This window comes from Corynebacterium sp. LK2590 (assembly GCF_040946105.1).
In the GTDB taxonomy this organism is placed as follows: domain Bacteria; phylum Actinomycetota; class Actinomycetes; order Mycobacteriales; family Mycobacteriaceae; genus Corynebacterium.
Genome location: NZ_JAYWMH010000001.1, coordinates 171,884 through 285,062, shown reverse-complemented (window position 1 = coordinate 285,062; position 113,179 = coordinate 171,884). Strand labels below are relative to the sequence as shown.

Annotated in this window: 106 protein-coding genes; 26 read left to right on the top strand and 80 right to left on the bottom strand. The window is 66.8% G+C overall.

Annotation, left to right across the window (positions count from 1 at the left end):
* Positions 1–95 precede the first annotated feature (95 nt).
* From VVR85_RS01305 to pgsA, 4 genes are all read right to left on the bottom strand, one after another.
* Complete coding sequence (locus VVR85_RS01305; RefSeq protein WP_368519164.1) at positions 96–965, bottom strand: PspA/IM30 family protein; 870 nt, start codon at positions 963–965, stop codon at positions 96–98.
* Positions 966–1,075: 110 nt separating this feature from the next.
* A complete protein-coding gene (locus VVR85_RS01300; protein WP_070768471.1) occupies positions 1,076–1,417 on the bottom strand; it encodes a helix-turn-helix domain-containing protein in 342 nt (113 codons plus the stop codon).
* 36 nt (positions 1,418–1,453) lie between these two features.
* On the bottom strand, positions 1,454–1,969 hold the full coding sequence (locus VVR85_RS01295; protein ID WP_368519163.1) for a CinA family protein: 516 nt from the start codon (positions 1,967–1,969) through the stop codon (positions 1,454–1,456).
* Positions 1,962–2,507 carry a CDP-diacylglycerol--glycerol-3-phosphate 3-phosphatidyltransferase gene (gene pgsA / locus VVR85_RS01290; RefSeq protein WP_368519162.1) on the bottom strand — a complete coding sequence of 182 codons (546 nt, stop codon included), beginning with the start codon at positions 2,505–2,507 and terminating at the stop codon, positions 1,962–1,964. The genes VVR85_RS01295 and pgsA overlap by 8 nt, the downstream gene beginning before the upstream one ends.
* A gap of 254 nt (positions 2,508–2,761) precedes the next feature.
* Here pgsA and VVR85_RS01285 point away from each other — a divergent pair, with 254 nt between their 5' ends.
* A complete protein-coding gene (locus VVR85_RS01285) occupies positions 2,762–3,049 on the top strand; it encodes a YciI family protein (protein WP_368519161.1) in 288 nt (95 codons plus the stop codon).
* 149 nt (positions 3,050–3,198) lie between these two features.
* On the opposite strand, the gene VVR85_RS01280 is transcribed toward VVR85_RS01285, so the two are convergent.
* The 7 genes from VVR85_RS01280 to dapB all read right to left on the bottom strand — a co-directional run bounded on the left by VVR85_RS01280 (position 3,199) and on the right by dapB (position 13,126).
* Positions 3,199–4,314 carry a TerC family protein gene (locus VVR85_RS01280; RefSeq protein ID WP_368519160.1) on the bottom strand — a complete coding sequence of 372 codons (1,116 nt, stop codon included), beginning with the start codon at positions 4,312–4,314 and terminating at the stop codon, positions 3,199–3,201.
* Positions 4,315–4,501: 187 nt separating this feature from the next.
* The gene (locus VVR85_RS01275) at positions 4,502–7,720 is read right to left on the bottom strand and encodes a DNA translocase FtsK (RefSeq protein WP_368519159.1); all 3,219 of its coding nucleotides are present in this window, start codon (positions 7,718–7,720) and stop codon (positions 4,502–4,504) included.
* A 77-nt stretch (positions 7,721–7,797) separates the two neighbouring features.
* Complete coding sequence (locus VVR85_RS01270) at positions 7,798–8,424, bottom strand: TIGR03085 family metal-binding protein (RefSeq protein ID WP_368519158.1); 627 nt, start codon at positions 8,422–8,424, stop codon at positions 7,798–7,800.
* A 63-nt stretch (positions 8,425–8,487) separates the two neighbouring features.
* Positions 8,488–10,650, bottom strand: a complete 2,163-nt coding sequence (locus tag VVR85_RS01265; protein ID WP_368519157.1) for a ribonuclease J — start codon at positions 10,648–10,650, stop codon at positions 8,488–8,490.
* 2 nt (positions 10,651–10,652) lie between these two features.
* Positions 10,653–11,561 (bottom strand): 4-hydroxy-tetrahydrodipicolinate synthase, encoded by a 909-nt coding sequence (gene dapA, locus VVR85_RS01260; RefSeq protein ID WP_368519156.1) that lies wholly within the window; start codon positions 11,559–11,561, stop codon positions 10,653–10,655.
* A 62-nt stretch (positions 11,562–11,623) separates the two neighbouring features.
* Complete coding sequence (gene thyX, locus VVR85_RS01255) at positions 11,624–12,376, bottom strand: FAD-dependent thymidylate synthase (RefSeq protein WP_368519155.1); 753 nt, start codon at positions 12,374–12,376, stop codon at positions 11,624–11,626.
* Positions 12,377–12,379: 3 nt separating this feature from the next.
* Positions 12,380–13,126 (bottom strand): 4-hydroxy-tetrahydrodipicolinate reductase, encoded by a 747-nt coding sequence (dapB, locus tag VVR85_RS01250; RefSeq protein WP_368519154.1) that lies wholly within the window; start codon positions 13,124–13,126, stop codon positions 12,380–12,382.
* A 201-nt stretch (positions 13,127–13,327) separates the two neighbouring features.
* Between dapB and VVR85_RS01245 the strand changes: the two genes are divergently transcribed.
* A complete protein-coding gene (locus VVR85_RS01245; RefSeq protein ID WP_368519153.1) occupies positions 13,328–13,744 on the top strand; it encodes a VOC family protein in 417 nt (138 codons plus the stop codon).
* An 85-nt stretch (positions 13,745–13,829) separates the two neighbouring features.
* The gene (locus tag VVR85_RS01240; protein WP_368519152.1) at positions 13,830–14,492 is read left to right on the top strand and encodes a hypothetical protein; all 663 of its coding nucleotides are present in this window, start codon (positions 13,830–13,832) and stop codon (positions 14,490–14,492) included.
* A gap of 21 nt (positions 14,493–14,513) precedes the next feature.
* Here the strand turns inward: VVR85_RS01240 and VVR85_RS01235 are convergent, their stop codons facing one another.
* From VVR85_RS01235 to VVR85_RS01215, 5 genes are all read right to left on the bottom strand, one after another.
* Complete coding sequence (locus VVR85_RS01235) at positions 14,514–15,146, bottom strand: DUF1707 domain-containing protein (protein ID WP_368519151.1); 633 nt, start codon at positions 15,144–15,146, stop codon at positions 14,514–14,516.
* Positions 15,147–15,228: 82 nt separating this feature from the next.
* Positions 15,229–17,481 carry a polyribonucleotide nucleotidyltransferase gene (locus VVR85_RS01230; RefSeq protein ID WP_368519150.1) on the bottom strand — a complete coding sequence of 751 codons (2,253 nt, stop codon included), beginning with the start codon at positions 17,479–17,481 and terminating at the stop codon, positions 15,229–15,231.
* A gap of 260 nt (positions 17,482–17,741) precedes the next feature.
* Entirely contained in the window at positions 17,742–18,011 is a 270-nt protein-coding gene (gene rpsO, locus VVR85_RS01225) for a 30S ribosomal protein S15 (protein ID WP_070768484.1), read from the bottom strand.
* Positions 18,012–18,142: 131 nt separating this feature from the next.
* A complete protein-coding gene (locus tag VVR85_RS01220; RefSeq protein ID WP_368519149.1) occupies positions 18,143–19,075 on the bottom strand; it encodes a nucleoside hydrolase in 933 nt (310 codons plus the stop codon).
* 33 nt (positions 19,076–19,108) lie between these two features.
* Positions 19,109–20,137, bottom strand: a complete 1,029-nt coding sequence (locus VVR85_RS01215) for a bifunctional riboflavin kinase/FAD synthetase (RefSeq protein WP_368519417.1) — start codon at positions 20,135–20,137, stop codon at positions 19,109–19,111.
* A 38-nt stretch (positions 20,138–20,175) separates the two neighbouring features.
* Here VVR85_RS01215 and truB point away from each other — a divergent pair, with 38 nt between their 5' ends.
* Positions 20,176–21,069 (top strand): tRNA pseudouridine(55) synthase TruB, encoded by an 894-nt coding sequence (gene truB, locus VVR85_RS01210; protein WP_368519148.1) that lies wholly within the window; start codon positions 20,176–20,178, stop codon positions 21,067–21,069.
* 59 nt (positions 21,070–21,128) lie between these two features.
* On the opposite strand, the gene VVR85_RS01205 is transcribed toward truB, so the two are convergent.
* The 9 genes from VVR85_RS01205 to rimP form a co-directional block, all read right to left on the bottom strand.
* Positions 21,129–21,797, bottom strand: coding sequence for a 4'-phosphopantetheinyl transferase (locus VVR85_RS01205; protein WP_368519147.1), 669 nt, complete (start codon positions 21,795–21,797; stop codon positions 21,129–21,131).
* Between the two features lie 2 nt (positions 21,798–21,799).
* On the bottom strand, positions 21,800–22,606 hold the full coding sequence (locus VVR85_RS01200; RefSeq protein ID WP_368519146.1) for a metallophosphoesterase: 807 nt from the start codon (positions 22,604–22,606) through the stop codon (positions 21,800–21,802).
* A 38-nt stretch (positions 22,607–22,644) separates the two neighbouring features.
* The gene (locus VVR85_RS01195; protein ID WP_368519145.1) at positions 22,645–24,054 is read right to left on the bottom strand and encodes an MATE family efflux transporter; all 1,410 of its coding nucleotides are present in this window, start codon (positions 24,052–24,054) and stop codon (positions 22,645–22,647) included.
* A complete protein-coding gene (locus VVR85_RS01190; protein ID WP_368519144.1) occupies positions 24,054–25,022 on the bottom strand; it encodes a bifunctional oligoribonuclease/PAP phosphatase NrnA in 969 nt (322 codons plus the stop codon). The genes VVR85_RS01195 and VVR85_RS01190 overlap by 1 nt, the downstream gene beginning before the upstream one ends.
* A 4-nt stretch (positions 25,023–25,026) precedes the next feature.
* Positions 25,027–25,464 (bottom strand): 30S ribosome-binding factor RbfA, encoded by a 438-nt coding sequence (rbfA, locus tag VVR85_RS01185; protein WP_070768491.1) that lies wholly within the window; start codon positions 25,462–25,464, stop codon positions 25,027–25,029.
* A 166-nt stretch (positions 25,465–25,630) separates the two neighbouring features.
* Positions 25,631–28,432, bottom strand: a complete 2,802-nt coding sequence (gene infB, locus VVR85_RS01180) for a translation initiation factor IF-2 (protein ID WP_368519143.1) — start codon at positions 28,430–28,432, stop codon at positions 25,631–25,633.
* A 107-nt stretch (positions 28,433–28,539) separates the two neighbouring features.
* Entirely contained in the window at positions 28,540–28,899 is a 360-nt protein-coding gene (locus tag VVR85_RS01175) for a YlxR family protein (RefSeq protein ID WP_368519142.1), read from the bottom strand.
* 133 nt (positions 28,900–29,032) lie between these two features.
* Positions 29,033–30,049, bottom strand: a complete 1,017-nt coding sequence (nusA, locus tag VVR85_RS01170) for a transcription termination factor NusA (protein ID WP_368519141.1) — start codon at positions 30,047–30,049, stop codon at positions 29,033–29,035.
* Between the two features lie 15 nt (positions 30,050–30,064).
* Positions 30,065–30,622 (bottom strand): ribosome maturation factor RimP, encoded by a 558-nt coding sequence (gene rimP, locus VVR85_RS01165; RefSeq protein WP_368519140.1) that lies wholly within the window; start codon positions 30,620–30,622, stop codon positions 30,065–30,067.
* Positions 30,623–30,659: 37 nt separating this feature from the next.
* Between rimP and VVR85_RS01160 the strand changes: the two genes are divergently transcribed.
* A complete protein-coding gene (locus tag VVR85_RS01160) occupies positions 30,660–31,580 on the top strand; it encodes a DUF4439 domain-containing protein (RefSeq protein ID WP_368519139.1) in 921 nt (306 codons plus the stop codon).
* 217 nt (positions 31,581–31,797) lie between these two features.
* Positions 31,798–32,127, top strand: a complete 330-nt coding sequence (locus VVR85_RS01155; protein ID WP_368519138.1) for a transglycosylase family protein — start codon at positions 31,798–31,800, stop codon at positions 32,125–32,127.
* Here the strand turns inward: VVR85_RS01155 and VVR85_RS01150 are convergent.
* Together VVR85_RS01150 and VVR85_RS01145 are read right to left on the bottom strand one after the other, a co-directional pair.
* Entirely contained in the window at positions 32,124–32,480 is a 357-nt protein-coding gene (locus tag VVR85_RS01150) for a hypothetical protein (protein ID WP_368519137.1), read from the bottom strand. The genes VVR85_RS01155 and VVR85_RS01150 overlap by 4 nt on opposite strands.
* Positions 32,473–34,233, bottom strand: coding sequence for a proline--tRNA ligase (locus tag VVR85_RS01145; protein ID WP_368519136.1), 1,761 nt, complete (start codon positions 34,231–34,233; stop codon positions 32,473–32,475). Before VVR85_RS01145 ends, VVR85_RS01150 begins: the two co-directional genes overlap by 8 nt.
* 30 nt (positions 34,234–34,263) lie before the next feature.
* Between VVR85_RS01145 and yaaA the strand changes: the two genes are divergently transcribed.
* On the top strand, positions 34,264–35,028 hold the full coding sequence (yaaA, locus tag VVR85_RS01140; RefSeq protein WP_368519135.1) for a peroxide stress protein YaaA: 765 nt from the start codon (positions 34,264–34,266) through the stop codon (positions 35,026–35,028).
* An 18-nt stretch (positions 35,029–35,046) separates the two neighbouring features.
* Here the strand turns inward: yaaA and VVR85_RS01135 are convergent, their stop codons facing one another.
* Positions 35,047–36,339: a DUF4921 family protein gene (locus VVR85_RS01135; RefSeq protein WP_368519134.1), complete on the bottom strand. Its 1,293-nt coding sequence runs from the start codon at positions 36,337–36,339 to the stop codon at positions 35,047–35,049.
* A 51-nt stretch (positions 36,340–36,390) separates the two neighbouring features.
* Here VVR85_RS01135 and VVR85_RS01130 point away from each other — a divergent pair, with 51 nt between their 5' ends.
* Complete coding sequence (locus tag VVR85_RS01130; RefSeq protein WP_368519133.1) at positions 36,391–37,257, top strand: PhzF family phenazine biosynthesis protein; 867 nt, start codon at positions 36,391–36,393, stop codon at positions 37,255–37,257.
* Between the two features lie 19 nt (positions 37,258–37,276).
* A complete protein-coding gene (locus tag VVR85_RS01125; RefSeq protein ID WP_368519132.1) occupies positions 37,277–38,743 on the top strand; it encodes a protein adenylyltransferase SelO family protein in 1,467 nt (488 codons plus the stop codon).
* 130 nt (positions 38,744–38,873) lie between these two features.
* Here VVR85_RS01125 and mqo read toward each other — a convergent pair whose 3' ends face one another.
* Positions 38,874–40,376 (bottom strand): malate dehydrogenase (quinone), encoded by a 1,503-nt coding sequence (gene mqo / locus VVR85_RS01120; RefSeq protein WP_368519131.1) that lies wholly within the window; start codon positions 40,374–40,376, stop codon positions 38,874–38,876.
* 211 nt (positions 40,377–40,587) lie between these two features.
* On the opposite strand from mqo, the gene VVR85_RS01115 reads away from it, so the two are divergent.
* The 4 genes from VVR85_RS01115 (at position 40,588) to VVR85_RS01100 (ending at position 44,317) form a co-directional block, all read left to right on the top strand.
* Positions 40,588–41,637, top strand: a complete 1,050-nt coding sequence (locus tag VVR85_RS01115; protein ID WP_368519130.1) for an alpha/beta hydrolase — start codon at positions 40,588–40,590, stop codon at positions 41,635–41,637.
* A gap of 89 nt (positions 41,638–41,726) precedes the next feature.
* Complete coding sequence (mtr, locus tag VVR85_RS01110; protein WP_368519129.1) at positions 41,727–43,136, top strand: mycothione reductase; 1,410 nt, start codon at positions 41,727–41,729, stop codon at positions 43,134–43,136.
* Between the two features lie 341 nt (positions 43,137–43,477).
* Positions 43,478–43,876 carry a hypothetical protein gene (locus VVR85_RS01105; RefSeq protein WP_368519128.1) on the top strand — a complete coding sequence of 133 codons (399 nt, stop codon included), beginning with the start codon at positions 43,478–43,480 and terminating at the stop codon, positions 43,874–43,876.
* A gap of 42 nt (positions 43,877–43,918) precedes the next feature.
* The gene (locus VVR85_RS01100; RefSeq protein WP_368519127.1) at positions 43,919–44,317 is read left to right on the top strand and encodes a hypothetical protein; all 399 of its coding nucleotides are present in this window, start codon (positions 43,919–43,921) and stop codon (positions 44,315–44,317) included.
* A gap of 104 nt (positions 44,318–44,421) precedes the next feature.
* Here the strand turns inward: VVR85_RS01100 and map are convergent, their stop codons facing one another.
* The 5 genes from map to dxr form a co-directional block, all read right to left on the bottom strand.
* Positions 44,422–45,291, bottom strand: a complete 870-nt coding sequence (gene map / locus VVR85_RS01095; RefSeq protein ID WP_368519126.1) for a type I methionyl aminopeptidase — start codon at positions 45,289–45,291, stop codon at positions 44,422–44,424.
* A 76-nt stretch (positions 45,292–45,367) separates the two neighbouring features.
* Positions 45,368–47,227, bottom strand: coding sequence for a penicillin-binding transpeptidase domain-containing protein (locus VVR85_RS01090; protein WP_368519125.1), 1,860 nt, complete (start codon positions 47,225–47,227; stop codon positions 45,368–45,370).
* A 74-nt stretch (positions 47,228–47,301) separates the two neighbouring features.
* Positions 47,302–48,465 carry a flavodoxin-dependent (E)-4-hydroxy-3-methylbut-2-enyl-diphosphate synthase gene (gene ispG, locus VVR85_RS01085; RefSeq protein WP_368519124.1) on the bottom strand — a complete coding sequence of 388 codons (1,164 nt, stop codon included), beginning with the start codon at positions 48,463–48,465 and terminating at the stop codon, positions 47,302–47,304.
* A 175-nt stretch (positions 48,466–48,640) separates the two neighbouring features.
* A complete protein-coding gene (locus VVR85_RS01080; protein WP_368519123.1) occupies positions 48,641–49,849 on the bottom strand; it encodes an RIP metalloprotease in 1,209 nt (402 codons plus the stop codon).
* Between the two features lie 23 nt (positions 49,850–49,872).
* Positions 49,873–51,039 (bottom strand): 1-deoxy-D-xylulose-5-phosphate reductoisomerase, encoded by a 1,167-nt coding sequence (dxr, locus tag VVR85_RS01075; protein WP_368519122.1) that lies wholly within the window; start codon positions 51,037–51,039, stop codon positions 49,873–49,875.
* A 163-nt stretch (positions 51,040–51,202) separates the two neighbouring features.
* Between dxr and VVR85_RS01070 the strand changes: the two genes are divergently transcribed.
* Positions 51,203–51,667, top strand: a complete 465-nt coding sequence (locus VVR85_RS01070) for a DUF2631 domain-containing protein (protein WP_368519121.1) — start codon at positions 51,203–51,205, stop codon at positions 51,665–51,667.
* 91 nt (positions 51,668–51,758) lie between these two features.
* Here VVR85_RS01070 and VVR85_RS01065 read toward each other — a convergent pair whose 3' ends face one another.
* Genes VVR85_RS01065 through rlmN form a run of 3 tightly spaced genes read right to left on the bottom strand, consistent with a single transcriptional unit; the run spans position 51,759 to position 55,357 of the window.
* Positions 51,759–53,378 (bottom strand): hypothetical protein, encoded by a 1,620-nt coding sequence (locus VVR85_RS01065; protein ID WP_368519120.1) that lies wholly within the window; start codon positions 53,376–53,378, stop codon positions 51,759–51,761.
* On the bottom strand, positions 53,371–54,177 hold the full coding sequence (locus VVR85_RS01060) for an ABC transporter ATP-binding protein (RefSeq protein WP_368519119.1): 807 nt from the start codon (positions 54,175–54,177) through the stop codon (positions 53,371–53,373). The genes VVR85_RS01065 and VVR85_RS01060 overlap by 8 nt, the downstream gene beginning before the upstream one ends.
* Positions 54,178–54,220: 43 nt before the next feature.
* On the bottom strand, positions 54,221–55,357 hold the full coding sequence (gene rlmN / locus VVR85_RS01055; RefSeq protein ID WP_368519118.1) for a 23S rRNA (adenine(2503)-C(2))-methyltransferase RlmN: 1,137 nt from the start codon (positions 55,355–55,357) through the stop codon (positions 54,221–54,223).
* A 104-nt stretch (positions 55,358–55,461) separates the two neighbouring features.
* Between rlmN and VVR85_RS01050 the strand changes: the two genes are divergently transcribed.
* Positions 55,462–55,869 (top strand): lipopolysaccharide assembly LapA domain-containing protein, encoded by a 408-nt coding sequence (locus VVR85_RS01050; RefSeq protein ID WP_368519117.1) that lies wholly within the window; start codon positions 55,462–55,464, stop codon positions 55,867–55,869.
* Here VVR85_RS01050 and VVR85_RS01045 read toward each other — a convergent pair.
* The 5 genes from VVR85_RS01045 to rpsB form a co-directional block, all read right to left on the bottom strand.
* The gene (locus VVR85_RS01045; RefSeq protein WP_409338161.1) at positions 55,866–56,777 is read right to left on the bottom strand and encodes a phosphatidate cytidylyltransferase; all 912 of its coding nucleotides are present in this window, start codon (positions 56,775–56,777) and stop codon (positions 55,866–55,868) included. The two genes, VVR85_RS01050 and VVR85_RS01045, sit on opposite strands and share 4 nt — an antisense overlap.
* Before the next feature lie 104 nt (positions 56,778–56,881).
* Positions 56,882–57,439, bottom strand: a complete 558-nt coding sequence (frr, locus tag VVR85_RS01040) for a ribosome recycling factor (protein WP_368519115.1) — start codon at positions 57,437–57,439, stop codon at positions 56,882–56,884.
* Between the two features lie 74 nt (positions 57,440–57,513).
* Positions 57,514–58,251, bottom strand: a complete 738-nt coding sequence (gene pyrH, locus VVR85_RS01035) for a UMP kinase (RefSeq protein WP_290222259.1) — start codon at positions 58,249–58,251, stop codon at positions 57,514–57,516.
* A 231-nt stretch (positions 58,252–58,482) separates the two neighbouring features.
* On the bottom strand, positions 58,483–59,295 hold the full coding sequence (gene tsf, locus VVR85_RS01030) for a translation elongation factor Ts (protein ID WP_368519114.1): 813 nt from the start codon (positions 59,293–59,295) through the stop codon (positions 58,483–58,485).
* A 287-nt stretch (positions 59,296–59,582) separates the two neighbouring features.
* Positions 59,583–60,461 (bottom strand): 30S ribosomal protein S2, encoded by an 879-nt coding sequence (rpsB, locus tag VVR85_RS01025; RefSeq protein ID WP_368519113.1) that lies wholly within the window; start codon positions 60,459–60,461, stop codon positions 59,583–59,585.
* A 399-nt stretch (positions 60,462–60,860) separates the two neighbouring features.
* Between rpsB and VVR85_RS01020 the strand changes: the two genes are divergently transcribed.
* Positions 60,861–61,373 (top strand): M23 family metallopeptidase, encoded by a 513-nt coding sequence (locus VVR85_RS01020; protein WP_368519112.1) that lies wholly within the window; start codon positions 60,861–60,863, stop codon positions 61,371–61,373.
* A gap of 9 nt (positions 61,374–61,382) precedes the next feature.
* Here the strand turns inward: VVR85_RS01020 and VVR85_RS01015 are convergent, their stop codons facing one another.
* The 9 genes from VVR85_RS01015 to rplS all read right to left on the bottom strand — a co-directional run bounded on the left by VVR85_RS01015 (position 61,383) and on the right by rplS (position 68,788).
* Positions 61,383–62,279 (bottom strand): tyrosine recombinase XerC, encoded by an 897-nt coding sequence (locus VVR85_RS01015; RefSeq protein WP_368519111.1) that lies wholly within the window; start codon positions 62,277–62,279, stop codon positions 61,383–61,385.
* Positions 62,280–62,323: 44 nt separating this feature from the next.
* Positions 62,324–63,520, bottom strand: coding sequence for a DNA-processing protein DprA (dprA, locus tag VVR85_RS01010; RefSeq protein WP_368519110.1), 1,197 nt, complete (start codon positions 63,518–63,520; stop codon positions 62,324–62,326).
* Between the two features lie 38 nt (positions 63,521–63,558).
* Complete coding sequence (locus tag VVR85_RS01005) at positions 63,559–65,112, bottom strand: YifB family Mg chelatase-like AAA ATPase (protein WP_368519416.1); 1,554 nt, start codon at positions 65,110–65,112, stop codon at positions 63,559–63,561.
* A complete protein-coding gene (locus VVR85_RS01000) occupies positions 65,099–65,467 on the bottom strand; it encodes a YraN family protein (RefSeq protein ID WP_368519109.1) in 369 nt (122 codons plus the stop codon). The genes VVR85_RS01005 and VVR85_RS01000 overlap by 14 nt, the downstream gene beginning before the upstream one ends.
* 205 nt (positions 65,468–65,672) lie before the next feature.
* Positions 65,673–65,978, bottom strand: coding sequence for a DUF2469 domain-containing protein (locus tag VVR85_RS00995; protein ID WP_070768865.1), 306 nt, complete (start codon positions 65,976–65,978; stop codon positions 65,673–65,675).
* Between the two features lie 69 nt (positions 65,979–66,047).
* Positions 66,048–66,689 carry a ribonuclease HII gene (locus tag VVR85_RS00990; protein ID WP_368519108.1) on the bottom strand — a complete coding sequence of 214 codons (642 nt, stop codon included), beginning with the start codon at positions 66,687–66,689 and terminating at the stop codon, positions 66,048–66,050.
* A 6-nt stretch (positions 66,690–66,695) separates the two neighbouring features.
* Positions 66,696–67,523, bottom strand: coding sequence for a signal peptidase I (gene lepB, locus VVR85_RS00985; RefSeq protein WP_409338162.1), 828 nt, complete (start codon positions 67,521–67,523; stop codon positions 66,696–66,698).
* Positions 67,501–68,217, bottom strand: coding sequence for a signal peptidase I (gene lepB, locus VVR85_RS00980; RefSeq protein ID WP_368519414.1), 717 nt, complete (start codon positions 68,215–68,217; stop codon positions 67,501–67,503). The genes lepB (VVR85_RS00985) and lepB (VVR85_RS00980) overlap by 23 nt, the downstream gene beginning before the upstream one ends.
* A gap of 226 nt (positions 68,218–68,443) precedes the next feature.
* Positions 68,444–68,788, bottom strand: a complete 345-nt coding sequence (gene rplS / locus VVR85_RS00975; protein WP_290222280.1) for a 50S ribosomal protein L19 — start codon at positions 68,786–68,788, stop codon at positions 68,444–68,446.
* A 137-nt stretch (positions 68,789–68,925) separates the two neighbouring features.
* Between rplS and VVR85_RS00970 the strand changes: the two genes are divergently transcribed.
* Positions 68,926–69,597 carry an LppP/LprE family lipoprotein gene (locus tag VVR85_RS00970; RefSeq protein ID WP_368519107.1) on the top strand — a complete coding sequence of 224 codons (672 nt, stop codon included), beginning with the start codon at positions 68,926–68,928 and terminating at the stop codon, positions 69,595–69,597.
* Here VVR85_RS00970 and VVR85_RS00965 read toward each other — a convergent pair.
* The 4 genes from VVR85_RS00965 to rimM are packed head-to-tail and all read right to left on the bottom strand — an operon-like array spanning position 69,594 to position 73,669.
* Positions 69,594–71,897: a Tex family protein gene (locus VVR85_RS00965; RefSeq protein WP_368519106.1), complete on the bottom strand. Its 2,304-nt coding sequence runs from the start codon at positions 71,895–71,897 to the stop codon at positions 69,594–69,596. The two genes, VVR85_RS00970 and VVR85_RS00965, sit on opposite strands and share 4 nt — an antisense overlap.
* A gap of 28 nt (positions 71,898–71,925) precedes the next feature.
* The gene (locus VVR85_RS00960; RefSeq protein ID WP_368519105.1) at positions 71,926–72,294 is read right to left on the bottom strand and encodes a hypothetical protein; all 369 of its coding nucleotides are present in this window, start codon (positions 72,292–72,294) and stop codon (positions 71,926–71,928) included.
* Positions 72,295–72,296: 2 nt separating this feature from the next.
* Positions 72,297–73,172, bottom strand: a complete 876-nt coding sequence (gene trmD / locus VVR85_RS00955; protein ID WP_368519104.1) for a tRNA (guanosine(37)-N1)-methyltransferase TrmD — start codon at positions 73,170–73,172, stop codon at positions 72,297–72,299.
* Positions 73,169–73,669: a ribosome maturation factor RimM gene (rimM, locus tag VVR85_RS00950; RefSeq protein WP_368519103.1), complete on the bottom strand. Its 501-nt coding sequence runs from the start codon at positions 73,667–73,669 to the stop codon at positions 73,169–73,171. Before rimM ends, trmD begins: the two co-directional genes overlap by 4 nt.
* A 41-nt stretch (positions 73,670–73,710) precedes the next feature.
* On the opposite strand from rimM, the gene VVR85_RS00945 reads away from it, so the two are divergent.
* The 3 genes from VVR85_RS00945 (at position 73,711) to VVR85_RS00935 (ending at position 76,176) form a co-directional block, all read left to right on the top strand.
* Positions 73,711–74,124 carry a cupin domain-containing protein gene (locus VVR85_RS00945; protein ID WP_368519102.1) on the top strand — a complete coding sequence of 138 codons (414 nt, stop codon included), beginning with the start codon at positions 73,711–73,713 and terminating at the stop codon, positions 74,122–74,124.
* Positions 74,125–74,207: 83 nt separating this feature from the next.
* The gene (locus VVR85_RS00940; protein WP_368519101.1) at positions 74,208–74,888 is read left to right on the top strand and encodes a TetR/AcrR family transcriptional regulator; all 681 of its coding nucleotides are present in this window, start codon (positions 74,208–74,210) and stop codon (positions 74,886–74,888) included.
* A gap of 283 nt (positions 74,889–75,171) precedes the next feature.
* Complete coding sequence (locus tag VVR85_RS00935) at positions 75,172–76,176, top strand: HNH endonuclease signature motif containing protein (RefSeq protein WP_368519100.1); 1,005 nt, start codon at positions 75,172–75,174, stop codon at positions 76,174–76,176.
* Between the two features lie 198 nt (positions 76,177–76,374).
* Here VVR85_RS00935 and rpsP read toward each other — a convergent pair whose 3' ends face one another.
* A complete protein-coding gene (rpsP, locus tag VVR85_RS00930) occupies positions 76,375–76,899 on the bottom strand; it encodes a 30S ribosomal protein S16 (RefSeq protein WP_368519099.1) in 525 nt (174 codons plus the stop codon).
* Positions 76,900–77,194: 295 nt separating this feature from the next.
* On the opposite strand from rpsP, the gene VVR85_RS00925 reads away from it, so the two are divergent.
* Positions 77,195–79,366 (top strand): acyltransferase family protein, encoded by a 2,172-nt coding sequence (locus tag VVR85_RS00925; RefSeq protein ID WP_368519098.1) that lies wholly within the window; start codon positions 77,195–77,197, stop codon positions 79,364–79,366.
* On the opposite strand, the gene ffh is transcribed toward VVR85_RS00925, so the two are convergent.
* The 11 genes from ffh to smc all read right to left on the bottom strand — a co-directional run bounded on the left by ffh (position 79,367) and on the right by smc (position 95,219).
* Positions 79,367–80,989, bottom strand: a complete 1,623-nt coding sequence (ffh, locus tag VVR85_RS00920; RefSeq protein ID WP_368519097.1) for a signal recognition particle protein — start codon at positions 80,987–80,989, stop codon at positions 79,367–79,369.
* A gap of 48 nt (positions 80,990–81,037) precedes the next feature.
* On the bottom strand, positions 81,038–83,140 hold the full coding sequence (locus VVR85_RS00915; RefSeq protein WP_409338169.1) for a [protein-PII] uridylyltransferase: 2,103 nt from the start codon (positions 83,138–83,140) through the stop codon (positions 81,038–81,040).
* Complete coding sequence (locus tag VVR85_RS00910) at positions 83,128–83,466, bottom strand: P-II family nitrogen regulator (RefSeq protein WP_368519096.1); 339 nt, start codon at positions 83,464–83,466, stop codon at positions 83,128–83,130. The genes VVR85_RS00915 and VVR85_RS00910 overlap by 13 nt, the downstream gene beginning before the upstream one ends.
* Positions 83,467–83,487: 21 nt before the next feature.
* Positions 83,488–83,835, bottom strand: coding sequence for a Na+/H+ antiporter subunit G (locus VVR85_RS00905; protein ID WP_368519095.1), 348 nt, complete (start codon positions 83,833–83,835; stop codon positions 83,488–83,490).
* Positions 83,836–83,839: 4 nt separating this feature from the next.
* On the bottom strand, positions 83,840–84,130 hold the full coding sequence (locus tag VVR85_RS00900; RefSeq protein ID WP_409338163.1) for a cation:proton antiporter: 291 nt from the start codon (positions 84,128–84,130) through the stop codon (positions 83,840–83,842).
* On the bottom strand, positions 84,131–84,649 hold the full coding sequence (locus tag VVR85_RS00895) for a monovalent cation/H+ antiporter subunit E (protein ID WP_368519094.1): 519 nt from the start codon (positions 84,647–84,649) through the stop codon (positions 84,131–84,133).
* Entirely contained in the window at positions 84,650–86,191 is a 1,542-nt protein-coding gene (locus tag VVR85_RS00890; RefSeq protein WP_368519093.1) for a monovalent cation/H+ antiporter subunit D family protein, read from the bottom strand. It lies immediately after the preceding gene.
* 6 nt (positions 86,192–86,197) lie between these two features.
* A complete protein-coding gene (locus VVR85_RS00885) occupies positions 86,198–86,683 on the bottom strand; it encodes a sodium:proton antiporter (RefSeq protein WP_368519092.1) in 486 nt (161 codons plus the stop codon).
* A complete protein-coding gene (locus VVR85_RS00880) occupies positions 86,684–89,629 on the bottom strand; it encodes a DUF4040 family protein (protein ID WP_368519091.1) in 2,946 nt (981 codons plus the stop codon).
* A 194-nt stretch (positions 89,630–89,823) separates the two neighbouring features.
* A complete protein-coding gene (gene ftsY / locus VVR85_RS00875; RefSeq protein WP_368519090.1) occupies positions 89,824–91,662 on the bottom strand; it encodes a signal recognition particle-docking protein FtsY in 1,839 nt (612 codons plus the stop codon).
* Between the two features lie 50 nt (positions 91,663–91,712).
* Positions 91,713–95,219: a chromosome segregation protein SMC gene (gene smc / locus VVR85_RS00870; RefSeq protein WP_368519089.1), complete on the bottom strand. Its 3,507-nt coding sequence runs from the start codon at positions 95,217–95,219 to the stop codon at positions 91,713–91,715.
* Between the two features lie 234 nt (positions 95,220–95,453).
* On the opposite strand from smc, the gene VVR85_RS00865 reads away from it, so the two are divergent.
* Complete coding sequence (locus VVR85_RS00865) at positions 95,454–96,017, top strand: TetR/AcrR family transcriptional regulator (protein ID WP_368519088.1); 564 nt, start codon at positions 95,454–95,456, stop codon at positions 96,015–96,017.
* Positions 96,018–96,048: 31 nt separating this feature from the next.
* On the opposite strand, the gene VVR85_RS00860 is transcribed toward VVR85_RS00865, so the two are convergent.
* Genes VVR85_RS00860 through VVR85_RS00840 form a run of 5 tightly spaced genes read right to left on the bottom strand, consistent with a single transcriptional unit; the run spans position 96,049 to position 100,080 of the window.
* Positions 96,049–96,330, bottom strand: a complete 282-nt coding sequence (locus VVR85_RS00860; protein ID WP_368519087.1) for an acylphosphatase — start codon at positions 96,328–96,330, stop codon at positions 96,049–96,051.
* Positions 96,331–96,382: 52 nt separating this feature from the next.
* Positions 96,383–97,882 (bottom strand): alanine/glycine:cation symporter family protein, encoded by a 1,500-nt coding sequence (locus tag VVR85_RS00855; RefSeq protein WP_368519086.1) that lies wholly within the window; start codon positions 97,880–97,882, stop codon positions 96,383–96,385.
* 34 nt (positions 97,883–97,916) lie between these two features.
* On the bottom strand, positions 97,917–98,741 hold the full coding sequence (mutM, locus tag VVR85_RS00850; RefSeq protein WP_368519085.1) for a bifunctional DNA-formamidopyrimidine glycosylase/DNA-(apurinic or apyrimidinic site) lyase: 825 nt from the start codon (positions 98,739–98,741) through the stop codon (positions 97,917–97,919).
* Between the two features lie 14 nt (positions 98,742–98,755).
* Entirely contained in the window at positions 98,756–99,535 is a 780-nt protein-coding gene (gene rnc / locus VVR85_RS00845) for a ribonuclease III (protein WP_368519084.1), read from the bottom strand.
* Complete coding sequence (locus VVR85_RS00840) at positions 99,532–100,080, bottom strand: DUF177 domain-containing protein (protein ID WP_368519083.1); 549 nt, start codon at positions 100,078–100,080, stop codon at positions 99,532–99,534. The genes rnc and VVR85_RS00840 overlap by 4 nt, the downstream gene beginning before the upstream one ends.
* A gap of 173 nt (positions 100,081–100,253) precedes the next feature.
* Between VVR85_RS00840 and VVR85_RS00835 the strand changes: the two genes are divergently transcribed.
* Entirely contained in the window at positions 100,254–100,814 is a 561-nt protein-coding gene (locus VVR85_RS00835) for a hypothetical protein (RefSeq protein WP_368519082.1), read from the top strand.
* Positions 100,815–100,877: 63 nt separating this feature from the next.
* Here the strand turns inward: VVR85_RS00835 and VVR85_RS00830 are convergent, their stop codons facing one another.
* Together VVR85_RS00830 and gdhA are read right to left on the bottom strand one after the other, a co-directional pair.
* A complete protein-coding gene (locus VVR85_RS00830) occupies positions 100,878–101,630 on the bottom strand; it encodes a DivIVA domain-containing protein (protein ID WP_368519081.1) in 753 nt (250 codons plus the stop codon).
* A gap of 181 nt (positions 101,631–101,811) precedes the next feature.
* Positions 101,812–103,158, bottom strand: a complete 1,347-nt coding sequence (gene gdhA / locus VVR85_RS00825) for an NADP-specific glutamate dehydrogenase (RefSeq protein WP_368519080.1) — start codon at positions 103,156–103,158, stop codon at positions 101,812–101,814.
* A 254-nt stretch (positions 103,159–103,412) separates the two neighbouring features.
* Between gdhA and VVR85_RS00820 the strand changes: the two genes are divergently transcribed.
* Positions 103,413–104,537 carry a glycerate kinase gene (locus VVR85_RS00820; RefSeq protein WP_368519079.1) on the top strand — a complete coding sequence of 375 codons (1,125 nt, stop codon included), beginning with the start codon at positions 103,413–103,415 and terminating at the stop codon, positions 104,535–104,537.
* On the opposite strand, the gene VVR85_RS00815 is transcribed toward VVR85_RS00820, so the two are convergent.
* Positions 104,534–104,932 carry a hypothetical protein gene (locus VVR85_RS00815; protein WP_368519078.1) on the bottom strand — a complete coding sequence of 133 codons (399 nt, stop codon included), beginning with the start codon at positions 104,930–104,932 and terminating at the stop codon, positions 104,534–104,536. The two genes, VVR85_RS00820 and VVR85_RS00815, sit on opposite strands and share 4 nt — an antisense overlap.
* A gap of 36 nt (positions 104,933–104,968) precedes the next feature.
* Between VVR85_RS00815 and VVR85_RS00810 the strand changes: the two genes are divergently transcribed.
* Positions 104,969–106,180: an amidohydrolase gene (locus VVR85_RS00810; RefSeq protein WP_368519077.1), complete on the top strand. Its 1,212-nt coding sequence runs from the start codon at positions 104,969–104,971 to the stop codon at positions 106,178–106,180.
* Positions 106,181–106,272: 92 nt separating this feature from the next.
* Positions 106,273–108,648, top strand: coding sequence for a glycogen/starch/alpha-glucan phosphorylase (locus VVR85_RS00805; protein WP_368519076.1), 2,376 nt, complete (start codon positions 106,273–106,275; stop codon positions 108,646–108,648).
* A 65-nt stretch (positions 108,649–108,713) separates the two neighbouring features.
* On the opposite strand, the gene pyk is transcribed toward VVR85_RS00805, so the two are convergent.
* The 5 genes from pyk to hisI all read right to left on the bottom strand — a co-directional run bounded on the left by pyk (position 108,714) and on the right by hisI (position 113,177).
* Positions 108,714–110,132, bottom strand: a complete 1,419-nt coding sequence (pyk, locus tag VVR85_RS00800; RefSeq protein WP_368519075.1) for a pyruvate kinase — start codon at positions 110,130–110,132, stop codon at positions 108,714–108,716.
* A gap of 108 nt (positions 110,133–110,240) precedes the next feature.
* The gene (gene lgt / locus VVR85_RS00795; protein ID WP_368519074.1) at positions 110,241–111,134 is read right to left on the bottom strand and encodes a prolipoprotein diacylglyceryl transferase; all 894 of its coding nucleotides are present in this window, start codon (positions 111,132–111,134) and stop codon (positions 110,241–110,243) included.
* A 37-nt stretch (positions 111,135–111,171) separates the two neighbouring features.
* Positions 111,172–112,002 (bottom strand): indole-3-glycerol-phosphate synthase, encoded by an 831-nt coding sequence (locus VVR85_RS00790; protein WP_368519073.1) that lies wholly within the window; start codon positions 112,000–112,002, stop codon positions 111,172–111,174.
* Positions 112,003–112,113: 111 nt separating this feature from the next.
* Positions 112,114–112,761: a TIGR02234 family membrane protein gene (locus VVR85_RS00785; protein WP_368519072.1), complete on the bottom strand. Its 648-nt coding sequence runs from the start codon at positions 112,759–112,761 to the stop codon at positions 112,114–112,116.
* A gap of 32 nt (positions 112,762–112,793) precedes the next feature.
* Positions 112,794–113,177 (bottom strand): phosphoribosyl-AMP cyclohydrolase, encoded by a 384-nt coding sequence (hisI, locus tag VVR85_RS00780; RefSeq protein WP_368519411.1) that lies wholly within the window; start codon positions 113,175–113,177, stop codon positions 112,794–112,796.
* Positions 113,178–113,179 lie beyond the last annotated feature (2 nt).

Genomic DNA, 113,179 nt, shown 5'->3' with positions numbered 1-113,179 from the left:
CGCAACGCACCAAGCCCCCAGCTTCCCTCTTCGGGATGGCTGGGGGCTTGTCTTTGTCAGCGAGCGCTGACGCTAAGCAAAGTAGCTAGTGCGGGTTATTCGCCGCGCAGCTCGCGCAGGCGGGCCTCCACGGCGTCGTTGCTGACCTCCGGCTGGGCTGCCTTGTCGGCCGCCGACTGGGCGTTGCCGCCGGTGCTCTGGCCGGACTCAAGCTGCTGCTTCTTCTGGCCCGACTCGACCGGCTTGGAGTCGTTCATCTCCGCGCGGATCTGCTCCAGGCGGGAGTGTCCGGCCAGCTGCACGCCGGCCTGTTGGACCTCCTGCATGCGGGACTCGACGGAGTTCTCGGCCAGCTCGGCCTGCCCCAGAGCCTTGGAGTAGCGGCGCTCGATCTTGTCACGGACGGCGTCCAGCGACGGGGTCGAGCCGTTGGACAGCTCGTTCATGCTGCTCAGCGACTCGGAGACCTTCTCCTGCATCTTGGCCTGCTCCAGCTGGCTCAGCAGCTTGGAGCGCTCCGCCACCTTCTCGCGCAGCGCCATAGCGTTGCGCTCAACGGCCTTCTTAGCCTGGTCTGCCTGCTGCAGGGCCTGGTCGTGCAGCTTCTTGGTGTCCTCGACGGACTGCTCCGCGGTCACCAGCTGCGCGGCGAAGGCCTCGGCGGCGTTTTCGTACTCGACCGCCTTGGTCTCGTCACCGTCGGCGCGGGCCTTGTCGGCCAGCTGCAGGGCCTGCTTGGTGTTGCCCTGCAGCTTCTCGATCTCGCCTAGGCGGCGGTTCAGCTGCATTTCCAACTGGCGCTGGTTACCGATGACGGCCGCGGCCTGCTGGGACAGTTCCTGGTGCTGGCGCTGAGCGTCCTCGATGGCCTGCTCGATCTGGACCTTCGGATCGGCGTTTTCCTCAATCTTGGAGTCAAACAAAGCCATCAGGTACTTCCAGAGTTTGGAAAATGGGTTAGCCATGAGCCAAGGGCCTCTTTTCTTTAAACATATCGATTGCTCAGTAGTGCTTCGACCCACCATCGTAGCGAAAATAGCGGGCACACGCTGCCAATAGGCGGCGTTAAGGGGAGCTAAAGCTCGGAGGCAGCCGGGGCGGTCTGCGCCAGTTCTTCATCTACCGATGGCAGCGCCATGTAGCCGGCGGCCTCGATGAGTACATCGGCCACCGACACGTCGAGGGCGCCGCAAACCGCCGCGAGCATCTCGGAGGAAACTTCTTTGCGGCCACGCTCGAGCTCGGACAGATAGCCCGGGGAGACGTGGGCGACCGCAGCGAGCTCGCGCAGAGTCACGGACTTGTCCGCGCGGAAAGCACGCAGGCTCAAGCCCAGGGCCTCTCGCAGCAACGGCTCGTTTAACGGCGCGGCATGGGAGCGGGTGGGGGTATCCAGCAGTGCGGTAGTAGTGTTCATCACTAGTTCCAACGGCTCATCAACGTACTTTGTTCCCTATCGGCGGGGAAAATTTCGAATCTTTTCGACCGCTCTGGTCAGCGTCTGGCTCACGGCCGCGGTCCGGATCTCGTCCCGGGTACCCGCAAGGCCAGCAGGACCACCCACCTGCCAGGAATGCTGGGAGCCATCCGGGGCAGCAAGACCCGCCCAGACCTCGCCGACCGAGTGCCCGTCCTGCGGGTCGGGCCCGGCCACTCCGGTCAAGGCCAGACCCCAGTCGGCGCCGCACCGCGCCCGCGCTCCCGCGGCCATCGCCTCCGCCACTGGAGCGGAGATAACCGTGTTTTCTTCGATGAGCGCGGGGTCCACCCCGGCCAGCGTGGTTTTCAGCTCCGTGGCGTAGGTGACCAGTCCCCCGCGCAGCACCGCCGATGCCCCGGGCACCGTGGCGAGCGTGGCCGCGCCCAGGCCCGCGGTCAGGGACTCGCACCAGGCGACGGTCTCGCCGCGTTCCTTCAGCGCGGTCACCGTCTCGCGGGCGGCGGGGTTCGGACCAGCAGGATTAGGCATTGTGCTTCCGGGCATCCGCCAGGTACTGCACGCCCGTAACAACCGTGACGGCCATGGCTAGGAGCATGACGGTCAGCGTCGGGATATTCATCCAGTCGGGCAGCGGGCACAGATACATGGCTACGGCTAGCGACTGCAGAACGGTCTTGAGCTTGCCGCCCTTGGAGGCTGGAACCACCAGACCGCGTCGCAGCATGACCATGCGCCAGATCGTGATGCCAAATTCGCGCACCAGGATGACCACGGTGATCCACCACGGCAGGACCCCGATGATATTCAGGCAGACCAGCGCCGTGGTCATCAGCGCCTTGTCCGCAATCGGATCGGCAATCTTGCCGAAATCCGTGATGAGTCCCTTAGCCCGGGCGATGTCGCCGTCGAGCTTGTCCGTAATCATCAGCAGGACGAAGACGGCAAACGCCCACCACTGGTGTTCAGCCAACACGAGCCAGGCAAAGACCGGAATGAAAAGGATCCGCAGGCTAGTCAGGATGTTGGGCAGGTTCCAATTGGAGGGCTTCTCCCCGCCACGCTTCAAGCCCCCGCCGCCGCTGTGCGCTGGGCCGGGGTTGGATGACCTAGTTCCTGGTTGACTCACGCCTACAATCTTACCTGCTTTAGATCGTTTCCTATTGGCCACGGCCCAAACGGGGTCCCACCGGGCAATCAACGGGGCGGGCTACGCCAAACCGCCGCGAGTTGTGGGAGTAAATCTCGTCCACGATAGACCAGGACAGAATTAGTCCCGCAAGAAAACCGCCGGGGCGGGCGCGGAAAAACTAGGATGAGAGCATGAAGTATTTCGCCACCTTTTACGACTACGCCCCCACCAACCCGCTGGTGTCGGAGCAGCGCCCCGCCCACCGCGAATTCATCAACAGCCTGCACGAGAAGGGCCTCATTGTCGGCTCCGGCCCCCACCCGGATTCAGCCGGCGGAGCGCTCATCATCCTGCAGCTAGACGACGACGCCCAGGTCGCCGACGCCATCAAGATCATGGACGACGACCCGTTCCACACCTCGGGCGTGGTCACCCGCCGCAGCTTCCGCGAGTGGAACCCCGTCACCAAGATTTTCTAGCCTGCGCCTTCTCTTATTCCGGCGCCGCAGCGACAAAAGCCCGACCTAATTCCCCCATCAACTGTGTAAATATTGGCTTTCAAAAGATCGCGCTCGGGACGGTCGGGTGTGAGGCGGTGCGTTAGCGCACCGCCCCATCAAGTTCGGTTTTAAGGCAACTCGGAGCTGGCGACCTCGTCGGCCTTGCCGATGAGGTGGCCGCGCTTGTCGCGGACGATCTTGTTGCCTTCCTCGTCCCAGTCGTAGTGGTTGTGGGAGACCTTGATGCCGCCTTGGGCTTCGTCGCGCTTGTTCTTCCAGATGGACGCCAACACCGTGATGACGAGGACCCCCACGATGATGATCAGCGACCAGATGGTGGAGACCTCCGGCACCGGGACGTCGTCGCCGCCGTTGATGAACGGCAGGTTGTTCTCGTGCAGGGCATGCAGCAGCAGCTTCACGCCGATGAAGCCCAGGATGATGCCCAGGCCGTACGGCAGGTACACCAGGCGGTCCAGCAGGCCGTCGAGCAGGAAGTACATCTGGCGCAGGCCCATCAGGGAGAAGGCATTGGTGGTAAAGACCAAGAACGCTTCCGAGGTGATGCCGTAGATAGCCGGGATGGAGTCGAAGGCGAACATGATGTCAATCAGGCCGATGGCCACCAGCGCCACGAACAGCGGGGTCAGCGCCAGCTTGCCATTCTTGGGGCCGGATTCCTCGCGGTGGATGAGCTTGTCGCCGTGGTAACGCGGGGTGACGTGGATGGCCTTGCGGATCATCTTGATGACCGCCATGTCGTTCGGGTCGGTCTCCGGGGCGTCGCGAACCTCATCCACGATCAGCTTGATGGCCGTGTAGAGCAGGAAGATGGCGAACAGGTAGAACACGTCCGACCAGGCGGCGATGACCGCGGCGCCCAGCAAGATGAAGATCAGGCGGAAGATGAGCGCCAGCACGATGCCGATGAGCAGCACCTTCTGCTGGTATTTGCGCGGGATCTTGAACGCGCCCATAATCAGGGCGAAGACGAAGAGGTTGTCGACCGACAGCGCCTTCTCCGTCACGTAACCGGTGTAGTACTGCACGGCGTGCTCGTGGTCCCACAGGACCCAGATGACCACGCCGAACAACAGTGCCAAACCGACATAGAAGGCGGTCCACAGACCGGATTCTTTCAGGGTGGGCTCGTGCGGAGTACGCACGTGCGAGTAGAAATCAAAGACGAAAAATCCGAGAATGACTGCGCCAGTTAGCAGCCAAATCCATACGGGTACACTCATGGCACTTATCCCTCCGGTCGTTACAGCAAAAAATGGACCGGAGGTCTCCCCCGCCCGGATGACCGGGCCGGCGCGACCGGGAGCGGGCAGTGTGTGCTGCCGCTGCCGTGTTGACGATCAGCGCCGAAGAATGGGGTACTCCCCTCCAAGACTCGATTAATCCTACACGAGTCCGCCCGCGGCGGCCCTAAAACGCCCCCGACGACGGGTTGTAGGTTGCCTGTACGGTGCGGGTATCTTCCCCACCGGCAGGTGCCCCATCCGGGTTGGTGTCCGCCTCACCGGCGGCGCCCGCAGCTTCCTGCTGGGCCATTTCCTCTTGCACCTCCTTGGGTGCCTCGGCCGGGTCGGCGCCCTTGATGTACCACAGCATGGTCTCGAGTTCCTCGGGCTTGGTGAGCACCTCGCGGGCCTTCGAACCCTCCGAGGGCCCCACGACGCCGCGGGATTCCATCAGGTCCATCAGGCGACCGGCCTTGGCGAAGCCGATGCGCAGCTTGCGCTGCAGCATCGACGTGGAGCCCAGCTGGGAAGTGACGACGAGCTCGACGGCCTCCAGGAGGTCGTCCATATCCTTTCCGATATCGTCGTCGATTTCCTTCTTCTTGCTATCCTGCTTCTCCTCGGTAACACCCTCGGTGTAATTCGGCTGGGCCTGCCGCTTGGCGGCATCGACCACGGCCTGGACTTCCTCGTCCGTGACGAACGCGCCTTGCAGGCGCTGCGGCTTGCCGGCGCCCTGCGGGATGAACAGGGCGTCGCCCATGCCGATGAGCTTTTCCGCCCCGCCCTGGTCCAGGATGACGCGGGAGTCGGTCAGCGAGGAGGTGGCGAACGCCAGGCGGGATGGCACGTTGGTCTTGATCAGACCGGTGACGACGTCGACGGACGGGCGCTGGGTAGCCAAGACCAAGTGGATGCCGGCCGCGCGGGCCTTCTGGGTAATACGCACGATGGAGTCCTCGATTTCCTTCGGCGCCGTCATCATCAGGTCAGCCAGCTCGTCGACCACGCAGACGATGTACGGGTACGGGCGCACGTCGCGCTGGGAGCCGGCAGGGGCCTGGTACTCGCCGGAGCGCACCTTGGCGTTGAAGTCCTCGATCTTGCGGACGCGCGCGGATTTCATGTCCAGGTAGCGCTGCTCCATCTCCTCGACCAGCCACTGCAGGGCGGCCGCGGCCTTCTTCGGCTGCGTGATGATCGGGGTGATGAGGTGCGGGATGCCCTCGTACGGGGTCAGCTCGACCATCTTCGGATCGACCAGGATGAGGCGCACCTGTTCCGGCGTAGCGCGGGTAAGCAGGGAAACCAGCATGGAGTTCACGAACGCCGACTTACCGGAACCGGTAGCACCGGCCACCAGCAGGTGGGGCATCTTCTTGACCGAGGCCGAGACGAAGTCGCCCTCGATGTCCTTGCCCAGTCCGATGAGCATCGGGTCGGTCTGCGCACGGGTAGCCGGGGCGTCGAGCACCTCGCGCAGGCGCACCATCTCGCGGTCCGGGTTGGGGACCTCGATGCCCACGGCGGACTTACCCGGGATCGGGGTCAGCAGGCGCAGGTTGTCGGTGGCCACCGCGTAGGCCAGGTTGGACTGCAAGTTGGTCACCTTCGAGACCTTCACGCCCGGGCCCAGCTCGATCTCGTAGCGGGTCACTGTCGGCCCGCGGCTGAATCCGGTCACCTGGGCGTTGACCTTGAACTCCTCGAAGACGTCCGTGATAGCCGCGATGATGTGGTCGTTGACCTCGGTGCGCTCCTTCGCCGGAGTGCCGGCGGTCAGCAGATCCGTCGTCGGCAGGTCGTAGTCGCCGTCCTCGGTCGTCGCCGGGGTCGCCGGAGCAGCCGCTGCGACAGGCTCTTCCGCCGGCTCTTCCTCGTCGGCGGCCTTCCCTCTAGCAGGGTCTTGGCCGGAGCGGGCGATAATCGCCTGGCGCATGGCCTCCCGCGAAGCCGAGACCGCGTCATCGGACTTCGACTGAGCACCAGCCGAGCGCGGCGTGGACTGCGCGCCCGCGTCCAGGGTGCGCGTGGGCTCCGCAGCCCCGGCGTCCTGGGAAGCGCTAAACAGGTCTTCCGGTTCCGGGGTTGCGTCGCGCACGACCGGGATCTCGTTGGTATCCGCCAGCTCGTCGCGCTGGCTGGACTTGCTCCCGGCCGACCGGCCCGGGTTGTTCAGGGCGGTGGTCTCCGCCTCCGAGGAGTTCCAGGCAGAAGCCGGGGACGCGGCGGCACCAGCCGCGCCCGCAGCACCAGCGGCGCCCGCGGCAGCAGAACCAGCGCCCGGGCCCGACTGCGGGGCCGGCTTCGGCTTCTGGGGCAGTAGGCGCCCGGTGGCCCGGCGGGCCGTGGAACGGCGCTCGGTGTTGCGGCCGGCGGCGATATCGTCGATGTGATCGCTGACCTGGCTGTAGGCGTCGTCGTCGGCGTCCTCCTCCGCGGCGTCCTTGCCGCGCAGGCCGGAAATGGTATCAACCAGCAGATCCCACGCCTCGCGCACGGTAATGCCGGTGACCTTCAGCGCGCCGTAGACGATGACTAGGAAGAGCAGCGGCACGGCTACGTAGCCCGAGAAACCCAGGGCCAGCAGCCCGCCGGTCCAAGCGCCCACGGCGCCGCCGGCGCTCATGCGGTCGGCCCACTCAGTGGGGTCGCCGGCGAAGATGTGGATAAGCCCCAGCATGGAGACCACGATGAGGGTCGTGCCGAGGATGACCCGGGGCGGGATGCCGCCCGAGGGCCCGCCGATGCGCAGCATGAGCACCAGCGCCAGGGCAACCAGGGCGACGGGCAGCACGAGGGCGCCCGCGCCGATGACAAGGTGGACCACGGTAGCAATGCCGGCGCCGATGGGGCCGGCGATGTCCAGCCACACGGAGGCACCGATCACCGCGGCCAGGCCCAGCAGGATCAGGCCAACCGCGTCCGGGTTGCCGATGGATATGCCGGCCTCCGCGCCGTCCTCTTCGGTGTCTAGCGCGCCGTGTTCGTCAATCTCTTCTTCCAATTTCGACCTTTTCGACGGGGTGTCCTCAGGCGTAATCTCTGACTTCTTTCTCTTGGCGCGGCGCGGCCGCTTAGTGTTCTGCTCCACCGGCGCCGCAGCGCCGTCGCTATGATCGTTACCGGGGTTGCCCTCGTCCAGCAAGTCTTCGTCGCTCGGCTTCAGGCTTGCCAGGCCCCGGCTCACGCCGCGGGCGGTGGCCGAAAACATCGCCCCCACCCCGTGCCCGACCGCACGGAAAGCGCTGCCGGTGCGAGGATGCTCGCTCTCGGCAGCGCTGGGTACCGCTAAAGTCTCGGGCGCCTTGCCACGGCCCGCCGGACGCGCCCGCTTGGCCGGCGATGGTTTGTTGCGGCCAGGGGAACTACTGCGGCGAGACGAGACATTCTTGACAGACATGCCTGTAACTCTAGCCGCTTATACCCCACTAATCACAGGCGCAACACACAGTTCACGAAGAAAAGTTGCGGTCAAGCCTAAAGACTAGACTTCACGATGGCGGACTTGTCGCCTGCGATCTCCACCTGGGCCGCGTCCCGGCCGTAGACCCACAGCAGCAGCTCGGCCGGCTGCCCGGAGACAGCCACCACGGCGTCGCCGCGCTCGGCCACTCCCCGCTTGTCCGCGGCCACGATCCGGCGCCCGCCGGCCGGGTGCAGGATGACGGGCAGCCGCGACTTCTTCAACATCAGTGGAGCAAAGCGCTGGAGCGTAGCGGAAAATTCGTCGTCGACCACCGCGGAAAATTCCCGCGGCTCGGTCTGGCCGTTGGCCCGGCGCACGTCCTCGTGGTGGATAAAGTTCTCCGCGAAGTTCAGCTTGGAGTCCAGCAAGAAGAACGGGCTCCACTTCGGCGGGCCCGCACGCCAGGCGTTGACCAGTTTCACGTAGTCGCGGCTTTTTACCTGCTTGGTTACCTTGTCCAGGTGGCCGCTCAGCGCCGGGATGAACATTCCGGCGGCCGCGTCGGGGCGGTGCTCGCGCAGCCAGAGATGCGCGGCCATGTCGTGGGTGGTCCAGCCCTCGCACAGGGTATCGGCGTCGGGGCCTAGGTCGATGAAAAGATCGGCTAGTCGGTTTCTTTCAGTACCGGAAAAAGACATGCTCCCCAGCATATCCCTTCAACCATGGGAAGGGAGCTGGGGAGCATGCGCGGCGTTTAAGCGCTACAGGGATTCGCGGGCGCTGTGGACCTCGTCGTCATCAATCAGCGAACCGTCGCCCGAGGTGGGAACGATGGTCGGCAGGATGACCGGCTCACGCTTGTACTTGGAATCCATGAGCTTGGAGACCTTGCGGCGAATCTTCTGCACCATGCGGTAGGTGTCGTTCTCGCCCTCGGCAGCCAGGTCGTTCATGGTGTTCTCGACCAGCTCGGCTACCTCCGGGACCACGGAGCGATCGTCGTCGCTGAAGCCCGTGGTCGCGACCGTCGGGTGCTCCATCAGGCGGGAGGTGCGGTTGTCGATAACACAGGTAATCGACACCACGCCGCCGGAGCCCAGGTTGGTGCGGTCGGCCAGCGTGTCCGCGTCGACCTCACCCATGTTCACGCCGTCGACGTAGAGGTTGCCGACCTGGATCTGGCCCACGACCTGAGCACGGCCGTTGTGCAGGTCGACGACAACGCCGTTCTGCGCCAGCACGACGCGGTCGCGGTCGACACCGGTCGAAATCGCCAGCTCCTTGTTGGCGCGCAGGTGGCGCCACTCGCCGTGGACCGGCATGGCGTTCTTCGGGCGCGCGGCATTGTAGAGGAAGAGCAGCTCGCCGCCGTAACCGTGGCCAGAGGCGTGCACCTTGGCCTCCTTGTTGGTTACAACCTCGGCGCCAATCTGCGACAGCATGTTAATGACGCCGAAGACGGCTTCCTCGTTGCCCGGAATGAGCGAGGAGGAAAAGACGATGAGATCGCCGTCGCGGACGGTGATCTGGCGGTGCTCGCGGCGGGCCATGCGCGACAGCGCGGCCATCGGCTCGCCCTGGGTACCGGTGGTGATCAGGACCGTCTTGTGCGGGGCCATCTTGGCGACCTCGTCAATCGGCACGATAGTGCCGCGCGGGACCTTCAAAAAGCCCATCTTCTCCGCGATCTCCATGTTGCGCATCATGGAGCGGCCATTGAAGGCGACCTTGCGGCCGGCGGCCACGGCGGCATCGATAGCCGCCTGCACGCGGTAGACGTTGGACGCGAAGGAGGCGATGATGACGCGCTGACGGGCGTTGGCCACCAGGCGCTTGAAGGTGGCCGGGATGTCACCCTCCGAGGCGGAAACGCCCGGGACGTTGGCGTTCGTGGAGTCGCACAGCATCAGGTCCACGCCCTCGTCGCCGTAGCGGGACAGGGCCGGCAGGTCGGTCGGGCGACCGTCCAGCGGGGTCTGGTCCATCTTGATGTCGCCGGTGTGGATGATGTTGCCGGCCGGGGTGCCCAGCATGATGCCCAGGGCATCCGGCACGGAGTGGTTGACGGCCCAGAAACGCGCGCGGAACGGGCCGTAGGAAACGTCCGACTTCTCGTTGACCTCGACGAACTTCGGCTTTTGGCGGTGCTCCTTGCACTTGGCCGCGATCAGCGCGATGGTGAAGCGGGAGGCGACGATCGGGATATCCGGGCGCAGCTTCAGCAGCCACGGGATAGCGCCGATGTGGTCCTCGTGCGCGTGGGTGACCACGAGGGCCTCGACCTTGTCCAGGCGGTCTTCGATCGGGCCGAAGTCCGGCAGGATGAGGTCCACGCCCGGCTCGCCCGAGGACGGGAAGAGCACGCCGCAGTCGATGATCAGCAGGCGACCGTCGTATTCGAAGACGGTCATGTTGCGGCCGATCTCGGAGATGCCGCCCAGCGCGTAGATACGCAGGGAGCCCTTGGCCTGCTTCGGCGGCTCCGGCAGGCGCTTGGTCAGATCCGCGCCCTGCATGGACTTGGGCACGTTGCGGCGGCCCCGGTTGTTGTTGCGGTTGTTCTTGCCGCCCTTACCGTTGCCGTTGTTATTGCCGTTGTTGTTATTGCCGTTGCTACCGCCACGGCCGCGACCGCGGCCGCCGCGGGAACCACGGGAGCGGTTGGAACGGCGGTTGCCGCCGTTGTTGTTGCCGTTACCGCCGTGGTTGTCGTTGCCCTGGTTGCCGCCGTTGTTCTGATTGTTCTTGTTATCAGAATTGCCGTTGTTGTTTCCGTTGCCGCCGTCTGCACCGGAAGTGTCGTTTCCGGCGTTCTGCGGGGCCTGGAATACCGGCGATGCCGCCTCGTTGGAGGCTGCTTCTTGGCCCGTCGGCGGGCCCGCCTTGCGGGTCACTTTCCGGGCACGGTTTCGAGATTCAGTCATACTTATAGGACTCCAGCTTGTTGCATATCGCGGCGGAGTTCGGTCAGCTCATCCTCGGTGGCTGCCAGAATAGGCAGCCGCGGTTCGCCGACGTCGATTCCCTGCAGTCGCAGGGCCGCCTTGGCTAAGGTGGCGCCGCCCAGACGCGCTTGGGCGTGAACGAGCGGGGCCAGAGTATTTACGTTTATATCCCTTGCACGGGCAAGGTTTCCTTCTGAGAAAGAAGCATAAAGCTCCACAAGAGCCTGCGGGGCGGCATGGCCGATGACCGAGATGAAACCGCTGGCCCCCATGGCAAGCCACGGGAGGTTGAGCGGATCATCGCCGGAGTACCACGCCAGTCCGGTCTCTTGCATTAATTGAGCGCCGAGTGGCAGGTCGCCCTTCGCGTCCTTCACGGCCGCGACGGTGGGCAGCTCAGCCAGCCGGCGTAACGTATCCGCGTGGATCGGGATACCGGAGCGACCAGGAATGTCGTAGACGCAAATTGGCAGATCGGTGGCGCCAGCAATTTCGGTGAAGTGCGCCAGGACTCCCGCCTGCGAAGGCTTGGAGTAATACGGGGTCACGACCAAGAGGCTGTCCGCCCCCGCATTCGCCATGGTGCGGGCAAGCTCTACGGAAGACACCGTATTATTGGTTCCCGCACCAGCGCAAATTCGTGCCCTGCCGCCCACCTCGTCCTTAACGGCCTTTAGCATTTCAGTCTTCTCCGCCACGGTGGTGGTGGGAGACTCACCCGTAGTGCCCCCAACGATGAGGGAATCGATGCCGTTGTCCACGAGGTGCGCAGCAAGCTCTCGAGCCCGGCCCAAGTCCAGGGCGCCGTCCTGGTCAAACGGTGTGACCATGGCGACCCCGACGCGGCCGAAGGTCTCGATGCCGGTCTGTGCAGTCATACCTGTGCTCATAGGCGTCAAGGATACCCGCTTATCGACGAGCTGCGGGCATCCGCCCCCGGCATGGCGGTGTTCTAGCCCGCGTAGGGGCTGGCAGCCATCTCCGTGCCGTCGGACAACGTGGTGATGTGGAAATCATCAAAGAGCACGGGCGCCTGCTGGGACAAAAGCCGCAGGCAGGCCACGGCCACCGCGCGGAGCTCCGTGTCCGCGTGCTCCGTCGCCCGCGCGGCGATGAACTGGCGCCAGGTGCGGTAGTTGCCCGTGACCACGATCCGAGACTCGGTCGCGTTCGGCAGGATGGCCCGCGCAGCCTGGCGCGCCTGCTTCTTGCGCAACAGCGCGTTGGGCTCGTCCTCCAGCTTCTCCTCCAGCGCGTGGAGCAGCTCCTCGTAGACGAAACGGCTCTCATCCACCGCGGACAGCAGCAGTCGGGTCAGCTGCTCGTCCCGAGCGATGGGGTCCGGCAGTACGACGGAGGCCCGCTCGGGGTGGACGTAGCGCTGCGAGAGCTGGGAGAAGGAGAAGTGCCGGTGCCGCACCAGCTCGTGGGTGGCCGAGCGGGAGATGCCGCGGATGTAGAGCGTCGCCGTGGCGTGCTCGAGCAGGCCGGCGTGGCCGACCTCCAGGATGTGCCGCAGGTAGGCGGCGTTGGTCGCGGTGCGCGGGTTCGGCTTGTCGAAGGACTCGTAGCAGGCCCGGCCCGCGAACTCGACCAGCGCCTCGGCATCCGTGGCCGTGGCATCCGCTTGCCATTCCACCCCGGTGGGGGCGTGAAAGGCCGTCGCCGCAATTAGCTCGACCTGCAGGTTACTGACCTCAGCCATGACCTAGAGTCCCAGGTAGGATTCCAGCCCAACCACCAGGCCCGGGCGGTCGGCGATGTTGCGGACGCCGACCAGCACGCCCGGTACGAAGGAGGTGCGGTCGTAAGAGTCCTGGCGGATGGTCAGGCTCTGGCCCTGGGCGCCGAAGATGACCTCCTCGTGGGCCACCATGCCGCGGGTGCGCACCGCGTGGACCGGCACGCCGTCCACGTTGGCGCCGCGGGCGCCGTCCAGGGTCTTCTCCGTGGCGTCGGGCATCGGGCCCATACCGGCTTCCTGGCGGGCGGCGGCAATCCCCTCGGCGGTGTGCACGGCCGTACCAGACGGCGCGTCCAGCTTCGTCGGGTGGTGGTACTCCACGACCTCGGCGGTCTCGAAGTACTGGGCGACCTGGCGGGAGAGCACCATGGTCAGCACGGCGGAGATAGCGAAGTTCGGCGCGATCAGCACGTGGCCCGCGCCGGAGGCCTGCGTCCACTGCTTGACCTGGGCCAGGCGGTCCTTGTCGAAGCCGGTGGTGCCCACGACGCAGTGGATGCCGTTGGACACGCAGTATTCCAGGTTGCCCATGACGGAATCCGGGGTGGTGAAGTCCACGACGACCTGGACGCCGTTGGTCTTGAGCAGCTCCAGGGAGTCGCCGTGGTCAATGGTCGCCGCCAGGTCGAGGTCTTCGGCAGCCTGCACCGCCTCCACGACGGCCTCGCCCACGCGCCCCTTTGCGCCCAGCACACCGACTTGAATATTCATCGCGCTACCTTCTTCCTGTAGTGGTCTCGTCTCGTTCCGCGTCATCCGCCCGCACCTAACCGCGCGGGAAGGCACGGCCGCTCACAGCGGGAGGCGGTGGCGGAAGACGACGGATACACGGCTGCGGGCCGGGGCCCGCGTTCTGTTACCCCGGCCATTCTACCGCCCGGCCGCCAGGCTTTGGCCACTATACTGACTCCCATGCGCATGTATATCGGTTCCATTCTGGTCGATGATGTGGCCCACGCCCACGATTTCTACGTCGGTACGCTTGGCTTCCAGGTCAAGGACGACGTCACGCACGGCGATTTCCGCTGGCTGACCATCACCAACCCGACGCAGCTGGCCGCGGACGGCTCGGTGCTGCCCGGGGCCGGCATGGAAATCGTGCTCGAGCCCAAGGGGCACCCCGCCGCCGGCCAGTTCACCGACGCCCTGCGCGCGGCCGGGATGCCACTGACCCAGTTCCTCACCGACGATCTGGACCGGGACTACGCGGAGCTACAAGACCGCGGCGTGGAGTTCACCATGGAGCCGACCGACGTGGGACCGTCCCGGATCGCGGTCTTCGACGATACCTGCGGCAACCTGATCCAGATTGTGGAGCTCAAGAACTAGCAACCGCTGGTCACAATTAACAACCGTCACACGCGTTTCGGCTAAACTGGGGATAACCTTTACCTACCCAAGGAGATGACTCCCTATGCGCCAGTGGATCTCTACCCTCGCTCCCCTCGCGGTGGCCGGCCTCGTCCTCACCGGCTGCGCGAATGACGATAATTCCGACAACGCGAACGACACCTCCTCCCCCAGCACCGTGACGTCTACCTCCGCCGCCCCCGACAACGAGGCCGCGGCGGCCGAATCCTCCACCGTCCAGAAGGGCGCGACCGCCCCTGCGGGCGGGGCATCCGACGGGGTGAAGATGCTGGGCACCCCGTCCCTGGACGATGAGCAGCACATGGCCCAAGGCGCCGGTGAGCTGGTCCCGGTGCGCGTGCGCACCGCGGAGCACGCCGGCTTTACCCGCATGGTCATCGAATTTAGCGGTAAAGGCCCCGCCAGCTGGTTCGCCAGCTACACCGACGCGCCCACCCAGCAGGCCTCCGGGTACCCCGTCGAGGTAGCCGGCAACGCCTTCTTGGACCTAGGAATCGAGCCCACCCCGTGGCCGTCCACGCCGGAGCTGGAGGAACAATACTTAGATACCGGTAGCTTCCCGGGCGCCGGCGTCATCGAAGAGGTCCAGTTCACCAGCGCCTTCGAGGCCCAGTCCCAGTTCGTCGTGGGCCTGAAAGAAAAAGTCCCCTACTCCGTGACGTATATGGATGGCCCGCCGCGCGTGGTCATCGACTTTGCCGGCTAAGTAGGCGAGCGCCGGAAAGGATTAGTCCTTCCGGCGGCGCACCTCCGGCACGCGGATGATGTCGCTGCCGCCCATGAGCGCGTAGTTGACCAGCACGATAGTCGGCGCGTCTTCCGGGACCTCCGAGAGCGGGACGGTCACGCCCGGGCCGTTCTTGACGGTCGCGCCGCCCATAATCCCGAAGCCTTCCAGGCGGATGTTGTAGTTTTCCGGCACGCGGATTTCCGAGCCGCCCATGAGGTCCCAGGCGTTGATGACCACGCGGTTGGCGCCGATGGTGGCCTCCGAGAAGTCCAGCTCGCTGCCGCCCATGATGCTCAAGGCAAAGTGGCTGGGCTCGCAGTGCCAGCCGCCGAAGCGCTCTGCCCCGCCCATGATGCCGATCGAAAACTTCGAGCCCTCCCGGTTGGGAACCACCACGGGGTAGCTGGCGTTGCGCGCTGGCGCGGGCGTGTCCCGCTTGTCTAGGTCGTGGCTTAGCCCCAAGTCGTCGACCAGCTCGGTGAGCTGGTCCACGTAGGTGGCCTCCCAGACGCGCTGGGAGCGTTCGTCGAATTCAGCCAAGCTGATCTTGCCCTCGCTGAAAGCCTGGCTGACCAGCTCAGCGGCTGCGTGGCGCTGCTTATCGCCAGCGCGCTGTCGGGGTGTGTCCATACATCTAACGATACAAGAAAAGGGGCCTTCCGGCCCCTTAACTATCGATCGCTAGGTCATTGACCTACCAGCCGCTGGATTATTAGTCCTCGTCGACCGGCACCAGGGAGATCTTGCCGCGGTTGTCGATGTCGGCGATTTCGACCTGGATCTTGTCGCCCACGTTGACCACGTCCTCGACCTTTTCGATGCGCTCGTCGCCACCCAGCTTGGAGATGTGGATGAGCCCGTCGCGGCCCGGGGTCAGGGAGACGAACGCGCCGAAGGCGACGGTCTTGACGACCGTGCCCAGGAAGCGCTCCCCGACCTTCGGCAGCTGCGGGTTGGCAATCGAGTTGATCTTGTCCAGGGCGGCGTCGGCGGCCTCGCCGGACTCGGCGGAGACGTAGACGGTGCCGTCGTCCTCGATGGTGATGTCGGCGCCGGTCTCCTCCGTGATGGAGTTGATGGTCTTGCCCTTCGGGCCGATGAGCTCACCGATCTTGTTGACCGGGACCTGCACGGAGGTAATCTTCGGCGCCAGCGGGGACATCTCGTCTGGGCCTTCGATGACCTCGGCCATGGTGGCCAGGATGGCGGAGCGGGCATCGCGAGCCTGCTCCAGCGCGTCAGCCAGCACGGCGGACGGGATGCCGTCCAGCTTGGTGTCCAGCTGCAGGGCGGTGATGTATTCGGAGGTACCGGCGACCTTGAAGTCCATGTCGCCGAAGGCGTCCTCCGCGCCCAGGATGTCGGTCAGGGCGACGAACTTCTCCTTGCCGTCGACCTCGCCGGAGACCAAGCCCATGGCGATGCCGGCCACCGGGGCCTTCAGCGGGACGCCGGCGTTGTACAGCGACAGCGTCGAGGCGCAGACCGAGCCCATCGAGGTCGAGCCGTTCGAGCCCAGCGCCTCGGAGACCTGGCGGATGGCGTACGGGAAGTCCTCGCGGGACGGGATGACCGGCAGCAGGGCGCGCTCGGCCAGCGCGCCGTGGCCGATCTCGCGGCGCTTCGGGGAGCCGACGCGGCCGGTCTCGCCGGTGGAGTACGGCGGGAAGTTGTAGTGGTGCATGTAGCGCTTCGACTCGACCGGGGTCAGGGAGTCGATGTGCTGCTCCATCTTCAGCATGTCCAGGGTGGTCACGCCCAGGATCTGGGTCTCGCCGCGCTCGAACAGGGAGGAACCGTGGGCGCGCGGGACCAGCTCGACCTCGACACCCAGGTCGCGGATGTCGGTGACGCTGCGGCCGTCGATGCGGAAGCCCTCGGTCAGGATCTTGTGGCGGACGATCTCCTTCATCACCGCGTTATAAGCGCTGCGGATCTGCTTGGAGGCGTCGTCGTCCTCGAAGCGCTCGAGCAGTTCGGCCTCGACCTGCTCCATGTGCTCGTTGGTAGCCTCGTCGCGCTCCTGCTTGCCGGCAATGGTCAGCAGCTTCTCCAGCTTCTTGCTGGCCTTCTTCTCCACGGCCTGGAAGATCTCGTCCGAGTAGGCCGGGAAGAGCGGGAACTCCTGGGTCTCCTTGGCCACGCGCTCGGCCAGGCCGGCCTGGGCCTCGCACAGGGTCTTGATGAACGGCTTGGCGGCCTCCAGGCCCTCGGCCACGGCGGACTCCTGCGGCGCCGGGGCACCCTCGGCCACGCGCTCGGCCACGTTGATGCCGGCGCCGGCCTCGACCATCATGATGGCCACGTCTTCGACGGTCTTGCGGCCCTTCTTGCGCTGGACAATGCGGCCGGCCACGACCATCTCGAACAGCGCGCGGTCGTGCTGCTCGGAGTTCGGGAAGGCCACCCACTGGCCCTCCGGGTGCTTCTGATCGGCGATAAACGCCATGCGGACGCCGCCCACGGCGCCCGAGACCGGCAGGCCGGACAGCTGGGTCGCGGCGGAAGCGCCGTTGATGGCCACGACGTCGTAGTACTCATCCGGGGCCTGGGACATCACGGTGATGACGACCTGGACCTCGTTGCGCAGGCCCTTGACGAAGGTCGGGCGCAGCGGGCGGTCAATCAGGCGGCAGGCCAGGATGGCCTCGGTGGACGGGCGGCCCTCGCGGCGGAAGAACGAGCCCGGGATCTTGCCCGCGGCGTACATGCGCTCTTCCACGTCCACGGTCAGCGGGAAGAAGTCGAAGCCCTCCCGCGGCTGGTTGGAGGCCGTGGTGGTGGCCAGCAGCATGGTGTCGTCGTCCAGGTAGGTGGTCACCGAGCCGTCGGCCTGGCGGGCCAACTGCCCGGTCTCGAAGCGGATGGTGCGGGTACCGAAGTCCCCGTTATCCAGCGTGGCGATAGCTTCGGTGATGCCGAAGTCTTCGTCGTTTACATACTCAACAGCGTTGTTAGCGCTCATTAAAGTTAATTCTCCTCATCATCCGGCAATCGTCGGTGTCGCCGGTAGTCGTACAACGTTGAATTCACACACAACGGTGCTCAATCGTACCAGCTCAAAAGCCGGACCGATACAACGCCGCCCACGAAAATCGTGGTGGAGACCTCCTAGCCCCGCCGCCACGGCCGCCGGCCGGGCGGGAGAAAACGCCTAAGAGATCGCAAAAAAGGCGCTGAGCACGACAGGTGCTCAACGCCTTGTGCGACAATCGACGCTGGAAATTAGCGACGCAGGCCCAGACGGGAAATCAGGTCACGGTAGCGGTCGATGTTGGTGGAAGCCAGGTACTTCAGCAGGCCGCGGCGACGGCCGACCAGCAGCAGCAGGCCACGACGGGAGTGGTGATCCTGCTTGTGGTCCTTCAGGTGCTCGGTCAGGTTGCTGATGCGGTAGGTCAGCAGGGCCACCTGGGCTTCCGGGGAGCCGGTATCGGTCTCGTGGAGGCCGTATTCCTTCAGGATCTCGGCCTTCTTCTCAGTGGTCAGTGCCATGAGATAATCTCCTCAAACATATTTCAGTCCGCATGAAATCAAGCACCCAAAAAGGCGCCGCCGCAACTGCTGCGGACCGCAGTCACAAAGCTATCCGGAAATCTTAGCTGCTAGCGGCGCAAACCACCAAATCACACGAGCACGCGCTCGAGCCGGCGGACGAAGCCGTCGACGAAACGCTCGGCGTCGACATCCAGGGCGACTGCTACCCCGGAGTCCTCCCCGATCCGGGATTCGTCCCCGATGGTGCGCCCGATAGTGGGCCCGTCCACGTCGACCTTGAGCGGCATCCGCCGGCAGCCGACCAGGTCTGGCTCCGCGGCGACCGCCACGGCCAACGGGTCGTGCAGGCCGCACCCGCCCAGGTGGGGCGAGTTTTTCGCGTAGGCGTCGATGTAGAAATCCACCATGTCGGCATAGGCCACGCTCGCCGCCGTGCCGGCGGCCCGCCAGGCCCGGGTGGTCGCCCGCGTCAGCAGCGTCTGCAAAGTCACGTCGAGGCCCACCATGGTCAGATCCTGGCAGCCGCGCACGACGGCATCGGTCGCCGCCGGGTCCTGGGAGACGTTTGCCTCGGACCAGGCGGTGACGTTGCCCGGCACGGTCAGCGCCCCGCCCATCATGACGACCGGCAGGCTGGCCACCACCGGGTCGCGCTCCAGGGCCCGGGCCAGGGTGGTCGAGGGCCCGGTGGGCACGAAGACGATATCGCCGGTGTCGCGGTTCTGGTGGGCCATGCGGACTAAGAAATCCACCGCCGGTTCCGGCTCGGGCTGACGCCTGGGCGCGGGCAGCTCTACCCCGCCCAGGCCGTTTGCGCCGTGGATGCCGGCCGAGGCGGCGCTGACCGCAAAGCCCGGGCGCTGCGGGCCGACGAAGACCGGCACGTCTTCGCAACCGAGCAGTTCTAACAGCGCCAAAGTATTGCGCACGCCCACCTCGACCTCAACGTTGCCGTAGGTGCCCAGTACCCCGATAAGCTCGAGGTCCTCGTGGGCCACGGCGAGCGCCAGCGCCAGGGCGTCGTCGATGCCGGTGTCTAGGTCCAGGATGATCTTGCGCACTTAGGCGTCCTTCCTTGCGCTTAGCCGCGCTAGCTAGCTTTCGCTTTCCAGGAAAAAGGTGCCCGGCTCCCAGCCGCAGGCCTGGGCGTCTTGTGCTAGCAGCTGGCGGGTTTTCGCCACGTCGTTGCGCATGGCCGCGAGCAGCTCGTCGACGGAATCGAACTTGACCATGTCGCGGACGTGGGCGGTAAATTGCACCGTCGCGTCGTGGCCGTAGAGATCGGCGCTGCGGTCCAGCACGAAGGATTCCACGGAGCGCTGCTCGTCCCCGAAGGTCGGGTTCGTGCCCACGGAGATCGCCGCCGCGTAGGCCACTCCGGCCTCCATGTTGCCCTCGATAGGCGCGGCGGGCTCGTCGATGGTGAACCAGCCGGCATAGACGCCGTCGGCGGGGATGGCGATGGAGTCCGGGAAGTACTGGTTGGCCGTGGGATAGCCCAGCTCCTTGCCACCGCGCCCGGCCCCGCGGACCACGGGCCCGGAGACCGAGAAGTGCCGCCCCAGCGCCCAGTTGGCCCGGTCGACCTGGCCGGCGGCGAGGAACTGGCGCACCGTGGTCGAGGAGATGCGCACGCCCTCGTCGTCGAGCAGCTCAATGACGTCGACCGCAAAGCCCATCTCCTGGCCCAGCTCTTTCAGGACCGCCGGGGTGCCGGCGGCGTCGGCGCCGAAGGTGAAGTTCGCGCCCACGACCACGCCCTGGGCGTGCAGCTTGTCGACCAAGAGCGTCTGGGCGTAGTCCCGCGGGCTCAGGCCGCACAGCTCGTGGGTGAAGTCGATGACGACCACCGCGTCGAGGCCGTAGCGCTCTGCCAGCTGGAAGCGCCGCTGCAGCGTGGTCACCGCCAGCGGGGCGCGCTGCGGCAAGAAGACGGTCACCGGGTGCGGGTCGAAAGTCACCATGACCGCCTTGACGCCCTGGGCGTGGGCCCGGCTCACGGTGCGCTCGATCAGCTGCTGGTGGCCGCGGTGTACGCCGTCGAAGACGCCGATGGTGACCACGCTGGCCGCCAGTTGGTCGCTGATGGCTTCCATTCCATACCAAATATCCACGCCCTCTATGCTAGAACATGGCCGCCCATGCCCTAGACTCGAAGGCCATGACGGATCCTCTCGCTAGCTCTGGACTGGTAATTGTGGACAAGTCCGCGGGCATGACCTCACACGATGTCGTGGCCCGGCTGCGCCGCTATTTCGGCACCCGCAAAGTCGGCCACGCCGGCACCCTCGACCCGATGGCCACCGGAGTGCTCATCGCCGGGCTGGAGCGCGGCACGAAATTCCTCGCCCACCTCGTCGCGGCTACCAAGGCCTATGAGGCCACCATCCGCCTGGGCGCGGCGACCACAACCGACGACGCCGAAGGCGAAATCACCTCGCGCGGGGCCACCGAGGAAATCGACGATGCCCGCATCTACGCCGCCATCCAGGACCTGCGCGGCGATATCATGCAGCGGCCGGCCAGCGTCTCCGCCATCAAGATCGCCGGCAAGCGCGCCCACGAGCGGGTGCGCGACGGCGAGGACGTGGACATCCCCGCCCGCCCGGTGACCATCCACTCCTTTGAGGTGCACTCCATTGCCCGGACCGACGGCTGGATCGATATCGAGTGCAGCGTGGAGTGTTCCTCCGGCACCTATATCCGCTCCCTGGCCCGCGACCTGGGGGAAGCGCTGGGCTGCGGCGGGCACCTGACCGCCCTGCGGCGCACGGCCGTGGGCAATTTCCGCCTGTCTGATTCCGCTCCCCTGGCCGAGCTCGAGGATTCTCCCCGCCTGTCACTCTCCCTCGACGAGGCGCTCACCCGCTGCTACCCCGTCCTCGAGGTCACCGCCGACGAGCAGGCCGCGCTCGCGATGGGACAGTGGCTTGAGCCCCGCGGGCTGGAGGGCACGCACGCCGCCGTCGGCCCCGACGGGCGCGCGGTCGCCCTAGTCAAGGAGAAGGGCAAGCGCCTGGCCACCGTCTTCGTGGCGCGCCCGTCCACGCTCTAGCCCGCTGCTTTCCGTCCCGGATTCTCCAGCCTTGCGTTCCGCCGGCCCGGATTCCGGGTTCAGGGAAAGTTGACGTCCACCGTCGTGGCGACCACCACGTAGCCGTCCCGGACCAGCCAGCGCCCGGAGATAAACGGCACGGGGGTGGGCCTGACCAAAAGGTAAGAAATCAGCGTGCCGTCCTCGCGCAGGTCGATCTCGGCCTGTTCGAAACCCAACCAGCGGTCCGTCATGGGGAACCACGCCTTGTAGGTGGCCTCCTTGGCGCAGAACAGCAACCGGTCGGCGAACGGGATACCCGCGGCGCGCAGCCGGTAGAGCTGGGGGATCTCGCCGGAGCGGGCGATCATCGCCAGCACGCCCTCCGGCAGCTCTTCGGCCGGTTCGGCGTCCAGTCCCAGCGAGCGCACCTTGGTGGTGGGCGCCGCCACGGCCGCGCGGAAACCCTCGGTGTGTGTCATGGAGCCGGTAAACCCCTCCGGCCAGAGCGGCTTGCCCCGCTCGCCGCGCAGGATCGGCTCACTGCCGGTGTAGCCGGCCTCCCGCAGGGCCTCGTGGGCGCACCAGCGGGCGTCGCCGAACTCGGATTTGCGGACGTTGACCGACCGGGAGACGATGGATTGCTCCAGCGGGTGCAGCGCCTGGAAATTCATCAGGTCGGAATGCTCCGAGCGGGTCCGCACGTAGCAGAACCGGGCGGAGTCCGGGAACAGGCTTGGCTCGAGCATGATCAGTCCTCCTCCCGCAAGACCGGGTACGGCCAGGTTGGCCGGCGGTCGGCTCCCCACTGGCGCCACTGGCGCGGGTAGCCCAGGGAAACCTCGTGGTGCTCCACGCCATCGACCACGGTCGTGCCCGGCATATGCAGATGCCCGTAAATAACGGCGCTGGCGTCGTAGCGCTTAGCCCAGGAGCGGGTATGGCGCGTGCCGCACCACAGGCTGATCTCCGGGATCCCCAGCCGCAGCGTCGGCTCCTGGACCAACGGCCAGTGGTTGACCAGCACCGTCGGACCGGAAATCCGGGACAGGCGCTTGATGGTATAGGCCAGCCGATCCCAGCACCAGGCGCGGATGTCCACGAAAGGCGCGATGGCGAAGTCGTCCGTCATCACCAGCTGGGCCTCCCGCGCGGCGGCCAAGGCCTCCTCCACGCTGACCCCGGGGCGGCGGAAGCTGTAGTCGTAGAGCGTAAACAAGCCCGCCACTGTGTGCCCGGCGAAGACCGGGTACGGGTCCTCCGGGGTGTAGATGCCTAGGTCCCGGCAGCCGGCGACGAGCTCGTCGTATTTATCGCGGCCGCGGTAGCGGTCCCCCGACCGGCTGAACAGCTCGTGGTTGCCGGGGACCCAGATGACCTCGGCGAAGCGGGACTTTAGCTGCCGCAGCACCCGCAGCACGAGCTCGCTGCGCTCCGCGACGTCGCCGGCGACGATGAGCCAGTCCTGGGGGTTGTTCGGCGCCAAGCCGTCGATGTGCGGCGTGTTCGCCTTGACGGCGGCGTGCAGGTCCGCGACCGCCCACAGGGTGCGTGGCACCTGGTCCTCCTCGTTGTCGCTGTCGGTTCAGTTGGCTGCTATTCCGCGTCCGCCACCGCGCGGGGCTCGACGACGGCCCAGCGCATGGAGTAGAAACGGTATACCACCGCGATTGTACGCAAAGCGATAAACGCCCCGAGGCCCAACCAAATCCCCAGCAGGCCCCCGTCGGCGGCATAGGCCAACCAGATGCCGGGCAAAAAGCCCACCAGGACCGAACCGATGGTGATGTTGCGCAGGTAGGCGGCGTCGCCCGCGCCCAGCAGGACGCCGTCGAAGGCGAAGAGGATGCCACCGGCAACCACCATCGCCACCATGACCCACCAGGGCCCGCGCATGGCCTCAATCACCGCGTCGGAATTGGTAAAGATCCGCGGAATGACCCCGGCGCCCAGCGCGAAAATCGCGGCGAGTACCGCGGCGAAGCCGGCCGAATAGTGCATAATGCGTCCGCCGGTGCGGCGGGCGGCCTGCGCCGAGCCGGCGCCCAGGGCCGCGCCGATAAGCGTCTGCGCCGCGATCGCCAGGGAATCCAACACGAGCGTCAGGAAGTTCCACAGCTGCAGCATGACCTGGTGCGCGGCCAGGGAGGCCGTGCCGAAGCGGCCCGCCACGGCGGCCGCGGACAGGAAGGCGACCTGGAAGCTCAACGAGCGCAGGATGAGGTCCCGGCCCAGCACCAACTGGCGGCCGATGACTCGCGGGCGGACCTTCCAGGACCCGCCGTGCTGCCGGGCCAGTTCGATGAGAAAAAGCGTGGCCACGATCCCCATGCCCAGCACGTTGGCCGCCGCCGAGCCCGGCAGGCCCCAGAGGTGGACAAAGATGGGCACGCAGATAGCCCCGGGGATAACCCCGGCCAGGGTGAAAACCAGCGGCTTGCGGGTATTTTGCACGCCGCGCATCCAGCCGTTGCCGGCCATGACCACCAGGGTGATGGGGATGGCCAGGGCCGCGATGTGCAGCCACTGGGCCGCCCGCGCGGCGGTGTCGGCGTTGCCGGTCATCCACCACGTAATTTGCTCGGCAAAAAGCCACATGAGAACCGCCAGCGCCGTGCCGACGCCGAGGGCCACCCAGGTGGCCTGGATGCCTTCGGCGACGGCCTCCGCGCGCTTGCCCGCCCCGTACAGGCGCGCGCCGCGGGCCGTGGTGCCATAAGACAAAAACGTCAGCTGCGTGGTCACCACCGACTGCACCGCGGCCGCCGCGCCCAGCGCCGCCAGGTCCTCGGCGCCCAAACGGCCGACGACGGCCGTATCAAACAGGAGGTAGAGCGGCATCGCGGCCAGCACGCCAAGCGCGGGAAGTGCGAGCCCCAGGATGCGCCGCAGGGTGACCTCCGGGGCCTTCCCGCCGGTCGTGGTGGCCTCCTTCGCGGCGGCATCGCTCGTGGCGGCAGCGCTCGCGTCGGGGGTGGTATCGGCAGAGTTTTCGTCTTTAGTCATTAATACGTGCGTACAACTTCCACTAACTTCTCAGTGATTTCTTCCGGGGTGCCGTGGGCGGTGTAGCCGGCGGCCGGGACGTGCCCGCCGCCGCCGAAGCGCAGGGCGATGGACGAGCAGTCCACGACCGAGGAACGCAGCGAGGTCGCAAAGACACCCGGCGCCTGCTCCTTGAACACGACGCCGATGTCCGTGCCGTCCAGGGCGCGGACGAACTCCACCAGCGACTCCACGGCGGCATCGGAGTGATCCCCGATATCGGCCAGGCGGCCCACCAGCACGCCGAGCGTGTGGGAGCCGGCCTCGACGACCTGCACGCCGGCGAGGACCCGTCCCAGCATCTGCAGATCGGAAGCGGTGGTGCTATCGAGCAGTTCGACTGCGATCTGTTTGGTGTCGAGCCCGTAGTGCATCAGGCGCGCGGCGTATTCGTGCATGGCCGGCCGGCCCCACCTGAAGCTACCGGTGTCCGTGACCAGCCCGGCGTAGAGCGCGTGCGCGATGTCCTTGTTCATCTGCACGTCGAGCATGTCCAGGATCTGCGTCAGGGCCACGGTGGTGGACTCGCAATCGCAGTCCACCAGGTTGACCGAGCCGAAGCCGGGGTTCGAGGCGTGGTGATCGATGCAGACCACCCGCCCGGCCGCCGCCTGCTCCTCCACCGCTTGGGCCAGCGAACCGGTGCGATCCAGCGAGCCGCAGTCCACGGTGACGTACAGGTCGTAGCCGTCCGGCAGGTCATCGACGAGCTCGACGGCCTCCGCGCCGGGGATGGTGAGCAGGTTGCGGGAGATCTCCCGGCGCTGCCCGATGACGACGCGGGTGGTTTTGTCGAACTGCCGCAGCGCCATATTCAACGCGCAGGCCGATCCCACCGCGTCGGCATCCGGTCGCAGGTGGGTGATGATGCACACGCTGTCCGCTGCGCGCATCGCCGCCACTACCCGCTCATAGTCCTGTTCGAGCACGGGTTTACTCGCTTTCCTTCTCCTTATACGGGTTCGCCTCGCCGGCCGGCTGGGCGTTTTCCTTCAGCTTCGCCAGCTCGGCGTCGCGGGCGCGGGCCTTTTCCAGCAGCTGTTCCATGTGCGCCGAGGACTCCGGCACGGTGTCGACCTCGAAGCTCAGCGTCGGGGTGAAACGCACGCCCAGCTGGTCGCCGACCAGCTTGCGCAGCTGGCCGCGGGCGCGGTGCAGGGCCTCGGCGGCGGCGTCGAAGTCCGGCTCGTCGTCGATGTCGCGGCCGCGGACCGTGTAGTAGACCGTCGCGTCGTGCAGATCCCCGGTCACCCGGGTGTCGGTGACCGTCACCAGCTCCACGCGGCGGTCCTTGATGTTGTGTTCGAGGGCGTTAGCAACAATTGCCTGAATCCTCTTCGCCATGCGTCCCGCGCGTGCGTGGTCTGCCATTGCTCCTCCTAGACCTGAGTTGGAAAAATCGATCTTCAAGCTAATCTATTCTATCTTCCCCGCGCAACGAAAAATCCCCGCCACGCACGATGGCGGGGCGGGGACAATCGCTTCCGGTAGTACACCTACCGGTTAGCGCCAGCTAGTAGCTGGCAACTGGCAGGAACTAGTCGCGCGGGACCTCGACCTCTTCGTAGGCCTGGATCTGGTCGCCGACCTGGATGTCCGGGAAGGACAGGACCATACCGCACTCGTAGCCGGCGTTGATCTCGTTGGCGTCGTCCTTCTCGTGACGCAGCGACTCGATGCGGGCATCGCTGGCGATGACGTTGCCATCGCGGACGATGCGCACCTTGCCGTTGCGCTTGACCTGGCCTTCGGTGACCATACAACCCGCGATGGTGCCCACGGCGGAGGACTTGAACAGTGCGCGGATTTCGGCCGCACCGGTCTCGCGCTCCTCGTAGATGGGCTTGAGCATGCCCTTGAGGGCCTTCTCCACATCCTCGATGGCGCGGTAGATAACCGTGTAGTAGCGGATATCCACGCCCTCTTGGTTGGCCTCGTTGGTCGCCTTGCCCTCAGCGCGAACGTTGAAGGCGATGATGACGGCATCGGAAGCCGCCGCCAGGGTGACGTTGGTCTGGGTGACCGCACCGACGCCGCGGTCGATGACGTTGAGCTGCACCTCGTCGTCGACCTCGATGTCCAGCAGGGCGTCTTCCAGAGCCTCGACCGAACCGGCGTTGTCGCCCTTGAGGATCAGGTTCAGCGTCGAGGTCTCCTTCAGCACCGCATCCAGATCCTCCAGGGACACGCGCTTGCGGGCCTTGGCCTGCATAGCGGAACGCTTGCGGGCGTCACGCTGGGCGGCGATCTGGCGCGCCACGCGGTCGTCCTCGACCACCAGCAGGTTGTCGCCGGCGCCCGGGACACCGTTGAGGCCCTGGACCTGGACCGGGCGGGACGGGCCCGCCTCTTCCACGTCGTTGCCGAACTCGTCGAGCATGCGGCGCACGCGGCCGAAGGAGTCGCCCACGACGATGGAGTCGCCGATGCGCAGCGTACCGCGCTGGACGATGACCGTAGCCACCGGGCCACGGCCGCGGTCCAGGTAGGCCTCGATGGCCACGCCCTGGGCGTCCATGTCCGGGTTGGCGGTCAGCTCGAGGGCCGCGTCCGCGGTCAGGACGACCGCCTCCAGCAGCTCCTCGATGTTCTGGCCCGCCTTGGCGGAGATGTCCACGAACATGGTGTCGCCGCCGTACTCTTCCGGCACCAGGCCGTACTCGGTGAGCTGGCCACGGATCTTGTCCGGCTGAGCCTCCGGCTTATCGATCTTGTTCACCGCCACCACGACCGGGATGTCCGCGGCCTTGGCGTGATTGATGGCCTCAATGGTCTGCGGCATGACGCCGTCATCAGCGGCCACGACCAGGATGGCCAGGTCCGTGGACTTGGCACCGCGGGCACGCATGGCGGTAAACGCCTCGTGGCCCGGGGTATCCAGGAAGGTGATGGCGCGATCGCCGCCGTCGACCTCCACGTCTACCTGGTAAGCACCGATGCCCTGGGTAATGCCGCCGGCCTCACCCTCGCGCTCGTTGGTCTTACGGATGGTGTCCAACAGGCGGGTCTTACCGTGGTCGACGTGACCCATGACGGTGACCACCGGCGGGCGCTTAGCGAGGTCTTCCTCGCTGCCCTCGTCCTCACCGAACTGCAGGTCGAAGGACTCGAGCAGCTCGCGGTCCTCGTCCTCCGGGGAGACGACCTCGACCTTGTAGTTGATCTCGGCACCCAGCAGCTGCAGGGTCTCCTCCGAGACGGAAGCGGTAGCGGTGACCATCTCGCCCAGGTTGAACAGCGCCTGGACCAGGGCGGCCGGATCCGCGCCGATCTTCTCGGCGAAGTCCGCCAGCGAAGCACCGCGGCGCAGACGCACGGTCTTGCCGCCGCCGTCGGGCAGGCGAACGCCGCCGACGACGTGCTTCTGCTGCTCCTCAAACTCGTGCCGCTTCTGACGCTTCGACTTCTTGCCCTTGCGGGGTGCGCCACCCGGCCGGCCGAATGCGCCGGCGGTACCGCCGCGACGACCGCCACGGCCACCGCGGAAACCGCCCGGACCGTGACCCGGGCCGCCACCGCGGCCGCGACCACCCCGGCCGCCACCGCCGCCATTGGCGGACTTGGACGGCATGGAAGCGGGGTTCGGGTGCGACGGCATCATCGCCGGGGTAGGACGGCGACCGCCGCCCTGACCGCCGGAGGACTGGCCGCCGCGCGGCTTGTTGTCGCCGCGGCCCTGGCCCGGCTTGTTGCCGCCGGAACGCGGGCCCTTGGTGCCGCCCGGACGCGGGCCGCCCTTGCCGCCACCGCGCGGCTCGCTGGAGCCGCCAGTGGAAAACGGGTTGTTGGCCACCCGGCGGGTGCCACCCGGCTTCGGCATCGGGCGCGGCATGGCATTGCCCGGGGTCGGGCGCTCGCCGCCGCGCGACTTGTTGTCGCCACGGCCCTGGCCCGGCTTCGGGGCTGCCTTGCCCGCACCCGGCTTGGGGGCGGACTTGCCCGCGCCCGGCTTCGGGGCCTCCTGGCCCGGCTTCGGGGCAGCCGACTTAGCGGCGCCCGGCTTGGGCGCACCCGGCTTCGGGGCAGCCTTGCCCGCACCCGGCTTGGGAGCGGACTTGCTAGCGCCCGGCTTCTGGGCTGCCTTGCCAGCACCCGGCTTCGGGGCGGACTTTGCGGCACCCGGCTTGGGCTTGGATTGGTTGGCGGACTTCTGCTCGGCGGCGTTGTCGCCGCCGCCCTGCGCCTCATAGTGGGCGCGCATCTTCTTGACCACCGGCGGTTCGATGGTGGACGAGGCGGTCTTGACGAACTCGCCTTGTTCCTTCAGGGTTGCGAGCAGTTCCTTGCTGGTTACACCGAGCTGTTTAGCCAGCTCGTGAACACGTAGCTTTCCGGCCACTTGTCTCCTCTTGGGTTAGCTAGAGGCCATAAGCGCCGGAAAGGCGGTCATGACCCCTAGGGTTTACGTAGGACTTTCATCGCTGATGCTTCATCGTTGTGCGCTCATCAGTGTTCGGTCTTCCTTACAATCTCAGGGTCTTCCCCACGGCCGTTGCCGGCCGTGGCATGGGGTTCCTTGGCGGATTCTTCCTCCAAGTACTTTCTAATCTGACCTGTGTCCACAGCTGCAGACACGCGAAGAGCCCGCCCGAAGGCGCGCCTTTTCTCCGCTAGCTCGTAGGCAGCCAGGGTGGGCTGGATCCACGCTCCCCTCCCCGGATGTGAACGCTGCGGATCGGGCACGGCGATGACCGTGCCGTCTGGGGTGGTGGTTGCCACCACGCGCAGCAATTCCGAGTCAGGATGCGTCGTTCGGTGGGCGATACAAGTGCGAAGCCGGATGGGCCGGGCCCGATTAGCTCGCACTCATTACCTCCGAATCTTGGCTGTGCTCCATGAAACCTGGCCGCGTTAGGGCCGTCCAATAGTTTACGGCAAAGTGGACTAAAAATGAACTTAGGCCCCACACTCCGCGTGTGGGGCCTAACTCGTCTCGCGCCTATTCGTGGGCGGCGGCGTCCGCGTCCGAATGGATGTCGATCTTCCAGCCGGTCAGGCGGGCGGCCAGGCGGGCGTTTTGGCCTTCCTTGCCGATGGCCAGGGACAGCTGGTAGTCCGGCACGGTCACGCGGGCGACCTGGGCGTCCGGGTCGAGCACCTCGACGCGCACCACCTTGGACGGGGCCAGGGCGTTGCCGACGTAGACCTCCGGGGAATCGTGGTAGTCGATGATGTCGATCTTCTCTCCGCCGAGCTCGCGCATGATGTTGTTCACGCGCTGGCCGCGGGGGCCGATGCAGGCGCCCTTGGCGTTGAGCCCCTTGACGGTGCCGCGGACGGAGACCTTCGAGCGGTGGCCGGCCTCGCGGGCGATCGCCAGGATCTCCACGGCCTTATCGGCGACCTCTGGGACCTCGAGCTCGAAGAGCCCGCGGACCAGCTCCGGGTGGGTGCGCGAGAGGTTGATCTGGACGTTGTTGCCGTTGCGGCTGACCCCTACGACGTAGGCCTTGACGCGGTCGCCGTGCTCCAGCTTCTCGCCCGGGATCTGCTCGGCCGGCAGCAGGATGCCGTCCTGGGGCTCGGCCTCGGTGCCCAGCTGGACGACGATGATGCCGCGGGCATTCAGCGTGGCCTCGCGCTCGACGATGCCGGAGACCACCGTGCCCTGGATGTGAGAGTAGGAATCGAAAGTGCGATCGGCCTCGGCCATGCGCAGGCGGCCGTAGATGGCCTCGCGGACCGCCCGGGCACCGACGCGGCCGAAGTTTTCCGGCGTGTCATCGTATTCGGTGGCCAGCTCCCCCGTCTCCGGGTCCAGCTCGCTGACGATGACGGCGACCGCGCCGGTCTCCGAGTCGATGTCCACGCGGGCCTTGGCGTTGTCCCGGGCCGAGCCGCCGCGGTAGTCCAGGTAGGAGCTCAGCAGGGCGCCCGCGATGGAGCGCAGCAGCTCAGATACCGGAACCTCGCGTTCCTTTTCGATGGCTCGCAGTGCCGCCAGATCAATATTCACTTGTCGATCCTCTCGTTAGGCCGAGACGCGCTCGGCCGCATGTTCAAAGTCTTCGCGCGCGATTTCCAGCTCGGCGGCTGAAGGTTGCGCGAATTCAATTTCTACCACTGCCCGGGCGATATTAGCCAATCGCAGGATCTCCACCTCGAGGTCCTTCTTGACCGTGCGGACGACGATGACCTCGGTGTTGTCCGCGTTGAGGGCGCCCAGCCGCCAGACGGTGCGCTGGCCCGGGGCATCGGCCAGCTCGACGGCCACCCGGCGGCCCTGGTTGCGGCGGAAGTGCCGCGGGGCAGTAAGTGGCAGGTCCACGCCCGGGGTGGAGACCTCCAGGGTGTAACCGGCGCCGAAGTTGAGCTCGCCGGCGTCCTCGGCGGCATCAAAGCGCTGGGAGATGAGATCGGAGACCTCCTCCAGCACGTCCGAGGTCGGCCGCTTATCCCCGTCCACACGGATGATTACCTGTGATTTCTTGCCCGCCCGCGTGGTCTTGATGTCTTCGACGTCGAGGCCGCGGTCCTGAATGAGCGGTTGCACGAATTCCGTCAATGTTGCCGAGTCTGGGAAAGCCATAACCTCTAGCCTAACCCGACCGGGTACAGTCTCTTGCGTGAACCGCCGAAAGCTAGCCGCCCCTGCCGTCGCCGTTATTGCGCTCGTGCCCGCCACGACCGCCTGCCAACCCGTGGTGGACTATTTCGGTCCCCGGCCGGACGCCACCCTGGTGGAGCTGGCCCAGGCCGCGGAGGCAGACGCCCAGGCTTTGAATACCACCGATCCCGAAAACGCAGACTTGCGCCAGGGCCAGGCCGACGCCCTCTACGCGGAGGTCGCCCGCCTGTGCGGCACCCGGGACGGACAAGTGCCGGAGTCGTGCGAAGTAGAGCACGCCACCGAAGCCACAGCCGACGGACAAACTGCCCCGGGCGAAGGCGCCGAAGACTCCGTGGACTCCGCGGCCGTGCTCACCCGGGCCCGCGACGCGGTGCTTGGCCAGCTCACCGCCGTGACGGCGGAGTCCCGCCCCCTGGTCACCGACCAGGCCATCGATCTCTCGGCCGCTGTCAATAGCCTCGCCGCGGAGGCTGGCGCGGGCGCGGATTCCGAGTCCGATCCCGCGCCCGAGCTGGCCGTCGATACCCTCGATCCGGAGCAGGCAGAGGCCGCGCGCGAGCTGTTGGACTGGGAATACCAGCAGTCCTTCGGCCTGGACTTCGCCCGCGCGTTCGCCGAGCCCTGGCTCGAGCCCATCATCGACGCCCGCTTGGACGCGCACGCGCACCTGACCGCCCAGCTCCAACAGGCGCTGGCGGCCACCGGCGACGTTCCGCAGCCGGCCGCCGGCTACGAGCCGGCCGGGCTGGAGCTGCCCACGGACGCGGCCAGCGCCGAACAGTTCGTGCGGTCCCTGCGCGAATCCAACGCCGAGACCTGGCGGGCTGCCGCCACCGAGGAGGCCGCGCGCTTGAGCGGGCAGTCGGCCTCCACCGAGTGGCGCGACTGGCTCATCGCGGTCGCCGCCCGCTCCTAGCGGGATTGATCGCGGTTGCGGCGGCGTCGCGGGCACCCCGGCGCAGCGGCGAGCTTAACGCCGCCTGAACGGGCGGCCAGAAAACCGTTATCGGTTTTTGCGGAGGTTTTCATTGCATGGCCGCGGGGGACGATCCTAAGTTGGACGGTCGTTGGTTGCCGACGGGCTCGGTAGCTCATGCAACCAGACAGACCTTGCAGCCTATTTTTAGGAGTTTATGTTTTCCCGGAAGTCTTTCCTGTCCGCCGCAGCCGCTACCGCGATCGGTGTCGCCGGCCTCGCCGCCCCGACCGCGGGCGCCGCTAGCGCCGACGCCTGGCAGCAGGTAGCCGCCTGCGAGTCCGGCGGCGACTGGTCGATCAACACCGGCAACGGCTACTACGGCGGCCTGCAGTTCAACGCCCAGACCTGGGCGGCACACGGCGGCCAGCAGTACGCCCCGCAGGCCGACCAGGCCACCCCGGAACAGCAGATCGCCGTGGCGGAAAACGTCCTGGCCACCCAGGGCCCGGGCGCCTGGCCGAACTGCGGCGGCCCGCTGGGCTAGTTCGCCTGATAGATACGGCGCGCCAGCTGCAGCATGGGAATCTGCAGCGGCAAGCGCACCACGTGATAGCAGCGCTTCGGCACCGAGCCGGAGCGCTCTTTCCATGCGTGGTAGAAGTTGGCCGGCCACACCGCCAGCAGCAAGGCGTACGCGCTGGCCGCGCCCGCCCGGCGGGTGTCCTTGCGCCGCAGCAGGCCGGCGGTGGCTAGCTCCCACAGCCCCGAGGCGTAGTTGTACAGCCGCGGGTGGCCGGGCAGCTGCGGCGGGACGATGGACTCGAATGCGTCGCGCGCGGCGAAGTGCAGCACTCCCATGCCGCCCAGGGCCGCGGCGAAAACCTGTGCCCTATTCATTGCCACGCACCCGCTCCACCAGGGTGTCGACAATCTCATCAACCGGGACCTCGAGGGTCTCGCCGCCGCGCACGCGCAGCTCGATGATGCCGTCGGCGAAAGAGCGGCCGAGGATGGCGATAAACGGCATGCCCAGTAGCTCGGCGTCCTTGAACTTCACGCCCGGGGAGACCTTGGGGCGGTCGTCGAAGAGGACCTCGATGCCGCGCTGGTCGAGCTTGCCGACCAGCTCATCGCCGGCGGCCATGGCGGCCTGGTCCTTGTTCGCGACGACCACGTGCACCTGGTAGGGCGCGACCTCCACCGGCCAGTTCAGGCCCTTGTCGTCGTGGCGCTGCTCCGCCAGCACGGCCAGCATGCGGGTAATGCCGATGCCGTAGGAGCCCATGGTGGGCGTGGCGCGCTTGCCGTTTTCGTCGAGGATGGACACGTTGAAGGCCTCGGTGTACTTGCGGCCCAGCTGGAAGATGTGGCCCAGCTCGATGCCGCGCTCCAGGCGCAGGGTGCCCTGGCCTTCCGGCGCCGGATCGCCTTCGCGGATTTCGGCGGCCTCGACGAATTCGTCGACGTTAAAGTCGCGGCCGGCCACCAGGCCGACGGTGTGGCGCTGCGGCGCGTCCGCGCCGGTGATCCAGGAGGTGCCGTTGACCACGCGCGGGTCGGCGAGCACGCGCACGCCGTTGTCGTTGAGCGACTTCGGCCCGACGTAGCCCTTGACCAGGAAGTCGTGGCGGGCGAAGTCGGCCTCCTCGGCCAGCTCGAACTCGGCCGGCTCGAGGCTGGCCTCCAGGCGCTTCTCATCCAGCTGGCGATCGCCCGGGATGAGCACGCCGGCCAGCTCCCAGTCCCCGCCCGGCTGGCGGGTCTTGATGACCATGCACTTGAGGGTGTCGGCGGCCTCGACGGCCCGGCCGTCGACCTCGATGCCCGCCTCGCGGGCCCAGTCCACCAGGGCCTCGATGGTGCCGGCCTCCGGGGTCTCGTGGATTTCAGCGGCCGGAGCGCCGGAGAAATCGCGCTCGGCCGGGGCCTGGGTGACCACGGCCTCGACGTTGGCGGCGTAGTCGCCGTCGGTGGCGCGGACGAAGGTGTCCTCGCCCACCGGGGACACGGCCAGGAATTCTTCCGAGGCCGACCCGCCCATCGCGCCCGAGGTGGCCTGGCAGATGGCGTAATCGATCTCCAGGCGGTTGAAGATGTTCTGGTAGGCGCGGCGGTGGCGCTGGTAGCTGTCCTCCAGGCCCTCGTCGGACATGTCGAAGGAATAGGAATCCTTCATGGTGAACTCACGCCCGCGGAGCACGCCCGCGCGGGGGCGCTCCTCGTCGCGGTACTTGGTCTGGATCTGGTACAAGGTCACCGGGAAATCCTTGTAGGACGAGTACATGTCCTTGACCGCGGTGGTGAACATCTCCTCGTGCGTCGGCCCGAGCAGCATGTCCGCGCCCTTGCGGTCCTTCAGGCGGAAGAGGTTGTCGCCGTACTCGGTCCACCGGCTGGTGTCCTCGTAGGGCTCGCGCGGCAGCAGCGCCGGGAAGAGCACTTCCTGGCCGCCGATGGCGTTCATTTCCTGGCGCACGACGTCTTCGATCTTGCGCAGCGCCCGCAACCCCAGCGGCAACCACGTGTAGATGCCCGGCGCGGTTCGGCGCACGTAGCCCGCGCGGACCAGCAGCTTGTGGCTAGGGACTTCCGCATCCGCAGGATCTTCGCGGAGGGTACGTAAAAACAGCTCAGACAGGCGAGTAATCATGTCACAAATATACCCCGCTACCCTAAAGCTATGTTCATGATCCTCCCTCCCTCAGAGACGAAGTCGACCGGCGGCGAAGGCGCGCCCCTTAATCTGGATTCCCTGTCCTTTCCGGCGCTGAACGAAATCCGGCAGGACATAGCCGCGGATCTGAGCGCGCTCGAGCCCCGCGAGGCCCTCGGCGTGCTGGGCATTTCCGAAAAGCTCCTGGCGTCGGCGGAGGCGAACCAACAGCTTTTCACCACCCCCACTACCCCGGCGCTCTACCGCTACACCGGCGTGCTCTACGACGCCCTGGAGCCGGCCAGCCTGCCGCCTGCCGCGCTCGAGCGCCTGGCGGTCGGCTCGGCCCTGTTCGGGGTCGTGCGCGCCGGGGACTTCATCCCGCACTACCGCCTGTCGGGCTCGACCAAGCTGCCCCGGCGCGCCCAGCCCGGGCAGGCCGCGCCCACGATGAAGAAGCGCTGGGGCAAGGCCATCACCAACGAGTTGCGCGCTCTGCAGGAAGACGGCGAGCTCATCATCGACCTGCGCTCCGGAGCCTACAAGCAGCTGGGCCCGGTGCCCGGTGCGCTGACGCTGCGCGTAGAATCCGTGCAGCCGGACGGCAGCCGCAAGGTGGTCAGCCACTTCAACAAGCACTACAAGGGCCTGGCCGCGCGCGAGCTCGCCGGCGCTGAGCAGCCCGCCAGCGATGCCGAGGGGGTGGCCGAGCTGCTGGGCAGTGCCGGCTTCACGGTGGAGCTGCCCGCGACCACCGGCCGGCCCGCCGGGGAACTCACGCTCGTGGTCTAGCCCGCCGCCTTCTGTTCCTTACAGGCTGTAGCGCAGGCAGTTGTGCTCGGTGCGGCACTCGTCGCCGAGGCGGATATCCGGGGCTACCCGGCCTTCCGCGTGGGCGGTAGTCAGCGCGTCGAGCACCTTGTCTTTCAGGCCCCACGGGCTGATGGTGTTGATGTAGATCTTGGTGCCGCCCTCGAAGCCGGCCAGCGTCGAGATGCGCAGCTTGATGAGGATCCGCCAGGGCTGCGGCACGGCCACGTCGACGGGCTGGTGGTGCCATTCCTCGTTGCAAGCCACGGCCGGGCCCACCGCCGCGTGGGCCGCGTGGACCAGGTCACTGACCGCCCGCACTTCCTCGGCGCTCTGGCGCCAGGGGCGGCCGATGGCGGACTTGGAGAAGACCTCCAGCGTCGGGTAGCGGTGCCCGAAGCCGGCGAAAAGCACCGCGTGCTGGTTCTCCGCGATGACGAGGTTGTGCTTCGCGGCGTATCCCACCGCCCACTCGTTGTACATGTTCGGGTGGGAGCGCAGCAGCTGAACCTCCCGCTGGGAGGCCATGCCGCGGTCGTCGATGGCCACCAGCTGCTTGTGCAGGTGCTCAAACGACGCCCCCGCCGGCGCCAACCAGTTCTGGAACGCGGCCACGTAGGAGACGTACCGGTTGTGCTCGTAGAGATCCCGCATGGAGTCGATGCACAGCTGCATCATCCGCAGGTGCTCGTCCGGGGTCAGCCGCCCGGAGGACAATAGCCCGCCGGCGGAGTCCACGTGCCGGTCGGCGATGATGACGTCGTGCCCGCCGCCGAAAAACGGCGCGGCCGCGGCCTGGAATTCCTCCTCCCCGCGGGGCAGGTCCTGCCTGCTGGCTTTGGCCTTCGCCGCGATGATGGCCTCGACGTGGCGGCGGCCCTCCGGGTTCGCGAGGTAAGCCTCCTGGTGGGCGGCGGTGGCGGGGTCCATGCGGTAGCCGTAGTTGGCGCGCCAGTAGTCGTAGGAGACGATTTCGAACAGGTTGGGCACGCGCCTAAACAACGGTGCCGTCGCGTCGAGTTCCGCGGGCATGGCGTGCCGGACGATGGTCCCGTCGGCCAGGATCCGTGCCTTTTCCGGCGGGGTTTCCAGCTTTCGCCCAGTACAGAAGGCGCAGCGCTTATCGTCGTCCCCTTCGGCGGGGTGAGGCGTGCCGTTGGTGGTGGCCAAGGGGCGGTTGCCCCGGCCGGGCACCGTCCACACCTCCGTCCCGGAGAAGGGGTTGACCTGTTTGATGGTGCCGTCGACCATGGTCTGGATGGGCTCGACGCGGGAAAACAACGGCAAGTTCATGCCCTCTACCTTAGGCGGGATCGCGCGGGCCGACGCGCTAAGATCGCCGCCATGCGCCACGAATATTGCGAAGCCGATGTCTTTGCCACCACCGCCTTTAGCGGCAACCCGCTCGCGGTCATCGCCGACGCGGACGCTCTAAGCGACCAGCAGATGCAGGCCATAGCCAATTGGACGAACCTGTCCGAGACGGCGTTCCTGCTGCGTCCGACCACCCCGGAGGCGGACTACCGGGTGCGGATTTTCACCCCGCACACCGAGCTTCCCTTCGCCGGACACCCCACCCTGGGTAGCGCGCGGGCCTGGCTCGCCTTCGGCGGCACCCCGCGCCAGCCCGGCCGGCTAACGCAGGAATGTGCCGCGGGCCTTATCCCCATCCGCCAGGAAGCCGCCGGCGACGGCCCCCTCTTCTTCGCCACCCCGCCCCTGCAGAAAAAGGGCCCGCTGAGCGAGGAAGAGCTGGCCGACAGCTGTCGTGCAATCGGCGTGGACCCGGCCGCGGTCATCTCCCACGCCTGGGTGGACAACGGCCCGGGCTGGCGCATGGTCCAGCTCGCCGATGCCGCCGCCGTGCGCGCCATCGATACCTTCCGCCCCACCACCCCGCACAAGCTGGGCGTCGTGGGCATGACTGGACAGGACAGCGAAAACGTCGACCACAGCGACGACGACAAGGATGATTCCCCGGCCTATGTCATCCGGGCGTTCACGCCCGACCACGAGGATCCCGTGACCGGCTCGCTCAACGGCGGGGCTGCCCAGTTCCTGCGCTCCCAAGGGGCAGTGGGACCGGAGTACTGGGTCAGCCAGGGCACGTGCCGCGGCCGCGCCGGGCGGGTGGAGATCCGCGACACCGGCGAGGACCTCTGGGTGGGCGGCCGCGCCACGGTGCGGATCGCCGGCCACGTGGATATTTAAATCCCGTTAGGCTGGGCCCATGACCTTTGATCTAGGCAACGGCACCGAACTAACCGCCGACTTCGCCCAGGCGCTGCCTGATTTCGTGCGCGCTAGCTGGGGCGAAGAGCAGCCCGACCCGCGCCTGGTGCTGCTCAACCGGCCGCTGGCAGTTGGTCTCGGCCTCGACCCGGAGTGGTTGGCCAGCCCGGAGGGCATTACCTTCCTGTGCGGCCGCGGCAACCCCGCGGACCAGCCTCCGCAGGCGATGGCTTACGCCGGCTTCCAGTTCGGGCAGTTCAACCCGCACATGGGCGACGGGCGCGCCCTGCTGCTGGGCGAGGTCCGCGACGCGGACGGGGTCCTGCGGGATCTGCACGTCAAGGGCTCGGGCCGGACGCCGTTTTCCCGGCCGGGCGCGGACGGGCGCGCCACCCTGCCGGCCATGCTGCGCGAGTACGTTTTCTCCGAGGCCCTGCACGCCATGGGGATCCCCACCACGCGCTGCCTGGCGGTCATCTCCACCGGCCGGCCCGTGGCCCGGGAGCGCGCCCTGCCCGGCGGCATTTCCGTCCGCGTGGCGGCCAGTCACCTGCGGGTGGGCACGTTCCACTACGCGCAGCTGCGCGGCCCGGAGGCCACCCGCTCGCTGGCGAACTACGCCATCCGGCGGCACTACCCCGCCCTGGCGGATTCCGCCGAGCCCTACCGGGACTTCTACCGCGCGGTCATGGAAGCCCAGATAGCCACCGTCGTCCGCTGGCAGGAGACCGGCTTCATCCACGGCGTGATGAACACGGACAACACGACCATCTCCGGCGAGAGCATCGACTTCGGCCCCTGCGCTTTCGGCGAGCGCTTCGACCCGCACGCGGTCTTTTCCTCCATCGACCGCTTCGGCCGCTATGCCTTCGGGCACCAGCCCAACATCCTGGGCTGGAACCTGACCCGCCTGGCCGAGTCCCTGCTTCCCATCCTGGGCGAGGATGCCAACCGCGCGACCGAGGTAGCCCAGCAGGAGGTCGATAGCTTCGGCGAGCGCTTCGGCGACTACGCCACTGCCTACACGCGGCGGGAGACCCTGGGACTTTCCGATAACGCACCGGACGCGCTGGTGCGGCGCTGGCGCGAGCTGCTCGCCGAAAACCAACCGGATCTGTGCACCTGCCACCGCGAGCTTGCCGCGGCCGCCGGCGGGGACGCTGCGGCCTCCCGGCGCCTGGCCGACGCGCTGGGCGAGACGGAATGGGTAGACGAGTGGCTGGCCGCCGGCCCGGATGCCGCGCGCCTCGACCAGCACCACCCGCGTTTCATCCCGCGCCCGCGCGCGGTGGAAAATGCCCTGGACGCCGCCGCGGACGGTAACTTCGCCCCCACCGAGCGCCTAGTGGCCGCCCTGTCCGACCCGGACGCGGGCGTGGACGCGCTACCGGACAACGAGCGCGAGCTGCTCACCCAGCCCGACCCGGGTGGCTTGGAGAACTACCTGACCTACTGCGGGACCTAGGGCCGCCGCATCCGCGGCCCCACTCCGTGGGCAGCCGAGCTCACCACCCGAAGAAACACCAAGCCCCGCCGAACGGCGTAGCGCCGTGGCGGGGCTTGTTGCTAAAAGAAGCCGTCTTCAGCTAACAGGCTTAGGCCTGGTCCAGCTTCAGGGTCTTCTGGGTGAACTCCCACATCTCGTCGAAGAGCTTCTGGTTCTTGGTCAGCTTCTCGCCGTAGGACGGGATCATCTCGTAGATCTTCTCGGACCACTGGATCATGTGCTCACCGAAGCAGCGCTCCAGCAGCTCCAGCATGACGGCCGGGGCGATGGAAGCGCCCGGGGAAGCGCCGAGCAGGCCGGCGATGTTGCCCTCCGGGTTGTTGATCAGCGTGGTGCCGAACTCCAGGGAGCCGAAGCGCGGGGCCGGGGCCGGCTTGATGACCTGGACGCGCTGGCCGGCCACGATGGTCTCCCAGTCGTTCGGGTCGGCGGACGGCACGTACTCGCGCAGGGACTTCATGCGGTCGTCGAAGTCCTTCATGACCTCCTGCACCAGGTACTTGGTCAGGCCGAACTCCTGGGCGGCCACGCCCAGGTAGGACGGGATGTTGTCCGGGCGGATGGACTTGAACAGGTCCAGGTTGGAGCCCTTCTTCAGGAACTTCGGGGTCCAGCCGCCGTACGGGCCGAACAGCAGGCCCTTCTCCCCGTCGATGACGCGGGTGTCTAGGTGCGGCACGGACATCGGCGGGGCGCCGACGCTAGCCTTGCCGTAGACCTTGGCCTGGTGCTGCTGGATGAGCTCCGGGTTGGTGGCGCGCAGCCACAGGCCGGAGACCGGGAAGCCAGCGTAGCCGGCAACCTCGCGGACGCCGGCCTTGCGCAGCAGGCCGAGGGCGTAGCCGCCCGCGCCGACGAAGACGAACTTCGCCTTGGTCATCTGGGTATCACCGGTGTGGCGGTTCTTGGAGTAGATCTTCCACACGCCACCGTCGCGCTTGAGGTCGTAGACCTCCTGGCCGTAGCGGACCTCGGTGCCGGCGGCCTTGGCGGCGGTGAGGAACTGCTTGGTCAGGGCACCGAAGTTGACGTCGGTTCCCACGTCGGTCCAGGAGATGGCGACCTTCTGGGAGTTGAAGTCGCGGCCCTGGGCCATGAGCGGAAGCTTCTCTGCGAAGACGGAATCATCCGCGGAGAACTGCATCTCGGGGAACATGTGGTTCTTGTTGAGAAGTTCGTAGCGGCGGCGCAGGTAGTCCACCTGGATTTCGCCTTGGGCGAAGGACATGTGGGGAACCTGGTTGATGAATTCCCGCGGGTCCGTCAAGATGCCGTTGTTGAGCTGGTGGGACCAGAACTGGCGGGAGACCTGGAACTTCTCATTGATGTTCATCGCCTTGGAGGCATCAATGCGGCCGTTCTTCTCCGGGGTGTAGTTAAGCTCACACAGCGCGGAGTGACCGGTGCCGGCGTTGTTCCACGGGGAGGAGGACTCCTCGGCCGGAGCGTCGAGACGCTCGAAGACCATCTGGGTCCAGCTGGGCTCAAGCTCGCGGAGCATCGCACCCAGGGGGGCGCTCATAATGCCGGCGCCGACGAGTGCTACGTCTACCTCGTCAACGGCTTGGACGACGTTTTTTGCGGGGGACACCTTGTTACTTACCTCTTCATATTCAACATGATTGTGGTCAAAGTTTCGCAAAAGGGGCTATCCGATCCTTTCGCAGCGCAGTGCCTGGGTCACCGGCTTCGCGGCCCCAGGCAAACGCGTTGTCTACAACCCTACGCTGGTAGCCCGGCGATTTGTACTGACGCCCCGCCAATCGCGCGATTGACGCCCAGTTGTGCCTAAAGTTGGGGGCATGAGTGTGAACCAAACCGACCACTGGCACCCGGACCGCTTGGGCGCGGGATTTTCCGCCCGCACCCTCGAATTAGGCCCCGATCCGCTGGGCGAAGGCGACCTGTGCGCCACCCTCGTCCGGTACTACCCCGGCCCGGATGGGGCAGCTACGGCCGGCGCCGCCGCTACCCCTGCGGGGGCCGAAAAGGACGAAGAGTTCACTACCCGCCCAGCCCTTTTGTGGGTACACGGGATGACAGACTACTTCTTCCAGGCACACGTGGCGCGCTATTTCCACGACCGCGGCTATGCCTTCTACGCCATTGATCTACACAAATGCGGCCGCTCCCGCCGGGAGGGCCAAACCTGGCATTACGCCGCGGCGATGGAGGAATACTACGCCGATCTCGACGCGGCCTTGGAAGAAATCTGCGGCCCGCACCCCGATGTCACTCCTATCGCGCACTCGACGGCGGGGGTCATCGTGCCGCTCTGGTTGGACCGGTTGCGCACGTCCCAGCCCACCGCACACGCGCGAGTATCCTCCGCTATCTTCAATAGCCCGTGGCTGGACATCATGGGCGTGCCGCGACCTGTCCTGCGGGCCGCCAAGCCGGTCATCAACGCCATCGGCAAGGCCTTCCCCAAGGTGGCCTTCCCCGGCGGGGGCTTGAGCGCTTTCGGCGACTCCATCCACGCCTCCCGCTACGGCGAGTGGGACTACGACACCACCTTGAAGCCGCTGTCCGGGCACAAGAAGTACCTGGGATGGCTGCGCGGGGTCATTGCCGGCCAAGACCAGATCCACCAAGGGGCCATCGATATCGGCGTGCCGGGCCTAGTGTTGTGCTCGACCCGCTCGCGGCTGGGTAAGCCCTATTCGCCGGAGACGGACACGGCCGATGCCGTCGTCGATGTCTCCCAGACCGTCCACTGGGCTCCCCTCTTGGGCCAAGACATTACGGTCTGTCCGATCCTGGGCGCCCGACACGAAGTCTTTTTGTCGCTGCCGCCCGCGCGCCGCGAGGCCTTTGAGATTAGCTCCCGCTGGCTAGCACGGGCACACTAGTACTTAAGAGGACTTTCCGTCCCCCGGTTCCCCGAGGCCCCCGCCCTGCAAGGCCCCACTTCCCCACTATTTATATAAGGAGAAAATCCATGACCCAGTCCGCCGCTGCCCCGGCTGTCGATGCCCACTACGACCTCATCATCATCGGCGCCGGTTCGGGCAACTCTATCCCTACCCCGGAATTCGACGACAAGTCCATCGCCATCGTCGAGTCCGGCCGTTTCGGGGGAACCTGCATGAACGTCGGTTGCATCCCGACGAAGATGTACGTCTACGCCGCCGATACCGCCTACGGCACCCGCACGGCCGACAAGCTGGGTATCCAGGCCCACGTGGACAACGTCGACTGGGACTCCATCGTGGACCGCGTCTTCCACCAGCGCATCGATAAGATCGCCGAGGGCGGCGAGGCCTACCGCCGCGGAGACGAGACCCCGAATATTACTGTCTACGACCAGCACGCCAGCTTCGTCGGCCCCAAGACCATTCGCACCGGCCAGGGCGAGGAGGCCAAGACGATTAGTGGCGAGCAGATCATCATCGCTACCGGCTCGCGCCCGCTTATCCCCGAGGTCTACGCGAACTCCGGGGTTCGCTACCGCACCAACGAAGACATCATGCGCCTGGAGCGGCAGCCGAAGTCGCTGATTATCGTCGGCGGCGGGTTCATCGCCATGGAATTTGCCCACGTCTTCGACGGGCTGGGCACGCAGGTCACCATCGTCAACCGCTCGGAGGAGCTTCTGCGCTTCCTCGACAAGGACCTGTCCACCCGCTTTAACGAGCAGGCCAAGGAGCGCTTCGAGGTCATCACCGGCGCCAACGGCACCGCCCTGCGCGAAGGCGGCGAGGGTGTGGAGCTGGAGCTGGACAACGGCCAGACCATCACCGCCGAGGAGATTCTCATCGCCACCGGCCGCGTGCCCAACGGCGACCAGATGAACCTGGACTCTGCCGGGATCGAGATGCGCGAGGACGGGCGCATTGCCGTCGACGACTACGGCCGCACCACCGCAGACGGAGTGTGGGCACTCGGCGACGTCTCCTCGCCGTACATGCTCAAGCACGTCGCCAACGCGGAGACCAAGGCCGTGCGCCACAACATCCTGCACCCGGACGACATGCACCCGATGCCCCACGACCTGGTGCCCTCGGCTATCTTCACCCACCCGCAGATCGCCACCGTGGGCCTTACCGAGGAGGCCGCCCGCGAGCAGGGCTACGACGTGACCGTCAAGGTCCAGGACTACGGCGATGTGGCCTACGGCTGGGCTATGGAGGACCACACCGGTATCTGCAAGCTGATTGCGGACAAGGCCACCGGCCAGCTGCTGGGCGCGCACTACTACGGCCCGCAGGCTTCCACCCTCATCCAGCAGATGATCACCGTGATGGCCTTCGGCTTGGACGTACGTGAGGTCGCCACGAAGCAGTACTGGATCCACCCGGCTCTGCCGGAGCTCACCGAGAACGCACTTTTGGGGCTAGATTTTTCCTAAATTTTCCCAAAATATTCATCCGGGCCGCCGGTGCGACTACTTCACCACTCGTCACAGTAGTCACACCGGCATCGGCATAGCGGGGACTTTAGGGTGAAACAGTTGTCCTTAATTGAATTTAAGTTTATTAAGCTTGGAGAAGACTGATAGTTTTTCCTCCCCCAATTAGTGTGAACAAGCTGCATTTGCGCACCATATCCGTTAGCATTCGTCTTTGACACCAGCTCCAGCCACTGTCCGGGGACCGAGTGTAATCTGGCAGTTTGCTGGAATTGTCACAAAACACAATGGGTTTCCACGAGGGAAGCCTTGCACGTTACGACCTCTCTTAAGGAATTAATATGCGTATTCGCAAAGCAGCCATCGCTGGCGCCACTGCCGTTGCTGTAGCCTTCAGCGGCACCTCCATTGCTACCGCTGAGACCACCGTTAACCAGGGCGACCACGACGTCAACGTCGAGCAGCACGACCCGAAGACCACCGATGGTGCTGAGAAGGACGAAACCAAGCCGGATTACACCCCGAGCCTGTCCTCCAAGATCAACACCGGTCTGAACCTCGAGGGCGAGAAGCCGGCTAACGCTGTTGCTATCTTCGGTTCCTCCAAGGACTTCTCCGAGGTCCCGAACTGGGCAAAGGCTCTGTACGGCCTGCTGATCGCCGGCGGCATCGGCACCGCCCTGGGCATGATCGTTGGCCCGCTGGACAACTTCATCAAGTACGGCCCGTTCTCCCGCTAAGACAGCACTCAGCTCAACTCGTTTCCCTGAAAGGTAACTAAAATGCGTAACTTCCGCACCGCAGCTGTTGCTGCCGCCACCGCTCTGACCGTCGCCTTCTCCGGCACCGCCATCGCCTCCGCCGAGGACAACGTCTCCGAGGAGACCAAGTCCAGCTCCATCGGCTCCCTGTCCTCCAAGTGGGGCAAGGACCTGGGCGCTTGGGATCTGGATGAGAATGGCAATGCCGTCGTTAAGGATGAACACCAGGCTACCGGCGTTGACACCCTCGGCCAGGAAAAGGTCGAGAACGACCAGCTTCCGAAGTGGGACGTCCTGTTCCGCGACGCCACCATCGCCGGCGGCGTTCTGTCCCTGGTTGGCGGCCTGATCGCTGCTTACAACTACGCTGTGTTCAACGGCATCCTGCCGGGCCACATCTTCGACGGCCTGTTCAAGTAAAGCGTTAACTCGAATACGCTAAAGCGCCGGTCCCCTTGTGGGGCCGGCGCCTTTTTTATGTCTTCTCCCCGCTCGGCGTGGGCGCCGGCGGGGATGAAGGGTGCCTAGTTCTCGTCCGGGAGGGTGAGGATCTCGTTGCCGTCCTCGGTAATGACCAGGGTGTGCTCGAACTGGGCGGTGAACTTGCCGTCCTTGTTCTGCACGGTCCAGCCGTTGGACCAGATGTCGTAATCCAGGGAGCCCAGGTTGATCATCGGCTCGATGGTCAGGGTCATGCCCGGCTCCAGGACGTTGCGGTAGGCCATGGAGTCGTAGTGCAGCACGACCAAGCCGTTGTGGAAGGTCGGGCCCACGCCGTGGCCGGTGAAGTCCTCGACGACGTTGTAACCGAAGCGCTTGGCATAAGACTCGATGACGCGGCCGATGACGTTGACCTCGCGGCCCGGCTTGGCGGCCTTGATGCCGCGCATCATCGCTTCCTTGGTGCGCTCGACCAGCAGCTTGTGCTCCTCGGAGACGTTGCCGGCGAGGAAGGTGGCGTTGGTGTCGCCGTGCACGCCGTTCTTGTACGCGGTGACGTCGATGTTGACGATGTCGCCGTCCTCAATCACGGTGCTATCCGGGATGCCGTGGCAGACAATCTCGTTGAGGGAAATGCAGCACGACTTCGGGAAGCCCATATACCCCAGGGTCGACGGGTAAGCGCCGTGGTCGCACATGTACTCGTGCGCCACGCGATCGACCTCGTCGGTGGTGACACCCGGGGCGACCGCCTTGCCGGCCTCCTGCAGGGCGTTGGCCGCGATCTTGGAGGCCTCACGCATGGCCTCGATGGTCTCCGGGGTCTGGACGAACGGCTCCCCGATATTTTCTTGGACCGTGTCCTTCCAGACGTATTCGGGGCGCTCGATGGACTCATCGACCGTGCGCACGGGAGTTTCTTTACCAGGTTGCAGTTTTCCGCGGTTAGTCATGGTCTCCATCGTAGTCCCCATGACGCCTGCGCGACCCGCCGGGTTCCGGCGTCGTGGGCGCTGTCGGCGGCGCGCGCTAGTTCTCGGCCGGGGCCGGCGGGGTGTCCGGATCCGGCTCGGCGCGGTACTGGTCCAGTTTCTGGAAGAAGCTGTCCGTCATCGCCACGGAGACCTCCGAGCCGCCGCCCAGGACCACCAGGGTGGCAAAGGCGATATCGTCGTCGGCGCGGTAACCGGTGAACCAGGCGTGCGAGCCCTCGTTGATCTCGGCCTCGCCGGTCTTGCCGTGGATTTCCCCTCCGGCCTGCATGCCGGAGGCCGTACCGTTGGTCACCGTCGCCCGCATCATCTGCCGCAGTTTCTCGATGACCTCCGGGGTGGGACCGTTGACGTCCTCGCTGGCCTTGGTCTCCCGGCCGGCCAGCAGGGTGGGCACCGGTCGCTTGCCGGCCGCCACCGTCGCCGAGACCAGCGCCATACCGAACGGGCTGGCCAGGTCGTGGCCCTGGCCGTAGCCGGCCTCCGTGCGTTCCAGCGGCTCCTCACCCACCGGGACCGAGCCGGTGATGGTGTTTAGCCCCGGCACCTCGTAGTCGATGCCCAGGCCGAAGGACTTGGACATGTCTTTCAGTTCGCCCGGATCCAGCTTGGTGGAGATATCGGCGAAGGTCGTGTTGCACGACTGGGCGAAAGCCCGCTCGAGCGGGACATCGCCCAGCGCGAAGCCGTTGTAGTTGGTCACCACGCGGCCGTAGATATCCATCGTGCCGGGGCACGGCACGATCGTGCTGGGGTCCAGGCCCTGGTGGACAACGCCCGCCCCGGCGGTGATGATTTTGAATACCGAGCCCGGCGGGTACTGGCCCTGCAGGGCCAAATCGCCCTTCTTGTCGGCCTCCGTGGTCTGGGCGACGGCGAGAATCTCGCCCGTCGAGGGGCGCATCGCCACCATCATGGCTTCCTGCCCCGAGCGGGCGTTGACGGCTTCCTGGGCGGCGCGCTGGACGTCGTAGTCGATGCCCACCTTCAGCGCTGGAGCCGGCTCCGGGGCGTGCCGCTCGACGTCGCTGAGCGCCGCGCCGTGCTCGTTGACCACGGCGATACTCCAGCCGTTGTTGCCGTCCACGTCGTCCTGGACCAGGGAACGCACGCGCGACATAATGTCGGGCGCAAAGCCGGGGTCTTTGGTCACCAGCGCCGGTTCCTCGTTGAGCCGGACCGCGTCCACCCCGGCCAGCTCTTCCTGCAGGATCTTGCCGGCCGCCTCGCTGTACATCCCCACCGAATAGGTGCCGGTGTTGGCCTCCAGCGTCTTGGCCAGCTCCTTGGCGTCGATATCGCCGACGGTCTCATCCTCGGCCTGGGCCCGGGAGGCCGCGTCGGAAATCCGCGCGGCCAGGCCGCGGGGCGAGGTGGTCTTCTCCCCGTCCACCAGGAGGCGGAACTCCGTGCCCGGCCTGAGCAGCTCCACCCCGTCCGAGCTGATCACCCCGGCCCGCTCGGCCTCGATGGCGCGCAGCTCCAAGTGCTGGTTCGCCCCCAGCTTGGGATGGATCATCGACGGCTGCCAACGCACGGTCCATTCGTCGTTGGACTTGGTCAGCGCCATCTGGGTGTCGTAATGCAGCTGCCGGTCCCGCGGCAGCGTCCACGTCACCGAGTAATCCACCGTCGCGTAGCCGGGATCGTGGCTGTTGACGCCGGCCAGCTCGAAGTCCACGCCCTCGGCCTGCAGACCGTCGTAGCTTTCCTGGAAGACCTGTTGCGTGGCCGCGGCGTTGTCGACCAGCCCATCCAGGGACTGCGGATCGCCTTCCTCGAGGGCCGTGAAGACCTCCTCGGCGACCGGCTCGACTGAGGGAGGCTTCGGCGTGCAGGCCACTACCCCGCTACTACCTAACGCTGTTACGCACAGCAAAGCCACCGCCTTTTTCATATGTGCAAACATTACTCAAGCGGTGGCTGCGGGCCGTGACCAACACATCTTTCGCGCCGGCCTAGGCCAATTTGTTACTTAGTGACGCGGACCTCGGCCTTGGCGTCCTCGACGGCTTCCATGCCCTCTTCCTCAGCGATGCGCTGAGCTTCCTCGATCAGCGTTTCGACGATCTTGTCCTCCGGCACGGTCTTGATGACCTCGCCCTTGACGAAGATCTGGCCCTTGCCGTTGCCGGAGGCAACGCCCAAGTCGGCATCGCGAGCCTCGCCCGGGCCGTTGACCACGCAGCCCATGACGGCCACGCGCAGCGGGAATTCCATCCCGTCGAGGCCGGCGGTGACCTCTTCGGCCAAGGTGTAGACATCCACCTGGGCGCGGCCACACGACGGGCAGGAGACGATCTCCAGCTTGCGCGGGCGCAGGTTCAGCGACTGCAGGATCTGGTCGCCCACCTTGATCTCTTCCACCGGGTCGGCCGACAGGGACACGCGGATGGTGTCGCCGATGCCCTGGGACAGCAGCGAACCGAAGGCCACCGAGGACTTGATGGTGCCCATGAACTTCGGGCCGGCCTCGGTAACGCCCAGGTGCAGCGGGTAGTCGGTCTGCTCGGCCAGCTGGCGGTAGGCCTCCACCATGAGAACTGGGTCGGAGTGCTTAACGGAGATGGCGATGTCGCCGAAGCCGTGCTCCTCGAACAGGCCGGCCTCCCAGATGGCGGACTCAACCAGAGCCTCCGGGGTGGCCTTGCCGTACTTTTCCAGCAGGCGCTTGTCCAGGGAGCCGCCGTTGACGCCGATACGGATCGGGATGCCGGCGTCCCCGGCCGCCTGCGCGACCTCCTTGACGCGGCCGTCGAACTCCTTAATGTTGCCGGGGTTCACGCGCACCGCGGCACAGCCGGCCTCGATGGCCTGGAAGATGTACTTCGGCTGGAAGTGGATGTCCGCGATGACCGGGATCGGCGACTTCTTCGCGATGGCCGGCAGCGCCTCGGCGTCGATGGGCTTCGGGCAGGCCACGCGCACGATGTCGCAGCCGGACGCGGTCAGCTGTGCGATCTGCTGCAGCGTGGCGTTGATGTCGTGCGTTTTGGTGTTGGTCATCGACTGGACCGAGATCGGGTGCTCCGAGCCCACGCCGACGGGGCCGACGGAAAGCTGGCGGGTCTTACGCCGCGGGGCCAGGGTAGGCGGCGGTCCTTCGGGGATGCCGAGACCAATAGAGGTTGACATGCACGCTCCTTGCTTGTCTGATTTGCCGGCCTGTCCTCGCCCCTCCGCGGGTGCCCGCCCGCTGCGGGCCGGCACTTGCGAAGGAAAAGTAGGGACAGGTTGTGCGGTACTACCGATAACGCCCCCACTTTAGCACTGCCGGGCGCGCTCCGACGCCTGCGCTGGGGCGGTCCGGTCAGCCGAAGAGCCGGATGGGGTTGACCACGTCCGCGACGATAATGACCAGACCCACGGCGAGCAGCGCCGCCGCGATCGCATAAGTCACGGGCATGAGCTTGGTGTAGTCCGCCGGGCCAGCGGGTTGCTTGCCGGCCAAACGCCGGAAGAAGTCGCGGATCTTTTCGTAGATGACGACCGCGATGTGGCCGCCGTCAAACGGCGGGAGCGGTATGAGATTGAACAAGGCCAGGAAGAAGTTCAGCGTCGCCAGCATCATGAAAAACGCCGCCCACAGGTCGTTTTCCACCAGCTCACCGCCCACGCGGGAGGCGCCCACGACCGACATCGGGCCCTGCTCGTCGCGCTCGGCGCCGAAGATGGAGGCCACCACTCCCGGGATTTTCGCCGGGAATTGCTTGATGCCCTCGACGGTCGCCTCCAGCATGTTCCAGGAGTAGTGCCAGGTGGCCGGCCACGCCTCCCAGAAGCCGTACTGCCGGACCGTGTCCAGCGGCTGGTTGACCAGCCCGATAGACCCGGCCTCGACCAGCTCGCCCTGCGGGTTCGGGCGCAGGACGGTGTCGAGTGCCACCTCGACGGTGCGGGCCTGGCCGTCGCGCTCGATGCCCAGCTCGACGGTCTCGCCCGGCAGCTGGAGGACCTCGTCGCGCAGGGCCGTGAAATCCGGTACCTCTTCCCCGTTCAGGGTCAGGATGACGTCGCCCGGGCGCACCCCGGCCGCGGCCGCGGGGCCATCCCCCTGGCACGGCTGGATATTCCCGGCGGCATCCGCGGCCGCACTACAGACGGTCTCGCCCACGCGCGGGCGGTAGTCCGCCTTCGGATCCGGCAGGCCCGCGGTCTGGGCGACGATGAAGAGGATCAAAAAGCCCAGGACCAGGTTCACGGCCACGCCGCCGCTGAGCACCGCGATGCGCTGCCACCACGGCTTGGTGTACATTGCATGGGGCTTTTCCTCCTCGGTGAGGAATTCGTCCTGCGGGGTCATGCCCGCAATATCGCAGAAACCGCCGACCGGCAGGACGGCCAGCCCGTATTCGGTATGCCCGCGGGTAAAGCCCACAATCTTGGGCCCGAAGCCGATGAAATAGCGCCGCACCCGCATCCCGAAGGCGCGGGCGGTGAGCATATGCCCCGCCTCGTGCAGGGCGATGGTAATCCCGATGCCCAAGGCGAACAGGACTATCCCCAAGATGTTGGCCATTAACAGTACTGCTTTCTAGCTGGCTAGCGGGCGTAGTAATCCACGCGCTCGTTCGCGCGGGCGCGGGCCTCACGCTCGACCGCGAGGACGTCGTCGACGCTTGAGGGTACACCAGCATAACCCGCGCAGTCACCTACCACTTCGCCCACGATGTCCACGATGCGCGGGAAGTGAATCCGCCCGGCCAAGAAGGCCGCGGCCGCTTCCTCGTTCGCCGCGTTATATACCGCCGGGTGGCTGCCGCCGGTGGTCGCCACTTGGCGGGCCAGCTGCACCGCGGGGAAGGACTCGTCGTCGAGCGGCTCGAATTCCCACGTGTAGGCGTTGCTAAAGTCCAGCGCCGGGGCCGCATCCGGCACGCGGTTCGGCCAGTCGAGGGCGAGGGAGATCGGCAGCTTCATCGACGGCGGGGAGGCCTGCGCCATGGTGCAGCCGTCGACGAAGGTGGCCATCGAGTGCACGATGGACTGCGGGTGCACGGTCACCTCGATGTCGGCGGCGGGCACGTCGAAGAGCAACGTCGCCTCGATAAGCTCCAGCCCCTTGTTGATGAGCGTGGCCGAGTTCAGGGTGTTCATCTGCCCCATCGACCACGTCGGGTGCTGGGCGGCCTGCTGCGGGGTCACCTCCCACATCTGCTCGCGGGTCCAGCCCCGGAACGGCCCGCCCGAGGCGGTCAGCACCAGCGAGCGCAGCTCGCCGCGCCGACCCGCCAGCAGCGCCTGGGCCATGGCGGAGTGCTCCGAATCCACCGGCACGATTTGCCCCTCGCGGGCGGCGTTGGTGACCAGGGCGCCGCCGGCGACCAGGGACTCCTTGTTGGCCAGCGCGAGGTAAGCGCCGGTCTCAATGGCAGCCAGGGTGGCCTTGAGCCCGAGCGAACCGACCAAGGCGTTGAGCACCGTATCCGCGGCGACTGCCCGGGTGAGCTCCTCCGCGGAGTCCGGGCCGGCGATGACCTGCCCGCCCAGCGCCGCCGAGACCTCCGCGGCCGCTTCGGTGTTGGCCACCGCGACGTGGTTAGCCGAAAGGTTGAGTTGCCGGGCCTGTTCGATGATGGCTTGCGGGTCACGGCCTCCGGCGGCGATGCCCACGACCGCGAATTTCTCGGGGTTGGCCCGGATGACTTCCACTGCTTGGGTACCGATAGAGCCGGTAGATCCCAGGATCAGAACGCGCTTAATACTCACCCGTCCTAGAGTAGTAGCTTCCCCGCCCCCGCGCGGCGGGGGTGTTCGATCGCACGGGCCCGCGTCAATGTTCTAAAATAGGGCCCAGATAGTTGGCCTATAGCGCCGTGCCGCGCCCCGGCCTGGGGCGTGGGCTTAAGGCGCACACGCAAAAGGAGTGCACGTGTCTTCCCACAAGTTGGTTCCTGAGGTCCACGGCGGAGTTTCCACCGATGACGTCCCCTCGGCAGAGTTCGGCTGGTCCCGGACCCCGCATACCGGTGTTCAGGTCGCCGGCTGGATCACCGTCCTGATCCTGCTGGGCTACAACTTCGGTAACCACCACGGCCACGTGGAGACCATCTACCTCTTCCTCTTCGCCGCGCTGATCGCCATCGGCCTCATCATCGACCTCTTCCAGCCGAAGATGAAGCAGGTGCGCACCATCACCGCCCGCAACCAGCCGGAGGGCTACCAGGAGCTGGACTGGACCTACGAGCAAAAGACCCTCGGCGGCCCCTACGCCGAGCTGACCGACTCCCAGCTGCGCGCCCTGAACATCGAGCCCTCTCGCGTGTCCCACCTGCGCGTCGGCGAGGCCGTCGAGGCCACCGGCAAGGCCGTTCCGACCGCCCAGGTTGAGCGTTAAAAAGCACTTAACCGCGCAAGACTAAAGCCGCCAGTCCCCTTCCCGGGGCCGGCGGCTTTTTCGTATCCACGGCAGGTGGCCCTTCGCCGCGCTACTTCACGTAGGTGCCAACCTTGGCGTAGATCTCCGGCATCTGCTTATCCACGCGCTTGCCGCAGAGTACCCAGGCCGTCGCGTAAATCGCCGCGGGCAGGGCCACGGTAACCAGCACGCCCAGGCCGGTGAGCAGGGCCGAGGACTGGCTCACCCCGATGGTCATCAGGACGGCGCCGGGGGCGATCGGCAGCCAGCCGGCCAGCAGTACGACGAAGGCGCTAATAAACGCCGCGGCCTGCATGCCGGACTTGTCCGTCCAGGGGTTCGCCCCGGGCGCGGACATGGGATACGGGTTGAAGGTGGTCATCACCATGGACAGCCCGCAGGCCGACAGCAGCAGGCCGAGGGTGGCCACGCCCACGAGCGCGGTCAGCGAAGGATCGGGCTGAATGATAAGCAAGATGACGAAGAGGACGACCGCCGCGATAACGCCCGGGGTGATCATGGCCAGGTGGCGGGCGTAGAGGAAGACCCGCGGGCGCAGCGGCGTCATCATGGTCACCCAGTTGCTGGGCCCGGCGTAGCCGAAATCGTTGGAGGCGCTGATCCCGCCCAAGACCCCCGTAAAGGCCAGGAAGAACAACCCTTCCACCCCGCGGCCGCCGAGGCTCATCACGACGGCGAAGATGATCATTACCGGCAGGAGCAGAAGCGTGGACGACAGCCGCGTATCGCGGATAAAGTACCGGAGCACGCGCTTGTATTCCATCGCCGCCGGGCTGGCATAGGGCAGGCCCGGAAGCCGCAGGGCGCCCACGCCCTGGGCCCGCGTGCCTTCCGAGGCCTGGGGTGCCGACTCGTAGGCCTGGCGGACGCCGCGGGCGGTCTGCCGGCGCCACAGCCACAGCCCCAAGGCCAAAAAGGCCACGGCGGCCAGCAGCTGGCCTAAAGCCTGCGCCCACTGCCCGTTGGCTATCGATGCCGCCCAGCCCATGCCGGCGCCCAACGGCGTCCAGGCGGCGACCTCGCCGAAGCCGACGATGGGCAGGCCGTCGACGCTCAGGTTTTGGACGGCGACGAAGCCGAAAATAACCAGCACGAAGCCGAGTCCGGAAATCATCGACGTCCGCGACTTGCTGGCCCCCATCTCCTTGACCACCAGCTGCGCTGCGCCCGCGATGACCTCGGTCCACACCACCGCCAGCGCGAGCGAGAAGACCTGGCCCAGGACGAAGACCACGATCATCGAGGCGGCGCCGTTTGCCGCCAGGATGAGGGATCCGGCCGCCGCGAAGATGAGCGTGACCGCAGCGGCGATGAAGACGCGGCTGGACCACAGCGCCACCCGCGCGAGCCCGCGCTCGGCCGTGGCGGCGTCGATGGGCAGGCCGCGCAGATCCAGCGGACCGACCTGCCGCTCCCCGGCGGGCATGAAGATGCTGATGACGATCAGCGCCGCCGTGCCCAGGGCGACGGCACCGGTCAGGGCGTGGAAACGCCCCGGCCCTTCGGAGACCTCCAGGCCGACGTTCAGGGTCACGCTGGCCAGGCCAATGAGCGCGTAGAGGGCGAAAAGCGCCACCAGCCAGGTCTGGGACGGGTTGGACTTAAAGCTGCGCGTCCACAGCGTGCGGTGCAGGGAAAACAGCGTGGCGGGCACCGATTTCTTAGTCATCGCGGCCACCCCGCAGCCAGCCCAGGGAGCCCTCGGCCAGGGAGCCGCCGCCGGTCAGCTCGATGAACAGGTCGGTCAGGCTGCGGCCCTGGCGCACGTTATCGACGTGGCCGCAGGTGGCCACCCGCCCGCGGTGGATCACCGCGACGTGATCGCAGAGCCCCTCGACCAGCTCCATCACGTGGGAGGACAAAATCACGGTCTTGCCGCCGGCGACGAACTCCCCCAGGATCGACTGGATAAGCCGGCCGGAGACCGGATCCACCGCCTCCAGGGGCTCGTCTAGCACCAGCACGTCCGGGGCGTGCAGCAGGGCGCCGGCCAGCAGGATCTTCTTGGACATGCCGGCCGAATAGTCCGCGATGTACTTGGAGCCGGCATCGGCAAGCTGCAGCGCCGCTAGCAGCTCCTCGGAGCGGCTGGCCACCACGGATTCGTCCATCCCCCGCAGCGCGCCCAGGTAGTAGAGGTACTCCGGACCGCTCAGGCGATCAAAAACCGGGGCGCCGTCCATGAGCAGCCCGACGCGGGCGACCGCTTGGTTGTGCTCGGTCCACACGTCGTGGCCGGCCAGGTAGGCCTGCCCGGCGTCGGGCCGCACGAGCCCGCAGGCCATGGTCAGCATGGTGGTCTTGCCGGCGCCGTTGGGGCCCACGATGCCGTAAAGCGAACCGCGCGGGATGTCCAGGCTGAGGTTGTCCACGGCCGGGGTGCCGGAAAAAGCTTTACTCAGGCCCCGCACCGCGAAGGCCTGAGTGGTCGGATCAGCGGCGAGCTGGGGAAAGTTGGGCTGCGTCATGCCCGCCAGATTATCAGCTGGCTATCCCGCCCGCCGGCTAAAACTAAACGCCGGCGGGCTCCTTGGCGTCGGCGGAATCCTCGTCCCGCTCCTCGGCGGCCAGCTGGCCGCAGGCCGCGGCGATTTCCTGGCCCTTGGTGTCGCGCACCGTGCACGGCACGCCCTGGGCCTGGACGCGGCGGACGAACTCGTCCTGGCGCGCCTTCGGGGCCGCGTCCCACTCCGAGCCCGGCGTCGGATTCAGCGGGATGACGTTGACGTGGACCTTGGAGCCCAACGCCTGGTGCAGCTTGCGCCCCAGCATGTCGGCGCGGAAGTCCTGGTCGTTCTTGTCGCGGATGAGCGCGTACTCGATGGACACGCGCCGCGAGGTCTTTTCCACGTAGTAGCGCGCGGCGTCCAAGACTTCCTCGACCGACCAGCGGTTGTTGATCGGCACCAGGGTGTCGCGCAGCTCGTCGTCCGGGGTGTGCAGGGAGACGGCCAGGGTGCAGGAGAGGTCCTCGTCCGCCAGCTTGCGGATGGCCGGGGCCACGCCGACGGTGGAGACGGTCACGTTGCGCATGGACATGCCGAAGCCGAAGGGCGCGGGCGCGGTGATCTGGCGCACCGCCTGCACGACGCGCTTGTAGTTGGCCAGCGGCTCCCCCATGCCCATAAAGACGATGTTGGACAGGCGGCCACCCTCCGCGGCCATCTCCTTCGCCGCGTTACGGACCTGCTCGACGATCTCCGCGGTGGACAGGTTGCGGTCCAGCCCGCCCTGGCCGGTCGCGCAGAACGGGCAGGCCATGCCGCAGCCGGCCTGGGAGGAGATGCACAGGGTCGCGCGCCCCGGGTAGCGCATCAGTACCGACTCCAGCAGGGTCCCGTCGTGCAGGCGCCACAGGGACTTGGTGGTCTCCCCGTCGTCCGTGCCCGAGTGCTTGATCGGGGTCATCAGCTCCGGGAAGAGCGCGTCCTGGATGTCCTGGCGGGCGCTAGCCGGGACGTCGGTCATGTCCTCGACGTTGTTGGTGTAGTGGACGTAGTAGTGCTGGGCCAGCTGCTTCGCGCGGAACTTCGGCAGGCCGAGTTCCGCGAGCTTGGCTACGCGTTCTTCGTGGGAAAGGTCGGCGAAGTGCTTCGGCGGCAGACCACGCCGCGGGGCCGAGAAGTTAAGTTTCACAGACTGTGCCATAATGCCTCCCATTTTGGCACGTCTGCGGGCCAAGTGCCCAATCTAACGGCGCCCACGCGGCCCAGAAGTGGCGCAACCAACCCGCGACACGTTTAAATATTTATATGACACATTCCCGAAACGCAGAACCGGATTACACCGACGCCTACGAAGGCGCCGGCTCGACGCACCCCCAGTCCCCCGCCACCACCGGAGCAGGTGCCGACTCCGGCGCCCTGGAGACCACCCCGGCCACCGACGAGAAGCCGCAGGGCAAGGGCAAGGTCTCCGGTTCCTTCGCCGCCTCCACCTGGGTGGCTCTCATCATCGGCTTCCTGTTGCTTATCCTGCTCATCGTCTTCATCATGCAGAACCAGCAGTCCGTGCCGGTCAACTTCCTGGGCTGGAGCGGTGACTTCCCCGCCGGCATCGCCTTCTTGTTGTTTGCTATCGCCGGCGCGCTGATTATGGCGTGCGTCGGCGGCTGGCGCATGTTCGAGCTGCGCCGCCAGGTCAAGCGCGCCGGCCGCTAGGTCGCCAGGTAGGACATCGCGACCCAGGTGACCATGGCGGACGGCAGCATGCCGTCGAGCCGGTCCATCAGGCCGCCGTGGCCGGGCAGGATGGCGGACATGTCCTTGATGCCCAGCTCGCGCTTGAACTGGGACTCCACCAGGTCGCCCAGGGTCGCGCAGAAGACCAGCCCCACGCCCATGATCGCGCCGATCCAGGCGTCGGTGTGGAGCAAGAATTTCACGCTCAGGGCACCGGCGACGGTGCCGAACAGGATGGAACCGGCGAATCCTTCCCAGGACTTTTTGGGGCTTACGGCCGGGGCCATCGGGTGCGAACCGAACATCACGCCCGCGATATAGCCGCCGGTATCCGAGGCCACCACGCACAACATGAAGGTCAAAATGGAGGCCGAGCCGCTGGCCAGCGGGGTTTCCACCCGCGAGAGCATGGCGGCAAAGGTGCCGAAGAGGGGGATCCAGGTCAGCACGAAGATGCCGACCGACATGTCCCGCATGTAGTGGATCGGCGGTCGGTGCCGACCGTTGTGAAACAGACGGCCGAACATCAGCGCCAGCACCGCGGTCACGTAGACCGCCACCAAACCGCCGGCCTCCGCGAGCCAGGAAATCCAGACCATGGCCTGCCCGCCGATGATCATCAGCGTGCGCGGCAGGTGGTAGGAATGCTCCCGCAGGCGGGTAAGCACCTCCCACATGGCCACGCCGACGGCGACGGAGACCACCGGGTACCACGCGAGCGGGCCAACCCACACCGCGAAGATAACCAACGCCCCGAGGGCGACCCCCACGCCGATGGCGGCCGAGAGGTTGCGTCCCGCGCCGTTCTTCGGCTTCGGCAGGTGGCGCCGAGCAGGCGCCGCCTGGGCGGGCGCGGGATCGGACGAAGCAGGATTGGTCACTGGCATTCCTTCAATCGGCAAAGAAGTATCGAAAGGGCAATAAAACTTGGCCCCCGCGGCAGGCTATTGCGTGACGCGGCGGCACCCTACTCATCTCGTTCGAGCGGAGGCTAGACCTCCATCAACTCGTTTTCCTTGTTGTCGACGAGCTGATCGACCTGCTCGATGTAGCCGGAGGTGATCTTTTCCATCTCCTTCTCGGCGGCCACGACCTCGTCCTCGCCGGCGTCGCCGTCCTTCTGCAGCTTCTTCAGCGACTCCATGGCCTTGCGGCGGATGTTACGGATGGCGATCTTGCCGTCCTCACCCTTGGACTTGGCCAGCTTGACCATTTCCTTACGACGCTCCTCGGTCAGCTGCGGCACGGTAACGCGCAGCACGTGGCCGTCGTTAGTGGGGTTAACGCCCAGGTCGGAGTTGCGGATGGCGTTTTCGATCTCGCCAATCATGGACTGCTCGTAGGGCTTGATGAGCAGCATGCGCGGCTCCGGGACCGACACGGTAGCCATCTGGGTGATGGGCGTCGGGGCGCCGTAGTACTCCGCGACCAGACCGTTAAACATGGCCGGGTTAGCGCGGCCGGTTCGGATGGTCACCAGCTGCTCGCGGGTGTGCTCCACCGAGGCGGCCATGTGCTCTTCCGCACTGAGTTGAATATCGTCGATCATGAGTTAACGTTTCTCCCTTGAAATATCGAAACTAGCTGGGGAAAACCCTAGCAGGTTTAGCGCTTCTTTTGCTATTAGGACTGGACCAGAGTGCCGATCTGTTCGCCCGCCACGGCGCGGGCGATGTTGCCCTCCTCTAGCAGGTTGAAGACCAGGATCGGCATGTTGTTGTCCATGCACAGGCTGAAGGCGGTCGCGTCCGCGACCTTGAGGCCCTTTTCGATGACTTCCTTCGGGGTGATCTCGCTGTAGAGCTCCGCGTCGGGGTTGGTGCGCGGGTCGTCGGAGTAGACGCCGTCGACAGCCTTAGCGAGGAAGAGGACCTCCGCGCCAATCTCCAGCGCGCGCTGCGCCGCCGTGGTGTCCGTGGAGAAGTATGGCATGCCCATGCCGGCGCCGAAGATGACCACGCGGCCCTTTTCCAGGTGGCGCTCGGCGCGCAGCGGCAGGTAGGGCTCCGCGATCTGCGCCATGTTGATGGAGGTCTGCACGCGGCAGTCGACACCCAGCTGCTTCAGGAAGTCCTGCAGCGCCAGCGAGTTCATCACGGTGCCCAGCATGCCCATGTAGTCGGAGCGGGCGCGGTCCATACCGCGCTGGGACAGCTCGGCGCCGCGGAAGAAGTTGCCGCCGCCGATGACGACGGCGATCTCCGTGCCGTTGTTCGCCACCTCAGCGATCTGCCGGGCCACGTTTTCGACCACGTCCGGGTCGATGCCCACTTTGCCGCCGCCGAACATCTCGCCGCCGAGCTTGAGCATTACGCGCTTGTAGCCGGTCCTGTTTGTGCCTTCTGGGGTGGTTTCAGGCATGTCGTCTCCTTTGCCATGGAACGTAAAACAAGGTTTCTTTCGTTTCGACTTATCGTCTAAACGCGAGTCGAATTCATTCTACCCACTCCAGTGGCCTGCTTCCCCATGCCCCGCCCCGCCGCGCACGGGCCTGCCCGAAGATACGACAAACCCCAGGCAAGCTCTCCCGGGTGGGAGGAGCTTGCCTGGGGCAAAAGCGCGCGCACCTAGTGCGCTAGGGCTGGGGCCTTATTAGGCGCCGACCTCGTAGCGGACGAAGCCGGTGATGGTGGTGCCGGCTTCCTCAGCGACCTGCTTGACGGTCTTCTTGTTGTCAGAGACCGAAGCCTGCTCCAGCAGGACAACGGACTTGAAGAAGCCGTTCAGGCGGCCTTCCACGATCTTCGGCAGGGCAGCCTCCGGCTTGCCCTCCTCACGGGTGGTGGCCTCCGCGATGGAGCGCTCCTTCTCCACGATCTCGGAAGGAACTTCCTCGCGGGTCAGGTACTCAGCGTTCATAGCGGCGATCTGCAGAGCGACGGCGTGTGCGCCCTCGGCGTTGCCCTCGTAGGCAACCAGCACGCCCACTGCCGGCGGCAGGTCGGCGGAGCGCTGGTGCAGGTAGGTAGTGACGTTGTCGCCCTCGATGGTCACGGCGCGACGAGCCTGCAGCTTCTCACCGATCTTGGCGGACTCTTCGTCGATCAGGGTGGAGACAGCCTTGCCGTCGATCTCGACAGCGTTGAGCTCCTCGGTGGAGTTAGCCTTTGCGGCAGCGGCAGCCTCGGCGATCTTGGCGGCGAAAGCCTTGAAGTCCTCGTTCTTCGCCACGAAGTCGGTCTCGCAGTTAATCTCGACCATGGTGTTGCCGGACACGGCCACGAGGCCCTCAGTAGCTTCGCGGTCTGCGCGCTTGGAGACGGACTTAGCGCCCTTGATGCGCAGCAGCTCGACGGCCTTGTCGTAGTCGCCGCCAGCTTCCTCGAGTGCCTTCTTGCAGTCGAGCATGCCGGAACCGGTTGCCTCGCGCAGTGCCTTAACGTCTGCAGCAGTGTAGTTCGCCATAATTCGGGCGATCCTCCTTGTGTAAAAAACGATGTTCGATGCACAAGCGTAGCCGATTAGCTCAGGTGCCGCCGGCGTAGGGTGGCCTTTTTACACTCCCCAAGCCGGGCTCGGGCCCGCTTGTCCTAAAGCTTCAGTGCTCATGCCGCTTGCCTCGACACTCACCGCGCGCACAGCGGGTGGTGTTTAGCCAAGGTAAGCGTCCACCAGCATACGCTACAGCAAACCCCCCGAGCCCACCGTTTCCGGGGGCGCGGGGGTAACTGTTGGATTAGCCTTTTAGGGGCTTAGTTGCCGGCCGGCTGCTGGCCTTCCGGCTTCTGGACCTCGCCCTCAACCTTGAGTGCGTCGTCCGGGGACTGCTCAGCCTCGGTAGCCGAAGCCGGGTCGGAAGCGGCGGCGGCCTCAGCGGCGTCGCGCTGCTCCTTGGAGGCGGAGTCACCGGCGGCTTCCTTAGCGGCGGCCAGCTGGCGCTCTTCGCGAGCCTTGCGGCCCTCCTCGACTGCGGTGGCGACGATGCCGGTCAGCAGCTTGGTGGAGCGGATGGCGTCGTCGTTACCCGGGATCGGGTAGTCGACGTCGTCCGGGTCGCAGTTGGTATCCAGGATGGCAACCACCGGGATGTTGAGCTTGTGAGCTTCCTTGACTGCGATGTGCTCCTTGTTGGTGTCCACGATCCACAGTGCGGACGGAGCCTTGGTCATGTCGGAGATGCCGCCCAGGACGCGCTCCAGCTTGGTGCGCTCGCGGTTGAGCATCAGGACTTCCTTCTTGGTGCGGCCCTTGTAGCCGTCCTCAGCCGCGTCCATGGCCTGAAGCTCCTTCATGCGCTTCAGACGCTTGGCAACGGTCTGGAAGTTGGTGAGCATGCCGCCCAGCCAGCGGTGGTTGACGTACGGCATACCAACGCGCTCGGCCTCTTCGGCGACAGCTTCCTGAGCCTGCTTCTTGGTGCCCACGAAAAGAATGGTGCCGCCGTGTGCGACGGTCTCCTTGACGAACTCGAAGGCCTCATCGATGTAGGTCAGGGTCTGCTGCAGGTCAATGATGTAGATGCCGTTACGGTCGGTGAAGATGTGACGGCGCATTTTCGGATTCCAGCGACGGGTCTGGTGGCCGAAGTGCACACCAGCGTCGAGGAGCTCGCGCATGGTTACGACTGCCATGTTTCGCTCGCTTTCCTAGTTCGGTTTTGGTTTTGGACAAAATATTCGTGCGGGTTTTTATCCCGCACCCTGGCTACGAAGGCCGTGGCCAACACCCCGCTTTAACCGCGGGGACCGCGTTGGCCGCGACTGCTGCGCACCTTCTAGCAGGAGGCAGCGGCTTCGCCGCGCGTAGTCAGCACGCCGCGCGCGTGGAAAAGATGAAAAAGCTCAGGCACGCACACAAGACATACTGCTGTGCTCAATAATAGCCGCAAAACCTGGTCGCGCCAAAACATAAGCGTGCCTGTGGATAACCCCGTGTTGACGAGTCAACCACTTCGGCCGATTTCGGCGAGTTATCCACAGGCGGCGCTGCGGCCCCTTTCCCCACGGCGACCACCCGGTCACAGTGAAGGCATGACTTTAAAACGAATTGTTCCCCGTATCCTGTCCGCCTGCTGTTCGACCACCCTGTTCCTGTTCTTGCTCGCTCCCCCGGCCGCCGTGGCCTACGTCGATCCCGTCTCCGGTTCCCCCACCCCGGGCCAAGTTCTGCGCGGCTTCGATCCGCCGGCGCAGCGCTGGCTCGCCGGCCACCGCGGCGTGGACTTGGCGCTCACGGTTGGCTCCCCGGTCCGCGCGGCCGACGACGGCCACGTCGCCTTCGCCGGGGTGGTTGCCGGAAAACCGGTGGTCTCCATCGATCACGCGGATGGCATCCGCACCACCTACGAGCCCGTCCACGCCCGGGTCAGCCGCGGCGAGGCCGTCGCCGCCGGCCAGGTCATCGGCACGCTGGGCCACCCGCACGACGACAAGCCCGGCCTGCACTGGGGTGCCCGGCGCGGCGCGGAAGACTACCTCGACCCACTCAGCCTGTTGGGCAGCCCGGTCATCCGCCTCAAGCCGCTGGCATCCGCGACCTCCTAGGCCGGTTTTCTACGCCCGCGGATGCGCCTGGCGGTAGACCTCCTGCAGGCGCTGCGCGGAGACGTGCGTGTAGACCTGCGTGGTCTGCAGCGAGGAGTGCCCTAAAAGTTCCTGGACCACGCGCAGATCCGCCCCGCCCTCGAGCAAGTGCGTCGCCGCCGAGTGCCGCAGCCCGTGCGGGGAGAGATCCGGCGTGCCGGTCACGGCCCCGGCGCGCTCGACGATGCGCCGGACCTGCCGCACATCAATCCGCTTGCCCCGCACACCGACGAACAGGGCGTCTTCGACGGCGGCCATGCGGGGGCGGGCATCGTCGAGCCAGTGCGCCAGGGCATCGGCGGCCGCGTGCCCGAAGGGCACCACCCGCTGCTTGTTGCCCTTACCCGTGACCCGGGCGGTGCCCCGGGCGAGATCGACGTCGTCGCAGTCGAGCCCGGCCAGCTCCGCCACGCGCATGCCGGTGGCGTACAAAAGCTCCAAGATCGCGCTGTCGCGGGCAAATTCCTCCTCGTTGTGGGAGACCGCGTTGCCGACCAGCTCGCCGGCCTGGTCAGTTCCCAACACGGTCGGCAGGTGCTTGTCCACCTTGGGGCTGACCAGCCGCGCGGCCACGTCGGCGTCCAGGTGGCCCTGGCGCTGCGCCCACGTGGAAAAGGCGCGCACCGCCGCGGTACGGCGCGCCAGGGTGGAGCGGGCTTTACCCTGGCTGACCGCCTCCGCCAGCCACGCGCGCAACGCGTTGAGGCGAAACTCCGCGAACGTGCCCACCGTCCGGGACAAGTCAAGCAAGTCGGAGCGGTAGCCGCGCACGGTCGCCGCCGACTTGCCTTCCACCAGCCGCTGGTGCTCGGCGAAGTCCTCGATCGCCTCGGCCAGCTGGCCGGCGGGGCGGGGCGTGGTAGTCATGCCCCACAGTCTAGTCCGCGGGCGGTCAGGCCTGCGGGAAGCTCCTAGTACCCGTCTGCCAACCCGTCGCGGACCCACAGGTTGCCCTGGCGGCGCACCAGTTGCTGCTTTTCCAGCGCGACCAGCAGGTGGATGGCCAGCGGCAGGCGCATCCCGGCCTCGCGGGCGATGTCCTGGGCGCGGGCTCCCTCGGCGCGGTCGCTGGGCGGGACGGCATCGTAAACGCGCAGCTCGTTGCGCGACAGGCGCTGGGTGGGGCTGGCCGCGAAATCCAGCTCGAACTGCTCGCCCGCGTCCACCTGCCCCACCGGGCTGATGAGCTCCCGGATCTGCTCCGCGTTCGCCACCAGCTGGGCGCGCTGTTCCTGGATGCGCAGGTGGCAGCCCACCGATCCGCGCCCGGTAATCGGCCCCGGCACGGCCATGACCACCTTGCCGAGGGCCTCCGCCCAGTTCGCGGTGTTCAGCGCCCCGGAGCGAAACGATGCCTCCACCACCACGGTCCCCGCAGTCAGCGCGGCCACCAGGCGGTTGCGCGTGAGGAAGCGGTGGCGCTGCGGCGTGGTGCCCGGCGGGTACTCGCTGACCATGACGCCGCGCGCGGCGATGGCGTTAAACAGCGGCTCGTTGCGCGCCGGGTACGGGTAATCGATGCCGCACGCGGCCACCGCCACCGTTAACCCGCCGCTGTCGAGCGCTTGCTGGTGGGCGGTGGTGTCGATGCCGAGCGCCCCGCCGGAGACCACCGTGACGTGGTGCTGGCACAGGTCCCGGGTGAGCAGCTGGGTCGCCTCGTAGCCGTAGCGGCTCATCGCCCGGGTACCAACTAAGGCCACGGATTCTTGCACGGCCTGCCGCAGGCTGCCGCCGCGCACCCACAGCGAGTGCGGGGCCACAGCCTCCGCGTCGAAGCTGGCCGGGGCCTCCCCCGCCGCCTGGCCGAAAAAGCCGAAGGCGCTCCCGAACTCCTCGCAGGGCCATTCCGGGTCCTCGGGCGTGATCAGCCGGGCGCCCACGCTACGGGCGGCCGCTAGGTCCTCGTCCTGGCGCAGCCAATCGCGCCGGCTGGCGGTCTGGCGCAGCAGCGGGCCTATCCAGTCCCGGGCGTGGTAGACGCCGTGGGCGACCTCGTCGACCGGGTACTCGGCCAGCAGCGCGGCCAGGTGCCGCGACGGACCCTCCACGACCCGGTTCAGGTAGACCCAGGCGTCGAGCTCGGTGCGCAAGTGAAAATCGGACATAAAAGTTTTCCTCCCCCTGTAGTTGTTCCGTTTCTGGATTAGAGCGTCGAGTCCTGCCGCAGTTCCAGCGCCTGCGAGACCAAGTCCAGGTCCGGCTGCTTGAGGCCTGCCAGGTCCGCGAGCGTCCAGGCCACCTTCAGCGCCCTATCGATGCCGCGCTGCGTGATATCCCCCATCAGCAGCAGGGCCTTGAGCGTTTCCATCGCGTCTTCGGTCGCCGGGTATTCCCGCCGCATCCAAAACGTCGGCACCGCGGCGTTGGTGCGGGCATCCAGGCCGGCGCTTCGCCACCGGGCCGCGGAACGCTCCCGGGCCGCGGCCACCCGCTCAGCAATGACGGCCGAGGGCTCCTCGTCCGCGCTGCCGATGACCGCCCCCTGGGTGCTCAGGCTCAGGATGATATCCAGTCGGTCGCGCAGCGGGCCGGAGATGTTGCGCAGGTAGTTCTGCCGGTCGGCGGAGCGGCACCGGCAGCGGGAGGCCTGGTCGGCCCCGCAGCGGCACGGGTTGGCGGCCATGACCAGCTGGAAGCGCGCGGGGAAGCTGACCTCCCGGCGCGCCCGGGCCACGCGCACGATGCCCTCCTCCAGCGGCGCGCGCAGCCCGTCCAGGAAGGCGGCGGGGATTTCGGAGACCTCGTCGAGGAAGAGCACCCCGTTGTGGGCCAGGCTGACCGCGCCCGGCCGCACGCGTGCTCCCCCGCCGCCGAGCAGGCCCGCCCGCGTAATCGACGAGTGCGGGGCGATAAACGGCGCGTGCCCGATGACCGTGCCCGCCGAGCCCGCCAGCGAGTGGACGGCGGTGGTCTCGACGGATTCGTCAGTGCTGAGCGCCGGCAGGATGCTGGGCAGGCGCGCCGCAATCATGGACTTTCCGGAGCCGGGCGGGCCGACCATCATCAGGTGGTGGCCGCCGGCCGCCGCGATCTCCGCGGCCTTCTTCGCCGGCGCCTGGCCGGCCACGTCCCGGAAATCCAGCGGCGTGCGCGGCGCCTGTGCGTGCGCGCCCGGCCCGGCCGCCGCGGCGGCCGACTGCAGCGGCGTCGCCCCGCAGACCCACGCCAGCGCCCGCTCGAGCGTCGGCGCTACCAGCACGTTCATGTCGGAAATCAGCGCGGCCTCCGCGGCGTTGTCCGGCGGGATGAGCACCGTGCGGTAGCCGTGCTTGCGCGCCGACAGCAGCGCCGGGATGACCCCGGGCACCCCGCGCACGGTCCCGTCCAGGCCCAGCTCGCCCAGCACCAGGCAGCTGGCCAGGCGCCCCGCGGGGCTGGCGCCGTCGATGCCCGTTTCCAGGTCCGCCTCCGGGCCCATCGCCGCGACCAGGATGGCCAGCGCCATGGGCAGGTCGAAGTGGGAGCCGGACTTCGGCATGGACGCCGGCGACATGGAGATGATGATCTTCGTTTTGGGCCAGCGCAGCTGCGAGTTGGTCACCGCGGTGCGCATGCGCTCGCGCGATTCCGTGATGGCGGCATCCGCCAGGCCCACCACGTGGGTGCCCGGCAGCCCGGCCCCGATATTGGCCTCGACGGTGACCACGTTGGCCAAGACCCCGTCCAGGGCGGTGGTATAGCATTTACCGAGCGCCATCATCGACCCCCGGGTAGTGCTCGAGCTCGAAGCCTGCGCCGCAGGTCACCAGCGCCACGACGTCGAAGCGCACCTGCGTGAAAGGCTTGTCCTTCAGCCAGAGCCGCGCCGCCTTGCGCAGGCGCGCCAGCTTGCGCGGGCTCACGGCCTCGGCGACGCCGAAGTCGCGCCGGCTGCGGGTTTTGACCTCAACGAAGATGACGGTATCGCCCGCCAGCACGACAAGGTCGATCTCCCCGACCGCGTAGTGGACGTTGTGGGCCAGGACTTGGCCGCCGCGGCGGCGGTAAAACTGCGCCGCGTAAGCTTCCCCGCGGCGGGCTAAGGCATGGTTGCGTGTATAGGCGGTGTGCATGTAGAAATTCCCCCAAAAATCTGTGGCTTAAAACGCGTGCCGACCGGCACACCCACATCACACCGCCACAGTCAACCCCCGCACAAGGGCAGTTGGGCCCGCGCGGGCCGAAATTGTGGATAACTGCTTTCCACCCCGAGTTATCCACAGGCGCCGCGCGCTCCAAGTTGCGCGCCGCCCCGCCAGTGCCTATAGTGCCGCAGCCCTAGTCGGGCAGGACGAAATCGGGCTTATCGAGCTCCTCGATGTTGACGTCCTTGTAGGTGATCACCCGGACGTAGCGCACGAAGCGGGCCGCGCGGTACATGTCCCAGACCCAGGCGTCCGACATGCGCACCTCGTAGTAGACGTCCGCACCGGAGGTGTGCGGGATGAGCTCTACCGCGTTCGCCAGGTAGAAGCGTCGCTCCGTCTCGACCACGTAGGAAAACTGGCTGACCACGTCGCGGTACTCGCGGTAGAGCGACAGCTCGACTTCAGCCTCGTAGTTGTCCAGGTCCTCGGCACTCACGTTGGTCTTCCTCCTTAGCGCGTGGGCAGGTAATAACGCCCAGCATATTCTGCCCACGGCCCGCACACGTCAAGGCGCGCCCAGGTATTTTCGCTGCGCGGCGGCGACGTTCGCATAGCTCAGGCGGTGCTGCGGGTTCACCCCCAGCTCTTCGACGGCGCGCGTGTGCGCCGCCGTCCCGTAGCCCTTGTGCCCGGCCAGGCCGTAGCCCGGGTAGCGCTCGTCGAGTTCGGCCATCAGCCGGTCCCTAGAGACCTTGGCCAGCACGCTCGCCGCCGCGATGCACCGAGCCGCCGCGTCGCCGCCGGTCATCGGCAGCTGCGGGCAGGGCATGCCGGGCACCTTCAGGGCATCGGTAAGCACATAGCCCGGCCGCAGGTCCAGGCGCGCGACCGCCCGCCGCATCCCGGAGACATTGGCGTGCTGGATGCCGCGGCGGTCGATGTCGGCGGGCCCGATGTGCACGACGGCGAAGGCCCGGGCGCAGTCTTGGATGATGGGATAGAGCCGCTCACGCGCCCGCGGCGTGAGCTTCTTGGAATCAGTCAGGGTGGCAAGCTCCGGGATGATTTTGTCGGGCAGCACGCAGGCGGCGATGGTAATCGGCCCGCAGCACGCCCCGCGGCCGGCCTCGTCCACGCCCGCGACCGGCCCCAGGCCCGCCTTGGAAAGCGCGACCTCGTAGGTCCGCAACTGTTTCAGTGCCCGCACGTCCGGCTACCCCAGGATGTCCGAGTGCTCGACGATGCCGCCGCGCCCCAGCGGCAGGACCACCGCGCGCACCTTGCCGCGGACGTTGTCGACCGGGATGGTCCCCTGCCGGTTATCGCCCAGGTGGGCGCGGGAGTCGAGCGAATTCGTCCGCGAATCCCCCATCACCCACAGGCTGTCCTCCGGCACGGTCACCGGCCCGAAGTGGTCCCCGCCGCAGGCCTCCGAGCCGGTCAGCGGGTTGATCTCGTTGACCGGCGGGCTCAGCACGAAGGACTGATCCGTCGGCCGACCGTCGACCATCACGGCCGGGTCACCGGCCTGGCAGGACACGGTCTGCCCGCCGGTGGCGATGACGCGCTTGGTCAGGATGTTGTCCGCGTTGGGCACCAGCCCGACCAGGGAGAACAGGTTCTGGAGGCCGCGCGCCAGCACGTTGTTCGAGCGCTCCACGGTGAACTCGCCGTCCCAGGAGGGCGTGGAGGCGAAGACGATGACGTCGCCGGGCTGCGGGTCCTGGAAATAATACGAGACCCGCTCCACCGCGATGCGGTCGTTCTCGCAGCCGGCGCAGCCGTGGAAGGTCGGCTCCATCGAACCGGACGGGACCACGTAGAGCCGGCCGATGAAGGTCTGGATGAGGCTCAGCAGCACGACGGTCGCCACGACGGCCAGGGCCATGCCGCGCCACCAGCTGGCGCCGTCGTCCTCGTAGCGGGGCGCCTGGGCCGGCCGCTGCCCCGCCCGGCGGGTATCCGGGCGGGGATCCCCCGCGCGCCGGAAATCACGCCGGGGTGAACGCGCAGGCTGGCTACTGCTGGATGTCCGGGTCATCGACACCGCCGAGCCGGTCGAACGGGAAGAAGACGAAGGCTACCTTGCCGCGCACGTTTTCGTCCGGAATGGTGCCGTGGTAGGGGTCGTCGAGGTGGTAGCGCGAATCCGCCGAGTTGGTGCGGTTATCGCCCATCATGAAGTAGTTGCCCTCCGGCACGGTCACCGGGCCGAAGTACGGACCGCCGCAGGCCTCGGAGCCGGAGTTCTCGTCAACTGGGTAGGTCGGCGGATCCATCACGTAATCCTGGTTGACGGGCTTGCCGTCCACCATGACGGACGGGTCGCCAGCCTGGCAGGACACGGTCTGCCCACCGGTCGCGATGACGCGCTTGACCAGCGTGTTCTCGTCCGGCGGGGCGAGGGAGACGAAGCTCAGCGCCTCCTGGATGGCCGCGATGACCGAGTTATCCGAGCGCGGCGACTGGTAGTTGGTATTCCAAGAGTCGGTTCCCTCGAAGACGATGACGTCGCCCGGCTCGGGGTGGTTGTCGCCGTAGTAGCTGATCTTCTCGGTGAAAATCCGGTCGTTGGTGCAGCCCTCGCAGCCGTGCAGGGTCGGTTCCATGGACGCCGACGGGATGACGTACTGGCGGCCGATGAAGGTCTGCACGACGCCGACAACCAGCAGCACGCCCACGACGATCAGAGCCGTTTCCACCAGCCACGGCAGCTGCTTCTTTTCCTGCTCCACCGGTTGCGCCGGGGACTGCTCGGGCTCATCCGGGGTCGGGGTTGATGCTGTGTTGTCGTAATTCACGCAGTAGATCCTATCAACAATGCCGACCGCGGCGGCGAGCACCTCGCGGGCAGCCGCCGAAACGGCCCCGACATGACAAAACGCCGCCGGCCCGGACTTAGTGGTCCGAGGAACCGGCGGCGTGGAGCGCACCCACGAGCTTTGGGTGCGCGGGGAGCGACTAGCGGCGCTCCTTGATGCGGGCCTTCTTACCGCGCAGGTCGCGCAGGTAGTACAGCTTGGCGCGGCGGACGCGGCCACGGCGGGAGACCTTGATGGAGGCCAGGTTCGGGGAGTGCACCGGGAAGGTACGCTCGACACCAATACCGAAGGAGACCTTGCGGACGGTGAAGGTCTCGCGGATGCCGGAGCCCTGGCGGCGGATGCAGACGCCCTTGAACAGCTGGGTACGCTCGGTGCTGCCCTCGATGACCTTCACGTCAACCTCGAGGGTGTCGCCCGGGCGGAAGGCCGGGATGTCGTCGCGCATCTGCGCGGCATCGATCTTGTCGATGATGTTGCTCATTGTTTGAATCCTTTTCAGTTTAAGACAGAGGACCCTAGCGCCAAGGCGCCGGTTCGTGCCTGTTACATACAGCAGTTGTCTATTTTGACACAACCATAAAGGCCACGCCAAATCCCGGCGTGCGGTACTTTGGCCCTATGAAGAACCGTGTCACCGCCACCGTAACCGCTGCGATTGCCACCGCGTGCGTGGGCCTGCTGGCCGCGTGCAGCAATCCCGACTCCGTCGACACTGCCAGCGAGCCTGCTAGCGATACTGCCAGCGCTCCGGCCAGCTCTACCAGTTCCGCGACCGCCCCGACCTCGACCGCGGAGGAGACAGCTCAAGAGACTTCGACGACGTCGGCTCCGGCGTCAACGGCAGCACCGGATTCCTCGGCCGTGGAGGCTGCGCCTCACGACGCCGATTGCGCCGTCGATACTCAGGCCGCCGAGATTTACGACAACCTCGACAAGCTTCCCGCCAACAGCTACGGGTGGGAATACCTGGGCGAGACCAACTACAACCCCTGCCATACGCTGACCTGGGCTACGGTCCTCCAGGCCGAGCGCGGCAACGCGCAGTACGGGACCCAGCTCATGCTCTTCCACAACGGCGAGTTCTTGGGTGTCGGCAGCGACCCGCCCCAGCAGCACACCGTCATCGACAGCACCGAGGACTCCGTGACGGTCCGCTTCAAGGACTACGAGGCCCTCGATGCCGCCGGCGGCGGCTTCGCCGACTCCCCGAACTACACCGAGGACGTCACCTTCCAGTGGGATGGCACCCGGGTCGTTCCCATCGGGCGCATCCCGGGCAGCGCTTCTTAGCGCCCGAAGCCGGCCTTGCGCAGCGCGTCGGCCATGGAGCCGCCCTGCGGGGCTGCCACCTGGCCGCGTTTGCCGCCGCGCGGCTTGTTCGGCTTCTTGCCGCCGCCCTTCGGGCCCCGACCGCCCTTGGCTTCCTTAGCAGGCTTGCCGTCCTGGCCGGGCTCGTCGTCCAGGCGCAGGCTCAAGCTGATGCGCTGGCGCTGCACGTCGACGTCCATGACCTTGACCTTGACGACCTCGCCGGAGCGGACCACCTCGTGCGGGTCGGAGACGAATTTGTGGCTCATCGCGGACACGTGAACCAGCCCGTCCTGGTGGACCCCCACGTCCACGAAGGCGCCGAAGGCGGCAACGTTGGTGACCGTGCCCTCCAGGATCATGCCAGGGGTCAAGTCGGAGACCTTGTTTACTCCCTCGCGGAAGGTGGCGGTCTTGAACTCCGGGCGGGGGTCGCGGCCCGGCTTGTCCAGCTCCGCGATGATGTCGGTCACCGTCGGCACACCGAAGGTCTCGTCGGCGAAGTCCTGCGGGTTCAGCGCGCTCAACACCCGGCAGTTGCCAATCAGCTCGCCGATGCCCAGCCCCGTCGACTTCGCAATCGCCGCCACGATTGGGTAGGCCTCCGGGTGCACCGCGGAAGCATCCAGCGGGTCGGTGCCGCCGGTGATGCGCAGGAAGCCGGCGGACTGCTCGAAGGCCTTAGGCCCTAGCCGCGGAACCTTCTTGAGCTCCTTGCGGCTGGCGAAGCTGCCGTGCTCGTTGCGGTAGGCCACGATGTTACCGGCGATGGTGGAGTTCACCCCGGCGACGCGCTCCAGCAGCGGGACCGAGGCGGTATTCAGGTCCACCCCTACCCCGTTGACGGCGTCCTCGACGACCGCGTCCAGGGTGCGCGCCAGCTGGGTCTGGTTGACGTCGTGCTGGTACTGGCCCACGCCGATGGCCTTCGGGTCGATCTTGACCAGCTCGGCCAGCGGATCCTGGAGGCGGCGGGCAATCGAGACCGCCCCGCGCAGGGAGACGTCCATGTCCGGGAATTCCTCCGCCGCCAGCGGGGAGGCCGAGTAGACCGAGGCCCCCGACTCGGAGACCACCACGGGTGTGGGCCGCGCCCCGCCGGCCTGGGCGACCAGGTCAGCGACCTCGCCGGCCAGCTTCTCGGTCTCGCGGGAGGCGGTACCGTTGCCGATGGCCATCAGGTCCACCGAGTGCTGCGCGCACCAGGTGGCCAGCGCCTTAACCGCCTGCGACCACTGATTCTGCGGCTGGTGCGGGTAGATGATGGTGGTATCTAACACCTTGCCGGTCGCGTCCACGACCGCGCATTTCACACCATTGCGGTAGCCCGGGTCCAGGCCCAGGGTGGCGCGCTGGCCGGCCGGGGCGGCCAGCAGCACGTCGCGCAGGTTCGTGGCGAATACCTGCAACGCGCCCTCCTCGGCCCGCTCCTTCAGCCGCATGCGCACGTCCAGGCTGGAGGAGACGTAAAGCTTGGTCCGCCAGCCCCAGTGCACCGCGTTGGCCAGCCAGGCCGAGGAGGTATCCAGGTCGAAGCGATCCGCGATGATCCCCTCGTAAGCCGCGTCCTCGCCGGCGTCCAGGTTCAGGTGCAGCACGCCCTCGGACTCGCCGCGCAGCAGCGCCAGGATGCGGTGCGACGGCAGCGAGTCGAACGGCTCCGAGAAGTCGAAGTAGTCCGTAAACTTCGCTCCCTCGGCCTCCTTACCCTCGACGACCTGGGCGCCCAGCGCGCCGTCGTCGAAGAACTTCTCGCGCACCTGGCCGACCAGGTCGGCATCGAGGGCGAAGCGGTCCACCAGGATGGCCCGAGCGCCCTCCAGCGCCTTCTTCGGCTCGGCAAAGCCCTCGGTCACGAACTGCTCAGCCAGCTTGTCCGGGTCCGCCGCCGGGTTCTCGATGAGCTTATCGGTCAGCGACTCCAGGCCGGCCTCGCGGGCGATGTCCGCCTTCGTCTTGCGCCGCTTCTTGTAGGGCAGGTACAGGTCCTCCAGGCGGGCCTTCGACTCGCAGGCCACAATCTGGGCGCGCAGATTGTCGGTCAGCTTGCCCTGCTCCTCGATGGCCGCCAGCACCGTTTCCTTGCGCTCTTCCAGCTCGCGCAGGTAGGTGGCGCGCTCCTCGATGGTGCGCAGCTGGGCATCGTCGAGCCCGCCGGTCGCCTCCTTGCGGTAGCGGGCGATGAAGGGCACGGTGTTGCCCTCCGCCATGAGCTTGAGCGCGACCTCGACTTGGTCGACGCGCACGTTCAATTCCGCAGCAATCGTGGCTGCAATATTCACAAAACACCTCTTCTACTAAGAATCTAAATTACCGGGACGACGAGTACGCCAGGGTCGTGCCCAGGCCAAACTCGGTGTGTCCGATTTCGCTCGTGCCGTAGCTTAGCGCCGCGGCGGGCAGCGTCTCCGCGACCGCCTGGGTCACCTTCGGCAGCGCCAGCGTGGTCTCCGCGTTGACGATGACCCGCCACACCACCAGCCCGACCGGCTCCTGGCCGTGCTTCCAGACGTACTCGCGGACCAGGACGTTGTCCGCCGCGCACTCGGCGTCGACGACCTCGACCGCGATGTCGCTGACGGTGACGCGGCGCTCGGCCAGGGCGGCGGGCATCGCGGGCACGCATGCGCGCAGCTCCTCCTCGCCCACCAGGACGGACAGATCGGTAGATACCTCCATGCCTACTGGGCCTCCCCATCCGCGTCGAGGCCTGCCAGGAAGGCGCGGTCGGCTTCGCTGAGTTCGGCACCTTCCAAAAGCTCCGGGCGGCGGGCCCGGGTGCGGCGCAGCGACTCCTCCCGGCGCCAGCGGTCCACCTTCGCGTGATCGCCCGAGGCCAGCACCTCCGGCACCGGAAGCTCCCGCCACACGCGCGGCTTGGTGTAGCTGGGGCCTTCCAGCAACCCGTCGGAGAAGGAATCTTCCTCGTGCGAGCGCTGGTTGCCCAGCACGCCCGGCACCAGCCGGACCACGGCCTCCGCGATCACCAGCACCGCGACCTCGCCGCCGATAAGCACGTAGTCGCCGATGGAGACCTCGCGTACCCGGTAGCGGCGCTGGGCGTCGTCGATGACGCGCTGGTCGATGCCCTCGTAGCGCCCGCAGGCAAAAACAATGTGGTCCTCGCGGGAAAACTCCCGCGCGTGCGCCTGCGTGAACGGCTCGCCCGCCGGCGTCGGCACGATAAGCAGCGGGCGGTCGTCCTCCTCGCCGGGGGCGCCGTCGCCCGCATACGGGCGCGCCTCGATGCTCTCCAGCTCGTCGTGGCGGGCCCGGTTCAGGTGCGGCAGCGAGGACTCCAAGCGCGCGGCGGTAGCGGCCGGACCGGTGCCGGCGGCAACATCGTCCAGCGCCGGGCCCCAGACCGTAGGCTTCATGACCATGCCCGGACCGCCGCCGAACGGGGAATCATCCACCGACTTGTGCCGGTCCGTGGCCCACTGGCGCAGGTCGTGGACGCCGACCTGCAGCAGGTCCTGCTCGATGGCCTTACCCAGCAGCGCGTGGCGCAGCGGCTCCAGATACTCCGGGAAGATCGTGACTACGTCGAGCCTCATAGATCCAGCAGCCCCTCCGGCGGGGTGACCGTCACGGTCCCCGCCTCCAGGTCAACCTCCGGGACCATTTCCTCCACGAACGGGATAAGTCCCGTGCTCCCCTCGGCGCCGCTAAACTCCAGCAGCGAGTGCGCGACCCCGGGCTGCAGGGCGGTGACCTCGCCGATGTCCGCGCCGTCGTGGATGACGCGCAGGCCCAACAGTTCGTGTTCGTAGAAGCCGTCGTCGTCGGCATCGTCAAGCGGGGGCGCGAAGAACTTGGTGCCCCGCAGGGAATCTGCGGCGGTGCGGTCCGGGATCTCCTCGAAGCGCACCAACAGGCGCGCCTGGTGCGGGCGCACCGACGCGATAGTCAGCGTGTGCTCCTTGTTTCCCTGCTTGCCCTGCAGCACCTCACCCACCGCAAAGCGGGCGTCTGGGTCGTCCGTGGTCACGTCCACCGCGACCTCACCTTTCACCCCGTGCGACTTCACGACGCGGCCAATCATCAAATCCATACGCACCATACTAATTGGCGCGCTCGCTAGACTGGACACCGATGGACCACCTACCGATTAACCGCCCCGAGACCTTCGGCGAAGCCACCCCGGCCGAGGGCACACTGACCCACCTCAACCTGCTCGAGCTCGCCCCGCCCAGCGATGCCTCCCGGCCCCGCCCCGGAGTCCGCCGCGTACTGACCGCCGACGGCGTCAACCTCATCCTATTCAGCTTCCTGCCCGGCCAGTCCCTGCCCGATCACAAGGCCGCCCACCCCATTACGGTGCAGTGCTTGGCCGGAGAAGTCACTTTTGGATTCGAGGGTCAGTCCGCTGCCGTCACCCCCGGCACTGTGATCCACCTCCCTGCCTACGCGCCGCACCGGGTCGATTGCCCCGCGGAGAAAAACAAAGGTGACGCCCCTGCCGTCATGCTGCTCATGATGCACACGGGAGAAAATCCGCGCCAATAAATAAAGACTTTTCACCCCCATGCGCCGCCTTCTCACTACGCGAGACAGTTCTTGGATAAAAATTCAGTGATACCGTGGCGAGGGTGGAACAGCGATCGAAGCCTTACCATCACGGTGACCTGTACAACGAGTTGCTACGCATTGCAACCAAGTACGGCAAGCGCGGAGGCCCCTCTGCCGTGACCATCCGGGCGGTCACCCGCGAGGCCGACGTTTCCCCGACGTCCGCCTACCGCCACTTCAAGAACCAGGGCGAGCTCCAGCACGCCGTCGCCAAGGCCGCCATCAGCGAGCTAGTCCGCCGCACCCAAGGCGCGCTCGACAGCTTTGGCGCCGGCACCACCACCGCCAGCCAAGCGCTTCACGATGCCGCCTGGGCCTACTTCAATTTCTCCTGCGAGGAGCCCAATTTCTTCCGCTGCATGCTCAACATCGCGGACACGACCTTCGCCACCGCCTTCAGCGCCACGCTCAGCAACGCCGAGGCGCTGTCCCCCGCGGAGCTAGCCAACCGCCACCAGCTGCCGCACTCGCACGTCGAGGCCATCCTCGCCTACCGCAGCGCCATGACCGCCTACGCCTCCGAGGCCGGCACCGCGCTGTCCGAGGAGCGGCTCCTCCACAACACCATCAGCGCCTGGTCCACTCTGCACGGCTTCACGCATCTGTGCCTCGAAAGCCACCTGTCCACGCTCGAGGAGTCGACACAACTGCAGCTAGCCGATCACGTCTTCGCAACAGTACACAAAGCCTTGCTGGACTAGTAGATACTACTAGCGGTTTCCTCCTGTTCGCGTGCCCGCGCCTCGGTGGGCATTATCCACAGCCCCCGCCCGGTGCGGGGGCCATTTTTGTGCCTAACGATGCCTCCCTGCCGCTACCTGGTCACGTTGCTCCATTTTTCGGCCCTTAGGCAGGTGGCGCCGTAAAAACGGGCGTTTTCTGCTGTTTCGGGCCGCGTGCAGGATGGTTACTGTGCTCCGAGTTATCCACAGATCGGGTTTCCGGGCCTTGTAGGGGTTGACGTGTGCTTCTAGCGTGTGGGGCATGACGACGACAGCCATGGACACTTTGAAAGCAGCGCACTCAATCTTCGCGGACGGGATCCAGTATTTGGGCCTGTGCCGCGAGTTGAGCCTGCCTGCCCTGAAGGCTGTCATGTCGGACGTTGCCGCAGCCGCGCACCATCGCGCCTGCCAAACCTTCTTCGGGCACACGACCTACACGCGCAAGCAAGCCGCCGCCCGCCGGGGTGCCGCAGAATCCGGACACCACCTGGACACGTTGCTGGTGCTGGACAACGCCTTCCGCCGGGTGCGCAACCAGGGCGAGGCCTGGGCAATGCTCATAGAACTGTGCAACACCCCCGGCACCACCAAGCAGCTGCGCCGGTTGGCCAACCAGAAAGTCCTGGAGCTTAACCGCCCGGCACCGCCGACCGAAGGCGTGCGCGTGACCCGCCGCAAAGACGGACCGAGTACTTTTTCTATCACCGGCGACCCTGAGCTGGTGGAAAACCTCTGGGCGTCAATTAAGACCATCCCGGATGTCGAGGCCCTGTTTAGCGGCGGACTGGAGAAGCAGCCGAAGGCCACGCACGTGGTCATCTCCCTGCCCGACTGGGTGCGCATCTTGTCCGGCGACGGGGACGAGATCACCCTGCAGCTAACCAACGGGACCACCATGACTGGGGCCGAGTACGTCCGCCAATGCCTGCTGGATGCCGGCCTGGCCACGCTGGTGGATCCGCGGCGGGGTCCGGTCAACCAGTACCGCTTCCAGCGCCACGCCTCACCGAAGCAGAAGGACATGGCCAAGGCCGAGACCACCACCTGCGCGTGGCCAAACTGCCGCAAGCCGACCGATGAGTGCCAGGTCCACCACATCCACCCGTGGGCCGACGGCGGTGAGACCAACCAGGAGAACCTGACGCTACTGTGTGAGTTCCATAATTCCTGGAATGATGACGACCCGGCCTACCCCAGACACGGGAGGGTCAACCGAAGACACGGCAAGGTGACATGGGACCCGCCCTGGGGCGGCGGCCCCTAGACCCGCCGCGAGACCAGGCTGCGAGGGGACACCACCAGGAACAAGGCCAGCGACCCCACGACCTCCGGGCCACAAGGAACAAACCCAGCAGAAACACGCAAAAGGCGCCACGGACCACGTCCGTAGCGCCTACTCGGCGTGCCAAAACGAAAAATCCCGCCAACCTCGCGGGGTTGGCGGGATGAAAGCTACTGAGGATTACTCAGCGGACTCCTCGGAGGAAGCCTCGCCCTCGGCCTCAGACTCGGAGGCAGCCTCGGCGGCTTCGGCAGCCTCAGCGGCGGCCTTCTCTTCTGCTTCCTTCTCGGCAGCAGCCTTAGCCTCGGCCTCTTCCTTGGCCTTCTTCTTCTTTTCGGTGATGGCCTCGATGGTCGGGCCGTTGTTGGCCTCAGCCAGAGCAGCGTTGAACAGGTCCAGCTTGGACGGCTTCTCCTCGGCCACCTTCAGGGTGCCCTCGGCGCCCGGCAGGCCCTTGTGCTTCTGCCAGTCGCCGGTGACCTTCAGCAGCGCCAGAACCGGCTCGGTCGGCTGGGCGCCGACGGACAGCCAGTACTGAACGCGCTCGGAATCGATGTCGATCAGGGACGGCTCCTGCTTCGGCTGGTAGATACCGATGTTCTCGATAACCTTACCGTTGCGGCGGGTGCGGGAATCCGCGATGACAACGCGGTAGTGAGCGGTGCGGATCTTGCCCAACCGCTGCAGCTTAATCTTGACAGCCATGTGAGGTTCCTTTACTTAAGTCACTGGGCAGTTCAGACACCCGCCGCTTGCCGGCGGGCCGGTTCAACCCTTGGGTTTTTAGCTGCGCGTGACTACCGGCCGACCGTAGACGGGAACGGGTTTACGCAGCAACCCTAGACACATTACTGGATAAACCCCCGAAAAACGAAATCCCAACGCGCCGTAGGGTACGTTGATGTGGACTCTAGGCTGGGACAGAGTAACCTACTAAGCGTCCGTGCCCGCAGACTCGGGCCAAAGTCGCACGTCAAAGAATGAAACGCGAATAGAGTTTATGTCACAGGATTCCCCACGCAGTTTTCAGTACCGGTACGACCTCGACGGTCTCCGCGGTATTGCCATCGGTCTGGTGGTTATCTACCACGTGTTCGTCGGTCGTGTCTCCGGCGGCGTGGACGTCTTCTTGCTGCTCTCCGGCTATTTCTTCCTCGGCTCCCAGTTGCGCTATGTGACAAAGCCGAACGCCACCTTTAACCCCTGGTGGCCCATCTGGCGTACCTTGCGCCGCCTCGTGCCGGCCCTCGCACTGGTCATTGCGGTGACCTACCTGCTGGTGTATTTCTGGACGCCGCAGCTGATGCGCATCGAGCTGACCCAGCAGATCACAGCCACGATGCTCTACTACCAGAACTGGGAGCTAGCCTCCCAGAACGCCGACTACGCGGCCGCCGCGGCGGACACCTCCCCGCTGCAGCACATGTGGTCGATGTCGGTGCAGGGCCAGTTTTACCTGCTGGGTATCGCTTTCGCCCTGATTCTGGGCGCCGTTATGCGCTGGCGGGGCCGGTCCAGCAAGGTCAACGCGGTGGCGGGCCCGATCCTCATCGTGGTCACCATCGCCTCCTTCGCCTGCGCCAGCCGCTTCGGCTTCTTTGGCACCCCGGAAAACTACTACTCGACCTTCTCCCGCGCCTGGGAGCTGACCTTGGGCGCGGTGCTCGCCATCTACGGCCATCGCATCCGCATCCCGCAGCGCCTGTCCGACGTCGTCACCGGCTTGGGCCTGCTGCTGCTGATGTTCACCGGCGCGGCCATCGCGGATTCCACCGCCTACCCGGGCCCGCTGTCCCTGATTCCGCTGGGCGGCGCCGTCCTCATCATCATCGGCGGGGGCGGCCGCATCTCCCGCGCGATGGCGTCCAAGCCGGCCCGCTGGCTCGGCGATGTCGCCTATTCCCTCTACCTGTGGCACTGGCCGCTGCTCATCCTGTCCACCTCGGCGCTCGGCATGGATCGCCCGGCCTGGTGGCTGGGCGCCATCATCATCGCCCTGTCCCTCGTGCTTGCCGATGCCACCCACCGCTTCATCGAGGCCCCCTTGCGGCAGCATCGCAAGCGCCCGCTGGCCGACGACATGCCCGTCAACAAGGCCCTGGCGACCATGCGGGAAAAGGTCGGCGCCCTGCGCGCGGCCGGCGGCGTGGCGGCGACCGCCCTGGTCATCGCCCTGCTGTCCGTGCACCCGTGGTTCAAGTCGACCCTCGACAGCGAGGAGGCCGAGTACTTGGACCCGGCCCTCTACCCCGGCGTGATGGCCCTGATGGGCCAGGACGTGCCGGATAACCAGCCGGTCAAGCCCGACCCGGTGCGCGTGGGCAGCATGGTCCCGCCGGTGGCCTACCAGCACTGCTTCGTCCCAGACACCGAGCCCGGCGACTCCTTCTTCGAGATCGACAAGGACGGCAACCCGTGTATTTTCGGCGACCCGGATTCCGACGTCGAGGTCTACCTGGTGGGCGGCTCCCACGCGGAGCAATACGCCTCCGCCATCGACTCGCTGGGCAAGGAGATGAACTTCAAAGTCGTGCCGCTGCTGCGCCAGGACTGCCCCATTGAGCTGGGCGACGAGCTCACCGTCACCCCGGACTGCGCCCAGTGGTCCGAGCTGGCCACCGAGCGCATCCTCGATGCCGACCCCGACCTGGTCATCTCGAATACCACGCGCCCGATGGGCGAGCACGGCACCGGCCCGGACGTCGTGCCGGCCGGCTACGAGCGCTTCTGGGAAGTCCTGGCCGACAACGAGATCCCGTTCCTGGGCCTGCGCGAGAACCCGTGGGGCTTTGACGAGAACTTCAACCCCATCGAGTTCGATGAGTGCTACGTGGCCAACGAAGACGCCATCGGCTGCGGTACGACCCGCGAGCAGAACTACCAGCCGGTCGACCCTTCGGCGGGCATCCTGGCGCAGTGGCCGAACATGATCGCGGTGGATACCTCCGACTGGTACTGCGACGAAGAAAAGTGCCCGGTCGTTATCGGCAACGTCATGGTCTACCGCGACATGCACCACATCTCCAACGCCTACGCGATGTCCATGAAGCCGCTGCTGGAGGACCTCATCGCGCCCTTCCTGGCGGGCGAGCCGCAGCAGCAAGAAGCTCCGGCCCCGCTCGTCCCAGAGGTCGAAGCGGAGCCGGAGCCGGCGGAGGAAATCTACTACTAGTTACTTCTTCTTGCCTTGGCCGAAGTCAAGGTTGTTGAGGTCGATGTTTTCCATGCCCTTGGGCATGCCCGGCATCCCGGACATACCCGGCATGCCACCGCCGCCCATCTGGTTCTGCATCTTCTGCAGCTCCTCCATGGAGGGCATACCGCCCGGCATGCCCGGCATCCCACCGGGCATCCCGGAGCGCTGGCGGCCGCCGCCCTTGCCCTTCTTGCGCTTGCCGTTTTTGCCCTTGCGGCCCTTGGGCTTCTTCTTCGTCGCGGAGCGCGAGCCGCCGCCCATGCCGAACTGGCCGGCCATCTTCGTCATCATCTTCTTGGCCTGCTCGAAGCGTTCGATGAGCTGGTTGATGTCGGAGACCTTCACGCCGGAGCCGTTGGCGATACGCTTGCGACGCGACGCGTTGAGGATCTTTGGATCCTCGCGCTCGGCCGGGGTCATGCCGCGGATGATGGCCTGGATGCGGTCGAGCTGCTTCTCGTCGACCATGTCGGCCATCTCGTTCATCTGCTTGCCGCCGGGCATCATCTTCAGCAGGTTGCCGATGGGCCCCATCTTGCGGATCATCAGCAGCTGATCCAAGAAGTCGTTCAGGGTCAGCTCGCCGCTGCCCATCTTGGCCGCGGCCTCCTCGGCCTTCTGCTGGTCGAGGGTGGACTCCGCCTGCTCGATGAGCGAGAGCATGTCGCCCATGCCCAGGATGCGGCTGGCCATGCGCTCTGGGTGGAAGACGTCGAAATCGGCGAGCTTCTCGCCCGTGGAGGCGTACAGGATGGGCTTGCCGGTGACCTCGCGGATGGACAGGGCGGCGCCACCGCGGGCGTCGCCGTCCAGCTTGGTCAGCACGACGCCGGTGAAGTCGACGCCGTCGCGGAAGGCCTCGGCGGTCTGGACGGCGTCCTGACCAATCATCGAGTCGATGACAAACAGGACCTCGTCCGGGTTGACGGCGTCGCGGATGTTGCGCGCCTGGGTCATCAGGGTCTCGTCGATGCCCAGTCGGCCGGCGGTATCGATAATCACCACGTCGTGCTGCGCGCGCTGCGCCTCCGCGATGCCGTCGCGCGCGACCTGCACCGGGTCCCCGTGGGAGGTGCCCATCTCGTGGTCGTGGGAGTCCAGGGACGTGCCCGGGTCCGGGGCGAAGGTCTTCACGCCGGCGCGCTCACCGACGATCTGCAGCTGCTGGACCGCGCCCGGGCGCTGGAGGTCACAGGCCACCAGCATGGGAGTGTGGCCGTCCTTTTCCAGGTGCTTGGCGAGCTTGCCGGCCAGGGTGGTCTTACCGGCACCCTGCAGGCCGGCGAGCATAATGACCGTCGGCGGGTTCTTCGCCAGGTTCAACCGGCGAGTCTCGCCGCCCAGGATCTCAACCAGCTCTTCGTTGACGATCTTGATGACCTGCTGGGCCGGGTTGAGTGCCTCGGAGACTTCCGCACCGGCCGCGCGCGCCTTGATTCGCTTGATGAACCCGCGGACTACCGTCAGGGAGACGTCCGCCTCCAGCAGCGCGAGGCGAATTTCGCGCGCGGTGGCGTTGATGTCTGCCTCGGTCAGCTTGCCTTTGCCACGCAGCCCTTTAAGGGCTGATTGCAAGCGATCGGACAATGACTCAAACACGTTTCTTGGCTCTCCATTATCTAGGGGTTATCTATTAACTCCCCCAGCTTAGTCGCTCGACAGGGCCGCGGTCACATTCGCGACCACCGCGGCCCGGCTCAGGCCCGAATAGGGATTGCCGCGCAGGCAGATGGTCACGATCATCGTCGCGCCCAACGCCGCGTGCTCCATCCATTCGATCTCGGGTAGCTGGGCAATCAGCGTGCCCAGCGCCGCCCGCCGCTCGACGGTGCGCACCTCCAGCAGGCCTTCCGCGTTGAACATCGCCGTCGTGTGCCCGCCGGCAACCTGGGGCAGGCGCGAGTGCACGCCGGACTTGTAGGCCTGCAAGAAGCGGTCGATATCGCTGGCGTCCTCCCAGGACTCCTGCACCGTGCGCGCGGAAAACTCCGCGGCCAGCGCCCCGCCCGTGTATTCCATGCGCGAGGTCACCACCGTCCACCCCAGGGCGGCCAGCAGGGCCAGGGCCTCGACGATGCCTGCCTGGTCCGCGTGCAACGACACCGTCAGCAGCTGGTTGTCGCTGTCCCGGGTGACCGTCAACTCGCTGGGAGCGGGCACCCGCGGGCGCACGTGCGGCTGCGGCACCAGGGCCTCGCGGGCGCGGCGGCTCAGCAGTCCGGCGGCGGACTCCAGGCGGGTGTTCCAGACGCCGGGGCCGGTGGACTCGGCATCGGCGCGCGTGAGCACCGCCAACAAGGAAACGGTGAGCTGATCGTAGTGGCAGGCGGCCAGGAGCGCGTCGCGGGCCGCGTCCGAGGTCGGGTCCATGGTGCGGGCCAGCCGCGACAAGGTGGTGTGCTCGGCGACCAGCGTCTGCGCCCGCGACCTATCGGCCAGGTTCAGCCGCAGGCGCGCAGCTATGCGCGTTACCATCTCCGCCCCGACCAGCGCGTGCGGGCGGTCATAACCCTTGCCGATGTCGTGGTAGAGCGCCGCCAGCAGCAAGATGTCCGGCCGCGCGACCGTCGTCCGGTCCTCGGCGCAGCGGGCCACCGTCGCCAGGCTGTGGTAGTCGATGCTGTGCGTATGGACCCGTTCGCGCGGCATCAGCCCCCGGATGTGCGACCACTCCGGCACGATCCTCTCCCACAGCCCGTGCGCGTCCATCTGGCGGATGACCCGCGGCGTGTTGGCCGGCGAGGACAACAAGGCGAAGAAGTCATCGGTGGCCGCGGCGGTGAAACGCTCCGGCAGGTCCGGCAGTTCGCGCAGCGTGTGCCAGACCCCCGCGGCGACCGGGCGCCCCGTGCGGGCCGCGGCCGCCCCGACCCGCAGGACCAGGGCCGGGTCTTCCAGGTTGGGGTGGCGCGACAGCGTGATATAGCCGCCGTTATCGATGACGTCGAGGTCCAGCGGCCGCCGCGGCGAGTGCGCTCCCCGCTTGCCCACCAGCCCCCGGGCCGTGGCGAGGCCGCGTTCCACCGCGCGGTCGACGCGCGTGGCGGTATCCACCAGGGTCGCGGACAGTTCGTAGCGGTCCGCATACCCCAGCTCCGCGGCTACCGATGCTGCGAACTCCGGATCCAGCACATCGCGGCGCCGGCGCGCATGCTCGTGCAGCAGGGTGCGCACGTCGAGCAGTAGGCGGGTCTCAGCGCTCAGGTCCGGCGCGTCGCAGAGGTTACCCAACGCGAGCGCACGCAAAAGCTGGATATCGCGCAGGCCGCCGCGCCCGTTCTTCACGTCGGGCTTGGTCATCGTCGCCACGGAGCCGGAGCGGTGCCAGCGGCGGATGGCTAGGTCGATAAAGGCGTCGAAGTTGCGCTGGAGCTGGCGCCGCCAGGAGGAATAGAGGCGGGCGCGGGCGGCATCGACAAGCATTTTGGAGCCGGAAACGTGGGTGAGTTCCAGCTGGGACAGGCCGGCGGCGGTGTCTTGGGCGGCGATCTCGCCGCACTCGCGCGGGGTGCGCACCGCAAAATCCAGGTGGTAGCCCGCGTCCCAGATGGGGTTCCAGATATCGGTGGCGTCCGGGATGGGCGCGTCATCCGGACACATCAGCATAAGATCCAGGTCGGAGCGCGGGGTCATCTCCCGGCGGGCGAAAGAACCCGTGGCGGCCAGCGCACAGCCCGGCGGGACGGGCAGGCTGCGCAGGAGCTCGACCGCGCGCTGATAGGCGTTGTCCCGCAGTTCTAGAGGGCGGATTCTCCCCGCTCCCCCGTGCGCACGCGGACGACCTCTTCGACCGGGCTGACCCAGATCTTTCCGTCGCCGATCTTGCCGGTGTAGGCGGCGTCGACGACGGCGTCGATGACCTCGGCGGCGGCATCGTCAGCCACGACCATCTCGAGCTTGACCTTCGGCACGAAGTCCGTGGCGTATTCCGCCCCGCGATAGACCTCGCTGTGGCCGCGCTGGCGGCCGAAACCCTGCACCTCGGTCACGGTCAGGCCGTGGACCTCCAGCTGGCCTAGGGCCTCGCGGATCCCCGGCAGGGTAAACGGCTTCACGATGGCGGTCACGAGTTTCATGGGTTCAAACCTTCCTGTGCTCTACTGCTGCTTCTGCTGCTGTTGGGTGCGGAGGGCGTGCTTGACGTCGGTGATGGTCACGCCGTAGATCGAGCGGCCCATGTAGTAGGAGCCGATGGCACCGATGATCCAGACGCCGAAGCAGGCGGCGAGCGCCTTGATGAGCGACATGAAGTCGAAGCCCTCCGTGGAAAAGTCCACCACCAGTTTAGCCACGAGCAGCAGCGGGATGGCCAGACAGATGGTCGGGCCGAGCAGGTTGACCCGCGTCAGCGCGTCCGGCGCGCGCCAGACCGCCACGGTGGTGGCCACAACCAGCACCGTGGCGACGACAACGAGTACGGACGCCACAATTTCGTAGATAGCCATGGGGTTAGCGCCTTCCCTTCGAGATGATGCGGGCCATCGACAGCGTCGGCAGCACGCCGCCGGCGATGGCGGCCAGCAGCGCGATGTCGTAGGCGATGGACGAGTAGACGATGGTCGAGCGGGCCAGGAAGATGGCGAGCATGCCGTAGAAGATGAGGTCGGCGACCACCGCGCGGGTGAGCTCGTCGCGCGTGCGCAGGGTCAGCACCAGCGCGGCGAAAACGCACAGGCCCATGATGAACACGCAGGCGGCAACCAACCAGTCGAAAGCGGTAAAAGCGGATACGTCAAACATTTACACGTCCTTGCCTTTCTGCTGGCGACGCCAGCTGCGGGTGGCCAGGGTCTCGTCTTCGGAGATGGGCTGGTCCTCCGTCTCCGCCAGCTCCGGCGCGCGAAGGTAGCGGCCCACGGACTCGAGCGGGTACTCGTAGAACGCCGGGTCGGCCTCGGTGGCGCTGCCCTGCCCGGGCACGCCGTAGTCGAGTTCCTTGACGTGCGGGGCCAGGCGCTCTTCCATCTCGGCGATGCCGGCCAACACCTCCGCGGGGTCATCGCCGAGGACGGCCTGGACGATGACGATGCGCGGCAGGCCCTCCCGCGGGGGTTCGCGCAGGCCGAGCGACAGGGTGCCCGGCGTGGCGGTGATCGAGGAGGTCAGCCAGAACAGCTCCCAGCCGCTGGTTACACGCAGCGGGTAGCGGACGATGACCGGGTGGTAGCCCGTGTCGGCCTTGAACGAGCAGGCCGCGAGCTGGAAACCGGAGACGAAGATCTCCTTAATGAACCAGAGGATATACGTTACGACGTGCATTTATGCTCCTCCCTCCAGAACGGACGGGTTAGGCAACGCGACGGCATCATCGCCCAGCACCGCGTGGATGTAGCTGCCGGTATCCAGCAGGTCGCCCGCGGCCGCCATGGTGAAGTCGATGACGGGGCCGGCCAGGATGAACATCGTCAGCGAGCCCAGGATGAGCGCCGCCGACGGCGCCATGAGCTTCTTGCGAATGACCAACTCGTCCGGGACCTCGTCCTGGGAGAGCTGGCGGCCCCAAAAGACCTTACGCCACACGCGCAGCATGGCCAGGAAGGCGGCGAAGGACGCCACCACGATGGCCGTGATCGCGGCCCACGCCCAGCCGTTGCCGTTGCGGGCGATCTCCACGACCAACATGACCTTGCCCCACATGCCGGAAAACGGCGGGAAGCCGACCACCGAGAAGGCACCGGCGGCAAAGATCCAGGCGATGATGGGGTCTCTGCGGGCCAGGCCGGAAAGCTTGGTGAGCCGGCCGGTGCCGTAGGTCTCCTCGATGGCGCCGGAGGCCAGAATGAGCGAGCCGACCGTGATCATGTGGTGGATGGTGTACAGGATGCCGGCGGCCAGCGCGCGCTGCCCATCGGCGGCGGTGAACGCCAGCATGATGAGGATGAACGGCATGCCGTTGAGCATCTGGTAGCCCAGCACGCGGCGGATGGTGGCCTCGGCCAGGCCGCCGAAGGAACCGACGGCCATCGACAGGATCATCACCACGACGATGAGGGCGCCCCAGCGCGCGTCCAAGTCAAAGAGGTGGACGTAGAGGCGGTAGAGCATGTAGACCGCCACCTTGGTGTGGAGGCTGGAGAACAAGCCCATGACCGCGGCGGAGGTGCCCGGGTAGGTGCGCGGCAACCAGGTGTGGACCGGGAAGATACCCGCCTTGGCCGAAATCGCGATGATGATCAGTCCGGCGGCCACCGTGGCGGGGCCGTTGCCGGCCGCCACGCCGTTGAGGGCGGCGATGTTGACGGAGCCGGTCACGGAGTACATGTAGCCCACGCCCACCACCAGCAGCGTGGAGGCGAACAGGTTCACCAGCACGAAGGCGCGGCCCGAGGCCAGGCGGGCCCAGGTGCCGGACATCGTGATGAGCCCGTAGGAGGGCAGCAACATAACCTCGATGAACACGAAGAAGTTGAACAGGTCGGCGGTGATCAGCGCGCCGGCCACGCCCGTCAGCAGGATGAGCGTCAGCGACGGGTAGTAGCGCGATTTGGTCTCCCCGCCGGCGATAGCGAACCAGTTCGCGCCGAAGGAGACGATCATCGCGGTTGTCAGCATGATCGCGGAGAAGGAATCCCCCACGAACGGGATGGCCACGTTGCCCGGGTACATGCCCACGTTGTGGGCCACCGGGCCGTTGTTAACGGTGTAGGCCAGCAGCCCCAGGCCGGCGAAGATGCCGACGGCGGGCACCACCAGCATGATGGCGTCGCGGACCGGGCGCCAGGGCGCCAGCAGCGCGAAGGCCGCCGCGATGAGCGGTACTGCCGGAAACAGGGGCAGCATTTGGCTTACTAGGTCGTACATTGGTGCCTAGCCCTCCTTCGCAGTGCGGTCGGCGGCAGCTTGCTGGGTCTCGTAGACGTCCTCGTAGGCGTCGCGCGCGTGTTGGATGCGGCGCACCGCCTCGTCGGAACGCTGCCGGATGTCCTGGTTGTGCGCGTCGCGCCCGAGGGTCGAGAACGGGTGGTCGACGGTGTTGTCGTCGACGGGGTCGGCGGCATCGGTGTCGTCGTTGGGCCCCATAGCGGCCAGGGTGAGCAGGATGGTCGCGGTCGCCATGGAAATGACCACGGCGGTCAGGACGAAGGCCTGCGGCAGCGGGTCCGCCATCTGCTCCGGCGGGGTCTGCGACGGGAAGGCCTCCCCGCGGAAGGAGTAGACGCCGGTGGCCAGCAGCGTCAGGTTGGCGCCGTGGCCGAAGCACATCATGCCGAGCACGATCCGCACGAGGCCGCGCTGCTGGATGAGGTAGACGGCCCCACCGATCAAGATGGCGATGGTCAAAGCCAGAATCATTTACTTCTCCCCCTTCTTACGGGCGCCGCGCCGCGAGCGGGTAAGCACCGGCTTCGGCGATTGCGCCGGGTTGATTGGGTCGGGGTACGGGTCGTCGATGTCGTCCATCGTGGCCTGCGGGGTGTTGGTGAGCACGGAGTCGTCGTCGTGGACCCACGGCAGGTACTCGCGCTCGGTGCCCGGGCGCAGGTAGCCACCCAGGGCGTTGATGGCCATCGTGAGCATACCCAGCACGGCCAGGTAGATGCCCAGGTCGAAGATCAGCGAGGTGGTCCAGTGCTGGCCCAGGGCCTCGCCGTGGATGGCCACCAGGAAGCCGCTCGGATCGGCCAGGTAGCCGATGAAGCCGGCCAGCAGCGCAATGATGATGCCGATACCGGTCAGACGGATAGGCGCCATCTGGCCGAAGACGATCTCGTCGCGGCCGCGCGAGAGGTAGGTCAGGCCGATGGCCGCGCCCATGATCAGGGCGGCCGGGAAGCCGCCGCCGGAGGCATTGTGGCCGCGGAAGAAGACGATGACGGACATGATGACGAGGATCGGCACCACGATCTGCAGGGCCTTGCGCATCGGCACGGAGTTCAGCTGCGACTGCCCGAACGGGGCCGGGCGGGTACCCGGCGAGAACGGGAAGCGCGGCAGCGTGGAGGTCACCGCGGCAATAACCACGGCGGCCATGCCCAGCACGGACAGCTCGCCCAGCGTATCCAGGGCACGGAACTCGACGATGATGGTGGCCACGACGTTGTCGCCGCCGGTGATGTCCGGGGCGTTGTTCAGGTACCACTCGGCCAGGTCGGAGCGCTCGTGGCGGCCCATGAGCGTCCACACGCCGAGGAAGGCGGTGATACCAGCCAGCACGGCCACCACCACGGAGCCGTAGCGGCGGCGCGGGTTGCGCACGGGCTCGAACTTCTCCGGCAGGTAGCGCAGCACCATCATCATCACGATGACGGACAGGGCCTCCACCGTGAACTGGGTCAGGGCGACGTCCGGGGCACCCAGCAGGAACATCTGCAGGGTGACACCGACGCCGACCGCGCCGACCATGACCGCGCCGGTCAGGCGGTTCTGGGTGCGCACCAGGCCGAACATCGAGAGCACGATGATGCCCAGCGGCAGCAGGTCCCACGGGTTGTCCAGGCCGTCGACGCGCGGGGCCAGGGCTTCGCCGTCGATGCCCTCGCTGCCGAACAGCGTCGCCGCCGCCAGCAGGACCACCAGCAAAACGATGGGCAGCAGGTGGCGCGACGGGTTGTGGGTGGCGGCCAGGGAGGCAAAGACGCGGCCGATGCCCTCGCTGAGCTTGTGCACCCCGTGCAGGAGCTGGTTGCCGTTGGTCGGCAGCAGTTCCCGCGACTCCAGGGCGGACCACAGCGGGCGGCGCACGGCCAGGCCGGCGATGCCGAGCACCAGCACCACCACGGAAATAACCAGCGGCACGTTGATGCCGTGCCACAGCGCCAGGTGGCTGTGGTGTTCCATGCCGACGGCGGCGGCGATGTTGTCCAAGGGGGCATCGAAAAGCCCGAGGACGAAGACCAGCGGCACGGACATGAGTCCGGGCAGGGCGGCCGGCAGCCACAGGGATACCGGGGCCTCGTGGACGCCGGACATGTCCTTGTCGCCGTCGATGAAGGCGCCGAAGACGAGCTTCGCCGAGTAGGTAAACGTCAGCAGCGCGCCGATGCCGGCGGCAATCAGCAGGACCACTACCCCGGCATTGCCAATGGGCGCGTCCTGGAAGGCGGTGAGCATGCCCTCCTTGGACACGAAGCCCAGAAGCGGCGGGACCGCGGCCATGGAGGCCGCGCCGATGACCACGGAGACGAAGGTGAACGGCATCTTGTTCCACAGCTTGCCCAGGTCCTTGATGTTGCGGGAGCCGGCCTCGTGGTCGATGACGCCGATGAGCATGAACAGCGAAGACTTAAACAGCGCGTGCGCCAGGGTGTGGACGACGGCGGCGGCGATGGCAAACGGGGTGCCCACGCCGATAGTCGCCACGATCCAGCCCAGGTGCGAGACCGTCGAATAAGCGGTCAGCTTCTTCAGGTCCGTCTTCTGGACGGCAAAGAGCGCGGACATAATGGCCGTGCCCATGCCGACGACGATCAGCAGCCAGTTCCAGACCGCGACGTCGTGGAAGATCGTCGAGAAACGGATCAGCAGGTAGATGCCCGCCTTGACCACGGCGGCGGCGTGCAGAAACGCGGAGACCGGCGTGGCGGCCGCCATGGCCTCGGGCAGCCAGAAGTGGAACGGGAACTGCGCGGCCTTGGTGAAGGCGGAGACAGCGATGAGCACCGCGACCCCGACAGTCAGCGCCTGGTTCTCGGCCCAGACAGGGGAGGTCAGGATGGCGTGCAGGTTGGTCGATCCCACGGCGGTGGCGGCGATGGCCACGGCCGTCAGCAGCGTCAGGCCGCCGATGAAGGTCAGCACGAGGGTGCGCTGCGAGCCCGGTTCACCGGTGGCGCCGGAGCGCGCAATCAGCATGAACGAGGCCAGCGAGACCAGCTCCCAGGCCATAAACAGGACGATCACGTCGTCGGCCAGCACGAGCAGGAGCACCGACATGGTAAAAGCAGTCATCAGCGTGTAGAAGCTGACGTTGCCTTGGTGCTTGGGAAGGTACGCGGCGGAATAGACGAGGACGACAGCCCCGATCACAAGCGCCAGCAGCGCGAAAAACGCGCCGAGGGCATCCGCGCGCAACGAGACCCCAGCGTCCACCCCGGGCGCGAGGAAGTCCGCGACCCAGGTCAGCTGGTACTCGATGCCATTCCCGCTGGAAATCGCGGGAATTTCTCGGAGGATCAGTCCCGCCGCCACGACGAAGATGGCCGCCAGCGGCCATCCTGCTTTTCGATCAAGTACCTTGACCGCGACGGGCGAGCACACCACTGCCAGCGCCGCGAGAAGGACAACATATAAAAGCGTCACAGGTTTAAAGCCTTAACACGATGGACGGTAATGGACATGTATGGAGTTTGCTGAAAATAGCATCAATACAGCCTCCCCAGATTAGCACTGTGGTTAATCCGGATCACGTCACTGCCCGAGCTAATCACCGATCACTTTGGCCCCCAGCTGTCGGTTGCAGCCGGGGGCCGAAGGTGAATAGAAAGGCGGGTCGCTTAGCTGCCCAATAGAGCGTCGACGAAGCTTTCGACCTCGAAGGGCGCCAGGTCGTCCGAGCCCTCGCCCAGCCCGACGAGCTTGACGGGCACGCCGAGTTCTTCCTGCACCTGGAAGACGATGCCGCCCTTGGCGGTACCATCCAGCTTGGTCAGCACCACGCCGGTGATGTCCACGACCTCGCGGAAGATGCGCGCCTGGACCAGGCCGTTCTGGCCGACGGTGGCGTCGATGACCAGCAGGACCTCGTCGACCTGCGACTTCTTTTCCACCACGCGCTTGACCTTGCCCAGCTGGTCCATCAGGTCGGTGGAGGTGTGCAGGCGGCCGGCGGTGTCGACCAGGACGACGTCGACTTGGTTTTCGACGCCGGCGGCGACGGCATCGAAAGCCACCGATGCCGGGTCCGCGCCCTCCTTGCCACGCACGGTCTCCGCGCCCACGCGCTTGCCCCAGGTTTCGAGCTGGTCCGCGGCCGCGGCACGGAAGGTATCCGCGGCGCCCAGCAGGACCTTCTTGCCCAGGGAGACCAGCACGCGCGCCAGCTTGCCGGTAGTGGTGGTCTTGCCGGTGCCGTTGACGCCGACGACCATGACGACGGCCGGCTTGCCGTCGTGCGGCATGGCCTTAATGGAGCGGTCCATCTCCACGTGGCCGGCCTCGATGAGCGCCTCGCGCAGCATGGCGCGGGCCTCGTCCTCGCTGCTGACGCCGCGCTCGGCGATCTTCTCGCGCAGCGATTCCGTCACCTTCAGCGTCGACTTCGTGCCCAGATCCGCCATGATCAGGGTGTCTTCGATTTCCTCCCAGGCGTCGTCGTCCAGGTCGCCGGCGGACAGAATGCCCATCAGCCCCTGGCCGATGGCGTTCTGGGAGCGCGACAGGCGCCCGCGCATCCGACCCAGGCGGCCGACGGCCGGAGCGATCTCCTCGCGCGGTTCCGCCGCTGCGGGCTCAGCCTCCGGCTCCGGCTGCGGCTGCTCAACCTCTTCTGCGGCCGGTGCCGGCGTAGGCACCGGGGTCTCCTCGAGGGCGCGCTCCGCGGAGCTGGTCTGCGCGTCGGCGGCAGCGGCGGCTTCCTCGGCCTCCGCGGTGGAGGTCTCATCCTGGGCGGACTGGTCCGCGGCTTCCGGCTGGGCCGGCTCAGCCGGCTCAGCCTGCTCAGCGGGTTCGACCGGCTCGACCGGCTCGACCGGCTCGGCCGAGACGGCATCCGCGGTCTGCGTGGCCGGGGCGGTCTTCTCCCCTGCCTCGGTCGGCTCGGCCTTCGGAGCCTTCTCAGCCTTCTCGGCCTTCGGAGCCTGCGGCGCCTTGTCAGTCGGAACGGCGGCCTCGGCGCGGTCGGCCTCGGAGGCGAGCGGGGCATCGGCGAGCTCGTCAGACTTCGCGCGGGCTACGGCCGCGGCGGCGATGTCCTCGACGCTCTCGGTCCGCTCGGTATCCTCGTTGGCAGCCTTCTCGCTGCCAACCTTCTCGCTGTCGGCCTGCGCGGGCTCTGCCGGGGTGGCCGGAGCCGGCTGCTCGGCCTTGGCCGGCTCGTCGTGGGCAGAAGCGAAGACGCCGGCCATGCCCGCGGCGTTTGCGTTGCCGGCGGCGTTCGGGTTGCCGGCCGGCTGCTTTTCGGGCTCGCTGCCGGCCGCGAAGTTAAAGCCGGACTTGGCCTGGTAGTTTCCGGATTTTTCCTGCTGGGTCAGTTCCTTCGGCTCGGTGTCTTCCTGGTTGAAGGACACCTTCTTGCTCTCGCCGCGGCGCCTGCCTACTAAGACCACCGCCACTAGGGCGATGACGATAAGGACGACGACGGCAATGCCAATCCATAGCGCTAAGTTAGATTCCATGCCTTCCATAGTGCCAGCAAACGGCCGCGCTAGTGAGGTGGGCCCGGGGTTTAACCCCGGGAGGAGGCATCGACGCCGAGGCGGGCGGCATCGTCAGCAGCCTGCTCGGTGCCCGGAGCCGTGCCGGCGGGATTCATGCGCTGCGAGATGACGCGGGTAATCCCGTCGCCGCGCATGGTCACGCCGTAGAGCACGTTGGCCACGTCCATCGTCGGCTTCTGGTGGGTAATCACGATGAGCTGCGAGTCGTTGCGCAACTCCTCGAACAGCGCGATGAGCCGGCGCAGGTTGACGTCGTCGAGGGCGGCCTCGACCTCGTCCATGACGTAGAAGGGCGAGGGGCGGGCGCGGAAGATGGCGACCAGCATCGCCAGGGCGGTCAGGGACTTCTCCCCACCGGAAAGCAAGGACAGGCGCTTGACCTTCTTGCCCGGCGGGCGGGCCTCGACCTCGATGCCGGTGGTCAGCATGGAATCCGGCTCCGTGAGCACCAGGCGCCCCTCCCCTCCCGGGAAGAGCGTGGAAAAGACCTTCGGGAATTCCGCCTCCACGTCACGCCAGGCGTCGGTGAACAGCTGCAGGATGCGCGCGTCGACGTCCTCGATGACCCCTTCCAGGTCGCGGCGGGCCTGGATGACGTCGTCGAGCTGCGTGGACAGGTAGCGGTAGCGCTCCTCCAACGCGCGGTACTCCTCCAGCGCCAGCGGGTTGACCTTGCCCAGCGAGTTCAAGTCCTTCTCCGCCTGCTTGAGGCGTTTCTTCTCCGCGGCCTGATCGAACTCGGGGCCCGGGGTGTAGTCGCGCAGCAGATCAGCAATCGAGATGCCGAGCTGCTCGGTGACCTTCTCCTCGGCCTCGTCGACGCGGACCTGCGCCTGGGTCTGGGCGACCTCCGCGTCGTGGGCCTGCTGGGTGAACCTTTCGGCCTGCTGCCTGGCGGAGGAGACGGCCTGCTTGGCCGAGGCCAGCCGGGTGTTGAGCGCGTTGCGCTGGTTGACCAGCTCGTCGCGGCGCTCGGTGGCACGGTCGAGGGCATCGGCGGCGCGGGCCGCGAGGTCTTCGGCGTGGCGTTGCACGGCGGCGGCCAGGCGGGCCTGGGCGCGGCGGCGGGCCTGGGCGTTGTCGTGGCGCTGCTTGGCCAGGCGCTCGTTTTCGGCCTGCCGGCGCAGGTTATCCGCCTTGCCGGCGACCTGGGAGACCTTCTCCTGGGCCGAACGGGCCGCGTACTGGGCCTCCACCTGGCGGTTTTTGGCCTGCTCCAGGGCGGTCGATGCCGCATCGCGCGCCGCGGAGTCCGGCTCCTCGGTGGCCTCGTCGTCGTCGACGCGGCTGAGCCGGTCGCGGGTCTGCTCCAGTTCCTCCCGGGCCTTATCGAGCTGGACATCCAGCTCGGTGGCGCGAGCGGCGGCTTTTTCGTGTTCCTTCGTATTGGCCTCAACCTGCTGGAGGAGGCGCTGGTGGTCGCGCTGCCAGGCCGCGATCTGGGCGTCGTGTTCCTGCAGGGCCGCGGTCGCCGAGGCCGCCGCGACGCGCGCTTCCTCGGCTGCCTGCTTGGCGCCCTCCAGGGTGCCGGACAGCTCCTCGGCGGCGGTCTGGGCGGCCTCCAGGCGCTGGCGCGCCTGGGCGATCTGGGCGCTAACCTCCACGGTCGAGGAGGCGCCCGTGCCGGCCTGCAACCAGCCCTCGCCGCAGAGCACGCCGTCCGGGGTCACGGCCCGCAGGCGCGGATCGGCGGCGACGAGCTCCCGGGCGGCATCCACCGTGGGGGCGAGCACGACGTCGGCGAGCAGGCGGTTCAGGCCGGCGCTGACGGCGGGGTCCACCTCGACCTCGTCGAGCAGCCAGCTGGTCCCGGCGGGCAGCTCCGCCTGCAGGCGCCAACCGGAACTGGCCGGGGCCTCGGTATCAACCACGGCGGTGCGGGCGGCGCCGCTGAGCTGTTCGAGCAGGTCCCCGTCGACCTGTCCGGCCTGGGCTTCCGCGAACGCTCCGAGGGCCGCGGCCAGGGCGGAGTCATATTTAGTGGTGACGTGATCGGCCAGCGGCGAGAAGTCCGCGCCGAGCTCGACGGCCGGCGGGGCGGTCTGTGCGAGGGTATCGATCTGCGCTCGCAGCGTGTAGACCTCGCGGTCGCGGTCGCGCTGATCGTCGCGCAGCTGCTCGAGGCGCTTGTCGGCGGCGTCGGACTCGCTGGCGGCGCGCACGTGCGCCTCGTCCAAGGGCTCGCGCTCGGCCTGCAGGGCGGTGAGCTTGTCGCCGACGTCGTCGGCCTCGCGGCGGGCCTGGCTCACGCGTTCCCGGGTGGACTCGCAGGTGGCCTCCTGGCGGGCGAGCTCGGCTTCGGCCTGTTCCACGCGGCTGGTCTGGGATTCTTCCTGCGCAACTAGGCGCACCACGCCTTCGCGGCGGTCCGCCAGGGCGCGGACCTGGGCGCGGTGCTCCTTTTCCTCCGCGGCGTATTCCTCCTGGCGGGCGGCGACTTCCTCCTTGGCCTCTTCGAAGGCCTCGGCGGCGGCCTCGGCGCTAGCCAGCAGCATCTCGTAGTCTTCGTCCGCCTGGCGGGCGCGCGCCTCCAGCTCTTCGGGGTCTTGGCCCTGGTAGGCGGTGGCCTCGCCGGAGGTGCGGGCGCGTTCGGCAGCAATGCGCAGGGTTGCGGCGATGCGCTCGCTCAGGTTGGACAGGTCGAACCAGAGTTGCTGGGCCGCCTCCGCTGCGGGGGCAACCTCTTCCAGCTCGGTCTCGAGGTCGAGCTGGGCGCCGGTGGTCTCCTCCAGCACGGCCTGGGATGTGGCCAGGGACTCGGCTGTGCGCTGGGTGGCCGCGCGGGCATCGTCGAGCTGGCCGCGCAAGGAAACGATCCGGGCGCCGGCCAGCCCCAGGCGAGCGTCGCGCAGGTCCGCCTGGACGGTGGCTGCGCGCTGGGCGGCCTCGGCCTGGCGGGCAAGCGGCTTGAGCTGTTTGCCCAGCTCCTCGGTCAGGTCGGTCAGCCGGTCGAGGTTGGCCTGCATGCCGTTGAGCTTGCGCTGGGCCTTCTCGCGGCGGCGGCGGTGTTTGAGGACGCCGGCCGCTTCCTCAATATAGGAGCGGCGCTCCTCCGGCCGGGACTCGAGGATTTCCGCGAGCTTGCCCTGTCCGACGATGATGTGCATTTCGCGGCCAATGCCGGAGTCTGAGAGCAGCTCCTGGATATCCATGAGGCGCGCCTTGGAGCCATTAATTTCATACTCGCTGGCGCCGTCGCGGAACATGCGGCGGGTCACGGAGACCTCGCGGTAGTCGATGGGCAGCGCCCCGTCGGAGTTGTCGATGGTCAGGGTGACCTCGGCGCGGCCGAGCGGCTTCTTGTCCCCGGCGCCGGCGAAGATGACGTCCTGCATCTTGCCGCCGCGCAGCGTCTTGGCGCTGCCTTCCCCCATTACCCACGCGAGGGCGTCTACCACGTTGGATTTGCCCGATCCGTTCGGGCCCACCACGGCGCAGATCCCTGGCTCGAATTTGAGCGTCGTCGCCGAGGCAAAGGACTTAAACCCTTTGAGCGTGAGTGATTTCAGGTGCATTGGATAAAGTCTAACAACTTAGCTTCGCTAGGCTTCACACCAATGGCCGCTAAGCGCCGCGAAGAACAAAGGTCAAATATAAATTTGGCCAACATCAAACGGTGTTAACATATGAGGTAAAATTTTGCTGAACAAAGTTAAGATTCCTCATTAACATGCTCTAGGATTAGAACTTTAACATCAGTTCAACTTCCCCGGTTGAACCCTACCCCAGAAAGCTGAGTTGAAAACAAGGTGACCACTCCTCAGGCCCGGGTCTTGCGTGCTCACAACGAGCGCAGCAAGCAAGAAACCCGTCGGGCAGTTTTCCAGGCCGTCAAAGTCCTCGCCAAGGACAAGCTGTTTGCCGATATCACGGCCTCCGAGATAATCCGGACCGCGAAGATTTCGCGCTCCTCGTTTTACCGGCACTTCCCCACCAAAGACTCAGTAGTGGAGCAGTTCATCCACCGCGTCTTCGACGAGATTGGCACCACCCCCTCGGCCCGCGATTCCCTGCGCAGCTACTGGGCCGCGGTCTTGGACAAGACCTGGCAGTACCGCGAGGAGCTGACCCTGGCCATCTCCGCCGGCGCTCACTACCGCATCCTCGAAGAGCTCAACAAGAACCTCGACGAATTCGAGGACACCATCGCCGGGGTGACCTGGAACGGGCTCCTGTTCAACATCATCATGTGCTGGGCGGAGACGAATTTCGCCATGGACAAAGAGGAGCTGCTGGAGCGTGCCGTGGAGGTCACCCATTCCCTCCCCGAGCCGCCGAACCTCGTGTCCACGACGATCCGGCCGCCGCGCTAGCCGCGGCCATCCACCGGCGCCCGGTTATTTCTTAACGCTCGATAAAGCCTTCCTCGCCCCGCGGGTCGGAATACTGTTCCACGACAGTATCCACCCGGCCGGGGCGAGACGTCGTTGACGGCTCTTCCCGCAGCAGCTCGAGCAGCCGCGCGCAGTCGGCGGCCGGCCCCTCCGCGACGACTTGGACGCGCCCGTCCCGCAGGTTCGTCGCGTGCCCCGACAGCCCGAGCTCCAGCGCCCGCGAACGGGTCCACCACCGAAACCCCACCCCTTGGACGTGGCCGTGGACGAAGGCGGTCATGCGCTTGGTCATTCGTGCTGTCACCTTTCTGGTGCTAGAGGGCTAACTGAATCCTTGCCGCGGGCTAGGACTTGTCCGGGGCGGCATCGTCGCGCAGGATCTGGCGATCCTCCACGCTGCGGCGGGTAACCGGGTCGCTGCCGTCCCAGCATTCGACGTTTTTAACCTCGGGCAGCATGTCCCGGTGGAAGACCGGGTCCACGCCCTTGCGGCGCTGCTCGTTGTAGTTCTTGAGCAGCTTGATGGCCACGCCGCTCAGCGGGACGATGGCGATGATGTTGAGCACGACCATGGTACCGGCGCCGGTATCGGCCAGCGAGAAGACCAGCGGGAGCGTGCCCACCGCGCCGAACCAGACGAAGAAGAGGACCACCAGGCGGAAGACCACCAACACGACCTTGGAGCGCGACAGGTACTCGACGTTGGCCTCGGCCAAATAGTAGTTACCCAGGATGGAAGAGAACGCCAGGAAGAACAGGATGAAGGTCACAAAGTGGATGCCCCAGTCGCCCACCTCGGACGACAGCGCGGTCTGCGTCAGGGACACGCCCTCGGCTTCCTCGCCGTAATTGACCTCGGAGCCCAGCAGGATGATAAACGCGGTGATGGTACACACGACCAGGGTGTCGAAGTAGACGCCCAGGGTCTGGACCAGGCCCTGCTTGACCGGGTGGGAAACCGTCGCGGTCGCCGCCGCGTTCGGGGCCGAACCCTCGCCCGCCTCGTTGGAGAACAGGCCACGCTGGATGCCCTGCATCATCGCGGTACCCAGGGCCGCGCCGGCAATCTCCTTGAAGCCGAGCGCGTGCCCGATGATGGCCTCGAACATGGCCGGGACGGCATCGAGGTTGGTGACCACGACGAACAGGCCCACGATGAGGTAGGCGCCGGCCATGAACGGCACGATGAGCTGGGTCATGTTGGCGATGCGCTGGACGCCGCCGAAGATGATAAGCCCGGAAATCGCCGCGATGATAACGCCCACGATGGCCTTGAAGGCGAAGCTGTCGTTGCCCATCGAGGTCGACAGGGAATCCGCGATGGCGTTGGTCTGGAAAGCGTTGTAGACAAAGCCGAAGGTAAAGGCGATGGCGACGGAGAAGATAACGCCCAGCGGGCCCCAGCCGAGGCCGCGCTTCATGTAGTAGGCCGGGCCGCCGCGGTAGGCGTCGCCGTCACGGACCTTCCACAGCTGCGCCAGCGTGGACTCGATGAAGGCCGTCGCGCCGCCCAGGATGGCGATAATCCACATCCAGAACACCGAGCCAGGACCGCCCAGGGAGATAGCCACGGCCACGCCGGCGATATTGCCGGTGCCCACGCGGGAAGCGGCCGAGATGGTAAAGGCCTTGAAAGCGGAGATGCCGCCGTAGTCCTCGTCCTCATCGCGCCCGGTGCCGTTGGGCCGCTCGACGACGGCCTTGAACATGTCGGGCACCATGCGGATCTGGACCAAAACCGTGCGAATGCCGAAGAAGATGCCCGCGCCGATCAGCAGCCACGGCACCACCCAGGTCCACAGAAAATCGTTGCCTGCGCCAACGATGTTTTCGAGAAAAGTCATGTAAATAACATAGCCTAGATCACGCTATGGGAGATCACTCGAAGGCCTGACACTGAGGGCAATAGTGCGTCGAGCGCCCACCCAGCACCCGCCGTTGCAGCAGGTTGCCGCACCGGCGGCAAGGCAGCCCGGCCCGCCCGTAGGCGTTCAAATCCCGGGCAAAATACCCGGACTCACCGTTGACGTTGACGTAGAGCGAGTCGAAACTCGTCCCGCCGGCGGCCAGCGCGGTGCGCATGACCGTCGCGGCAGCCTCGATGACCTCGCGGGCCCGGTACTGGCGCAGCGTACTCGCCCGCTTTCGGGGGTCGAGGCCGGCCAGCCACAGGGCCTCGTCGGCGTAGATATTGCCGATACCCGAGACCACCGTCTGATCCAGCAGGACGGTCTTTATCGGCACCTTCTTCGCGGTGATCCGGCGCGCGGCCGCCGCGATATCAAAGGCCGGATCGAGCGGGTCCCGGGCGATGTGCGCGATCGCCTCCAGGGGACCGTAGTGCCAGCGGCCGAAGGTGCGCTGATCGATGAAGTCTAGTTCCACCCCGCCGCTAAGCTGCGTGCGGATGCGCACGTGGGCGGAATCATTGTGTCCCACGCGCAGTTGCCCCGACATGCCCAGGTGGATAAAGACCACGTTGCGGGCGGGGTCGTCGGGGGGCTCGCCGGCTAGCTCCAACCACATGTATTTGCCGCGACGAGCCACCGCGCGCACGCGGGCGCCGACGAGCAGGTCGCCTAAGGGCACGTCCTGGCCGCGTGTGGCGCGCGGGTGCAGGACCTCGACGGCCTCGAAGGTGCGCCCGACCACGTAGGGCTCCAGCCCCCGGCGGACCACCTCAACTTCTGGTAATTCCGGCACGGTGTTGTTGGGCTCTAGTCGCTCGCCGCACCCGGGTTCGCGGTACCGGCGACCAGCCGCGGGGACTCGCGCAGCTTGTCGCAGGCCAGGTGCGCGGCCTGCTGCTCCGCCAGCTTCTTGTTATGCCCCTCGCCGCGGCCGAATTCCTGGCCGTTGACTAGGGCGACCGCGGTGAAGGTCTGATCGTGTTCCGGGCCGGTGGAGCTGGCCTCGTAGACGGGCATCGGCGCGTGCAGCTCGGCGCACAGCTCCTGCAGGGTGGTCTTCCAGTCCAGGTGCCGGCCGGCGACGGTGGCGGTGTCAATCTTATGCTGGAACAGCCGCAGCACCACCCGGCGGGCGGTCGCGAAGCCGAACTGGCGGTAGATGGCCCCCAGCAGCGCCTCGGTGGTATCGGCCAGGATCGACTCCTTGTTGGCCCCGCCGGAGGACTGCTCGCCCTTGCCCAGCAGGATATAGGAGCCCAGGCCGATCTCGCGGGCGATATCGGCCAGGCCGTAGCGCGAGACGATGGAGGCGCGCATCTTGGAGATGTCGGATTCGGGCCGGGACGGGTACTGCTCGTAGAGCTGCGCGGCCACGGACAGGCCCAGCACGGCGTCGCCCAGAAACTCTAGGCGCTCGTTGTTGGGCAGGTGGCCGTTCTCGTTGGCAAACGAGCGGTGCGTCAGCGCCAGGCGCAGGTGCTCGTCGTCGAGGTTGACCTGCAGCTTCTCGCGCAGCGGGGTGTGATCGACCGCGTCGTAGGCGACCGCCCAGGCGGCCAGCGGATCTAGCTTTGCTTTCTTGCTCACAGGAACTTCTCCAGCCCGGCCCACCGCGGGTCCACCTTCTCGTCGTCCGGGTCCTTCTCGCCGGACACCCCGGTGGTCACGCCCTTCGGCGTCTGGATATCGCAGCCGTTCTCACAGACCGGGGCGAAAGGCAGACTCAGGCCGACCTCGTCGATGACCGGCTGCAGCAGATCCACCTCGTCGCCTTCGACCTGGCCGATCTCGTCGCCGGAGCCCTGTTCCTCCTCGGATTCCGGATCGCCGGTGATGAAATCGTCGTCGGCGGCGAAGACCTGGCTGACGTGGATGTCCAGCGGCGGGTTCAGGGGGCTTAAGCACCGGGAGCACTCGCCGTGCAGGAGGCCGCGCACGTCGGCATCGACAAGCACGCCCCCGCCCAGCGGGGTCAGGGTCGCGTCCACGGTCAGCTCCTCGCCCTCTGGGACGGCAAGCATTTCGCCGCCGATGCGCGCTGGGGCGGGACCGGTCTGGCTGCGCTGGGTCGGCAGGCCCTCGGCGGACGCGCCCAGCAGCGAAGCAACGTTAAATTTCAGTGGTGAAGTCATATCACCGGATATCCTACCCCGCCGGTCAACACGGCACACGCGCTGCCCAGACGCACAGCTAGCTAAAGACTTTGCTGGGTAACCTGTCAGCCTCCTGAGCGAGCGGTCATAATGCGTTGGGGAGCCCGATTTTTCCTTTAACCCCGCGGGCGACCTGCCTAGACTGGTAGACCATGAACGAATCCATGTTGGCGGGCCTGCGCGAGGTGGCGTGGTCTTTTCCCCTCGCGGTCATCGCCCCGACAGTCTGCCTTGGCCTGGTGGGCTGCCTCGTCCGCCGGCTGCGCGGGCCACACCCGGCCGGGATCACCGGTTCCACCGGCTCCCGCCTGCGCCGCGTCTGCCTGATCGCGCTGTTGACCGGCATGGTCGTCGGCATCCTGCTGTTTGTACCGGTCCCCTTTGAAATCACCGTGCTGCTGGGCGCTGCCTGCATGGCGGTCTGCGCCGCCCAGCTGACCTGGAGCGCGAAGGAACCTCTCAGTGCCGCGTTCTGTTCGGTCGGCGCTCTGACCACCGGGATCGGGCTGGTCCACGCCTCCGTCTATTCCTACGGGCTCCTAACCGGCCACGTCACCAGCGGCGGGGAAGGCGATCTGCTGACGTCCTTCATGCTGCTGTGGCCGTTGTGCGCGCTGCCGGGGCTCATCTTCGCCCTGATCGCGGCCTTCCTCAACATCAAGTCCGCGCCCGTCGAGCCCACCAGCACCCAGCGCACGCCGGCGTATTTCTAGTATCTTCCCGCCCGCAGCTGGCCGCGCCCCTAGCGGGCAGGGCCAGCTAGGCCGGGCCGGAGTCTATCCGCGGTTGTCGTAACCGCTGTCGTAGCCGGCTTCGTAGGAATCCTGGCTGTAGCCGTTGTAACCGCGGGAGTAGTCGCTGCCGCCAGCCCGGCCGGCGGCACCGGCGCCGCGGCGCAGGGCCGTGCGATCCGAAGAGATGGTCCGCAGCACGGAGTTGAGGGTCTCCTCGAACTCGCCGAGCTTGCTGTCCACGAACTCGTCGCACTCGGTGCGCAGGCGGTGGGACTCGGAGTGGGCGGTGTCCACGATCCGGTGGGCTTCCTCGTTGGCCCGGCGCGCCACCTCCGACTCGGAGACCAGCCGGTCCTGCTCTTCCTGGCCGGCGGCCACGGCGCGCTCGTAGGACTCCTGCCCCTGGGCGACGGCGCGCTCGGCGTCGGCGCGGGCCTTTTCCACGGTGGAATCGGCCTCGTTCTGCGCGCGCTCGACCAAGCCGGCGGCGTGCGCCTGGGCGTCGGCGACCATGGACTCGGAGTCCACCTGGGCGCGGGCGATGATGTCGTCGGCCTGCGCGTTGGCGTCCGCCACGGTGTGCTCGGCGCGCTCCTCGGCGCCGCGGATAATCTCATCCTGCTTGTCGAGGACGTCCTGCGCGTCGTCGATTTCGACGGGCAGGGCGTTACGCAGATCGTCGAGCAGGGCGAGCATCTCGTTGCGGGGAACCATGCAATTCGAGGTCATGGGAACGCCCCGGGCTTGCTCCAGGTTCTGTACTAGTTCATCAAGGCTTTCGAATACGCGGTACATGATGACCAGCCTAGCCAGCGCAACCAGCTACGGCGGCTTCCCACACTGGGAAAGCCCGGAAAATCTCAAGTTTCACTTGAGACTATTCCGCTCCCCTTCCCTGCCCCTGCACCGCGCACGGAAAAACCCGGCCACCTCCCCTATAAAAACTAGGGAGACGTCCGGGCCGGGCGCGCCGGTTTTAGATGACGCCCTGGGCGAGCATGGCGTCAGCGACCTTCTTGAAGCCGGCGATGTTCGCGCCGGCGACGTAGTCGCCCTCGCGGTCGTATTCCGCGGCGGTCTTGTCGATGTTGGTGAAGATATTCGACATGATCTGGCGCAGGCGGTCGTCGGTGTAGTCGAAGGACCAGGAGTCGCGGGAGGCGTTTTGCTGCATCTCCAGCGCGGAGGTGGCCACGCCGCCGGCGTTGGCGGCCTTGCCCGGCACGAAGTTGACGTGGGAGTCCTGGAAGGCGTGGACGGCCTCCGGCGTACACGGCATGTTCGCGCCCTCGGCCACGTACTTCACGCCGTTGTCGATGAGCTGGCGGGCAGCGTCGCCGTCCAACTCGTTCTGGGTGGCGCACGGCAGGGCCACGTCGGCGGCCACGGACCAGATGCCCGCACCCTCGTGGTATTCGACGTTGCCGCCGGCTTCCGCAGCGTAGGCAGAGATGCGCTCGCGACGGTTTTCCTTGACGTCCTTGAGCAGCTCGATGTCCACGCCGTCCGGGGTGGTGACGTAGCCGGCGGAGTCCGACATCGCGACCACGGTCGCGCCGAGCTCCTGGACCTTGGCGGCGGCGTAGATGGCCACGTTGCCGCTGCCGGAGACGATCACGCGGGCACCGGAGAGGTCCTCGCCGTGGGACTGGACCATCTGCTCGGTGATGTAGACGGTGCCGTAGCCGGTGGCCTCGGTGCGCACCAGGGAGCCGCCCCAGCTGAGCCCCTTGCCGGTCAGGACGCCGGACTCGTGCTGGTTGGACAGGCGGCGGTACTGGCCGAAGAGGTAGCCGATCTCGCGGCCGCCGACCCCGATGTCACCGGCCGGCACGTCGCGGTATTCGCCGATGTGGCGGTGCAGCTCCGTCATGAAGGACTGGCAAAAACGCATGATTTCCTGGTCGGACTTGCCCTTCGGGTCGAAGTCCGAGCCACCCTTGCCGCCGCCGATGGGCAGGCCGGTCAGGGAGTTTTTGAAGATCTGCTCGAAGCCCAGGAACTTGATGATGCCCAGGTTGACCGACGGGTGGAAGCGCAGGCCGCCCTTGTACGGGCCCAGCGCCGAGTTGAACTGGACGCGGAAGCCGCGGTTGACGCGGATATTACCCTCGGCGTCGGTCCACGGCACGCGGAAGATGAGCTGGCGCTCCGGCTCGCAGAGCCGCTCGACCAGGCCGTAATCCGCGTAGTGGGGATCCTTTTCCAGGACGATCTTCAGCGAGTCCAGGACCTCGGAGAGCGCCTGGTGGAATTCCGGCTCGCCCGCGTTCCTCTTCAGCAGCTTGTTGTAGTAATCGGAAATCTGGAGGTCTACGGACATGTCTTCTCCTGCTCGGTAGTAACTAATTGGCTTCGACCAGTCCCCGGTTTTCGCGGGGCCTGTCTAGTGACAGTTTCCTTGGGCGAGGCCACTTTCGCAACCACTTTTTGGGCGCTAAAAATTACTCACCCCTTCCTAGCTGCGTTTTTGCGAGATATATTTTCTGTCATAGTACCGAAATTAAGGGGTGAAGCGCCCCAGCTTTCACCGGCTGGCCGCGGGTGAGAGAAAAAGCGTGCCCTATAATTGCGCCCATGCATATCGTCGTCGCCCCAGACTCTTTCAAAGGCACCGCTAGCTCGAGCCTGGCCGCCGCCGGCCTGACCTCCGGAATCCGGCAGGAACTCCCCGACGCCACGGTGGTGACCTGCCCGCTAGCCGACGGCGGCGAAGGCACCGCGCTGGCGCTGGCCACCGCGGCCAGCCTCGCCGGCCGGCAGCTCGCCCGCGTGCACATCCCCTCGGTGGACGCTCTCGGCCGGCTCACGGAGGCGGAATACTACTTCGATCCGGAAAACGCCACGGCCTATATCGACGTCGCTGCCGCTACCGGCCTGCCGACGGTCGCCGATAGCCCGGATCCCCTCCGCGCGGACTCCTTCGGCACCGGCGCCCTCATCGCCGACGCCGAGACCCGCGGTGCCAAATCCATCGTGCTGGGCCTGGGCGGCAGCGCGACCGTCGACGGCGGCATCGGCATCCTGTGCGCACTCGGCGCCGCGCCCCACGACGCCCGCGGCCTCGCCCTGGCTCAGGGCCCGGCCGAGCTGGTCCGCCTGGGCGACATCGACACCGCGCAGCTGAACTACAAGGCCGGGATGCTCGACTACACCCTGCTGGCGGATACGCGCTGCGTCCCCCAGCAGGCGCCGGCGATGTACGGCCCGCAGAAGGGCGCGAGCCGCGAGCAGGTCGCCCTACTGACCGGCGCGCTGCTGCGCCTGTGCGAGTTCACCGAGCAGGACCCCGCCGCCGAGCATTTCGGCGCGGCCGGGGCGATCCCGGTAGGGCTGAGCTGGATGTCGCGCATCCTGTGGGGCAACGACGAGCACGTGCGTGTGGTCAGCGGGGCCGACTACGTTGCCGACGCGCTGGATCTCGACCGGCACCTGGCCGCCGCCGACGTCGTCGTCACCGGCGAGGGGCGCTTCGACGCGCAGTCGCTGACCGGCAAGGTCGTGGGCACCGTCGCCGAGCGCGCGGCAGCCTCCCCCGCCGCGCCGCGCGTGGCCATCGCGGCCGGCCAGTTCGCCGACGATGCCGAGCCGCCCGCCGGCAGCCTCAGCGCCGCGCTGCCGGCGGGCGGCGAGATGCCCGAACGCCTGCGCGCGGCCGGCCAGGCCCTGGCCCGCCAGATCAAGGAACAGCTAGGGGGCTAGCGCTGGATATCCACGGTCCAGGGGAAGATGGCCGGGCGCTCGTGGGCGGTCTCGTCCTCGAGCAGGACGTGGTCTTTCGGCAGCGCGGCGTACGGGGTGAGCAGGCGGGACAGCACCATCGTTAGCTGGTTGATAGAACCGGTCGCCCCCTCGACCGACAGGGCGTAGCGGCGGACCTGGGCGTCGTCGAGGTCGCGGTCTTCGTGCTCGTCGCGGTAGGTCTGACGCAGCTGGTCTTCTACCCCCTCTGCCAGGCGCGGAGTATCATGACGCTTTACACTCGCCTGGGCCAACTGCCCGTTGTCGACGAGCCGGTCCAAGGCTTCGCGGAAGACGTCCTCCACGCGCTCGGCTTGGTGGTCGGGGACGAGAACATCGAACTGAATAAGTGGCATGCAGGTAACCCTACCCAAACTAACGGAGTGAGATCTATGGCTTCCCCCACAAAAAATCCGGAATTCGTGCGCGAGCACGGCGTCGACCTGTCCTGGCAGGAGGATTTTTATCAGGATCTCCACCGCCACCCGGAGCTCTCCCACGAGGAGGAACGCACCGCGGCCCAGATCCGCGCCCGGCTGGAGGGGATGGACTGCGAGGTGGTCGACGGCATCGGCGGCTACGGCATGGTCGCCATCTTCCGCAACGCGGCCACCGACGCCACCCCCACCGCGCTGATGCGCGCCGACTTCGACGCCCTGCCGGTCCGGGAGGCCACCGGCGCGGACTACGCCTCCACCAACGGCGCCATGCACGCCTGCGGGCACGACATGCACGCCACCGCCCTGCTCGGCGTGTGCGCGGTGCTCGACGCCCGGCGCGACGCCTGGTCCGGGACCTTCCTGGCGCTGTTCCAGCCGGCCGAGGAGTCCTCGATGGGGGCGAAATACATGCTGGCCGACGGGCTGACCGATCGCGTGCCGAAGCCGGACGTCTGCTTCGGCCAACACATCATGCCCGGGCCGGCGGGCACGGTGCAGAGCACGCCCGGGCCCATCATGGCCGGCTGCGACAGCCTGCGCATCCGCGTCTTCGGCCGCTCCGCCCACGCCTCCATGCCGCACAACTCCATCGACCCGACCTTCCTGGCGGCGATGATCGTGGTGCGGCTGCAGGGCATCGTCGGCCGCGAGGTGGCCCCGCACGAGTTCTTCGTCATCTCCGTCGGCGAGCTGCACTCCGGCGACAAGAACAACATCATCCCGGCCTCCGCCGAGCTGGTCCTCAACACCCGCTACTACGACCCGCAGGTGGCCGAGCGCGTCTACGCCAGCCTGGAGCGCGTCGTGCGCGCCGAGTGCTGGGCCTCCGGCAGCCCCCAGGATCCGACCTTCGAGTACTACGCCCACGGCGAGGTCACCGACAACGACGCGGGCGTCGATGCCGCCCTCCGTCCCGCCTTCGATGCCGTCTTCGGCGAGCAGTCCGTCACCTCCACGGGCAGCACCGCCTCCGAGGACTTTTGCTATCTCCCGCAGGCCTGGGGCGTGCCCTATTATTTCTGGCACGTCGGCTGCACCCCGGCCGAGCAGCTAGATACCCCGCCGGTCAACCACCAGGCCGACTTCCTGCCCGACTACGCCCCGACCGTTAAGGCCTCCACCCAGGCGGGTCTGACCGCGGTGCTGGCCTATCTGGGCCGCTAAGGCGCCCCGCGCGAAGTCGGGCGGGCCGGGCGACCTTCCGTTACAGTAGGCAGTGTTTTACACGCTCCCTCGACGCGAAGGTGTCTTTGCCCATGACCTCTCCCACGGATTTTTCCTCTGTCATCCCCGGTCACGTCCGCGCCGCCGCCGGCGTGACCCCTCCTGCCGCCTCTAACCGCAAGTACTGGTCCGGACTCGCCAACGCGGTCATGGACCACATCGCCGCGGACTGGGAGACCACCCGCCGCACTTACGCGCCGGCCCGCCGCCAGCACTATTTCTCCGCCGAATTCCTCCAGGGCCGGGCACTCCTCAACAACCTCACGAACCTGGGCCTGGTCGACGACGCCCGCGCCTACGTCGAGTCCACCGGGCGCGAGCTGGCCGACGTCCTCGAGGCCGAGCACGACGCGGCCCTGGGCAACGGCGGCCTGGGCCGCCTAGCCGCCTGTTTCCTGGACTCCGCGGTCACCCAGAACCTGCCAGTGACCGGCTACGGGCTGCTCTACCGCTACGGCCTGTTCAAGCAGACCTTCGACAACGGCTACCAGGTCGAGAAGCCGGACGCGTGGATGGAAAACGGCTACGACTTCCTGGTCCGCCGCGCCAGCACGCAGCGCCGCATTCACTTCGACGACATGGATGTGCGCGCCATCCCCTACGACCTGCCGATCACCGGCTACGGCACCCGCAACGTGGGAACCCTGCGCCTTTGGAAGTCCGAGCCCATCGACGACTTCGACTACGACGCCTTCAACTCCCAGCGGTTTACCGACGCCATCGTCGAGCGCGAGCGCGTCATGGACATCTGCCGCGTGCTCTACCCCAATGACACGACCTACGAGGGCAAGGTCCTGCGCGTGCGCCAGCAGTACTTCTTCGTCTCCGCCTCCCTGCAGGAGATGGTGGACAACTACCTCGAGCACCACGGCGACGACCTGCGCGGTTTCGCCCGCTACAACTGCATCCAGCTCAACGACACCCACCCGGTGCTGGCCATCCCGGAGCTGCTGCGCATCCTGCTCGACGAGCACCAGATGAGCTGGGACGATGCCTGGAAGGTGGTCACCGAGACCTTCGCCTATACCAACCACACCGTCCTGGCCGAGGCCATGGAAAAGTGGGAGGTTTCAATCTTCCAGCGGCTGTTCTGGCGCATCTGGGAGCTGGTCGCAGAGATCGACCGCCGCTTCCGCGAGGACATGGCCCAGCACGGCCTGGACCAGGGCACCATCGACTACCTGGCCCCGGTGGCTGACGGCCAGGTCCGCATGGCCTGGATCGCCTGCTACGCCTCCTACTCCATCAACGGCGTGGCGGCCCTGCACACCGAGATCATCAAGGCCGAGACCCTGCGCGACTGGCACGAGATGTACCCCGAGAAGTTCAACAACAAGACCAACGGGGTCACCCCGCGCCGCTGGCTCAAGATGTGCAACCCGCGCCTGGCAGACCTGCTCACCCGGGCCAACGGCTCGGACAGCTGGGTGACCAACCTGGACGAGCTGGCCGGCCTGGCCGGGCTCGCCGACGGCCCGGACGGCGCCGCGCTGCTCGATGAGCTCACGGAGGTCAAGGCCGCCAACAAGCGCGATTTCGCCGAGTGGATTCACCGCCACCAGGGCGCCGAGGTCGACCCGGACTCCCTGTTCGACGTGCAGATTAAGCGCCTGCACGAGTACAAGCGGCAGCTGCTCAACGCGCTCTACATCCTGGACCTGTACTTCCGCATCACCCAGGACGGCGAGGAGCCAACCCCGCGCACCTTCATCTTCGGCGCGAAGGCCGCGCCCGGCTACGTCCGCGCCAAGGAAATCATCAAGCTTATCAACTCCGTGGCCGACCTGGTCAACAACGACCCGGCCACCCGGGACATCATCCGTGTGGTCTTCGTGGAAAACTACAACGTCTCCCCCGCCGAGCACATCATCCCGGCCGCCGACGTCTCCGAGCAGATCTCCGTCGCCGGCAAGGAGGCCTCCGGCACCTCCAACATGAAGTTCATGATGAACGGCGCGCTGACACTCGGCACGCTCGACGGCGCCAACGTCGAGATCGTGGACGCGGTCGGCCGCGAGAACGCCTATATCTTCGGCGCCCGCAACGACGAGCTGCCCAGCCTGCGCGAGAACTACAACCCGGGCGCGCTCTACCACGAGGTGCCCGGCCTGGCCCGCGCCCTCGAAGCCCTGACCAACGGCACGCTGGACCGCAACTTCGACGACCTGCGCTCCAGCCTGACCGACGGCTACGGCACCTCCGCCGCCGACACCTACTACGTCCTGGGCGATTTCGCCGACTACCGCGACAAGCGCGACCAGGCGGCCGCCGACTACGCCGACGATCCGCGCGGCTGGGCCCGCAAGTGCTGGCTCAACATCTGCTACTCGGGCCGCTTCTCCGCCGACCGCACCATCCACGACTACGCCACCGAGGTCTGGCACCTCGACTCCCTGCCCATCGACTAGCGGGCCCGGACACACACGAGCGCCCGGCACCAGTTCAGGTGCCGGGCGCTCGCCGTGTCAGTGCCTTAGGAGCGGGTCTCTCCCAGCAGGTGGCACTGGATCATGTTGGTGTTGCCGGAGATTCCCGGAGGGGTACCGGCGACGACGACCATGAGGTCGTTCTCGTCGTAGGCGTCCATGGACAGCAGGGCCTCGTCCAGGGCCTCCATCATCTCATCCGTCGAGCCGACCTGCGGGCTCAGGAAGGTCTGCGCGCCCCAGGTCAGCGCCAGCTGGGAACGCACCGCCTGGTTCGGGGTGAAGACCAGCAGGGGCAGCTGCGAGTGCAGGCGGGCCACGCGGCGGGCGGTGTCACCCGAGGTGGTAAACGCCACGATTGCCTTCGCGTTGAGGCGCTCGGCGATGTCGCGGGCGGAATAGGAAATCACGCCGCGCTTGGTGCGCGGGACGTGCGCCAGCGGCGGCACGCGCCCGTCGGTCTCGGCGCGGGAGACGATTCGCGCCATGGTGCGCACCACGTTGTGCGGATCGATGCCGACGGAGGTCTCGCCGGAGAGCATCACCGCGTCCGCGCCGTCCAGCACGGCGTTGGCCACGTCGGAGGCCTCCGCGCGGGTCGGGCGTGAGTTTTCGATCATCGAGTCCAGCATCTGGGTGGCGACGATGACCGGCTTGGCGTTCTCGCGGGCGATCTGGATGGCGCGCTTTTGCACCAGCGGGACCTGCTCCAGCGGGACCTCGACGCCCAGGTCGCCGCGGGCGACCATGATGGCGTCGAAGGCCAGGACGATGGACTCGAGCGCGTCCACGGCCTCCGGCTTCTCCAGCTTGGCGATGACCGGCAGGCGGCGGCCCTCCTCGTCCATCACCTCGTGGACCAGATCCACGTCCGCAGGCGAGCGCACGAAGGACAGGGCGATGAAGTCCACGCCCAGGCGCAGGGCGAAGCGCAGGTCCTCGATGTCCTTTTCGGACAGCGCCGGCACGGAGATGTCCATGCCCGGCAGGGACACGCCCTTGTTGTTGGAGACCGGGCCGCCCTCGGTGACCTCGCAGACGACGTCGTTGCCGTCGACTTCCTTACAGACCAGGGCTACCTTGCCGTCGTCGACGAGCAGGCGGTCGCCGGGCTGGGCATCGTTAGCCAGGCCCTTGTAGGTGGTGGACACGCGGTCGTGGGTGCCCTCGACGTCGTCGATGGTAATCCGGACTACCTCGCCGGTCTCCCAGTAAGTCTCGGTCTCCTTAAAGCGGCCGAGGCGGATCTTCGGGCCCTGGAGATCGGCCAGGATGCCGACCGCGCGGCCGGTCTTATCGGTGGCTTCGCGCACCCAGCGGTAGTTCTGCTCGTGATCGGCGTGGTCGCCGTGGGACATGTTGAGACGGGCAACGTCCATGCCGTCTTCGACCAAGCGGTGAATAGCGTCTTCGCTCGCGACCGCGGGGCCGAGCGTACATACGATTTTGGTTCTTCTATCCAACATTTATCTGTGCCTACTCCTGTAATGGTGACTGCCTAACCATTCCCAACGTACCCCGCCCCCGCGGCGGGTGCCACTGCAAAAACGGAAACAATCCCACAGATTCCCACATTAGGGTTCGGAGCGCTCCTGAGCGGCCGCGGGAAACTTCGGATCCACCTCGTCCGCGGACTCCTGCCCGCGCGGCAGACGGAAGAAGACGATGCAGGCCGCCACGAAGACCACCACGGAAACCAGCACGTTGACGCGCACGTCGAAAATCAGCGTGGCCTCGTCCGTGCGCATCTGCTCGATGAAGAAACGGCCAAAAGTATAGCCCATGACGTAGAGGGCGAAGACCCGCCCGTGCCCCAGCTTCCAGGCGCGGTGCGCCCAGAGCAGGAACAGGCACACGGCGACGTTCCACAGCAGCTCGTAGAGGAAGGTCGGGTGGACCGAGGCCATCACCTCGCCCGTGGAGGTGCCACTGACCGGCGCTACCCGGCCGGCCTCGTCGACGCGGTAGTAGATGTCCAGCGCCCACGGAACGTCGGTTTCCGCCCCGTAGAGCTCCTGGTTAAACCAGTTGCCCAGGCGGCCGATGCCCTGGGCCAGCACCAGCCCCGGCGCCACCGCGTCCGCGAACGGCCCCAGCGGGATGCCCTTGACCTTGAACATCACCCACAGCGCCACCGCCGCGAGCGCCACCGCGCCCCAAATGCCCAGGCCGCCGTTAGTAATCTTCAGCGCGTCGACCGGATTGCACTCGGCGCAGAAGTACTTATCGTAATCCGTGATGACGTGATAGAGGCGCCCGCCGACGATGCCGGCGGGGATGACCACGATGGCGGCGTCCCAGACGGTGTCCGGGTTCCCGCCCATCGCGCGGTAACGGCGCAGGGTCATCCACATAGCCACCAGGATGCCGGCGACGATGCACAGCGCGTAGGCGCGGATAGGAATCGGGCCCACGTGCCACACGCCCTGCGGCGGGGACGGGATATTGGCCAAGTTCATAATCTGCACGTACACAGTGTGCCCCAAAGCCCACCCGAATGCGAGATCAGGGGGTCTTGCGCGACGGGCAGGCCGGGTGCTTGCCGGCGGCCACCAAGCTGCGAGCCAGTGCGGTCGGATCCTGGGCGGACATCACCGACTCGCCGACCATCACGGCGTCGGCGCCCTGCGAGGCGTAGCCCAGGAGGTTGCGGGGGTTCTCGACCCCACCGACGGCGATCCGCAGCAGGGACTCGGGCAGGCCCGGCACAATCTCAGCGAAGACCCCACGGTCGATGGCGTCCGAGGACAGCGACCACGCGTTAATGCCCACCACGGTCCCGCCGGCCTGCATGGCCCGGTCCGCGTCCTGGCTGCTGCGGATCTCCAGCAGGGCGACCATGCCGAGCGACTCAATCCGATCCAACAGCGCCTCCAGGCGCGCCTGCTCCAGGAGGGCGACCTGCAAGGGAACGACGTCCGCGCCGAAGCAGCGCGCCTCGTGGATCTGGTAGGGGTCGACGATGATGTCGCGGCAGATCATAGGCACCTCGGTGGCCGCCCGGATAAGGCGCATGTCGTCCAGCGAGCCGCGGAAGCGGCGCCGGTCGGTCTGGCAGGCCATCATCACCACGCCGGCTTCCTGGAAGTCTTGGGCGAGGCGCGCCATGCGCTCGGGGTTGTCCAGCCGGGCGATTTCGCCGAGGTACGGCACCGCGCGCTTGAATTCAGTGATCACCGAGCAACCGTTGGTCAAAAGCGCCGCCTTGGCGTCCCGGGGCGGTTCCATCGAGCGGGATTTCGCCTTGATGTCCTGGAAGGAGACCTTCGCCTCCCGCGCGGCTACGTCTTCGAGGACGCCGGTGACTAGACGGTCAACGGCAATAGGGGTGGGCACCGGGGCACCTCCTCGAAGTAAGCGACAAGGATCACATGCGCAGTCTCACCTAAAGGCTATCCCCTCAAACGTGCCCAGAGGAAATCCAGAGGTACCCCCGATTGGCAAACTTTAGGTTAAACGCCCACGTTGGTTGTCTAAATCGGTGGGGTCAATATCCGCGTCCAGCGCGTCCCACAGCACCCGGCCGCTGTCCGGGGATTCTTCCAGATCCTGGGCCAGCTTCTCCTGCCGCATGGCGGGAGTTTCGTATTTGTTGGAACGCGCGGTGTCCTCGCCCGGGCGGGTGGCCAGCAGCACCGCGCCGAAAAGCGCGACGGCCGCAGCGACCAAGGCGAGCACGGGGCCGGCGGTGTGTGCCGAGGCTTCGGTGATGACGGCCCAGTCCGAAATGGAGGTCACGTCCACCGCCAGGTCATTGTCCTGGCCGGCCTGCAGGATGTCCTGGGCGCGCTGCACGTCCGGGCCGGCGGTCAGCAGCTGCAGTGGCCGCCAGGCCACCGCGGCCGCCGCCACCGCGCAGACGATCGCCACCACCCGGCGGGCCAGCCGCCGCAGCACCAGCCCGGCCAGCGTGCCGGCCAGCAGCAACAGCATGACGGCCATGAGCTCGACCGACCAGTGCGAGCCGAGGATATCCACGACCTGCCCGCCGGACTTGTCGTCCTCTGCGGAGGCCTGGACCCAGCTCATGCGCGACGAGCCCCACAGCCCAATCGCGCCGAGGGCCATGAGCAGCGGGCCAATTCGCTTTCCCACGTCTACTCCCTTCCTGCGGTTACTCAGGGATCCTAGAGTAGTACATCGGCGTCGAAGCAACTGCGATCGCCGGTGTGGCAGGCCCCGCCCTTTTGTCGGACGGTCACCAGGAGGGTGTCGCCGTCGCAGTCGAGCTTGACGCCCAAGACCTCCTGCGTGTTGCCGGAGGTCTTGCCCTTGACCCAGTATTCCTGCCGGGAGCGGGAATAGTACGTGCCCTGGCGGGTGGCCAAGGTGTAGGCCAGCGCGTGATCGTCCATCCAGGCCAGCATCAGCACCTGCCCGTCCTCCGACTGGACGACGGCGGGCACCAGCCCGTCCGCGTTGCGCTTCAGTCGGCTAGCGATGGCCGGGGCCAGCGCGCACTCCGCCGGGCTGGCCGCGGCCGGCTGCGCCTCCGCTTCCGCCGCCGGCACCG

Excerpts from the sequence above, each read along its gene's own strand:
- truB (WP_368519148.1), top strand. The coding sequence starts at position 20,176 with ATGACGGATCCTCTCGCTAGCTCTGGACTGGTAATTGTGGACAAGTCC.
- rpsB (WP_368519113.1), bottom strand. The coding sequence starts at position 60,461 with ATGGCAGTCGTAACCATGCGCGAGCTCCTCGACGCTGGTGTGCACTTC.
- VVR85_RS01285 (WP_368519161.1), top strand. The coding sequence starts at position 2,762 with ATGAAGTATTTCGCCACCTTTTACGACTACGCCCCCACCAACCCGCTG.
- tsf (WP_368519114.1), bottom strand. The coding sequence starts at position 59,295 with ATGGCGAACTACACTGCTGCAGACGTTAAGGCACTGCGCGAGGCAACC.
- rimM (WP_368519103.1), bottom strand. The coding sequence starts at position 73,669 with ATGGATTTGATGATTGGCCGCGTCGTGAAGTCGCACGGGGTGAAAGGT.
- VVR85_RS00860 (WP_368519087.1), bottom strand. The coding sequence starts at position 96,330 with ATGACCAAGCGCATGACCGCCTTCGTCCACGGCCACGTCCAAGGGGTG.
- rpsP (WP_368519099.1), bottom strand. The coding sequence starts at position 76,899 with ATGGCTGTCAAGATTAAGCTGCAGCGGTTGGGCAAGATCCGCACCGCT.
- yaaA (WP_368519135.1), top strand. The coding sequence starts at position 34,264 with ATGTTCATGATCCTCCCTCCCTCAGAGACGAAGTCGACCGGCGGCGAA.
- VVR85_RS01270 (WP_368519158.1), bottom strand. The coding sequence starts at position 8,424 with ATGTCTTTTTCCGGTACTGAAAGAAACCGACTAGCCGATCTTTTCATC.
- VVR85_RS00935 (WP_368519100.1), top strand. The coding sequence starts at position 75,172 with ATGACGACGACAGCCATGGACACTTTGAAAGCAGCGCACTCAATCTTC.
- mtr (WP_368519129.1), top strand. The coding sequence starts at position 41,727 with ATGACCCAGTCCGCCGCTGCCCCGGCTGTCGATGCCCACTACGACCTC.
- VVR85_RS00900 (WP_409338163.1), bottom strand. The coding sequence starts at position 84,130 with ATGTTTGACGTATCCGCTTTTACCGCTTTCGACTGGTTGGTTGCCGCC.
- VVR85_RS01105 (WP_368519128.1), top strand. The coding sequence starts at position 43,478 with ATGCGTATTCGCAAAGCAGCCATCGCTGGCGCCACTGCCGTTGCTGTA.
- VVR85_RS00820 (WP_368519079.1), top strand. The coding sequence starts at position 103,413 with ATGCATATCGTCGTCGCCCCAGACTCTTTCAAAGGCACCGCTAGCTCG.
- VVR85_RS00905 (WP_368519095.1), bottom strand. The coding sequence starts at position 83,835 with ATGGCTATCTACGAAATTGTGGCGTCCGTACTCGTTGTCGTCGCCACG.
- dprA (WP_368519110.1), bottom strand. The coding sequence starts at position 63,520 with ATGTCCGATTTTCACTTGCGCACCGAGCTCGACGCCTGGGTCTACCTG.
- VVR85_RS01235 (WP_368519151.1), bottom strand. The coding sequence starts at position 15,146 with ATGGACACACCCCGACAGCGCGCTGGCGATAAGCAGCGCCACGCAGCC.
- VVR85_RS01295 (WP_368519163.1), bottom strand. The coding sequence starts at position 1,969 with ATGCCTAATCCTGCTGGTCCGAACCCCGCCGCCCGCGAGACGGTGACC.
- thyX (WP_368519155.1), bottom strand. The coding sequence starts at position 12,376 with ATGGCTGAGGTCAGTAACCTGCAGGTCGAGCTAATTGCGGCGACGGCC.
- VVR85_RS01130 (WP_368519133.1), top strand. The coding sequence starts at position 36,391 with ATGCGCCACGAATATTGCGAAGCCGATGTCTTTGCCACCACCGCCTTT.
- VVR85_RS01135 (WP_368519134.1), bottom strand. The coding sequence starts at position 36,339 with ATGAACTTGCCGTTGTTTTCCCGCGTCGAGCCCATCCAGACCATGGTC.
- VVR85_RS00810 (WP_368519077.1), top strand. The coding sequence starts at position 104,969 with ATGGCTTCCCCCACAAAAAATCCGGAATTCGTGCGCGAGCACGGCGTC.
- VVR85_RS00960 (WP_368519105.1), bottom strand. The coding sequence starts at position 72,294 with ATGGAGGTATCTACCGATCTGTCCGTCCTGGTGGGCGAGGAGGAGCTG.
- VVR85_RS01275 (WP_368519159.1), bottom strand. The coding sequence starts at position 7,720 with ATGTCTGTCAAGAATGTCTCGTCTCGCCGCAGTAGTTCCCCTGGCCGC.
- rbfA (WP_070768491.1), bottom strand. The coding sequence starts at position 25,464 with ATGGCAGACCACGCACGCGCGGGACGCATGGCGAAGAGGATTCAGGCA.
- VVR85_RS01155 (WP_368519138.1), top strand. The coding sequence starts at position 31,798 with ATGTTTTCCCGGAAGTCTTTCCTGTCCGCCGCAGCCGCTACCGCGATC.
- VVR85_RS01090 (WP_368519125.1), bottom strand. The coding sequence starts at position 47,227 with ATGAAAAAGGCGGTGGCTTTGCTGTGCGTAACAGCGTTAGGTAGTAGC.
- VVR85_RS01080 (WP_368519123.1), bottom strand. The coding sequence starts at position 49,849 with ATGGCCAACATCTTGGGGATAGTCCTGTTCGCCTTGGGCATCGGGATT.
- rlmN (WP_368519118.1), bottom strand. The coding sequence starts at position 55,357 with ATGGCACAGTCTGTGAAACTTAACTTCTCGGCCCCGCGGCGTGGTCTG.
- VVR85_RS01265 (WP_368519157.1), bottom strand. The coding sequence starts at position 10,650 with ATGACTGAATCTCGAAACCGTGCCCGGAAAGTGACCCGCAAGGCGGGC.
- trmD (WP_368519104.1), bottom strand. The coding sequence starts at position 73,172 with ATGAGGCTCGACGTAGTCACGATCTTCCCGGAGTATCTGGAGCCGCTG.
- VVR85_RS01245 (WP_368519153.1), top strand. The coding sequence starts at position 13,328 with ATGCGCATGTATATCGGTTCCATTCTGGTCGATGATGTGGCCCACGCC.
- VVR85_RS00830 (WP_368519081.1), bottom strand. The coding sequence starts at position 101,630 with ATGTACCGCGTATTCGAAAGCCTTGATGAACTAGTACAGAACCTGGAG.
- VVR85_RS01195 (WP_368519145.1), bottom strand. The coding sequence starts at position 24,054 with ATGACTAAAGACGAAAACTCTGCCGATACCACCCCCGACGCGAGCGCT.
- VVR85_RS00890 (WP_368519093.1), bottom strand. The coding sequence starts at position 86,191 with ATGTACGACCTAGTAAGCCAAATGCTGCCCCTGTTTCCGGCAGTACCG.
- VVR85_RS00925 (WP_368519098.1), top strand. The coding sequence starts at position 77,195 with ATGTCACAGGATTCCCCACGCAGTTTTCAGTACCGGTACGACCTCGAC.
- smc (WP_368519089.1), bottom strand. The coding sequence starts at position 95,219 with ATGCACCTGAAATCACTCACGCTCAAAGGGTTTAAGTCCTTTGCCTCG.
- gdhA (WP_368519080.1), bottom strand. The coding sequence starts at position 103,158 with ATGTCCGTAGACCTCCAGATTTCCGATTACTACAACAAGCTGCTGAAG.
- VVR85_RS01060 (WP_368519119.1), bottom strand. The coding sequence starts at position 54,177 with ATGACGCAGCCCAACTTTCCCCAGCTCGCCGCTGATCCGACCACTCAG.
- VVR85_RS00815 (WP_368519078.1), bottom strand. The coding sequence starts at position 104,932 with ATGCCACTTATTCAGTTCGATGTTCTCGTCCCCGACCACCAAGCCGAG.
- rplS (WP_290222280.1), bottom strand. The coding sequence starts at position 68,788 with ATGAGCAACATCATCGACAAGATCGATGCCGCGCAGATGCGCGACGAC.
- VVR85_RS01115 (WP_368519130.1), top strand. The coding sequence starts at position 40,588 with ATGAGTGTGAACCAAACCGACCACTGGCACCCGGACCGCTTGGGCGCG.
- VVR85_RS01205 (WP_368519147.1), bottom strand. The coding sequence starts at position 21,797 with ATGCTCGAGCCAAGCCTGTTCCCGGACTCCGCCCGGTTCTGCTACGTG.
- VVR85_RS01145 (WP_368519136.1), bottom strand. The coding sequence starts at position 34,233 with ATGATTACTCGCCTGTCTGAGCTGTTTTTACGTACCCTCCGCGAAGAT.
- VVR85_RS01150 (WP_368519137.1), bottom strand. The coding sequence starts at position 32,480 with ATGAATAGGGCACAGGTTTTCGCCGCGGCCCTGGGCGGCATGGGAGTG.
- VVR85_RS01100 (WP_368519127.1), top strand. The coding sequence starts at position 43,919 with ATGCGTAACTTCCGCACCGCAGCTGTTGCTGCCGCCACCGCTCTGACC.
- VVR85_RS00895 (WP_368519094.1), bottom strand. The coding sequence starts at position 84,649 with ATGCACGTCGTAACGTATATCCTCTGGTTCATTAAGGAGATCTTCGTC.
- dapA (WP_368519156.1), bottom strand. The coding sequence starts at position 11,561 with ATGAGCACAGGTATGACTGCACAGACCGGCATCGAGACCTTCGGCCGC.
- VVR85_RS01000 (WP_368519109.1), bottom strand. The coding sequence starts at position 65,467 with ATGCACACCGCCTATACACGCAACCATGCCTTAGCCCGCCGCGGGGAA.
- pyk (WP_368519075.1), bottom strand. The coding sequence starts at position 110,132 with ATGTTGGATAGAAGAACCAAAATCGTATGTACGCTCGGCCCCGCGGTC.
- VVR85_RS01050 (WP_368519117.1), top strand. The coding sequence starts at position 55,462 with ATGACACATTCCCGAAACGCAGAACCGGATTACACCGACGCCTACGAA.
- VVR85_RS01020 (WP_368519112.1), top strand. The coding sequence starts at position 60,861 with ATGACTTTAAAACGAATTGTTCCCCGTATCCTGTCCGCCTGCTGTTCG.
- rpsO (WP_070768484.1), bottom strand. The coding sequence starts at position 18,011 with ATGGCACTGACCACTGAGAAGAAGGCCGAGATCCTGAAGGAATACGGC.
- map (WP_368519126.1), bottom strand. The coding sequence starts at position 45,291 with ATGACTAACCGCGGAAAACTGCAACCTGGTAAAGAAACTCCCGTGCGC.
- frr (WP_368519115.1), bottom strand. The coding sequence starts at position 57,439 with ATGATCGACGATATTCAACTCAGTGCGGAAGAGCACATGGCCGCCTCG.
- VVR85_RS00805 (WP_368519076.1), top strand. The coding sequence starts at position 106,273 with ATGACCTCTCCCACGGATTTTTCCTCTGTCATCCCCGGTCACGTCCGC.
- VVR85_RS01280 (WP_368519160.1), bottom strand. The coding sequence starts at position 4,314 with ATGAGTGTACCCGTATGGATTTGGCTGCTAACTGGCGCAGTCATTCTC.
- dapB (WP_368519154.1), bottom strand. The coding sequence starts at position 13,126 with ATGAATATTCAAGTCGGTGTGCTGGGCGCAAAGGGGCGCGTGGGCGAG.
- lepB (WP_409338162.1), bottom strand. The coding sequence starts at position 67,523 with ATGACCCGGACATCCAGCAGTAGCCAGCCTGCGCGTTCACCCCGGCGT.
- VVR85_RS00835 (WP_368519082.1), top strand. The coding sequence starts at position 100,254 with ATGAACGAATCCATGTTGGCGGGCCTGCGCGAGGTGGCGTGGTCTTTT.
- VVR85_RS01240 (WP_368519152.1), top strand. The coding sequence starts at position 13,830 with ATGCGCCAGTGGATCTCTACCCTCGCTCCCCTCGCGGTGGCCGGCCTC.
- VVR85_RS00885 (WP_368519092.1), bottom strand. The coding sequence starts at position 86,683 with ATGATTCTGGCTTTGACCATCGCCATCTTGATCGGTGGGGCCGTCTAC.
- rimP (WP_368519140.1), bottom strand. The coding sequence starts at position 30,622 with ATGGCTTTCCCAGACTCGGCAACATTGACGGAATTCGTGCAACCGCTC.
- VVR85_RS01300 (WP_070768471.1), bottom strand. The coding sequence starts at position 1,417 with ATGAACACTACTACCGCACTGCTGGATACCCCCACCCGCTCCCATGCC.
- VVR85_RS01305 (WP_368519164.1), bottom strand. The coding sequence starts at position 965 with ATGGCTAACCCATTTTCCAAACTCTGGAAGTACCTGATGGCTTTGTTT.
- pyrH (WP_290222259.1), bottom strand. The coding sequence starts at position 58,251 with ATGCCTGAAACCACCCCAGAAGGCACAAACAGGACCGGCTACAAGCGC.
- VVR85_RS00910 (WP_368519096.1), bottom strand. The coding sequence starts at position 83,466 with ATGAAACTCGTGACCGCCATCGTGAAGCCGTTTACCCTGCCGGGGATC.
- VVR85_RS01230 (WP_368519150.1), bottom strand. The coding sequence starts at position 17,481 with ATGAGCGCTAACAACGCTGTTGAGTATGTAAACGACGAAGACTTCGGC.
- VVR85_RS00840 (WP_368519083.1), bottom strand. The coding sequence starts at position 100,080 with ATGACTTCACCACTGAAATTTAACGTTGCTTCGCTGCTGGGCGCGTCC.
- VVR85_RS01065 (WP_368519120.1), bottom strand. The coding sequence starts at position 53,378 with ATGACTAAGAAATCGGTGCCCGCCACGCTGTTTTCCCTGCACCGCACG.
- ispG (WP_368519124.1), bottom strand. The coding sequence starts at position 48,465 with ATGTCAACCTCTATTGGTCTCGGCATCCCCGAAGGACCGCCGCCTACC.
- VVR85_RS01125 (WP_368519132.1), top strand. The coding sequence starts at position 37,277 with ATGACCTTTGATCTAGGCAACGGCACCGAACTAACCGCCGACTTCGCC.
- VVR85_RS00945 (WP_368519102.1), top strand. The coding sequence starts at position 73,711 with ATGGACCACCTACCGATTAACCGCCCCGAGACCTTCGGCGAAGCCACC.
- VVR85_RS01005 (WP_368519416.1), bottom strand. The coding sequence starts at position 65,112 with ATGGCGCTCGGTAAATGCTATACCACCGCCCTGGACGGGGTCTTGGCC.
- VVR85_RS01015 (WP_368519111.1), bottom strand. The coding sequence starts at position 62,279 with ATGACTACCACGCCCCGCCCCGCCGGCCAGCTGGCCGAGGCGATCGAG.
- VVR85_RS00970 (WP_368519107.1), top strand. The coding sequence starts at position 68,926 with ATGAAGAACCGTGTCACCGCCACCGTAACCGCTGCGATTGCCACCGCG.
- VVR85_RS01045 (WP_409338161.1), bottom strand. The coding sequence starts at position 56,777 with ATGCCAGTGACCAATCCTGCTTCGTCCGATCCCGCGCCCGCCCAGGCG.
- VVR85_RS00855 (WP_368519086.1), bottom strand. The coding sequence starts at position 97,882 with ATGACTTTTCTCGAAAACATCGTTGGCGCAGGCAACGATTTTCTGTGG.
- ftsY (WP_368519090.1), bottom strand. The coding sequence starts at position 91,662 with ATGGAATCTAACTTAGCGCTATGGATTGGCATTGCCGTCGTCGTCCTT.